Source organism: Enterobacter sp. BIGb0383, from assembly GCF_003751845.1.
In the GTDB taxonomy this organism is placed as follows: domain Bacteria; phylum Pseudomonadota; class Gammaproteobacteria; order Enterobacterales; family Enterobacteriaceae; genus BIGb0383.
This window is the reverse complement of record NZ_RJKQ01000005.1, coordinates 57,672-173,014: the sequence shown is the minus strand read 5'-3', so window position 1 is coordinate 173,014 and position 115,343 is coordinate 57,672. Positions and strand designations below refer to the sequence as shown.

General features: G+C 56.3%; 99 protein-coding genes, 1 other RNA gene, 2 pseudogenes and 1 other annotated feature (2 of these 103 cut by a window edge). Of the genes and pseudogenes, 47 read left to right on the top strand and 55 right to left on the bottom strand.

Annotated elements, in window-relative coordinates; all coding sequences use genetic code 11:
- From clpX to EDF81_RS20830, 6 genes are all read left to right on the top strand, one after another.
- A protein-coding gene (gene clpX / locus EDF81_RS20855) for an ATP-dependent protease ATP-binding subunit ClpX (RefSeq protein WP_123350078.1) crosses the window boundary here: on the top strand, positions 1–1,252 show its 3' portion. 23 nt of this gene lie to the left of the window's left edge; only the last 1,252 of its 1,275 coding nucleotides appear in the window; the start codon falls outside the window, past its left edge; the stop codon is at positions 1,250–1,252.
- A 185-nt stretch (positions 1,253–1,437) separates the two neighbouring features.
- Positions 1,438–3,792, top strand: coding sequence for an endopeptidase La (gene lon, locus EDF81_RS20850; protein ID WP_123350077.1), 2,355 nt, complete (start codon positions 1,438–1,440; stop codon positions 3,790–3,792).
- A 210-nt stretch (positions 3,793–4,002) separates the two neighbouring features.
- Positions 4,003–4,275 carry a nucleoid-associated protein HU-beta gene (gene hupB / locus EDF81_RS20845; RefSeq protein ID WP_123350076.1) on the top strand — a complete coding sequence of 91 codons (273 nt, stop codon included), beginning with the start codon at positions 4,003–4,005 and terminating at the stop codon, positions 4,273–4,275.
- Between the two features lie 237 nt (positions 4,276–4,512).
- Complete coding sequence (ppiD, locus tag EDF81_RS20840; protein ID WP_123350075.1) at positions 4,513–6,387, top strand: peptidylprolyl isomerase; 1,875 nt, start codon at positions 4,513–4,515, stop codon at positions 6,385–6,387.
- A 147-nt stretch (positions 6,388–6,534) separates the two neighbouring features.
- Positions 6,535–6,903, top strand: coding sequence for a helix-hairpin-helix domain-containing protein (locus EDF81_RS20835; protein WP_123350074.1), 369 nt, complete (start codon positions 6,535–6,537; stop codon positions 6,901–6,903).
- Between the two features lie 103 nt (positions 6,904–7,006).
- Positions 7,007–7,414 carry a YbgC/FadM family acyl-CoA thioesterase gene (locus EDF81_RS20830; RefSeq protein ID WP_123350073.1) on the top strand — a complete coding sequence of 136 codons (408 nt, stop codon included), beginning with the start codon at positions 7,007–7,009 and terminating at the stop codon, positions 7,412–7,414.
- 37 nt (positions 7,415–7,451) lie between these two features.
- Here the strand turns inward: EDF81_RS20830 and queC are convergent, their stop codons facing one another.
- On the bottom strand, positions 7,452–8,147 hold the full coding sequence (queC, locus tag EDF81_RS20825) for a 7-cyano-7-deazaguanine synthase QueC (RefSeq protein WP_123350072.1): 696 nt from the start codon (positions 8,145–8,147) through the stop codon (positions 7,452–7,454).
- Between the two features lie 63 nt (positions 8,148–8,210).
- Complete coding sequence (locus EDF81_RS20820; protein ID WP_123350071.1) at positions 8,211–9,911, bottom strand: SgrR family transcriptional regulator; 1,701 nt, start codon at positions 9,909–9,911, stop codon at positions 8,211–8,213.
- A 102-nt stretch (positions 9,912–10,013) separates the two neighbouring features.
- Here EDF81_RS20820 and cof point away from each other — a divergent pair, with 102 nt between their 5' ends.
- On the top strand, positions 10,014–10,832 hold the full coding sequence (cof, locus tag EDF81_RS20815; protein WP_123350070.1) for an HMP-PP phosphatase: 819 nt from the start codon (positions 10,014–10,016) through the stop codon (positions 10,830–10,832).
- Between the two features lie 168 nt (positions 10,833–11,000).
- Here the strand turns inward: cof and EDF81_RS20810 are convergent, their stop codons facing one another.
- The gene (locus tag EDF81_RS20810; RefSeq protein ID WP_221180838.1) at positions 11,001–12,056 is read right to left on the bottom strand and encodes a PLP-dependent cysteine synthase family protein; all 1,056 of its coding nucleotides are present in this window, start codon (positions 12,054–12,056) and stop codon (positions 11,001–11,003) included.
- A gap of 112 nt (positions 12,057–12,168) precedes the next feature.
- Between EDF81_RS20810 and EDF81_RS20805 the strand changes: the two genes are divergently transcribed.
- The 5 genes from EDF81_RS20805 (at position 12,169) to amtB (ending at position 18,132) form a co-directional block, all read left to right on the top strand.
- Positions 12,169–12,627, top strand: coding sequence for an Lrp/AsnC family transcriptional regulator (locus EDF81_RS20805; protein ID WP_123350068.1), 459 nt, complete (start codon positions 12,169–12,171; stop codon positions 12,625–12,627).
- A gap of 54 nt (positions 12,628–12,681) precedes the next feature.
- Entirely contained in the window at positions 12,682–14,454 is a 1,773-nt protein-coding gene (locus tag EDF81_RS20800; protein WP_123350067.1) for a SmdA family multidrug ABC transporter permease/ATP-binding protein, read from the top strand.
- A complete protein-coding gene (locus EDF81_RS20795; RefSeq protein WP_123350066.1) occupies positions 14,447–16,225 on the top strand; it encodes a SmdB family multidrug efflux ABC transporter permease/ATP-binding protein in 1,779 nt (592 codons plus the stop codon). Before EDF81_RS20800 ends, EDF81_RS20795 begins: the two co-directional genes overlap by 8 nt.
- Before the next feature lie 251 nt (positions 16,226–16,476).
- The gene (gene glnK / locus EDF81_RS20790; RefSeq protein WP_002891893.1) at positions 16,477–16,815 is read left to right on the top strand and encodes a P-II family nitrogen regulator; all 339 of its coding nucleotides are present in this window, start codon (positions 16,477–16,479) and stop codon (positions 16,813–16,815) included.
- 30 nt (positions 16,816–16,845) lie between these two features.
- Positions 16,846–18,132 carry an ammonium transporter AmtB gene (gene amtB / locus EDF81_RS20785; RefSeq protein WP_123350065.1) on the top strand — a complete coding sequence of 429 codons (1,287 nt, stop codon included), beginning with the start codon at positions 16,846–16,848 and terminating at the stop codon, positions 18,130–18,132.
- A 66-nt stretch (positions 18,133–18,198) separates the two neighbouring features.
- Here the strand turns inward: amtB and tesB are convergent, their stop codons facing one another.
- Positions 18,199–19,059, bottom strand: coding sequence for an acyl-CoA thioesterase II (gene tesB / locus EDF81_RS20780; protein ID WP_123350064.1), 861 nt, complete (start codon positions 19,057–19,059; stop codon positions 18,199–18,201).
- Positions 19,060–19,276: 217 nt separating this feature from the next.
- On the opposite strand from tesB, the gene EDF81_RS20775 reads away from it, so the two are divergent.
- Complete coding sequence (locus tag EDF81_RS20775) at positions 19,277–19,849, top strand: YbaY family lipoprotein (protein WP_123350063.1); 573 nt, start codon at positions 19,277–19,279, stop codon at positions 19,847–19,849.
- A gap of 32 nt (positions 19,850–19,881) precedes the next feature.
- Here EDF81_RS20775 and EDF81_RS20770 read toward each other — a convergent pair whose 3' ends face one another.
- Positions 19,882–20,223, bottom strand: a complete 342-nt coding sequence (locus EDF81_RS20770) for an MGMT family protein (protein WP_260232743.1) — start codon at positions 20,221–20,223, stop codon at positions 19,882–19,884.
- A gap of 134 nt (positions 20,224–20,357) precedes the next feature.
- On the opposite strand from EDF81_RS20770, the gene ffs reads away from it, so the two are divergent.
- From ffs to EDF81_RS20755, 3 genes are all read left to right on the top strand, one after another.
- Positions 20,358–20,454: signal recognition particle sRNA small type (ffs, locus tag EDF81_RS20765), an RNA gene on the top strand.
- Between the two features lie 258 nt (positions 20,455–20,712).
- The gene (locus EDF81_RS20760; RefSeq protein WP_123350061.1) at positions 20,713–20,964 is read left to right on the top strand and encodes a hypothetical protein; all 252 of its coding nucleotides are present in this window, start codon (positions 20,713–20,715) and stop codon (positions 20,962–20,964) included.
- Positions 20,961–21,176 carry a hypothetical protein gene (locus EDF81_RS20755; RefSeq protein ID WP_123350060.1) on the top strand — a complete coding sequence of 72 codons (216 nt, stop codon included), beginning with the start codon at positions 20,961–20,963 and terminating at the stop codon, positions 21,174–21,176. The genes EDF81_RS20760 and EDF81_RS20755 overlap by 4 nt, the downstream gene beginning before the upstream one ends.
- 136 nt (positions 21,177–21,312) lie before the next feature.
- On the opposite strand, the gene EDF81_RS20750 is transcribed toward EDF81_RS20755, so the two are convergent.
- Positions 21,313–22,737, bottom strand: a complete 1,425-nt coding sequence (locus EDF81_RS20750; RefSeq protein ID WP_123350059.1) for a PLP-dependent aminotransferase family protein — start codon at positions 22,735–22,737, stop codon at positions 21,313–21,315.
- 91 nt (positions 22,738–22,828) lie between these two features.
- Between EDF81_RS20750 and EDF81_RS20745 the strand changes: the two genes are divergently transcribed.
- From EDF81_RS20745 to EDF81_RS20730, 4 genes are all read left to right on the top strand, one after another.
- Positions 22,829–23,443 carry a YitT family protein gene (locus EDF81_RS20745; RefSeq protein WP_123350058.1) on the top strand — a complete coding sequence of 205 codons (615 nt, stop codon included), beginning with the start codon at positions 22,829–22,831 and terminating at the stop codon, positions 23,441–23,443.
- A 74-nt stretch (positions 23,444–23,517) separates the two neighbouring features.
- The gene (locus EDF81_RS20740; protein ID WP_123350057.1) at positions 23,518–24,600 is read left to right on the top strand and encodes a LacI family DNA-binding transcriptional regulator; all 1,083 of its coding nucleotides are present in this window, start codon (positions 23,518–23,520) and stop codon (positions 24,598–24,600) included.
- 100 nt (positions 24,601–24,700) lie between these two features.
- On the top strand, positions 24,701–27,787 hold the full coding sequence (locus EDF81_RS20735) for a beta-galactosidase (protein ID WP_123350056.1): 3,087 nt from the start codon (positions 24,701–24,703) through the stop codon (positions 27,785–27,787).
- Between the two features lie 55 nt (positions 27,788–27,842).
- A complete protein-coding gene (locus EDF81_RS20730) occupies positions 27,843–28,559 on the top strand; it encodes a GntR family transcriptional regulator (protein WP_123350055.1) in 717 nt (238 codons plus the stop codon).
- On the opposite strand, the gene EDF81_RS20725 is transcribed toward EDF81_RS20730, so the two are convergent.
- Positions 28,560–29,759: an enolase C-terminal domain-like protein gene (locus EDF81_RS20725; protein ID WP_123350054.1), complete on the bottom strand. Its 1,200-nt coding sequence runs from the start codon at positions 29,757–29,759 to the stop codon at positions 28,560–28,562. It abuts the gene before it with no gap.
- A 281-nt stretch (positions 29,760–30,040) separates the two neighbouring features.
- Between EDF81_RS20725 and EDF81_RS20720 the strand changes: the two genes are divergently transcribed.
- The gene (locus EDF81_RS20720; protein WP_123350053.1) at positions 30,041–31,414 is read left to right on the top strand and encodes a PTS transporter subunit EIIC; all 1,374 of its coding nucleotides are present in this window, start codon (positions 30,041–30,043) and stop codon (positions 31,412–31,414) included.
- Between the two features lie 5 nt (positions 31,415–31,419).
- Here the strand turns inward: EDF81_RS20720 and EDF81_RS20715 are convergent, their stop codons facing one another.
- The 4 genes from EDF81_RS20715 to EDF81_RS20700 are packed head-to-tail and all read right to left on the bottom strand — an operon-like array spanning position 31,420 to position 34,731.
- The gene (locus EDF81_RS20715) at positions 31,420–32,079 is read right to left on the bottom strand and encodes a methionine ABC transporter permease (protein ID WP_184999562.1); all 660 of its coding nucleotides are present in this window, start codon (positions 32,077–32,079) and stop codon (positions 31,420–31,422) included.
- Positions 32,076–32,867, bottom strand: a complete 792-nt coding sequence (locus tag EDF81_RS20710) for a methionine ABC transporter ATP-binding protein (RefSeq protein WP_123350051.1) — start codon at positions 32,865–32,867, stop codon at positions 32,076–32,078. Before EDF81_RS20710 ends, EDF81_RS20715 begins: the two co-directional genes overlap by 4 nt.
- Positions 32,864–33,673, bottom strand: coding sequence for a MetQ/NlpA family ABC transporter substrate-binding protein (locus EDF81_RS20705; RefSeq protein ID WP_123350050.1), 810 nt, complete (start codon positions 33,671–33,673; stop codon positions 32,864–32,866). Before EDF81_RS20705 ends, EDF81_RS20710 begins: the two co-directional genes overlap by 4 nt.
- 29 nt (positions 33,674–33,702) lie before the next feature.
- Positions 33,703–34,731, bottom strand: coding sequence for an isopenicillin N synthase family oxygenase (locus EDF81_RS20700; protein ID WP_123350049.1), 1,029 nt, complete (start codon positions 34,729–34,731; stop codon positions 33,703–33,705).
- Positions 34,732–34,995: 264 nt separating this feature from the next.
- Between EDF81_RS20700 and EDF81_RS20695 the strand changes: the two genes are divergently transcribed.
- Positions 34,996–35,256: a type B 50S ribosomal protein L31 gene (locus EDF81_RS20695; protein WP_123350048.1), complete on the top strand. Its 261-nt coding sequence runs from the start codon at positions 34,996–34,998 to the stop codon at positions 35,254–35,256.
- A 2-nt stretch (positions 35,257–35,258) separates the two neighbouring features.
- Entirely contained in the window at positions 35,259–35,399 is a 141-nt protein-coding gene (ykgO, locus tag EDF81_RS20690) for a type B 50S ribosomal protein L36 (protein ID WP_003859006.1), read from the top strand.
- On the opposite strand, the gene EDF81_RS20685 is transcribed toward ykgO, so the two are convergent.
- The 6 genes from EDF81_RS20685 to acrA all read right to left on the bottom strand — a co-directional run bounded on the left by EDF81_RS20685 (position 35,400) and on the right by acrA (position 42,252).
- Positions 35,400–36,113 carry a GNAT family N-acetyltransferase gene (locus EDF81_RS20685; RefSeq protein WP_123350047.1) on the bottom strand — a complete coding sequence of 238 codons (714 nt, stop codon included), beginning with the start codon at positions 36,111–36,113 and terminating at the stop codon, positions 35,400–35,402.
- Positions 36,113–36,580: a YlaC family protein gene (locus EDF81_RS20680; RefSeq protein ID WP_123350046.1), complete on the bottom strand. Its 468-nt coding sequence runs from the start codon at positions 36,578–36,580 to the stop codon at positions 36,113–36,115. Before EDF81_RS20680 ends, EDF81_RS20685 begins: the two co-directional genes overlap by 1 nt.
- A gap of 180 nt (positions 36,581–36,760) precedes the next feature.
- On the bottom strand, positions 36,761–36,979 hold the full coding sequence (locus EDF81_RS20675) for an HHA domain-containing protein (RefSeq protein ID WP_123350045.1): 219 nt from the start codon (positions 36,977–36,979) through the stop codon (positions 36,761–36,763).
- A gap of 25 nt (positions 36,980–37,004) precedes the next feature.
- Positions 37,005–37,379, bottom strand: a complete 375-nt coding sequence (gene tomB, locus EDF81_RS20670) for an Hha toxicity modulator TomB (RefSeq protein ID WP_123350044.1) — start codon at positions 37,377–37,379, stop codon at positions 37,005–37,007.
- A gap of 504 nt (positions 37,380–37,883) precedes the next feature.
- Positions 37,884–41,033: a multidrug efflux RND transporter permease subunit AcrB gene (acrB, locus tag EDF81_RS20665; protein ID WP_123350043.1), complete on the bottom strand. Its 3,150-nt coding sequence runs from the start codon at positions 41,031–41,033 to the stop codon at positions 37,884–37,886.
- A gap of 22 nt (positions 41,034–41,055) precedes the next feature.
- Positions 41,056–42,252 (bottom strand): multidrug efflux RND transporter periplasmic adaptor subunit AcrA, encoded by a 1,197-nt coding sequence (gene acrA / locus EDF81_RS20660; RefSeq protein WP_123350042.1) that lies wholly within the window; start codon positions 42,250–42,252, stop codon positions 41,056–41,058.
- 143 nt (positions 42,253–42,395) lie between these two features.
- Here acrA and acrR point away from each other — a divergent pair, with 143 nt between their 5' ends.
- Positions 42,396–43,049 carry a multidrug efflux transporter transcriptional repressor AcrR gene (gene acrR, locus EDF81_RS20655; protein ID WP_123350041.1) on the top strand — a complete coding sequence of 218 codons (654 nt, stop codon included), beginning with the start codon at positions 42,396–42,398 and terminating at the stop codon, positions 43,047–43,049.
- 126 nt (positions 43,050–43,175) lie between these two features.
- Positions 43,176–46,508, top strand: coding sequence for a mechanosensitive channel MscK (mscK, locus tag EDF81_RS20650; protein ID WP_123350040.1), 3,333 nt, complete (start codon positions 43,176–43,178; stop codon positions 46,506–46,508).
- Positions 46,509–46,530: 22 nt separating this feature from the next.
- Here mscK and rsmS read toward each other — a convergent pair whose 3' ends face one another.
- Both rsmS and priC read right to left on the bottom strand, forming a co-directional pair.
- Positions 46,531–46,689, bottom strand: coding sequence for a pleiotropic regulatory protein RsmS (gene rsmS / locus EDF81_RS20645; protein WP_123350039.1), 159 nt, complete (start codon positions 46,687–46,689; stop codon positions 46,531–46,533).
- A gap of 18 nt (positions 46,690–46,707) precedes the next feature.
- Positions 46,708–47,235 carry a primosomal replication protein N'' gene (priC, locus tag EDF81_RS20640; protein WP_123350038.1) on the bottom strand — a complete coding sequence of 176 codons (528 nt, stop codon included), beginning with the start codon at positions 47,233–47,235 and terminating at the stop codon, positions 46,708–46,710.
- A gap of 68 nt (positions 47,236–47,303) precedes the next feature.
- Between priC and EDF81_RS20635 the strand changes: the two genes are divergently transcribed.
- The 6 genes from EDF81_RS20635 (at position 47,304) to htpG (ending at position 53,498) form a co-directional block, all read left to right on the top strand.
- Positions 47,304–47,681 carry a DUF454 family protein gene (locus EDF81_RS20635; RefSeq protein WP_123350037.1) on the top strand — a complete coding sequence of 126 codons (378 nt, stop codon included), beginning with the start codon at positions 47,304–47,306 and terminating at the stop codon, positions 47,679–47,681.
- Positions 47,682–47,834: 153 nt separating this feature from the next.
- On the top strand, positions 47,835–48,386 hold the full coding sequence (gene apt, locus EDF81_RS20630; RefSeq protein WP_123350036.1) for an adenine phosphoribosyltransferase: 552 nt from the start codon (positions 47,835–47,837) through the stop codon (positions 48,384–48,386).
- A 216-nt stretch (positions 48,387–48,602) separates the two neighbouring features.
- Positions 48,603–50,537: a DNA polymerase III subunit gamma/tau gene (gene dnaX, locus EDF81_RS20620; protein WP_123350035.1), complete on the top strand. Its 1,935-nt coding sequence runs from the start codon at positions 48,603–48,605 to the stop codon at positions 50,535–50,537.
- Positions 49,870–49,934 (top strand) — a sequence feature (DnaX frameshifting element). It overlaps the preceding gene by 65 nt.
- A 45-nt stretch (positions 50,538–50,582) precedes the next feature.
- On the top strand, positions 50,583–50,912 hold the full coding sequence (locus EDF81_RS20615; RefSeq protein WP_123350034.1) for a YbaB/EbfC family nucleoid-associated protein: 330 nt from the start codon (positions 50,583–50,585) through the stop codon (positions 50,910–50,912).
- Positions 50,912–51,517, top strand: coding sequence for a recombination mediator RecR (gene recR, locus EDF81_RS20610; RefSeq protein ID WP_123350033.1), 606 nt, complete (start codon positions 50,912–50,914; stop codon positions 51,515–51,517). The genes EDF81_RS20615 and recR overlap by 1 nt, the downstream gene beginning before the upstream one ends.
- A gap of 106 nt (positions 51,518–51,623) precedes the next feature.
- Positions 51,624–53,498, top strand: coding sequence for a molecular chaperone HtpG (gene htpG, locus EDF81_RS20605; RefSeq protein ID WP_184999557.1), 1,875 nt, complete (start codon positions 51,624–51,626; stop codon positions 53,496–53,498).
- 45 nt (positions 53,499–53,543) lie between these two features.
- Here the strand turns inward: htpG and EDF81_RS20600 are convergent, their stop codons facing one another.
- The 5 genes from EDF81_RS20600 to EDF81_RS20580 all read right to left on the bottom strand — a co-directional run bounded on the left by EDF81_RS20600 (position 53,544) and on the right by EDF81_RS20580 (position 59,929).
- Entirely contained in the window at positions 53,544–54,848 is a 1,305-nt protein-coding gene (locus EDF81_RS20600; protein ID WP_123350031.1) for an inosine/guanosine kinase, read from the bottom strand.
- 62 nt (positions 54,849–54,910) lie between these two features.
- Complete coding sequence (gene hemH / locus EDF81_RS20595) at positions 54,911–55,873, bottom strand: ferrochelatase (protein ID WP_123350030.1); 963 nt, start codon at positions 55,871–55,873, stop codon at positions 54,911–54,913.
- 123 nt (positions 55,874–55,996) lie between these two features.
- A complete protein-coding gene (adk, locus tag EDF81_RS20590; RefSeq protein ID WP_123350029.1) occupies positions 55,997–56,641 on the bottom strand; it encodes an adenylate kinase in 645 nt (214 codons plus the stop codon).
- Positions 56,642–56,801: 160 nt separating this feature from the next.
- Positions 56,802–58,478: a YbaL family putative K(+) efflux transporter gene (ybaL, locus tag EDF81_RS20585; protein ID WP_123350028.1), complete on the bottom strand. Its 1,677-nt coding sequence runs from the start codon at positions 58,476–58,478 to the stop codon at positions 56,802–56,804.
- Between the two features lie 233 nt (positions 58,479–58,711).
- Positions 58,712–59,929, bottom strand: a complete 1,218-nt coding sequence (locus EDF81_RS20580) for an MFS transporter (RefSeq protein WP_123350027.1) — start codon at positions 59,927–59,929, stop codon at positions 58,712–58,714.
- Between the two features lie 175 nt (positions 59,930–60,104).
- Between EDF81_RS20580 and ushA the strand changes: the two genes are divergently transcribed.
- Entirely contained in the window at positions 60,105–61,757 is a 1,653-nt protein-coding gene (ushA, locus tag EDF81_RS20575; RefSeq protein ID WP_123350026.1) for a bifunctional UDP-sugar hydrolase/5'-nucleotidase UshA, read from the top strand.
- Here the strand turns inward: ushA and ybaK are convergent, their stop codons facing one another.
- The 12 genes from ybaK to EDF81_RS20515 form a co-directional block, all read right to left on the bottom strand.
- Positions 61,758–62,237, bottom strand: coding sequence for a Cys-tRNA(Pro)/Cys-tRNA(Cys) deacylase YbaK (ybaK, locus tag EDF81_RS20570; RefSeq protein ID WP_123350025.1), 480 nt, complete (start codon positions 62,235–62,237; stop codon positions 61,758–61,760).
- 202 nt (positions 62,238–62,439) lie between these two features.
- Positions 62,440–63,237 (bottom strand): TraB/GumN family protein, encoded by a 798-nt coding sequence (locus EDF81_RS20565; RefSeq protein WP_123350024.1) that lies wholly within the window; start codon positions 63,235–63,237, stop codon positions 62,440–62,442.
- 97 nt (positions 63,238–63,334) lie between these two features.
- Complete coding sequence (gene copA / locus EDF81_RS20560; protein ID WP_123350023.1) at positions 63,335–65,836, bottom strand: copper-exporting P-type ATPase CopA; 2,502 nt, start codon at positions 65,834–65,836, stop codon at positions 63,335–63,337.
- Positions 65,837–65,931: 95 nt separating this feature from the next.
- The gene (locus EDF81_RS20555) at positions 65,932–66,456 is read right to left on the bottom strand and encodes an N-acetyltransferase (RefSeq protein WP_123350022.1); all 525 of its coding nucleotides are present in this window, start codon (positions 66,454–66,456) and stop codon (positions 65,932–65,934) included.
- A gap of 3 nt (positions 66,457–66,459) precedes the next feature.
- The gene (locus tag EDF81_RS20550) at positions 66,460–66,729 is read right to left on the bottom strand and encodes a DUF1778 domain-containing protein (RefSeq protein WP_123350021.1); all 270 of its coding nucleotides are present in this window, start codon (positions 66,727–66,729) and stop codon (positions 66,460–66,462) included.
- A 149-nt stretch (positions 66,730–66,878) separates the two neighbouring features.
- Entirely contained in the window at positions 66,879–67,649 is a 771-nt protein-coding gene (locus EDF81_RS20545; protein WP_123350020.1) for a heme ABC transporter ATP-binding protein, read from the bottom strand.
- Positions 67,649–68,590 carry an iron ABC transporter permease gene (locus EDF81_RS20540; protein ID WP_221180837.1) on the bottom strand — a complete coding sequence of 314 codons (942 nt, stop codon included), beginning with the start codon at positions 68,588–68,590 and terminating at the stop codon, positions 67,649–67,651. Before EDF81_RS20540 ends, EDF81_RS20545 begins: the two co-directional genes overlap by 1 nt.
- A 60-nt stretch (positions 68,591–68,650) precedes the next feature.
- Positions 68,651–69,274, bottom strand: a complete 624-nt coding sequence (locus tag EDF81_RS20535) for an NAD(P)H-binding protein (RefSeq protein ID WP_123350019.1) — start codon at positions 69,272–69,274, stop codon at positions 68,651–68,653.
- Positions 69,271–69,768, bottom strand: coding sequence for a heme utilization cystosolic carrier protein HutX (gene hutX, locus EDF81_RS20530; RefSeq protein ID WP_123350018.1), 498 nt, complete (start codon positions 69,766–69,768; stop codon positions 69,271–69,273). Before hutX ends, EDF81_RS20535 begins: the two co-directional genes overlap by 4 nt.
- Positions 69,768–71,096 carry a heme anaerobic degradation radical SAM methyltransferase ChuW/HutW gene (hutW, locus tag EDF81_RS20525; protein ID WP_123350017.1) on the bottom strand — a complete coding sequence of 443 codons (1,329 nt, stop codon included), beginning with the start codon at positions 71,094–71,096 and terminating at the stop codon, positions 69,768–69,770. The genes hutX and hutW overlap by 1 nt, the downstream gene beginning before the upstream one ends.
- Complete coding sequence (locus EDF81_RS20520) at positions 71,093–71,932, bottom strand: ABC transporter substrate-binding protein (protein ID WP_123350228.1); 840 nt, start codon at positions 71,930–71,932, stop codon at positions 71,093–71,095. Before EDF81_RS20520 ends, hutW begins: the two co-directional genes overlap by 4 nt.
- Before the next feature lie 2 nt (positions 71,933–71,934).
- Positions 71,935–74,073, bottom strand: a complete 2,139-nt coding sequence (locus tag EDF81_RS20515; protein ID WP_123350016.1) for a TonB-dependent siderophore receptor — start codon at positions 74,071–74,073, stop codon at positions 71,935–71,937.
- Positions 74,074–74,368: 295 nt separating this feature from the next.
- Here EDF81_RS20515 and cueR point away from each other — a divergent pair, with 295 nt between their 5' ends.
- Positions 74,369–74,779: a Cu(I)-responsive transcriptional regulator gene (gene cueR, locus EDF81_RS20510; RefSeq protein ID WP_123350015.1), complete on the top strand. Its 411-nt coding sequence runs from the start codon at positions 74,369–74,371 to the stop codon at positions 74,777–74,779.
- Here cueR and EDF81_RS20505 read toward each other — a convergent pair.
- The 7 genes from EDF81_RS20505 to tesA form a co-directional block, all read right to left on the bottom strand.
- A complete protein-coding gene (locus EDF81_RS20505; protein WP_123350014.1) occupies positions 74,769–75,488 on the bottom strand; it encodes a DUF3142 domain-containing protein in 720 nt (239 codons plus the stop codon). The two genes, cueR and EDF81_RS20505, sit on opposite strands and share 11 nt — an antisense overlap.
- Positions 75,458–77,605, bottom strand: a complete 2,148-nt coding sequence (locus tag EDF81_RS20500; protein WP_123350013.1) for a hypothetical protein — start codon at positions 77,603–77,605, stop codon at positions 75,458–75,460. Before EDF81_RS20500 ends, EDF81_RS20505 begins: the two co-directional genes overlap by 31 nt.
- A 21-nt stretch (positions 77,606–77,626) precedes the next feature.
- On the bottom strand, positions 77,627–78,088 hold the full coding sequence (locus EDF81_RS20495) for an NfeD family protein (RefSeq protein WP_123350012.1): 462 nt from the start codon (positions 78,086–78,088) through the stop codon (positions 77,627–77,629).
- Positions 78,085–79,002 carry an SPFH domain-containing protein gene (locus EDF81_RS20490; RefSeq protein WP_123350011.1) on the bottom strand — a complete coding sequence of 306 codons (918 nt, stop codon included), beginning with the start codon at positions 79,000–79,002 and terminating at the stop codon, positions 78,085–78,087. The genes EDF81_RS20495 and EDF81_RS20490 overlap by 4 nt, the downstream gene beginning before the upstream one ends.
- 120 nt (positions 79,003–79,122) lie before the next feature.
- Complete coding sequence (locus EDF81_RS20485) at positions 79,123–79,977, bottom strand: co-chaperone YbbN (protein ID WP_123350010.1); 855 nt, start codon at positions 79,975–79,977, stop codon at positions 79,123–79,125.
- Between the two features lie 62 nt (positions 79,978–80,039).
- Positions 80,040–80,810 carry an SDR family oxidoreductase gene (locus EDF81_RS20480; RefSeq protein WP_123350009.1) on the bottom strand — a complete coding sequence of 257 codons (771 nt, stop codon included), beginning with the start codon at positions 80,808–80,810 and terminating at the stop codon, positions 80,040–80,042.
- Between the two features lie 28 nt (positions 80,811–80,838).
- Positions 80,839–81,465, bottom strand: a complete 627-nt coding sequence (gene tesA, locus EDF81_RS20475; RefSeq protein WP_123350227.1) for a multifunctional acyl-CoA thioesterase I/protease I/lysophospholipase L1 — start codon at positions 81,463–81,465, stop codon at positions 80,839–80,841.
- Here tesA and ybbA point away from each other — a divergent pair.
- The 6 genes from ybbA to EDF81_RS20445 all read left to right on the top strand — a co-directional run bounded on the left by ybbA (position 81,433) and on the right by EDF81_RS20445 (position 88,718).
- Positions 81,433–82,119, top strand: a complete 687-nt coding sequence (gene ybbA, locus EDF81_RS20470; protein WP_123350008.1) for a putative ABC transporter ATP-binding protein YbbA — start codon at positions 81,433–81,435, stop codon at positions 82,117–82,119. The two genes, tesA and ybbA, sit on opposite strands and share 33 nt — an antisense overlap.
- Positions 82,116–84,530, top strand: coding sequence for a putative ABC transporter permease subunit YbbP (gene ybbP, locus EDF81_RS20465; RefSeq protein ID WP_123350007.1), 2,415 nt, complete (start codon positions 82,116–82,118; stop codon positions 84,528–84,530). Before ybbA ends, ybbP begins: the two co-directional genes overlap by 4 nt.
- Positions 84,531–84,714: 184 nt before the next feature.
- Complete coding sequence (locus EDF81_RS20460; protein ID WP_123350006.1) at positions 84,715–85,860, top strand: porin; 1,146 nt, start codon at positions 84,715–84,717, stop codon at positions 85,858–85,860.
- A gap of 296 nt (positions 85,861–86,156) precedes the next feature.
- Positions 86,157–86,990, top strand: coding sequence for a MetQ/NlpA family ABC transporter substrate-binding protein (locus EDF81_RS20455; RefSeq protein ID WP_123350005.1), 834 nt, complete (start codon positions 86,157–86,159; stop codon positions 86,988–86,990).
- Positions 86,991–87,049: 59 nt separating this feature from the next.
- Positions 87,050–88,066, top strand: coding sequence for a virulence-associated ABC transporter ATP-binding protein SfbB (sfbB, locus tag EDF81_RS20450; protein ID WP_123350004.1), 1,017 nt, complete (start codon positions 87,050–87,052; stop codon positions 88,064–88,066).
- A complete protein-coding gene (locus tag EDF81_RS20445; protein WP_123350003.1) occupies positions 88,059–88,718 on the top strand; it encodes a methionine ABC transporter permease in 660 nt (219 codons plus the stop codon). The genes sfbB and EDF81_RS20445 overlap by 8 nt, the downstream gene beginning before the upstream one ends.
- 47 nt (positions 88,719–88,765) lie before the next feature.
- Here EDF81_RS20445 and purK read toward each other — a convergent pair whose 3' ends face one another.
- The 6 genes from purK to ppiB form a co-directional block, all read right to left on the bottom strand.
- Positions 88,766–89,833, bottom strand: a complete 1,068-nt coding sequence (purK, locus tag EDF81_RS20440) for a 5-(carboxyamino)imidazole ribonucleotide synthase (RefSeq protein WP_123350002.1) — start codon at positions 89,831–89,833, stop codon at positions 88,766–88,768.
- On the bottom strand, positions 89,830–90,339 hold the full coding sequence (gene purE, locus EDF81_RS20435; protein ID WP_123350001.1) for a 5-(carboxyamino)imidazole ribonucleotide mutase: 510 nt from the start codon (positions 90,337–90,339) through the stop codon (positions 89,830–89,832). The genes purK and purE overlap by 4 nt, the downstream gene beginning before the upstream one ends.
- Before the next feature lie 132 nt (positions 90,340–90,471).
- Positions 90,472–91,713 carry an MFS transporter gene (locus tag EDF81_RS20430; RefSeq protein ID WP_123350000.1) on the bottom strand — a complete coding sequence of 414 codons (1,242 nt, stop codon included), beginning with the start codon at positions 91,711–91,713 and terminating at the stop codon, positions 90,472–90,474.
- 131 nt (positions 91,714–91,844) lie between these two features.
- Positions 91,845–92,807 carry a nickel/cobalt transporter gene (locus tag EDF81_RS20425; protein ID WP_123349999.1) on the bottom strand — a complete coding sequence of 321 codons (963 nt, stop codon included), beginning with the start codon at positions 92,805–92,807 and terminating at the stop codon, positions 91,845–91,847.
- Positions 92,808–92,854: 47 nt separating this feature from the next.
- Positions 92,855–93,583 (bottom strand): UDP-2,3-diacylglucosamine diphosphatase, encoded by a 729-nt coding sequence (gene lpxH / locus EDF81_RS20420; protein ID WP_123349998.1) that lies wholly within the window; start codon positions 93,581–93,583, stop codon positions 92,855–92,857.
- Positions 93,584–93,586: 3 nt separating this feature from the next.
- The gene (gene ppiB / locus EDF81_RS20415; RefSeq protein WP_123349997.1) at positions 93,587–94,081 is read right to left on the bottom strand and encodes a peptidylprolyl isomerase B; all 495 of its coding nucleotides are present in this window, start codon (positions 94,079–94,081) and stop codon (positions 93,587–93,589) included.
- 173 nt (positions 94,082–94,254) lie between these two features.
- On the opposite strand from ppiB, the gene cysS reads away from it, so the two are divergent.
- Positions 94,255–95,640 (top strand): cysteine--tRNA ligase, encoded by a 1,386-nt coding sequence (cysS, locus tag EDF81_RS20410; protein ID WP_123349996.1) that lies wholly within the window; start codon positions 94,255–94,257, stop codon positions 95,638–95,640.
- Positions 95,641–95,709: 69 nt separating this feature from the next.
- Here the strand turns inward: cysS and EDF81_RS20405 are convergent, their stop codons facing one another.
- Positions 95,710–96,312: a hypothetical protein gene (locus EDF81_RS20405; protein WP_184999558.1), complete on the bottom strand. Its 603-nt coding sequence runs from the start codon at positions 96,310–96,312 to the stop codon at positions 95,710–95,712.
- Positions 96,313–96,716: 404 nt separating this feature from the next.
- Here EDF81_RS20405 and EDF81_RS20400 point away from each other — a divergent pair, with 404 nt between their 5' ends.
- Positions 96,717–99,638 carry an autotransporter domain-containing protein gene (locus tag EDF81_RS20400; RefSeq protein ID WP_123349994.1) on the top strand — a complete coding sequence of 974 codons (2,922 nt, stop codon included), beginning with the start codon at positions 96,717–96,719 and terminating at the stop codon, positions 99,636–99,638.
- Positions 99,639–99,955: 317 nt separating this feature from the next.
- Positions 99,956–101,167, top strand: a complete 1,212-nt coding sequence (locus EDF81_RS20395; protein WP_123349993.1) for a diguanylate phosphodiesterase — start codon at positions 99,956–99,958, stop codon at positions 101,165–101,167.
- Positions 101,168–101,771: 604 nt separating this feature from the next.
- On the opposite strand, the pseudogene EDF81_RS20385 reads toward EDF81_RS20395, so the two are convergent.
- Positions 101,772–102,315: pseudogene (locus tag EDF81_RS20385) on the bottom strand (winged helix-turn-helix domain-containing protein); the annotation flags it as partial.
- 643 nt (positions 102,316–102,958) lie between these two features.
- Between EDF81_RS20385 and EDF81_RS20380 the strand changes: the two are divergent.
- Both EDF81_RS20380 and leuE read left to right on the top strand, forming a co-directional pair.
- Positions 102,959–104,173 (top strand): hypothetical protein, encoded by a 1,215-nt coding sequence (locus EDF81_RS20380; RefSeq protein ID WP_123349992.1) that lies wholly within the window; start codon positions 102,959–102,961, stop codon positions 104,171–104,173.
- A gap of 322 nt (positions 104,174–104,495) precedes the next feature.
- Positions 104,496–105,140, top strand: coding sequence for a leucine efflux protein LeuE (gene leuE, locus EDF81_RS20375; RefSeq protein WP_123349991.1), 645 nt, complete (start codon positions 104,496–104,498; stop codon positions 105,138–105,140).
- Positions 105,141–105,306: 166 nt separating this feature from the next.
- Here the strand turns inward: leuE and EDF81_RS20370 are convergent.
- From EDF81_RS20370 to EDF81_RS20355, 4 genes and pseudogenes are all read right to left on the bottom strand, one after another.
- Positions 105,307–105,465 (bottom strand): annotated as a pseudogene (locus EDF81_RS20370) (arsenical resistance protein ArsH); the annotation flags it as partial.
- Between the two features lie 52 nt (positions 105,466–105,517).
- Positions 105,518–105,922 carry an H-NS family nucleoid-associated regulatory protein gene (locus EDF81_RS20365; RefSeq protein ID WP_184999564.1) on the bottom strand — a complete coding sequence of 135 codons (405 nt, stop codon included), beginning with the start codon at positions 105,920–105,922 and terminating at the stop codon, positions 105,518–105,520.
- A gap of 574 nt (positions 105,923–106,496) precedes the next feature.
- Positions 106,497–106,724: a hypothetical protein gene (locus tag EDF81_RS24290; protein WP_123349989.1), complete on the bottom strand. Its 228-nt coding sequence runs from the start codon at positions 106,722–106,724 to the stop codon at positions 106,497–106,499.
- Between the two features lie 300 nt (positions 106,725–107,024).
- Positions 107,025–107,243 (bottom strand): cold shock domain-containing protein, encoded by a 219-nt coding sequence (locus EDF81_RS20355; protein ID WP_123349988.1) that lies wholly within the window; start codon positions 107,241–107,243, stop codon positions 107,025–107,027.
- 265 nt (positions 107,244–107,508) lie between these two features.
- Between EDF81_RS20355 and cspF the strand changes: the two genes are divergently transcribed.
- From cspF to EDF81_RS20345, 3 genes are all read left to right on the top strand, one after another.
- Positions 107,509–107,721: a cold shock-like protein CspF gene (cspF, locus tag EDF81_RS20350; protein ID WP_123349987.1), complete on the top strand. Its 213-nt coding sequence runs from the start codon at positions 107,509–107,511 to the stop codon at positions 107,719–107,721.
- Between the two features lie 75 nt (positions 107,722–107,796).
- On the top strand, positions 107,797–107,967 hold the full coding sequence (locus EDF81_RS24150; protein WP_311316605.1) for a YnfU family zinc-binding protein: 171 nt from the start codon (positions 107,797–107,799) through the stop codon (positions 107,965–107,967).
- Positions 107,968–108,122: 155 nt separating this feature from the next.
- Positions 108,123–115,343, top strand: partial view of a GH36-type glycosyl hydrolase domain-containing protein gene (locus tag EDF81_RS20345; protein WP_123349986.1) — the 5' portion only. It continues 1,362 nt past the right edge of the window; the window shows 7,221 of its 8,583 coding nt (coding positions 1–7,221); the start codon lies at positions 108,123–108,125; the stop codon falls past the right edge of the window.

Here is a 115,343-nt window from a genome sequence, read left to right as displayed (position 1 = left end):
TTCGGGCAAACTGTTGTACTGCTCCTTCTGCGGCAAAAGCCAGCATGAAGTGCGGAAACTGATTGCCGGGCCGTCGGTGTATATCTGCGATGAATGCGTCGATCTTTGTAACGACATCATTCGCGAAGAGATTAAAGAAGTTGCGCCGCACCGCGAGCGCAGCGCTCTGCCGACGCCGCACGAAATCCGTGACCATCTCGATGACTACGTCATCGGACAGGAACCGGCCAAAAAAGTGCTGGCGGTTGCGGTATACAACCACTACAAACGTCTGCGTAACGGCGACACCAGCAACGGCGTTGAGCTCGGCAAAAGTAACATTCTGCTGATCGGTCCGACCGGCTCCGGTAAAACGCTGCTGGCGGAAACCTTAGCGCGCCTGCTGGATGTGCCTTTCACCATGGCGGATGCCACCACCCTGACCGAAGCCGGTTACGTGGGTGAAGACGTGGAAAACATCATCCAGAAACTGCTGCAGAAGTGCGACTACGACGTACAGAAAGCGCAGCGCGGTATCGTTTATATCGATGAGATCGACAAAATCTCGCGTAAATCCGATAACCCGTCCATTACCCGCGACGTGTCCGGCGAAGGCGTGCAGCAGGCGCTGCTGAAGCTTATCGAAGGCACCGTGGCAGCGGTTCCGCCGCAGGGCGGCCGTAAGCATCCGCAGCAGGAGTTTTTGCAGGTTGATACCTCAAAAATCCTCTTTATCTGCGGCGGCGCGTTTGCCGGTCTGGATAAAGTGATCGCCAACCGTGTGGAAACCGGTTCAGGGATTGGCTTTGGTGCAACGGTGAAAGCCAAGTCTGAAAAAGCCAGTGAAGGCCAGCTGCTGTCGCAGGTCGAGCCGGAAGATCTGATCAAATTTGGTCTGATTCCGGAGTTTATCGGTCGTCTGCCGGTGGTGGCAACCCTTACCGAGCTGAGCGAAGAAGCGCTGATTCAGATCCTGAAAGAGCCGAAAAACGCCCTGACCAAGCAGTATCAGGCGCTGTTTAATCTGGAAGGTGTGGATCTGGAATTCCGTGACGAAGCGCTGGACGCTATCGCCAAGAAAGCCATGGTACGTAAAACCGGTGCACGTGGTCTGCGTTCCATCGTGGAAGCGGCGCTGCTGGATACCATGTACGACCTGCCTTCCCTGGAGGACGTCGAAAAAGTGGTGATCGACGAGTCGGTTATCGCCGGTCAGAGCAAACCGCTGCTGATCTACGGCAAGCCGGAAGCGCAGCAGGCATCTGGCGAATAATTAGTCAGTCCATACAATCGGTTAATAAAAAAAGGGGGAATTTATTCCCCCTTTTACTTTTCCGCTATTCCCGGCGTTGAATGTGTGGGAAACATCCCCATATACTGGTTTACATGTTAAAAGATGTCATTAAGCATAGCCTTGTCATCTGATTGCCGGGCGGACACTAACTAAGAGAGAGCTCTATGAATCCTGAGCGTTCTGAACGCATTGAAATCCCCGTATTGCCGCTGCGCGATGTGGTGGTTTATCCGCACATGGTCATACCCCTGTTCGTCGGGCGGGAAAAGTCGATCCGTTGTCTTGAAGCGGCGATGGACCATGACAAAAAAATCATGCTGGTCGCCCAGAAAGATGCGTCAACGGACGAACCGGGCGTGGGCGATCTTTTCACCGTCGGGACCGTGGCGTCTATTCTGCAGATGCTGAAACTGCCGGACGGTACGGTAAAAGTGCTGGTTGAAGGCCTGCAGCGTGCGCGTATCTCCACGCTGTCGGACGACGGTGAGTACTTCAGTGCAAAAGCTGAATACCTTGAGTCACCGGCGATTGAAGAGCGCGAGCAGGAAGTGCTGGTGCGCACTGCGATTAGCCAGTTTGAAGGCTATATCAAGCTCAACAAAAAAATTCCGCCGGAAGTGCTGACCTCTTTGAACAGCATTGACGATCCTGCGCGTCTGGCCGACACCATTGCGGCACATATGCCGCTGAAGCTGGCTGATAAACAGTCCGTACTGGAAATGTCCGACGTCAATGAGCGTCTGGAATATCTGATGGCGATGATGGAATCGGAAATCGACCTGCTGCAGGTCGAGAAACGTATCCGCAATCGCGTCAAAAAACAGATGGAGAAATCCCAGCGCGAGTACTATCTGAATGAGCAAATGAAAGCGATTCAGAAAGAGCTCGGCGAGATGGACGACGCGCCGGACGAAAACGAAGCGCTGAAGCGTAAAATCGACGCGGCTAAAATGCCGAAAGAGGCCAAAGAGAAGGCCGAAGCCGAGCTGCAGAAGCTGAAAATGATGTCCCCGATGTCGGCAGAAGCGACGGTGGTACGCGGCTATATCGAATGGATGGTACAGGTACCGTGGAACGCCCGTAGCAAGGTCAAAAAAGACCTGCGTCAGGCCCAGGAGATTCTCGATACCGACCATTACGGCCTGGAGCGCGTCAAAGACCGCATCCTTGAGTACCTCGCGGTACAGAGCCGTGTTAACAAAATCAAAGGGCCGATCCTGTGCCTGGTTGGACCGCCGGGGGTAGGTAAAACCTCGCTCGGTCAGTCCATTGCCCGAGCCACGGGGCGTAAATACGTGCGTATGGCGCTGGGCGGCGTGCGTGATGAAGCGGAAATCCGCGGTCACCGCCGGACCTATATCGGCTCCATGCCGGGTAAACTGATCCAGAAAATGGCGAAAGTGGGCGTTAAAAACCCGCTGTTCCTGCTCGATGAGATCGACAAAATGTCTTCCGACATGCGCGGCGATCCGGCTTCTGCACTGCTTGAGGTGCTGGATCCTGAGCAGAACGTCGCCTTCAGCGATCACTACCTGGAAGTGGATTACGATCTCAGCGACGTGATGTTCGTGGCGACCTCGAACTCCATGAACATTCCTGCGCCGCTGCTGGATCGTATGGAAGTGATTCGTCTCTCCGGCTACACGGAAGATGAGAAGCTGAACATCGCCACCCGTCACCTGCTGCCGAAACAGCTGGAACGCAACGCGCTGAAAGAGAGCGAGCTGACGGTTGAAGATAGCGCCATTATCGGCATTATTCGCTACTACACCCGCGAAGCGGGTGTGCGTAGTCTGGAACGTGAAATTTCCAAACTGTGTCGTAAAGCGGTTAAACAGCTGCTGCTGGATAAATCCCTGAAGCACATCACTATTAACGGTGAAAACCTGCATGATTTCCTCGGCGTGCAGCGTTACGACTACGGTCGTGCCGACAGCGAAAACCGCGTCGGTCAGGTAACCGGTCTGGCGTGGACGGAAGTGGGCGGCGATCTGCTGACCATTGAAACCGCCTGCGTACCGGGCAAAGGCAAACTGACCTACACCGGCTCGCTGGGTGAAGTGATGCAGGAATCCATCCAGGCTGCGCTGACCGTGGTGCGTGCGCGTGCGGAAAAACTGGGTATCAACGCCGATTTCTATGAGAAACGCGATATCCACGTTCACGTCCCGGAAGGGGCAACGCCGAAAGATGGCCCGAGCGCCGGTATTGCGATGTGCACCGCGCTGGTCTCCTGTCTGACCGGCAACCCGGTGCGCGCCGACGTGGCGATGACCGGTGAGATCACTCTGCGCGGTCAGGTTCTGCCGATCGGCGGCCTGAAAGAAAAACTGCTGGCAGCGCATCGCGGCGGAATCAAAACGGTGCTGATCCCGGACGAGAACAAACGCGATCTGGAAGAGATTCCGGACAACGTGATTGCCGATCTGGAGATCCATCCGGTGAAGCGTATTGATGAGGTGCTGGCCCTTGCACTGCAGAATGCGCCGTTCGGGATGCAGGTTGTAACGGCAAAATAGTGACGCCGCGCAAAGAGCACTGATAAAAACAAGGCTGGAGAGCGATTTCGTGCTTGCCAGCCTTTTTTTGTATAGCTAATTTAGATTGCTGGTTGGTCATCCCATAATTAACGGGTGTTGTAAGCTCAGGGCAGGCCTGCTATAACTGCTGCGCGGTCGCGTTCTGACGGACTCAGGCGCGATATAAATTATAAAGAGAGGAAGAGAACAGTGAATAAATCTCAACTGATTGACAAAATTGCTGCAGGTGCTGATATCTCCAAAGCAGCAGCTGGACGTGCGTTAGATGCATTAATTGCTTCTGTTACCGAATCTCTGCAGTCTGGGGAAGACGTTGCGCTGGTAGGTTTTGGTACCTTTGCTGTAAAAGAGCGTGCTGCCCGTACTGGTCGCAACCCGCAGACAGGTAAAGAGATCACCATCGCTGCCGCTAAAGTGCCGGGCTTCCGTGCAGGTAAAGCGCTGAAAGACGCAGTAAACTGATCGCTTCCCTGCCGGGAATGTTGAAAAGTACAAGGGCGCATCGTTTGATGTGCCTTTTTTATTGGTGATTACCTGACTTTCTGCACGTTGTGGGCTGACAATTGCCCCGGTTTCTTGTCACAATACGTGTTTACGCGCGGCGGTGCCGTGTGAGGTTTATAGACCCAAAATACTTCGAGTTGCATGCAACCTGAAGTATGAAGGGGATAGTCACTTACAGCGGAGTGTTGCTACACCATGATGGACAATTTACGCACGGCGGCAAATAGCCTCGCGATCAAGATCATTTTCGGTATCATTATCGTGTCGTTCATATTGACCGGCGTCAGTGGCTACCTGATTGGTGGTTCCAGTAATTATGCTGCGAAAGTTAACGGTCAGGAAATCGGCCGTGGACAGTTTGAAAACGCCTTCGCCAGCGAGCGTGAGCGGATGCAGCAGCAGCTGGGGGATCAGTTCTCCGAGCTGGCTGCCAACGAAAACTACATGAAATCTGTACGTCAGCAGGTGCTGAATCGTCTGATTGACGAAGCGCTGCTGGACCAGTACGCCCAAAAGCTGAATCTGAACATCAGCGATGAGCAGGTCCGTGAGGCGATCTTTGCGACTCAGGCCTTCCAGACCGACGGCAAATTCGATAACAACCGCTACAACGCTATCGTCCGTCAGATGGGCATGAGTGCCGATCAGTACGCGGATGCGCTGCGCAGGCAGCTGGCGACCCAGCAGCTGATCAACGCCGTTGCCGGTACCGACTTTATGCTCAGCGGCGAAACCGATTCGCTGGCGACCCTGGTCGCGCAGCAGCGCGTGGTGCGTGAGGCGACCATCGACGTTAACGCCCTGGCCGCGAAACAGCAGGTCAGCGACGCGGAAATTACCAGCTACTACGAGCAGAACAAAGGCAGCTTCCTCTCCCCTGAGCAGTTCCGCGTGAGCTATATCAAGCTCGATGCCGCTACCATGCAGGCTACGGTAACTGACGAAGATATTCAGGCATATTACGACCAGCACCAGTCTGAGTTCACCCAGCCGCAGCGCAATCGCTACAGCGTGATTCAGACCAAAACCGAGGCTGATGCGAAAGCCTTGCTGGATGAGCTGAATAAAGGGGCCGACTTCGCGACCCTGGCAAAAGAAAAATCCACCGACATCATCAGCGCCCGCAACGGCGGTGATATGGGCTGGCTGGAAGAGGGTTCCACCCCGGACGAACTGAAAAACGCCGGTCTGAAAGAGAAAGGCCAGCTGTCAGGCGTGATTAGCTCTTCCGTTGGCTTCCTCGTGGCGCGTCTTGATGATGTGCAGCCGGTGAAAGTCAAACCGCTGGCTGAAGTCCGCGATGCGCTGGCTGAAAAAGTGAAACAGGGTAAGGTGCTGGATGCCTGGTACGCGCTGCAGCAGAAAGTGAGTGAGGCTGCCAGCAATGACAACGAATCCCTGGTCGGTGCTGAAGAGGTTGCCGGTGTTAAAGCGGTTCAGACCGAGTGGTTTGGGCGCGATAACCTGCCGGAAGCGCTGAACTTCAAACCGGTTTCTGACGCCATTTTCAACGGCGGTCTGGTGGGTGAAAACGGCGCGCCGGGCAGCAACTCCGATATCATCACCGTCGACGGCGACCGCGCGTTCGTGCTGCGTATCAGCGAGCACAAACCAGAAGCGGAAAAACCGCTGGATGCGGTTAAAGACCAGGTGAGCGGGATTGTTAAGCACAACAAAGCCCTGCAGCAGGCGAAGCTGGATGCGGACAAACTGGTTGCCGAGCTGAAAGACGGTAAAGGCAGCGAGACGATGAAAGCCGCCGGTCTGAGCTTTGGCGAGGCCAAAACCCTGAGCCGTACCGGTCAGGACCCGATCACCCAGGCCGCGTTCGGTCTGCCGCTGCCGGCGAAAGACAAACCGGTCTACGGCGTTACTGACGATATGCAGGGCAACGTGGTCGTGCTGGCGCTGGATGAAGTGAAGAACGGCACCATGCCGGAAGCGCAGAAGAAAGCGATGGTTCAGGGCATTACCCAGAACAACGCGCAAATCGCCTTTGAGGCGCTGATGAGCAACCTGCGCAAAGAAGCGAAAATCAAGCTGGGTGACCTGGCTGAACCGCAGCAGTAATCGCGGTCGCTTCCAGATTTTTGTCACCTTAGTGCAATAACAAAAGGCCGCGTTCGCGGCCTTTTCCATTTCTGTTATCTGCTATTTGTGCCGCTTTCTCCTCTCCCGCTATCCTGACTCCGCTGCCAACACACAGGGAGAAACAGCATGAAACGTGGAATCAAAACGCTGGCAATCACGCTGGCGCTCATCTGGGGCGGGGCGCTGGCTCACGCAGCGCCAAAGGCCGGGGAAGTCACACCTGCGCCGCAGCCGAAAGTCGTCGCATCACCGTCGGCGGGCAAAACCACCGATAGCGTGCAGAGCCTCAGCGGGGAAAACATCAAGGTCAGTATCAATAGCGCTTCCGCCGAAGAGTTAGCCCGGGCCATGAACGGCGTCGGCCTGAAAAAAGCCCAGGCGATTGTCAGCTATCGCGAAGAGTACGGACCGTTTAACAGCCTTGACGATCTGCGTCAGGTTCCAGGCCTTGGCGGTTCACTGGTTGAGCGCAATCTCGCGGTTCTGACGTTGTAGATGTCCTGACAGGTTGCAGAATTGTTATTTTTTGCCAGGATAAAGAGGTCATACCAGTGGGGTGACCTCTGTTTCTACTATTACAAAGAAAGGCTATTGCACTATGCAGACCCAAATCAAAGTTCGCGGTTACCATCTCGATGTCTACCAGCATGTGAATAATGCCCGCTATCTGGAGTTTCTCGAAGAGGCGCGCTGGGACGGGCTGGAAAGCAGTGAAAGCTTCCAGTGGATGACCGCTCAACGCATCGCTTTCGTGGTGGCAAATATCAATATCAACTATCGCCGTCCGGCGGTGCTCGGCGACCGACTCACGGTCACCAGCCATGTCCAGCAGCTAAACGGCAGAAGCGGCGTGCTGAGCCAGGTGGTGACTCTGGACCCTGAGGGCGAAGTGGTGGCGGACGCGCTGATTACCTTTGTCTGTATCGATCTGAAAACCCAGAAGGCGCTACCGCTGGAAGGGGAACTGCGGGAGAAGCTTGAACTGATGATGGAAGCGCAGGGTTAAGTCATCCGGCCCTTGTAGAAAGGGCCGGTTTTCAGGCTTATTTCAGCCCGGTTTTCTGCTTCATGGCGGCCATAATCACCGGCTTATCGGCGAGATAACCGTTCAGCCCGTTAGCACGCAGGTTGCAGGCGGCACACTGGCCACAGCCGCTGCCCTTAATGCCGTTGTAGCAGGTCAGCGTCTCTTCACGCACCAGGTCCAGCTTGCCCCAGTAGTCCGCCAGCGCCCAGGTTTCCGCTTTATCCAGCCACATCAGGGGTGTTTCAAAGCGAATATCTTTCGCCATCCCTAAGCTGACCGCGTGATTCAGCGCTTTAACAAATTCATCCCGGCAGTCCGGGTAGCCGGAAAAATCGGTTTCGCAGACGCCGGTGATCACCGCCTCGGCCTGTACCTGATACGCGTAAATTGCCGTCAGCGTTAAGAACAGAATGTTGCGGCCTGGTACAAAGGTGTTCGGAATGCCGCTGGCGTCGGGTTCATAGTCCGGGACCGGGATGCTGTCGCGGGTCAGGCTGCTGACCGCCAGTTCGTTCAGCAGGGTCACGTCCAGTACCTTGTGCGCCCGTGCACCCAGGGTAATGCAGAGATCGCGTGCAACATCGATCTCCGCACGATGACGCTGGCCGTAGTCAAAGGTGACGCAGTGCACCTCATCATACTGCTGTAAAGCCTGAACCAGGCAGGTGGTGGAGTCTTGTCCTCCGCTGAAGACGACGACGGCACGTTTCATGGCAAATCCTGACGAAAGTAAAAACGTTATGGTAGCGCCTGAGGGCGACGGCGACCAGCTTCTTCACGACTCCGGTGCGGGCAGCCAGGCCCGGCTGAAGTCAAACCAGCCGAGCGTGTTCAGCCGGATACCGTTGACGCCGGGCGGAGCGCTGACCTGGTAGTGATAGTTAAACAGCGGCGTCAGGGTGGCATCGTCCATGAGAGAGGTCAGGACGGATTGCAGCGCGCTACTGCGCTGTGCATCGTCCGGCTGGGCCTGGACCGCATCAAGCGTCGTTTGCAAATGGGTGAACTGCGCGGGGCAGAGCAGGTTTGGCCACAGGGGATCGTAGCGTAGCCACTGCTCCAGGGCGTACTCAGGAGCTTCGCCGATCAGCCGGTCGCCCATCAGGATATCGGCGTCGGCCAGCGTGTTGCAGCCATCCCAGGACTTGCCGTCGTGGAAAACCATTGTCAGCTCGCAGCCCAGCGCGGCAAGGGCCCGCTTTAGCTGCTGCGCCATGGTATGCAGCTCAATCGGAAGATGGTAGAGCAGCGTCAGCCTGTCCGGCAGCGGCGTGCTGTCGTCATCCGGCCAGCGGGGGAGCGTCCAGCCAGGCAGCAGGGCGTCGCTGGGGGTAATCAGACCCTCCTCCAGCGGGAGTTGGTGCAGCAGCGGGGTCTGGTGAATGATCTGTACGATCCGCCGTGCCTGGGCCTGCGTCAGGCGTGCACTTTTACGCATCGCCAGCCAGCAGAAGCCGAGGCTGATGCTGCTGCTGACCATACGAAGCTGGCTTAGCTCGTCAGGCTGGCCGATAGCAACCTGCACCGGATGGCGACAGCTGGAGCCTAAATCCTGGTCAAATAGCTGCGGAGTGATCCAGTATTCCACCGCCTGTAGCAGGGGATGGCTGAGGTGATAGCGCTCATGGCTTTCCAGCCGCACCAGATCGGCGTCGAACCGCGTCAGGCGGAAGGGACCGCAGCCAATCTGCGCATCGTCTGGATGGGCCAGCACGCTGCAGTAGCTGGCCAGGCGATGCGGCAGCCAGTAATCGGCCCGGTGGAGTTTAAAGGTCAGGCACTGGGCATGGGTTGCCTCAACGTTGCTCACGCTGGCAAACAGGGTACGCAGGGATGGCAGCGTCAGAAGCTGGTTAAAGCGCCGCTGTAGCTGCTCCGTGGTGATGGCGTCGCCGTTATGCCAGTAGAGCGGAGAGCGAATATAGAATCGCCAGCGCAGACCGTCTGCCGAAATCTCCCAGTGGTGGGCAAGGTCGCCTTCCGGCTGCGATTGCTCGTGGACAAAACGGGTCAGGCCGCAGAATACCTGCCCGACCAGATGCTGCTCAGCGCGGCCCGGCTGAAAGCCGGGTCTCAGCGGTGCCAGCGGGCGATAGTAGGGGATACGCAGCGTCGGGGTATTGTTCTGCCAGCGTCCGCCCAGAAAAGGGGAGAGCAGGGAGCGAAGCTCTTCCGGAGCCAGCTGGGCCAGCTCCAGGGCATTTTGCTGGCGGCCTTTATCCAGCGCCTGCTCCATCATCTGGTTGCGCAGGGTGGCGGGCGTCACCAGAAAGCGCAGGGTGCCGCGCTTGCCGCGCCCGGACTGTGCCTGCCACGTCAGCCAGCCCGCCTCCTGAGCCTGACGCAGCAGCGTCCGGACATGGCGTTCGCTGCAAAAACAGCGTGCGGCCAGTTCCGCTACCGTTGCCTGCTGCGGCTCACCGGAAGAGGGCAGCCACAGACGCTGATACTGATGAAGCCGATTAAGCAGACGCATAGAAACCCTGAACAATTAGCCAAAAGTATTCACTATTACTTCCGTATATATCACGCAATACTGCTCTGCAAGTGAAACGCATCGCAGGAATGAGAAACGGTTATGGCAAAACTCGCGGCTTTTGATATGGACGGCACTCTGTTGATGCCGGATCACCGTCTGGGTGATAAAACCCTGACGGCCCTGCGACAGCTGAGCGAGCGGGGTGTAGCCCTGACGTTTGCGACCGGTCGTCACGCCCTTGAGATGCGTCATATTGCCGGTACGCTGGCGCTGGATGCCTGGCTGATTACCGGCAACGGGACGCGTATTCATAGCCGTGAGGGCGATGTGCTGTATCGCCAGGATCTCGACCCGGCGGTGGCCGATCGGGTGCTGCACACGAAATGGGATACGCAGGCCAGTATGCATGTCTTTAACGATAGCGGCTGGCTGACGAATTATGCCGAGCCCTGGATGCTGGAGGCCCACAGCATTAGCGGGTTTAGCTGCCAACTGACGGACCTCAAGCGTATTCCGGCCCACGACGTGACCAAAATCTGCTTCTGCGGCGATCATGACGATCTCTGCCGCCTGCGTATCCAGCTTAATGAAGCCCTGGGTGAACGGGCGCATCTCTGCTTCTCAGGTTTTGACTGTCTGGAGGTGCTGCCGCTCGGCTGTAATAAGGGCGCGGCTCTGACAACGCTGGGTCTGCATCTGGGAATTGGGCTGCACGACTGTATGGCCTTTGGCGACGCGATGAACGATCGTGAAATGCTCGGCAGCGTCGGACGCGGGCTGATTATGGGTAACGCCATGCCGCAGCTGATCGCTGCCCTGCCACATCTTCCGGTTATCGGACACTGCCAGAATCAGGCCGTGTCCCACTTTTTAACTCACTGGCTGAATGACCCTGACCTTCCATATTCCCCCGAATAGCAAGGCGCTTAACAGCCACCGGGCAGGTCTGTTCTGGACCGGCCCGTTTTTTTATTTTACCCTTCATACTTCAAGTCGCCTCTGCGTTGGCTGCGCTCGCTCACCCCAGTCACTTACTGGTGTAAGCTCCCGGGGATTCACTCCCTTGCCGCCTTGATCCAGCTCGAATTATTTTGGGTAAACCAGCGCCTGAATCTGCGCGGTCCAGGGCGCAATATCCCCGATATTGTTGCTGACCCACTGTGGGTTGTAGTAGGTGTCCAGATAGCGTTCACCGCTATCGCACAGCAGGGTGACGATAGAGCCGCTGCGGCCCTCTTCGCGCATCCGCACCGCCAGCTGCAAAGCGCCCCACATATTGGTCCCGGTCGAGGCGCCCACCTTGCGGCCCAGCTGCGTTTCCAGCCAGTGGGCCATTGCCACGCTGGCGGCGTCCGGGACGCGCATCATTTCATCCACCACGTCGGGAATAAACGACGGCTCCACGCGCGGGCGGCCGATACCTTCGATTTTGCTGCCAACGGTGCTGCGCAGCCCGGCGTCACGGCTCTGCCAGTAATCGAGAAATACCGAGTTCTGCGGGTCGACGACCATCAGCTGCGTATCGTAGCCCTGGCAGCGGATATAGCGGCCAATGGTTGCGGAGGTGCCGCCGGTCCCGGCGCTCATCACAATGTAATCCGGCTCCGGGTGCGGTTCGTTTTTCATCTGACGGAAGATGCTGTCGGCAATGTTGTTATTGCCGCGCCAGTCGGTGGCGCGCTCGGCGAAGGTGAACTGGTCCATATAATGACCGTTCAGCTCCCGGGCCAGGGTTTCCGACGCGGCGTAGATTTCACAGGCGCTGTCGACGAAGTGGCAGCGGCCACCGTAAAAAGTAATTTGCTCAACTTTGCGTCTGGCGGTGCAGGAGGGCATCACCGCGATAAACGGCAGGCCCAGCAGGCGCGCAAACCAGGCCTCCGACACCGCCGTGGAACCGGAGGAGGATTCGATAATCGTCGTGCCTTCGTTAATCCAGCCGTTGCACAGGCCGTAGAGAAACAGGGAACGCGCCAGACGGTGCTTCAGGCTGCCGGTGGGATGGGTGCTTTCATCCTTCAGATAGAGCTGGATCCCGGGAAAACCGGGGAGGGCAAGGCGAATCAGGTGCGTGTCCGCCGAGCGCTGCGCATCGGCATTGATTTCATTAATAGCGTATTTGACCCAGTTGCTGTTCATGATGGCGTTCCGTTTGTCAATTTGTGCCCAGAATAGCCGAAAGCGGGGAAAAAATTGTTGCCATTTAGCCTTTGGAATAGAATGAAGGGAGAAATTTTTTCTACGGGAATGGGCGATGATAGATAAAATTGACCGAAAACTGCTGGCGCTCTTACAGCAGGACTGTACGCTCTCTTTGCAGGCGCTGGCCGATGCCGTTAATCTGACCACCACTCCCTGCTGGAAACGCCTTAGACGACTCGAAGACGAAGGCGTTTTACGGGCGAAAGTCGCTCTGCTGGATCCCGAAAAATTGGGGCTGGGTCTGACGGCTTTTGTGCTGATCAAGACCCAGCAGCACAGCAGCGACTGGTATAATCGCTTTACCGCTGAGGTGGCGAACATGCCGGAAGTGCTCGGTTTCTGGCGTATGGCGGGAGAGTACGACTACCTGTTGCGGGTGCAGGTGGCGGATATGAAGCGCTATGATGACTTCTATAAACGGCTGGTGAATAGCGTGCCCGGTCTGTCGGATGTCACTTCAAGCTTTGCCATGGAACAGATAAAATACACCACGGCTTTACCCATTGAATAACCCTCCCGGTCGCAGGTATTGCGGACCGGAAAATCACGTTCAGGATATAACTGCGTGCGATTATTTGCTCAACTAGGTTGGTACTTCCGTCGGGAATGGCGTCGCTATCTCGGCGCCGTTGCCCTGCTTATCATTATTGCCATACTGCAGCTGATCCCGCCGAAAGTGGTGGGCATTATCGTTGACGGCGTTAGCGAAGATCACGCCACCGCCCAGCGTATTTTGCTGTGGATCGGCGCGCTGGTACTGGTGGCTATCGCGACCTATCTGCTGCGCTATGTCTGGCGCGTCCTGCTGTTCGGGGCGTCTTACCAGCTTGCCGTCGAGCTACGGGAAGATTTCTACCGTCAGCTTAGCCGCCAGCATCCGGAATTCTATCTGCGCCACCGCACCGGGGATCTGATGGCCCGCGCCACCAACGATGTGGATCGCGTGGTATTTGCCGCCGGGGAAGGCGTGCTGACGCTGGTGGACTCGCTGGTGATGGGCTGCGTGGTACTGATTGTCATGTCCACCCAGATTAGCTGGCAGCTGACCCTGCTGGCGCTGCTGCCGATGCCGATTATGGCGCTGGTGATCAAGCGCTACGGCGACCAGCTCCACGAGCGCTTTAAGCAGGCTCAGGCCGCCTTTTCCGTGCTCAATGACCGGACCCAGGAGAGCATGACCAGCATCCGGATGATCAAAGCCTTCGGGCTTGAGGATCGCCAGTCGTCGCTGTTTGCCGAAGAGGCAGCCGATACCGGGGCGAAAAATATGCGCGTTGCCCGCGTGGACGCCCGCTTTGACCCGACTATCTATATCGCCATTGGTATGGCGAACCTGCTGGCTATCGGCGGCGGAAGCTGGATGGTTGTGCATCAGCAGCTGACTCTCGGCCAGCTGACCAGCTTCCTGATGTATCTCGGCCTGATGATCTGGCCGATGCTGGCGCTGGCCTGGATGTTCAATATCGTCGAACGCGGCAGCGCCGCCTACAGCCGTATCCGCGCCATGCTGGCGGAAGCGCCGGTCGTCAATGACGGCAGCGAAACCCTGCCGGAAGGGCGCGGAGTGTTGACCGTTGCCCTGCGCGAATTCCGCTATCCCCAGACGGATCGCGCCACCCTGAGCGATCTGGATATCACCCTTCATCCGGGCCAGATGCTGGGCATTTGCGGTCCGACCGGATCGGGCAAAAGTACCCTGCTGTCGCTTATTCAGCGCCACTTCGATATCGATGACGGTGAAATTCGTTTCCACGACAGACCGTTGACGAAGCTACAGCTCGATAGCTGGCGCAGTCGGCTGGCGGTTGTCAGCCAGACGCCGTTCCTGTTCTCCGACACCGTGGCGCAGAATATTGCCCTCGGCCATCCTCAGGCAACGCAGGAGGAGATTGAGCGGGCAGCGGCGCTGGCCTGCGTTCATGACGATATTCTGCGTCTGCCCCAGGGGTATGACACCGAAGTGGGTGAACGCGGCGTGATGCTCTCCGGCGGCCAGAAACAGCGTATTTCCATTGCGCGTGCGCTGCTGCTGGAGGCGGAAATTCTGCTGCTGGACGATGCGCTCTCGGCGGTTGACGGCCGTACCGAACATCAAATTTTACACAACCTGCGCCAGTGGAGCGACGGACGAACGGTGATTATCAGCGCCCATCGCCTGTCTGCCTTGACGGAAGCGAATGAAATCATCGTGCTGCAGCATGGACACGTTGGCCAGCGCGGGCGACACGAACAGCTGGTGACGCAGCCGGGCTGGTACCGGGACATGTACCGCTATCAACAACTGGAAGCGGCGCTGAACGATGCGCCGGATGTGGGCGAGGAGAGTGCCGATGCGTAATAAAGGACCGCTCTGGCCAACATTGAAACGGCTGCTGGCCTACGGCTCTGTGTGGCGAAAACAGCTGGCGACTGCGGTGGTGATGCTGTGGGTTGCGGCGGCGGCGGAGGTCAGCGGCCCGCTGCTTATCAGCTACTTTATCGATAATATGGTCGCCAAAGAGTGGCTGCCGCTGGGATTAATCGCCGGGTTGGCCGTGGCTTATATCGGGCTACAGCTGCTGGCGGCCTGGCTGCACTATGCCCAGTCGCTGCTCTTTAACCAGGCTGCCGTCGGCGTGGTGCAAAAGCTGCGCATCGACGTGATGGACGCCGCCCTGCGCCAGCCGATTAGCGCGTTTGATACCCAGCCGGTGGGGCAGCTTATCTCCCGCGTGACCAACGACACGGAGGTCATTCGCGATCTCTACGTGACCGTGGTGGCGACGGTGCTGCGCAGCGCAGCGCTGATCGGCGCGATGCTGGTGGCGATGTTCAGCCTCGACTGGCGAATGGCGCTGATCGCCATCGCTATTTTCCCGGCGGTGCTGGTGGTAATGGTGATTTACCAGCGCTTCAGTACGCCCATCGTGCGTCGGCTTCGCGCCTACCTGGCGGACATTAACGACGGTTTTAACGAAGTGATCGGCGGCATGAGCGTGATCCAGCAGTTCCGCCAGCAGGCACGCTTTGGCGAGCGGATGGGGGTGGCCAGCCGTTCCCACTATCTGGCGAGAATGCAGACCCTGCGGCTCGACGGCTTCCTGCTGCGTCCGCTGCTGAGCCTCTTCTCGGCGCTGATCCTCTGCGGCCTGCTGATGCTGTTTGGTTTTTCCGCGCCCGGTAGCGTCGAGGTCGGGGTGCTGTATGCCTTTATCAGCTATCTCGGGCGTCTGAATGAACCGTTAATCGAACTCACCACCCAGCAGTCGATGCTCCAGCAGGCGGTGGTGGCCGGTGAGCGCGTCTTTGAACTGATGGACCGTCCGCGGCAGACCTACGGTGACGATAGTCGTCCTCTGCAGAGCGGTGCTATCGACATTGCCGATCTGTCATTTGCCTATCGTGATGACGTGCGCGTGCTGCACGACATTAACCTGCATATTCCCTCGCGGGGGTTTGTGGCTCTGGTCGGGCATACGGGCAGCGGCAAGAGCACGCTGGCCAGCCTGCTGATGGGCTACTATCCGCTCAGCGAGGGAAGGATTAGCCTTGACGGTAGACCGCTGGAGACGCTCAGTCACGGCGCGCTGCGTCAGGGGATCGCGATGGTGCAGCAGGATCCGGTGGTGATGGCGGATACCTTTTTCGCTAACGTGACCCTGGGCCGCGATATCAGCGAAGAGCAGGTCTGGCAGACGCTGGAAACGGTCCAGCTGGCAGAGCTTGCGCGCGGCATGAGCGACGGGATCCACACCCGGCTGGGCGAGCAGGGCAATAACCTGTCCGTCGGACAGAAACAGCTGCTGGCGATGGCCCGCGTGCTGGTAGCCACGCCGCAGATCCTGATCCTTGATGAGGCCACCGCCAGCATTGATTCTGGCACCGAGCGCGCCATCCAGCAGGCGCTGGCCAGCGTGCGCCAGCATACGACGCTGGTGGTGATTGCTCACCGACTCTCGACGATCGTCGATGCCGATACCATTCTGGTGCTGCATCGCGGCCAGGCCGTGGAGCGGGGAACACACCGGCAGCTGCTTGAGGCAAAAGGGCGCTACTGGCAGATGTACCAGCTACAGCTGGCGGGAGAGGAGCTGCAGGTGAGCACCCGCGAAGAGTCTCTTAACGCCTGATGCACCAAAATCAGGCGTGCTGACCGGGCCTGTTTTCTCTGGTGCAAAAACGTAACGCATCATGCACTGTCATGGTGCGTTTTTCTTTTTACAGAACAATCTTAATCCCGATCACACTTTTCTCATTTCAGCGACCCGCCTGCGGCGCGGCTCTGTGGCCTGAAAAATCCCTTTTTTCCATTTCTGGCATGCCCCTTGCTTATCTCTATTCGTGTTCGCTGCTACTACTGAATTCTGACTGGAGGGGATCTATGAAGCTGGTTACCGTGGTAATCAAACCGTTCAAACTCGAAGACGTCCGCGAAGCGCTGTCTTCCATTGGTATTCAGGGACTGACCGTCACCGAAGTGAAAGGCTTCGGTCGACAGAAGGGTCATGCCGAGCTGTACCGCGGCGCGGAATATAGCGTCAACTTTCTGCCGAAGGTGAAGATCGATGTGGCGATTGCGGACGATCAGCTTGATGAAGTGATCGATGTGATCAGTAAGGCTGCCTATACCGGCAAAATTGGCGACGGCAAAATTTTCGTTGCCGAGCTGCAACGCGTCATTCGTATTCGTACCGGCGAAGCCGACGAAGCGGCACTGTAACTCCTGCACACAGTGATGGGGATGGAAAAGATGAAGATAGCAACAATTAAAACAACACTGGCTTCACTGGCGCTGCTGCCGGGCCTGGCCATGGCCGCACCTGCCGTGGCCGATAAAGCCGATAACGCCTTTATGATGATCTGCACCGCGCTGGTGCTGTTTATGACCGTCCCGGGGATTGCGCTGTTCTACGGTGGCCTGATCCGCGGCAAAAACGTCCTCTCCATGCTGACGCAGGTCGCGGTGACCTTTGCGCTGGTCTGTATCCTGTGGGTGGTGTACGGCTACTCGCTGGCCTTCGGTGAAGGCAACAACTTCTTCGGCAGCTTTAACTGGGCGATGCTGAAAAACATTGAGCTGACGGCGGTGACCGGTAGCTTCTATCAGTATATCCACGTGGCCTTCCAGGGCTCGTTCGCGGCGATTACCGTCGGCCTTATTGTCGGTGCGCTGGCCGAGCGTATTCGCTTCTCCGCGGTCCTGATCTTCGTGGTGGTGTGGATGACTCTCTCCTATGTGCCTATCGCACATATGGTATGGGGCGGTGGCCTGCTGGCTTCCCACGGCGCGATGGACTTTGCGGGGGGGACCGTTGTACACATCAACGCCGCCGTGGCGGGTCTGGTGGGTGCTTACCTGATGGGCAAACGCGTGGGCTTCGGCAAAGAAGCCTTCAAACCGCATAACCTGCCGATGGTCTTTACCGGCACGGCGATCCTCTATATCGGCTGGTTTGGCTTTAACGCCGGCTCTGCGGGTTCTGCAAACGAAATCGCCGCGCTGGCATTCGTTAACACCGTGGTCGCGACCGCTGCCGCTATCCTGGCCTGGGTCTTCGGCGAGTGGGTTGTTCGCGGCAAGCCGTCCTTACTGGGTGCGTGCTCCGGTGCTATCGCGGGTCTGGTGGGTATTACTCCGGCCTGTGGCTATGTTGGTGTGGGTGGCGCAATGCTTATCGGTCTGGCTGCGGGTCTGGCCGGTCTGTGGGGTGTTACCGCGCTGAAACGCTGGCTGCGCGTTGATGACCCGTGCGATGTCTTCGGTGTGCACGGCGTGTGCGGTATCGTCGGCTGCGTGCTGACCGCTATCTTCGCGTCAACGTCGCTGGGCGGCGTGGGCTATGCGGAAGGCGTGACCATGGGCCATCAGCTGCTGGTTCAGCTGGAGAGTATCGGCCTCACCGCCGTCTGGTCCGCCGTTGTCGCTTACGTTGGCTTTAAACTGGCTGATATCACCGTCGGTCTGCGCGTGCCGGAAGAGCAGGAGCGCGAAGGTCTGGACGTCAACAGCCACGGCGAGAACGCCTACAACGCCTGATTTTTTGAGTGGTCTCCATAAGCAGCAAAGCCTCCCACGGGAGGCTTTTTTACATTCTGCGTCTTATCAACTGCGATTACGCATTACGCCTTCCTGCACGGTAGAAGCAACCAGTACGCCGTCCTGAGTATAAAACTCGCCGCGCACAAAGCCGCGTGCGCTGGAGGCTGAGGTGCTCTCCACGCTGTAGAGCAGCCACTCGTTCATATCAAACGGGCGGTGGAACCACATCGAGTGATCGATAGTGGCGACCTGCATCCCCGGTTCGAGGAAGCCGACGCCGTGGGGCTGTAGCGCCACCGGGAGGAAGTTAAAGTCGGAGGCGTAGCCCAGCAGATACTGATGAACCCGCAGATCTTCCGGCATCTGCCCGTTGGCGCGGATCCATACCTGGCGGGCCGGTTCAGCCGTATGGCCTTTCATCGGGTTATGGAACTCGACCGGGCGGATCTCCAGCGGCTTATCGCTGAGGAATTTTTCCCGCACCGTCGGCGGCAGCAGATGCGCCAGGGCGCGGGCAATATCGGTTTCAGACTTCAGATTGTCCGGCGCGGGGGCTGCGGGCATCGCTTTCTGATGTTCATACCCGGTTTCAGCCGCCTGGAAAGACGCCGTCATATAGAAAATGGGCTTGCCGTTCTGAACGGCGGCCACGCGGCGGGCACTAAAGCTGTTGCCGTCGCGCAGCACTTCTACGTCATAGACGATGGGCTTCTGGCTGTCGCCGGGGCGCAGAAAGTAGCTGTGAAAAGAGTGAACAAAGCGCTCTGCGGGCACGGTTTCCTTCGCCGCGTACAGCGCCTGACCCACCACCTGGCCACCAAAGACCTGGCGTAAACCCAGATCCTCACTCTGGCCGCGGAATAATCCCTCTTCGATTTTCTCCAGGTTTAACAACGTCAGCAGATTATTTAATGCCTGGCTCATAGATGTCCTCATTATGATAAAACCGCAGCGGCGGGGGATACAGGCTGATTATAACCCAGAATTGCAAGTGGTCCGATGGGTGCAATAATCTGAATAACGGGGCATTTACAGGCCATTATAAAAGATCTGTGCCAGACTTATGCTCGTTAATACAGTGTTGACCACTCACTCTGGTGGGCGATGTCTCACTGGTGCATAGATGATAAGGAGAACGCCAATGAAATTCGTGCACATGTTTAGTGGTTTAGCGATGGCGGTTGCGCTGGCGGCCTGCGCCGATAAAAGTGCAGATATCCAGACGCCCGCGCCAAACCCGAATGCCTCTGCGTCGGCGACTCAGCCTGTTATTCAGCAACCTAACGTGTCCGGTACGGTGTGGATCCGCCAGAAAGTCGCTCTGCCGCCGGATGCCGTTTTAACCGTCACGATCTCTGACGCGTCGCTTGCCGATGCGCCATCGAAAGTGATTGCCCAGCGCGCCGTGCGTACCGAAGGGAAACAGGCGCCGTTCAGCTTTGAGCTGCCGTTTGACCCGAAGGATATTCAGCCTAACGCGCGTATCCTGCTGAGTGCGGCGATTACCGTCAATGATAAGCTGGTCTTTATCACCGATGCCGTGAAACCGGTGATTAATCAAGGCGGCACCAAAGCCGATCTGACCCTGGTTCCGGTTCCGCAGACGGCGGTCCCGGTGCAGCAAAGCGGTGGGGCGGCGACGACCGTTCCGGCGACCTCGCCAACGCAGGTCAGCCCGTCATCGGCAACCCCGGCCCCGACGCAGATGCCTTAAACCATGATAACCGCCCGCAAGGGCGGTTTTTTCTAGTACACCCAGCGATAGCGCTGAAGATCGATCTCGCCTTTCCCCGACACCTGCACACCTTCCGCCAGCAACGCCTGGCGCTGACGCTGTAAATCCGGCCCGCTCAGCGAAATCGCGCCGTGACGATTCACTACCCGATACCAGGGCAGGGTGCTGCCTTCCGGCAGACGTTTAAGCACGCCGCCCACCTGCCGCGCCGCACGCGGTGAACCCGCCAGTCGCGCCACGTCGCCGTAGGTGGTGACATAGCCTTCAGGTATAGAGGCGACAATTTGCCACACGCGCTGGGGGAATGAGTCGTGAGATTCCATAATGTTCCTTCCCGGTAGAAGTGGCAGCATAGTCGGCCCGACGGGCGCTGTGAAGAGGGTATTGTGCAAGAAACCATCGACCGGTCGTCGATGGCTTGCAATTGAGGGATACACCACGGATAATGCGACCGCGCGTTGGTTAACAACGCTCTCAATGGGGGCCCTGTTGGTTCTCCCGCAACGCTACTCTGTTCACCAGGTCAGGTCCGGAAGGAAGCAGCCAGGGCAGATGACGTGTGTGCCGGGATGTAGCTGGCAGGGCCCCCACCCAATTCTGGCTTTACCTCCTCTCTTTTTCTTTTATCCCGCTGCTTAAATACCTTCTTAAATTGTGGTTATTATTCTCTGTACAATATATTGTCATTAAAATGAAATATTATTGTCATTATTCTGTCATGTTGTGGTGACACACTCGAAATGCGATTCTGTGCCCGTTATGTTTTTTAAAATATATCGCTGGATCAGGCTGTTAACTTCGTGTATTAATTAAAGGGTTAATTCACAAGGGAAGCGCTAAATATGGCCACTGTGGTATTGAATGTTAAAATCGACGAAGTGCTGAAAGAGAAACTTCGTCAGTATGCGGAAGTGAATAACGAGAACCTGGGCACGACAACAGAGAAACTGCTGCTGATTGCATTTGATGCAGTGGACGAGGCGGGAGTATCGGAAGAAGACGTTGACAGTCAGCATACGGAAGAAGAAGTCGTTTCGCCTTTTACTCCTAAAGAGATCAAAGCATTACGCAAGATTCTGAAGAAGAAAAAATGAAACAGACACCCTCAACAGCCTGTAACTACGGCGAAGCCTGTGACCTGCTGCGATCGGGCTATGTAAAACAAGTTCGACTCAAGTGGAATATCGGCAGCGATGAATTTTTTCGTATCGCCTCCGACTGGTGTGATACCGGTGCGAAAATAAAAAAAGACGGGGATGAGTTTGTTATATCCCTGAAGGGTTTTGCGATCCCCCGTCAGGCGTAATTGTTTTTTCATCGCTGCGTCATCAAAATATCATGCAGTAATGTGATGATGCTCAAAAATAAGAAAGACACTACACCATCTCATGTGCTTCATGGACGATTGTTGCGACGAGCCTTTACGGCTCGTCGATATTTTCTCAGATAATTTTTCGCTCTCTGCCGCTCGACGGCTGATCCATCAACGACTGCCACAGTGGTTGTAGCGTGCTGAATGCCGCACGCAGATCCGTATCCTCCAGACTAAACGGAATGCGCAGGTTGCGCTCGAATGCGCCAGCCAGACCAAACCGCGTACCGGTTCCCAGATGAATGCCCACCGTTTCCGCCCTGGCGGCAAAGCGCGTTGCCAGCCTGTCAGGCAAATCCACCCAGAATGATAAGCCGCCTTCCGGCGTGACGAAGTGCCATTCCGGGAAAAATTGCTGCATCAGAGAGGCGCACATCTCCCGACGCGTGGCCAGCATCTGGCGACGAGCGGGGAGAAAATTTTCCGCCTGTTCAAGCAGCCAGAGCGTCGCCAGTTGCTCAAGCAGCGGCGTGCCTAAATCCAGGGTATCGCGGGTTTGTACCAGCGTTGCGAGAGTGCGGGTCGAGGCGCGGATCCAGCCCAGCCGCAAACCACCCCAGAAACTTTTTCCGGTTGAGCCCAGAGTGATAACCGGTGCTTCGCTGTTAAAGGCCGCCAGCGGCGGCGGCGGCGGGGCGTCGTACCAGAGATCGACCATGGTTTCGTCCACCACCAGCGTGGTGCGGGTGCGGGCGGCGATATCGGCGATAGCCTGCCTTGTTGCGATATCCATACAGCGCCCGGTCGGGTTATGAAAATCGGGCATCAGATACGCCAGACGGGGAGCCGTCTGGGCGATGGTCGCCGCCAGCCCATCCGTATCCCAGCCATTTTCCGGAAGCGTTACGCCAACCGGGCGGCAGGACGCGCCCTGAATAGCGGCAATGGCCAGCGGGTAGGTCGGCGTATCCACCACGACCCGGTCGCCGGGACCGGTGAGCTGGCGCAGGACCAGGGCGAGGCCGCTGACCGCGCCGTTTACCACCATGATCTCTTCCGCTTTCGTGGGCAGCCCCCGGTCGCGATAGCGCCTGGCAATCGCCTCCCGCAGCGCCGGCAGACCCTGCTGATCGTAGCCGGTACTGCCGAGGTGCTGCGGTAATAGCGTCAGGGCATGCTGATAGGCGTGGTGGATCTCCGGCCCGGCACCGAGTGCGGCGGTGGAGAGATCCAGCGCGGTCGCTGCGGTGGTGCGGGTCGGCACGGTGCGGCTGTTTTCCGGCAGCACCACCCAGGAGCCGCTTCCCTGGCGGCTGGCGAGATACCCTTCCTCCCGCAGCTGTGCCAGGGCGCTGGCGATGGTGGTCCGGCTAACCTCAAGCGCCGAGGCCAGTTCCCGCTCGCCGGGCAGGCGACTGTCCAGCGCCAGTCGACCATCAAGAATAAGCAGACGCAGGGCGAGAGCCAGCTGCCGCCAGAGCGGGGTGCGGGAAGGGCTCTCCTGCCAGCGGCCAAGCAGGCGCGCCAGCGACTGAGTTGCGGTACGGCGTGACATATTAGCAGTCCACTTTTTAAAAACTGGTCATTAATTATGGTGCCATTTTTAGTGATGATGACGCAACACTCCTGCTTCAGAGGTTTTTTTAATGCTGCGTCGCCTGCTGCAACTTTATATTGGCCTGAGCCTTTACGGTGTATCGACCGCCATGTTTGTGCGTGCCGATCTGGGGGCCGATCCGTGGAACGTTTTCCACCTGGGGGCTGCTGCCCTGCTGTCGATGAATATTGGCATTGTGATTATCGCGACCGGCGTGCTGGTACTGCTGCTGTGGATCCCGCTGCGTCAGCGGCCAGGGCTGGGGACGATCAGTAATGTGTTTGCCATCGGGCTTGCGGCAGATGCCACGCTTGCGCTTTTACCGCCCGTTGAATCCCTGCTGGCCCGTAGCGTGCTTCTGGTTGCGGCCGTGGTGGTCAACGCCCTGGCAACCGGTCTGTATATCGGGGCTGGATTCGGGGCCGGACCGCGTGACGGTCTGATGACCGGGGTTCACGCTCGTACCGGCTGGCCCGTGCGGAGGATCCGCACCACTATTGAAGTGAGTGTGCTGCTGGTCGGCTGGCTGCTCGGCGGGGTGGTTGGCCCCGGGACGGTGCTTTATGCCCTGGCGATTGGTCCGCTGATTCAGATCTGCCTGCCGTGGTTCAGTACGCGGTCCGTAGTAAAGCCTCTCGCTGAAAAAGCGCAGGCAACGGGCTAAATTGCGAAGCGCTCACGGTCAGCGATAAAACTTTAAGGTACACTTACCGGGTTTCTTATCGCTGACCGGATCTTATGAAAGCCATTACGCTGTATGACGTGGCCCGCCTGGCGGGCGTTTCCTACCAGACCGTTTCTCGGGTGATCAACGAGGCCGAGCACGTTTCATCCCGTACCCGGGAAAAGGTGCTGCAGGCGATGGCGGAACTGAATTATGTGCCCAACCGTGGCGCACAGCAGCTGGCGGGTAAACGCACCCTCTCTCTGGGATTGATGACCGCCGACCTTGCCCTGCACGCTCCCTCGCAAATTGCTTCCTCCGTCAAATCCCGCGCCAGCAAGGCCGGTTTTGCCGTGCTGATCTCGATGGTGGAAAACAATAGCGAAGCGGCCTGCCTGCTGGCATTGCAGGAGCTGCTTGCCCAGCGCGTCAGCGGCCTGCTGATCAACGTTCCGCTGGAGGACGCTCAGGCCGAACGCCTGGCCGCACTGGCCGCGCCGCTTCCGGTGCTATTTCTGGATGTCAGCCCGACGGCGGCGGTGAATAGCCTGGTCTTTGATGCGGAGCAGGGCGCACGGCTGAGCGTTGAGCACCTGCTGGCGCTCGGTCGTCGACGCATTGCGCTGCTGGGCGGTCCGGAAAGTTCCGTCTCGGCGCGAGCGCGTTTTTCCGGCTGGCTGCATCATCTGGCCCGGGCCGGTCTGACGCCGTCTGGCGCGGAGCAGGGCGACTGGAGCGCGGCATCGGGCTTTGAAAAGGCGCACCGTCTGCTGGCCGACAGCGAGTGGCCGGATGCCATACTGGTGGCAAACGATCAGATGGCGCTCGGCGTGCTGCGGGCCTGCGCGGCGAAAGGCATTGCCGTCCCGACGCAGCTCTCGGTCATTGGCTATGATGACACCACCGACAGCGCCTGGTTTACGCCGCCGCTGACCACGGTGCGCCAGGCGTTTAAGGATGCCGGGCAGCAGAGCGTTGAGTGGCTGGAAGCGCGGTTAAAAAGCGACGCAGAGGATCTGAGCCGCAGGCAGCTGGCGGTGACCCTGGTGACGCGTGGATCTACCGCCCGCGTTGACGAGGCCGCTGCGGCCAGCGAGACGCTGGCCCGACTGCAGGCGCTGGCGACCGCCGCTCTGCGTCTGACGGGACGCGAATAGTTTGTGATCCCTCTCGCTTCTTCTTGTCAGGGGACTTTACCGTCCCCGAATAACGGTGCACTGTGATACCAAATTGTGAGCGCTTCACATAGAGGTTAATATGAATCCGAAATCTGCCCTGACCTTAGATGCCCTGATCGCCCGCCGCGACTGGGAGAACCCCGTCGTTACCGGCTGCAACCGCCTGCCGGCCCATGCGCCGATGCACAGCTGGCGCGATCCTAAACTCGCGCGCGACGAGGGTGAATCTTCCAGCCAGCGTTCGCTGAACGGCGAGTGGCGCTTTCAGCTGTACGCTTCGCCTGAAGCGGTTCCGGCGAACTGGCTGACGGAGCAGAGCGATGGGGAGGTGACGATACCCGTACCGTCGAACTGGCAGATGCACGGCTTCGATACGCCCATCTATACCAACGTGACCTATCCTATCCCGGTCACGCCGCCGACGGTTCCGGCAGAAAACCCGACCGGTTGTTACTCGCTCACATTTGATGTGGACAGCAAGTGGCTTGCCAGCGGGCAGACGCGAATTGTCTTTGAGGGGGTGAACTCGGCGTTTTATCTCTGGTGTAACGGAGAGTGGATCGGCTACTCCCAGGACAGCCGCCTGCCCGCCGAGTTTGACCTCAGCGCAATACTGAAGCCGGGTGACAACGAACTGAAAGTGATGGTGCTGCGCTGGTGTGACGGGAGCTACCTGGAAGATCAGGACATGTGGCGGATGAGCGGGATCTTCCGCGACGTGCGGCTGCAGCATAAACCGGCTACGCGTATTGCCGACTATATTATGAAGCCGACGCTGAATAGCGAATTCAGCCACGGTACTCTGGCGGCAGAGGTGACCCTGGAGGGCAAAGCCTTTGCCGACGCGCAGGTTGAGCTTTCCCTGTGGCGCGACGGACAGATGCTGGGCAACGTCAGCGGCAAGGCGGGCAGCGACATTATCGACGAGCGGGGAAGCTGGGCCGAGCGCCTGACGTTAACCCTGCCGGTGCCGCACCCTGCGCTGTGGAGTGCCGAGATCCCGAATCTCTATCGTGCTGTGCTGGTCCTGCGCACGGCAAGCGGCCAGGTGCTGGAAAGTGAAGCCTGCGACATCGGTTTCCGCCACGTGGAGATCAGCAACGGGCTGCTGAAAGTGAACGGCAGAGCGCTGTTAATTCGCGGGGTTAATCGCCACGAGCATCATCCTGAAACCGGGCAGACGGTGGATGAAGCCACTATGCGCCGCGACATCGAGCTGATGAAGCAGCATAACTTTAACGCCGTGCGCTGCTCCCACTATCCGAACCATCCTCTGTGGTACAAACTTTGCGACCACTACGGTCTGTACGTGGTGGACGAGGCCAATATTGAAACCCACGGTATGGTGCCGATGCGTCGTCTTTCCGACGATCCGCGCTGGCTCCCGGCGATGAGCGAGCGCGTGACCCGCATGGTGGCCCGCGACCGCAACCATCCGTCGATTATTATCTGGTCCCTGGGCAATGAGTCCGGCCACGGCGCCAGCCATGACGCGCTCTATCGCTGGCTGAAAACCACCGATCCGTCGCGCCCGGTACAGTACGAAGGCGGCGGGGCCAACAGCGCCGCGACGGATATCGTCTGCCCGATGTACGCTCGCGTGGACCAGGACCAGCCGTTCCCGGCGGTGCCGAAATGGTCGATCAAAAAGTGGATCGGCATGCCGGATGAAACCCGGCCTCTCATCCTCTGCGAATATGCCCATGCGATGGGCAACAGCTTCGGCGGCTTTGCCAAATACTGGCAGGCGTTCCGCGAGTTTCCGCGCCTGCAGGGCGGGTTTGTCTGGGACTGGGTCGATCAGGCCCTGAGCAAAACCGATGAAAACGGCGAGCGTTTCTGGGCCTACGGCGGCGACTTCGGCGATACGCCGAACGACCGTCAGTTCTGTATGAACGGGCTTGTCTTCCCGGACCGCACGCCGCACCCCACGCTGTATGAAGCCCAGCGTGCGCAGCAGTTCTTCCAGTTCCGCCTGGTGAGTACCGCGCCGCTGGTGATTGAGGCGACCAGCGAATACCTGTTCCGCCGCAGCGACAACGAAAAACTGCGCTGGACCATCGCCCGCGACGGCAAGCTGCTGGCCGAAGGTGAATGCAGTCTGGAAATTGCCCCGCAGGGTTCTCAGCGTATTGAGATAACCATACCGGTGCTGGATGCGCTGCCGGGCGAAGTCTGGCTTAGCGTCGGCGTCTGGCAGCCGCAGGCAACGTCCTGGTCTCCGGCCGGGCATCTCTGCGCCTGGGATCAATGGCGCTTACCGGCGCCGCTGGCGATTGTGATCCCTGATGCGCCCGCCGGGCAGGCGCAGCTGGAGACCTACGACACGCACTACGATATTGTTCACGATAATCAGCGCTGGCAGTTCAGCCGCACCAGCGGCGAGCTGGAGCAGTGGTGGCGCGATGGGCAGCCGACGCTGCTGAGCCCGCTGCGGGACAGTTTTACCCGTGCGCCAATTGATAACGACATTGGCGTCAGCGAAGTGACCCGGATCGATCCCAACGCCTGGGTTGAACGCTGGAAAGCGGCGGGCATGTACGAGATGACCTCGCGCCTGCTGCGCTGTGAGGCGATAGCGCAGGGTACGGATGTGCTGATCAACACGCTGCACGCCTGGGAGGCGCAGGGTGAAACCCTGTTCCTGAGCGACAAGCGCTGGCGTATCGACGGTGATGGGATCCTGCATGTGGAGGTCGAGGTACAGGTTGCCACCACCGCCCCGTCTCCCGGACGTATCGGCCTGAGCTGCCAGCTGCGCGACATCGCGCCGACGGCAAGCTGGCTGGGACTGGGTCCGCATGAAAACTATCCCGACCGTAAGCTGGCCGCCCGTCAGGGACGCTGGACCCTGCCGCTGGAGGCGCTGCATACGGCCTATATCTTCCCGGGTGATAACGGCCTGCGCTGCGACACTCGTGAACTGGATTTCGGGGCTCACCGGCTGCAAGGCCAGTTCCACTTCGCCCTGAGCCGTTACGGCCAGGAACAGCTCCGCCAGACGACTCATCACCATCTTCTGCGTGAGGAGCCGGGCTGCTGGCTTCACCTTGATGGCTTCCATATGGGCCTCGGCGGGGATGACTCCTGGAGCCCAAGCGTGTCGCCCGAATTTCTGCTGAACGAGGAGCGGGTGCGCTACGCCTTTAGCTGGCGACAGGCGTAATCAGGCGGTTCAACTGGTATGCTCTGGTGATAAGCCAACATGCGGTATCTGCCCGATGAAAAAAAGAGAGTTTGTTACCCAGGATCTGCTGAGTAAGATCTACCAGACCAGCGACGCCGGGCCGCGCAAATTGCCGCCCGAACGTCAGCTGGCGGAGGAGTACGGCGTTTCGCGCTTTACCGTCCGTCAGGCGCTGGAGAAGCTGGCGGATATTGGCGTGGTGCGTATCGTGCAGGGGTCGGGGATCTGGATCAACGAGCAGGCGCGTAATAATCCGCTGGTCTACAACTCGATTACTGAAAAACGCTTCGAGCGGATCCGCTCCCGAATGGTCAGCCTGCGCAAGACACGGCCAAACCGCGATGAGCAGCAGATCTTTGGTATGACGGATGAGGAGTTTATCTGGCAGTTTTGTCGGCTGCGTTTTGTTGACGATGAGCCAGTGCAGATTGAAGTATCAAGAATGCCGGTCAATCTGTTTCCCGACCTCAATCAGCAGACGATCGAACGGTCGATCCAGCAGTACGTTCTGGGTAAGGGGTATCAGATTTCCCATATGCTGACCTCGTACCGGGCGGTGAGCGTCAGCCGGGATCAGGCTGAACTGCTGGGCTGTAAAAAGAACAGCCCGGCAATGTATATCAACAACCGCGGGATTCTGGACGGCGGTCAGGTGTATGAGATAAGCGATATTATCGATATCAACTACAGCTGTACCTACATTATCCCGCACAACCGCGATAACCTGGCCTTTCGCCAGAGCGGCGGCTGACTATGGCGTATGGATCGCGCCGTCGGGCAGGCGGCTCTGGGTCCACTCATGCGGGCGATACATCAGCGGGTAGGCCGCGGCCTGCTGCTCATCAAAGCCCACCCCAATACCCGGTTTTTCCGGCGGATAGAGATAGCCATCGTTGACCACCGGCGCGCCGGGGAAGACCGCATCGGTGCTGGCCGAACGCGGAATAAACTCCTGGATGGCAGCATTGTGCAGATGAATATTCAGATGCGTATTCACCGCCACGCCAATCGGCGTCATATCGCCCGGGCCGTGCCAGGCCAGACGCACGCCAAAGGCCTGACAGAGCACCGCCAGCTTCAGCGCTGGGGTGATGCCGCCAATCTGCGACACGTGGCAGCGGATAAAATCGATGCGCCGGTTAACAATCAAATCGTGCCACTCTGCCGGGTTGTTAAACAGCTCGCCCATCGCCAGCGGGACGCTGCTGTGCTGGCGCACCTGCTCAAGCCAGGCGCTCTGCTGCGGCGGCAGAATATCTTCGAGGAAGTAAGGCTGGAACGGCTCAAGCTGTTTCGCCAGTTGCACGGCCTGCTGAGGGAAAAGGCGTTCGTGGACGTCGTGCAGCAGGTGCAGGCGGTAGCCGTATTTCTCACGTAGGGCGCGGAACATCTCTACGGTGTTAGCCATATACTCGTGCTGATCGAACCAGGCGCCCGGCGTCGGGTTCTGCGGCGCATGCAGTTCGGCAGGCGTGCCGCCGTAGAAGCCGAGCTGGCAGCGGATATGGCGATAGCCCTGGGCCAGCAGTCCGTCGACGGAGCTGAAAAGCGCCTCAAGAGTATCGCCGCTGGCGTGGCTGTAGGCGGCGATAGCATCCCGCGATTTGCCGCCCAGCAGCTGGTAGAGCGGCATTCCGGCCAGTTGGCTTTTGATATCCCACAGGGCCATATCGACGCCGGAGATGGCGTTGTTCATCGCCGGGCCGTTACGCCAGTAGGCGTTAACGTTCATCATCTGCCAGAGGTCTTCGATATTATTGGCATCGCGGCCAATCAGCAGCGGCTTCAGATACTCGTCGACCAGGGTTTTGACCGCCAGCGGGCGTTGCTGGAAGGTGGCGCAGCCGTGGCCGACGGTGCCTTTGTTGGTGGTGACGCGCACGGCGACCAGGTTATGCCTGTCGGGGCGGGTAATAAAGCAGGAAACATCGGTAATAAGCGTCGGCTGCACGGCGAAGACTCCTTGCGGCAGGGTAAAAAGAATAGCGGAATGGCAATTATCATCACCTTAAAAACCCGGCAAGGTAAACTCTTTTTTTATTTAAATTTTTTGGTTTGTTATTGGCTTTGTTTTTAATTAAAAACCAGACCAATTATCGTTTTGTGGTGTTTTTTGTGGGCTTTGGGAGGTTGTTTGTGATGGCGATCATGTTTTATTGGTTTGTTTTGTTGTTTCGGTTTCCTTACCATTTATCGCAGTGATTAAAACGACAACAGGCAGCGGGAGTTATTATGGGGACGCAAGAGGCTATCGCCAGTATTATTCGGCTGGTGGGCGGCCAGGACAATATTAATAAAGTCTGGCACTGCATGACGCGGCTGCGTTTTGACCTCGTCGACGACAATAAAGTGGATCAGGGCGAGATTAAAAAGCTGCCTGGCGTCCTGGGCGCGCAGCTGCAAAGTGACCAGTTCCAGATCATTATCGGGCCGAAGGTGAATAGCTGGTATGAACAGCTTTCCTCCCTGCTGGGTCAGGATACGACGGCGGAGAAAGAGACGGGCAAAGGCCGTAAAAGCCTGGTTTCGCTCTTTATGGATACGGTCTCCGGGGTGTTTGGTCCTATCGTGCCCGCGATTGCGGGTGCCGGGATGATCAAAGGCCTGCTGGCCGGGCTGGTCGCGCTACAGGTGGTCTCGCCGAAAAGCGATACGGTGATTGTGATCGACCTGATTGCCAGCGGCGTCTTCTGGTTCCTGCCGTTCTTCCTCGCGGTATCAGCGGCGAAGATCTTTAAAACTAACGAATATCTGGCCGCTGCGCTGGCCGCCTGTCTGATGTATCCGTCGCTGATCGAGGCGGCGAAGGCTCTGGCTGCGCATCAGGAAGGGGCCGTCAGCGTCTTCTGGCTGCTGAATACCATTCCGGTATCGGTGTTTAACTATGGCTCCAGCGTGATCCCGGTGATCTTCTCCGTGCTGGCGCTGAAGTATATCCACCGCTGGGTGGATTCGGTCATGCCGGAAGTGCTGAAGACCGTCTTTACGCCGACGCTGACTCTGTTTATTGGTGCGCTGGCGGCGCTGGTGATTATCGGGCCAATTGGTATCTGGCTGGGTAAAGGGCTGGCGTGGTTTATCGAAGGCCTGTTTGGCATCTCGGCGAGCTTTGCCGGGCTGGTGGTTGGGGCGATTCGTCCGGTGGCGATCCTGACCGGGATGCACCACGCGATGACCCCGATTGCGCTGCAGAACTTCACCGACCGCGGCTACGATATGCTGATGCCGATGATGTGTATGGCCAATATAGCGATTGCCGGTTCGACCTTCGCCATCTGGCGTCTGAGCCGTGACCGTCAGGAACGTACTATTGCCCTGTCGGCCGGTGTCTCTGCGCTGCTGGGGATTACCGAACCGGCGTTGTTTGGCGTCCTGACCCGCTATAAGAAAGCGTTTATTGCGGCCACGATTGCCAGCTCCCTGGCGTCCGCATACATCGCGTTCTTTGGCGTGCGGCTGTATGGCTATATTCTGTCGAGCATCTTCAGCCTGCCCGCGTATATTGGTCCGTACTTCCTCTATGCCGTCAGCGGGATGGCTATCTCGGTTGCGCTGGCGTTTACCCTGACGACGGTGCTGGTTGGCCGCGAACAGTCCGGCAAGTAAGTGATTTACCGGCGGTGCGCCAGACTGCGCACCAGCCGTTCCCCCGACATCTGGACGCCCTGTACCAGGGCGACCAGAATCAGTACGGTGCCGACCATCACCTGATCATTAAAGCGCTGATAACCGTAGCGAATCGCCAGATCTCCCAGCCCACCGCCGCCGATCACCCCGGCCATCGATGAAAAGCCAATCAGCATCACAATCGTCAGCGTGGTTCCCGCCAGCAGCGCGGGCAGAGCTTCCGGTAGCAGCGCTTTACTGATGACGTGCCACGCATTGCCGCCCATCGCCAGAATCGCCTCGCTACGACCCGATTCCACTTCATCCAGCGCGCTTTCCGTCAGGCGGGCAAAGAACGGAAATGCCCCGATAGTGATGGGGACCACCGCGGCGGTGCTGCCCAGCGTGGTGCCGATCAGCAGCCGGGTAAAGGGGATCAGGGCGATCAGCAGGACGATAAACGGCAAAGATCGGCCAAAATTAACCACCGCGCCCAGCGTGGCGTTTACCCGTGGAAGCGGGATCACTCCATCCCGGCGGGAGACAAACAGCAGCACCCCGACCGGCAGGCCAATCAGCACGGTAAACAGCGTCGCCAGTGTGACCATATACAGCGTCTCCAGGGTGCCGTTCAGCAGCAGCGGCCAGAGATCTTCCCAGTTCATGCTACCCCGCATAGCGCTCTCTCCTCGATACCGTGACGCAGCAGAAACTGGCGCTCAACCTCCGGGTTGGGCAGCAGCATTTTACGCAGGCGTGACCAGGGTGTGGTCAGCAGATCGGCGATTTTCCCGTGCTCAATCAGCTCGCCGCTTTCCAGAAGCGCCGCGTGGTCGCACAGGGTTTTGACCACCTCAAGCTGATGCGTGATCAGCACGATAGTCAGGCCAAGCTGGCGGTTAATGTCCGCCAGCAGTGCCAGTACTGAAGCGGTGGTGTCCGGGTCCAGCGCGCTGGTGGCTTCATCACACAGCAGGATATCAGGCCGGGAGGCCAGAGCTCTGGCGATCCCGACCCGCTGTTTCTGCCCGCCGGAAAGCTGGGACGGAAAGGCGCGGGCCTTGTCACTCAGCCCCACCAGATGCAGCAGTTCTTCTACCCGTGCCTGGCGCTCGGCTTTCGGCACGCCGGCGATTTCCAGCGGCACCGCGACGTTATCGGCCACGTTGCGGGCATGAAGCAAATTGAAGTGCTGAAAAATCATGCTGGTCCGGCGACGGTGCGCTTGCAGCCCGGCCTTATCAAGCAGGGTAATGTCTTCATCATCCAGCAGGATACGGCCTGCGCTGGGACGCTCCAGTAAATTCAGACAGCGGATCAGGGTGCTTTTGCCCGCGCCGCTGCGCCCGAGAATACCGTAGACCGCACCTCGCGGGACGGTGAAAGAGACATTGTGCAGCGCCGGTTGGCCGGTTCCGGCATAGGTTTTACTCAGCCCTTCAATCACGATCATGACTGAGGTGCCGCCACCGGAATGACCGAACCGTTGTACTGTTTACGGATAAACTCCGCCACCTGCGGCGAGGTCAGATCCTTTGCCAACTCCTTGATGCGCGGATCGTTAGCCAGATTTGGGTTGGTTACCAGGATATTGGCGTAGGGATTATGGCTGGCGCTCTCAAGCCCCAGCGCATCTTTGGATGGCGTTAGCCCGGCTTCCAGAGCGTAGTTACCGTTGATAACGGCCAGATCGACATCGTCCAGCGAGCGGGGGATCTGCGGGGATTCGATCTCAAGGATTTTCAGGTGCTTCGGATTTTCCGCGATATCCTTCGGCGTGGCCTGAGTGGTGGCCGGATCGGTAAATTTCGCGTCCAGCTTAATCAATCCCTGGCTTTGCAGCAGGAACAGGGCGCGGCTGAGGTTGGTGGCATTATTCGGCACCGCCACGGTGGCATTTTCCGGAATAGCCTTCAGATCCTGGTATTTGCGCGAGTAAATACCCAGCGGTTCGATATGCACGGTGGCGGCCACGGCGAAGGTTTTACCGAGCGCTTTTTCCTGATCCTTCAGATAGGGGACGTGCTGGAAATAGTTAGCATCCACGTCACCATTTGCCAGCAGCTCGTTGGCATTGGCCCCGCTGGTCAGCTCGACGATTTTAATATCCAGTTTAGGATCGATTTTCTTAACAAAATTAAGGATCTCAGCGTGCGGCACCGGATCGGCGGCAATACGCAGAGCTTCAGCATGGGCGCTGCCCAGGGCCAGTGAGAGTGACAGAGCAACCCCTGCCAGAGTGAAAGCGGCATTTTTCATTATGTGATTCCTTTAGTCGTTATTTGGGTTCAGACAATCAGCTGTTCGACGCGCTCGCGCAGGACGTCGCGATAATATTTTTCCGCCACGTCCGGATGGGAGCGCAGGCGGCCCTTCAGGTAGTTCCATCCCACATCACGCAGCAGCGGGTTCTGCGGATCGCTTTCCGGGCCCAGGGCTTCCCGCGCCAGCGCGTCCGGCAGGGCGTAGACTGGCACCACCGCATCCAGCTGTGCGCCGAGGAAAAAGGCGATAGAGAGACGTTCCTGCTGCGCAGGTGGTGAGACTACCCGATGGACGGTGGCGCGCAGATAGCCATTGGTTGCCAGCTCCAGCAGTTCGCCAATATTGACCACAAAGCTGCCCGCCAGCGGGGTGACATCTATCCAGTTGTTCGGGGACACTTCTACCTGCAGACCTTTCTGCTGGTCCTGTAACAGGAAGCTGAGAAAGCCGGAATCTTTATGGGCGCCCACGCCCTGAGCGCTCTGGTCTGGTGCGCGACCGGGGTAGCGGATCAGCTTGATATGCTCGTTCGGCTTATCGCCATAGAGTGTGTCAAACGAATCCGGCGGCAGATTCAGGGATTCGGCAAAGGCGCGCAGCAGCGTAATCGCCATCTCGGTCATCGCCTGCTGCCAGGCGAGCAGGGCAGGCCGGAGCGTGGGCTGAGCATCCGGCCACAGGTTTGGACCCTGCAGACGCTGCCATGAAGGCGCGCTATTTTCCCGCGGCAGCGCCGGACGTTCGGCACCGATATCAAACTGTTCCCGCCAGTCCGGTTGGCCGCGCGTCAGCTCCGAGGCCGCACGGTTATAGCCGCGAAAGTGCGGGGAGTGGATCATTGCCACCTGCTGCTTCTGGTCCGCAGCGAGGGCAAAGAAGTGGCGGGCTTCACGCTGCACGGCCTGCTGGAGCGCATCGTCAATACCGTGGTTGGTGAGATAGAAAAAACCGATATCGCGAGCCGCATGGCGCAGCTGCGTCAGGAAGGCCTGCTTGTCAGCCGGGTTGTGTAACCGGGCGAGATCGAGAATAGGTAGGGTGGTCGCGCTCATCGCTATCTCCGCAAATAAAAGGGTCAGGGTATCGGTTGAGATTCAGGGTTCGGGAGCAACAACAGCGCATCATGATGGTGACCTCTTTGTGGGGGATAAAAACAGAGTGCCGGATTGCGATACATCCGACCAATAACGTTCTTGTCTAATTTATGTTCGCGGCGGGTCATGAGCATTTGCGAAAAATGGATAACGAGAACGACTTGTATTTACGATGGCGCACGAGTAGACTTTTGTTATGTTATAACAATACAGGTTGTTGCCATGAAAGCTAATATCCACCCGCACTACCGTACGGTAGTGTTCCACGACACCGGCGTTGATGAGTACTTTAAGGTTGGGTCGACGATCAAAACGGAGCGCGAGATTGAACTGGAAGGCGTGACGTATCCGTATGTAACGCTGGATGTTTCTTCCGCATCGCACCCTTACTACACCGGCAAGCAGAAGACGTTTTCGAACGAGGGCAGCACCGCCCGTTTCCAGCAGCGCTTTGGCCGCTTTCTTGGCGGTAAGAAGGAGTAATCATGCAGGTACTGAATTCATTACGCAGCGCGAAGCAGCGTCATCCGGACTGTCAGATCGTTAAACGCAAGGGTCGCCTTTACGTGATCTGTAAAAGCAACCCGCGTTTTAAAGCGGTGCAGGGACGTAAGAAGCGTCGTTAATTACGGCTCTGGCGTTTGTCGCCAGCTCTCAAGCGTTCGCTTCTGGCTGCCGTCGGCATGGAAATTGTCGATGGCCAGCCAGTTCTGCAGGGCGCGATCGACCGCGGGCCACTCGCTATCAATAATCGAAAACCAGTCGGTATCACGATTGCGACCTTTCACCACTCTTGCCTGACGAAAACACCCTTCAAACTGAAAGCCGAGCCGCAGTGCAGCGCGACGAGATGGCGCATTCAGGCTGTCACATTTCCATTCGTAGCGGCGATAGCCGAGCGTTTCAAAGGCGTAGCGCATCAGCAGCCACTGGGCCTCCGTCGCCATCGGCGTGCGGCTGAGCAGCGGCGAAAAGTGGACGTGTCCGACTTCCATTACGCCATCTGAAGGTTCAATCCTCATCAGGGCCAGCGATCCGACCGCCTGCCCGCTCTTAATGTCGATCACCGCAAAATGGAGAGGATCGCTATGTGCTTCAGTGCTGGCAACCCACTGTCCATACCCTTCAGCAGTGCTGTCCTGCTCGCGCGGCAGCCATGTCCAGTGACGGGCGTCTTTGGCCTGACTGTGGGCGGCAAAAAGAGCAGGCGCGTGCGCTTTGGTCAGCGGCTCCAGCCGACAGTAGCGACCGCTTAAGGTCACGCGCTGCGGGCGACTGCGCGGTTGCCAGTCGGCCAGAGTGTCACCGACCGGTTGCCCGAACTGATTCTGAGTTGTCATTACGCGGTTTCTGTTTTGGTCAGGGAAAAAACATCGTAAAAAGAGAGTTCACCCTTACGGGCCACCATCTGCTGCAGCTGGGATTTCTGCGATGACTCTACGCGAGGAGAGTGCAGGATTGCCTCAATCAGATGCGGCGGCACGAAGCGGGTGTTGTACCACTCGCCGTTATAACAGACGCGGAGATCCAGCACGTCAATATCGTCGTAGCGATAGCGCGGATAGACGTCAAAGAAGAAGAAGGCGTTGAGCAGCACAAACAGCACCACCAGCAGCCAGACGGAATCCACAAGGGTAGGTGAGACCAGCATAACGGCAAGCGTGGCAAACCAGGCGATATACATACCGACAAACAGACCCGGATGATTACGGATAAAACTGATACTAAAACGCGGTCGGTTATCCCGCTTTTCCAGGCGGTTGATATCGTCGATGGTTTCGCTGAGAAGTCGCTGTATCTCTGTCATTTTGTGCCTTTGCATTCAGTCCCGGGCGGGTAACAGCCTATTTTACGTGCTGGTACACCCGGCGAAAAGTAACAGAAACGTTACTAAAAAGCATAACAGTTTGAAAGCTCAGTAAACATTTTCTTAAACAAAAACACTTACGTGGACCCGTAACAAACCCTGGACAGATGGTGTGAGATATTAACGAATAAACTTCCATACGGAGGTAGGGATCTTGTCGTAAAGCTTATTCATGGTCAATTCTGCAAGACGATGATCGGCAGCTGAATAAAATACAGCCAGTTCATTATCAGGAAGTTCGTATTTATTTTTTTCGATCACGCGTTCCAGGGTATCAATTGACTGACAACGTCTCAGACGCATCAAATAATCGGTTTTGGTTAATGGTGTAGCAGACATATGTTTACCTTAATTTTTAATCATTTTAACAGGACAAGCTGGCGGGATTCTCCCGACTCACGCTTGAGAAACGACGGAAAAGCCGATTGCCGGACTGCCGCCACTTCTGTAAATCCTGCGTATTAATGCCATAGTTGCTGAACAACATAAAGGTGTCGTCCAGGTATTCGTCGATTTGTTCGACAAGGTTATTGTCTTCGTTGTACTTAATTTTATAATTCAGCGCGAAGGTCGCTATGTGTTCAATCAGTTCGTTGAGCTGAAGGTTCATTGCCGAAGTTGGGTCGTTAACCCAGCCGTGGTTGCTCTCTTCAAGATTCGCAAGGCCGTCATGATACAGGCTTTCGCAGATAAATTTAAGCTGCGCGATATCATGCCTTTTTGGTGAGTATTCGTCCATAACGCATCCCCTTCTCGTCGTCATTAAAACTCGCTGAAAACCGCTTTGGGATGGGTACTACTGTTAATACTGACCTGCAACTGTGCACTACTGTTGATAACTATAATCTACTCCGTGCAATATTTCACCGCGCTATTACGAAAAATTACAATTAAGTCATTTTTTTGCATTATCCCGATAACCTTGATGGACGGGCGTTTGCTGCGGGAGACGTGCGTGGTATCTGAAAATACTCAGCCTTACAAATCATCAAGTTATCATTCTGCTTTGAGATAAAAGCATTCTTAATTCACAATTCCTTCTTTTTCTTCCAGGAATATTCTTAATGAAACCGGTTTACTCTGTGAATAAAGATTCGCCTGGTTAGCGCAGGGATATTGCCGGGGGGATCATTATATCTTATTTCGTCTTCATAAAATAAAAGAACGTACAATAAGGCGTTTCTGGTTTCGGATGAAAGGCAAAAAAAAGGCCGCTTTCGCGGCCTTCAGAAGAAGAGGGGGATTAATGATGCTCAACCTTATGGCTGTGCTCAATATCTTCGCTTTTGCGGCTAAAGCGGCGGCGTACCACCACAAAGAACACCGGTACGAAGAAGATAGCCAGCACGGTTGCCGTGACCATCCCACCCAGAACGCCGGTACCTACCGCATTCTGTGCGCCGGAACCTGCACCGGAGCTGATCACCAGCGGCATAACGCCGAGCATAAATGCCAGTGAGGTCATCAGAATAGGACGCAGACGCATACGGACAGCATCGAGCGTTGCCTCAATCAGGCCTTTACCTTCTTTATCCATCAGATCTTTGGCGAATTCGACGATCAATATCGCGTTCTTCGCCGACAGGCCAATGGTTGTCAGCAGGCCCACCTTGAAGTAAACGTCGTTAGACATTTCGCGGAAGGTGGCCGCCATCAGCGCGCCGATAACCCCAAGCGGGACCACCAGCATAACCGAGAACGGAATCGACCAGCTCTCATACAGCGCGGCCAGACACAGGAAGACCACGATCAGCGAGATGGCGTACAGGGCGGTGGACTGGTTCCCGGACAGACGTTCCTGATAGGACATGCCCGTCCAGTCATAGCCAATACCCGCAGGCAGTTTACCCGCCAGGCTTTCCATCATCGCCATCGCTTCACCGGTACTCTTGCCCGGGACGGCCTCACCCTGGATCTGCATCGACGGCTGACCGTTATAGCGTTCCAGACGCGGTGAACCGTACTCCCAGCGGGTGGTGGCGAAGGCGTTCAGCGGCACCATCTGCCCTGAGCTACCGCGTACGTACCAGTTGGAAATGTCTTTCGGCAGCATGCGGTACTCCGCTTCGGACATCAGATAGACTTTTTTCACGCGACCGCGGTCGATAAAGTCATTCACGTAGCTGCCGCCCCAGGCGGTCGCCAGCGTGGTATTGATGTCGCTAAGGGAGACGCCCAGCGCCTGCGCTTTTTCCTGATCGATATCGATCTTGAACTGCGGTGTATCTTCCAGACCGTTAGGACGGACACCCGCCAGCAAATCAGGATGCTGGGCGGCTTCGCCAAGCAGCTGGTTACGGGCCTGCGTCAGTTTCTCGTGACCCAGGTTAGCCTCATCGATCAGCTGGAAGTCAAAGCCGGTTGCGGTACCCAGCTCAACGATTGCCGGCAGGTTAAAGGCGAACACCATCGCATCTTTAATCTGCGAGAACGCGCCCATTGCCCGGCCGGTAATGGCGTCAACCTTGTTCTCAGCACCCGGACGGTCACCCCAGTCTTTCAGCGACACGAAGGCAATACCGGTGTTCTGGCCACGACCTGCAAAACCGAAGCCGTTAACGGCGAACACGGAGTTCACGTTATCTTTTTCGTTTTTCAGGTAGTAGTCAGTCACGCCATCCAGTACCTTCTGCGTCCGCTCCTGAGTCGCGCCCGCAGGCAGCTGAACCATGGTCAGGAACACGCCCTGATCCTCAGACGGCAGGAACGAGCTTGGCAGGCGCACAAACAGCACGGCCATACCGGCAACGATGACCACGTAGAGCAGCAGGTAACGACCCGTGCTGCGCAGAATACGGCCTACGCTGTCGGTGTAGTGGTTGGTGCTGGTCTCAAACATGCGGTTAAACCAGCCGAAGAAGCCTTTTTTCCCTTCGCCGTGGTCGCCCTTAGCAACAGGTTTCAGCATGGTGGCACAGAGTGCCGGCGTCAGGATCAACGCCACCAGCACCGACAGCACCATCGCGGAAACGATGGTAATGGAGAACTGACGGTAAATCGCACCGGTCGAGCCACCAAAGAAGGCCATCGGAATAAATACCGCAGAGAGCACCATGGCAATACCGACCAGCGCGCTCTGAATCTGCCCCATGGACTTGCGGGTTGCCTCTTTCGGCGGCAGCCCTTCTTCCACCATCACGCGCTCGACGTTTTCCACCACCACGATGGCGTCATCGACCAGCAGGCCTATCGCCAGCACCATCGCGAACATCGTCAGGGTGTTTATCGAGTAGCCAAACGCCGAGAGGATAGCGAAGGTCCCGAGCAGTACCACCGGCACCGCAATGGTCGGGATAAGCGTGGCCCGGAAGTTCTGCAGGAACAGATACATCACGATAAAGACCAGGATGATCGCTTCCGTCAGCGTTTTCACCACTTCGAAGATAGAGATCTTAACGAACGGTGTGGTGTCGTACGGATAAACGATTTCCAGACCGGCCGGGAAGCTGGCCTTCATGCGATCGAGCTCGGCACGGACCGCGTTAGCGGTATCCAGCGCGTTCGCCCCTGTTGCCAGTTTGATCCCCAGACCGGAAGCCGGTTTGTTATTAAAGCGGGCAATGATGTCGTAGTTTTCACCACCCAGCTCAATACGCGCGACGTCGCTCAGGCGAACCTGCGAACCGTCCTGGTTAACCTTCAGCAGAATTTTGCCGAACTCTTCCGTGGAGGTCAGACGGGTTTGCGCGATGATCGAGGCGTTCAGCTGCTGGCCTGCAACCGGCGGCGTACCGCCAAGCTGGCCTGCGGCGATCTGGGCGTTCTGCGCTTTAATCGCGGCAATCACGTCGACCGGCGTCAGTGCGAAGTTGTTCAGCTTCGTCGGGTCCATCCAGATACGCATTGCGTACTGGGAACCGAACAGCTGCACGTCACCTACGCCGGAAGTTCGGCTGATAGGATCCTTCATGTTCGCTGCGACGTAGTCGGAAATGTCGTTCTGGTCCATGGAGCCGTCGGCGCTGATGACGCCAACAACCATCAGGAAGCTACTTGACGATTTCTCGACGCTCACGCCCTGCTGCTGTACTTCCTGAGGAAGCAACGGCATTGCCAGCTGCAGTTTGTTCTGCACCTGAACCTGAGCGATATCGGCATTGGTATCGGAATCAAAGGTCAGCGTAATCTGTACGGAGCCCGTAGAATCACTGGCGGAGGACATGTACAACAGGCCATCGATACCGTTCATATTCTGTTCGATAACCTGGGTTACGGTGTCCTGCACCGTTTTTGCGTCAGCGCCGGGATAGTTCGCGGATACTGTAATCGCAGGTGGCGCAATCGTTGGATATTGCGCGACCGGCAGCTTCAGTATCGCAAGCCCCCCCGCCAGCATGACGATGATGGCGATCACCCATGCGAATATGGGGCGATCGATAAAGAAATTTGGCATGTCTTAACGGCTCCTGTTTAAGTTAAGACTTGGGCTGTTCCGCCTGAGCACCGCCAGCGGACTGCTCTTTACTGTCTTCTTTCGTCACTTCCTGAGCTTTAACCTGAGCGCCAGGGCGGACTTTCTGCAGACCCGTAACAATCACGCGGTCGCCGGTTTTCAGACCATCCGTTACCAGCCATTTGTCGCCAATCGCCTGAGTGGCGGTAATCTGACGAACTTCGACCTTATCACCTTCACCCACGACCATCGCAGTCGCGTCGCCGCGTGGCGTACGGGAGACGCCCTGTTGCGGAACCAGCATGGCGTTCGGGTTAACCCCTTCTTCCAGTTTGGCGCGGACAAACATGCCCGGCAGCAGAGTGTTATCCGGGTTCGGGAAGACGGCGCGCAGCGTGATAGAGCCGGTGGTCTGGTCAACGCTGACGTCGGAAAACTCCAGGGTACCGGTCTGCGGGTATTTGCTACCGTCATTGGTCACCAGCTCAACCTTCGCCTTGCCGTTTTCCTGTTTCAGGGTGCCGTTAGCCAGCTCCTGTTTCAGGCGCAGATAGTCGTTGCTGGACTGGGTCACATCAACGTAGAGCGGGTCCAGCTGCTGAACGGTTGCCAGCGCGGTCGCCTGACCGCTCTGTACCAGCGCGCCTTCGGTCACGGAGGATTTACCAATGCGCCCGCTGATAGGCGAGGTCACTTTGGTATAGGCCAGATTAATACGGGCCGTTTCCACCGCGGCTTTCGCAGCGATAACCGAGGCGTTTGCCTGCAGTGCATCCGCCTGGGCCGTATCGTAATCCTGCTGGCTGATGTACTGAGTACCCAGCAGTTTCTGATAACGTTTCAGCGTTAACTGCGCGATGCTGGCCGCAGCCTGAGCTTTCGCCAGGTCGCCTTTGGCGCTTTCATACGCTGCCTGATAGGTAGCAGGATCAATCTGATAGAGTGAAACACCCGCTTCTACGTCGCTCCCTTCGGTAAAGTGACGCTTCAGGATAATGCCGCTAACCTGAGGGCGTACTTCCGCGATGCGGTATGCGCTGGTGCGACCGGGAAGTTCAGTTGTTATCTGGAGAGGCTCGGCTTTCAGCGTGACGATGCCAACTTCCGGCATCTGCTGCCCGCCTTGCTGAGCCTGATTATCGTCACATCCTGTAAGCGCTAAGCCGCCAGAGAGCAAGAGAACGATCGCCAGAGGCGTGAATCCTCTGTTTTTGTTCATAGGTAAACCTCGAGTGTCCGATTTCAAATTGATCAATGGATCACAAAGTCCATAAACCCATTGCTGCGTTTATATTATCGTCGTGCTATGTTACAAACATTCACTAACGTATGTAAGACCAGCTCCTGTAAATTCACCGACATATGGCACGAAAAACCAAACAACAAGCGCTTGAGACTCGTCAGCATATCCTCGATGTGGCACTGCGTTTGTTCTCTCAACAAGGTGTTTCCTCTACCTCTCTGGCAGAGATCGCACAGGCTGCTGGTGTGACGCGTGGCGCTATTTACTGGCACTTTAAAAACAAGTCTGATTTGTTTAATGAGATATGGGAGTTGTCGGAGTCCAGCATTACCGATCTTGAGATTGAGTATCGGGCAAAATTCCCCGGCGATCCACTGTCAGTTTTGAGAGAAATTTTGGTTTATATCCTTGAAGCGACAGTTAATGAAGAGCGCCGACGTTTAATGATGGAAATCATTTTTCATAAGTGTGAGTTTGTTGGCGAAATGGCGGTGGTGCAGCAGGCGCAGCGCAGCTTGTGCCTGGAGAGTTATGACCGAATCGAGCAAACGCTCAATGACTGTATTGCGGCAAAAATGCTGCCGGTCAATTTACTCACGCGCCGGACGGCCATTCTGATGCGCAGCTTTATTTCCGGCATTATGGAGAACTGGCTGTTCGCCCCGCAGTCATTCGATCTGAAAAAAGAAGCCCGCGACTACGTGGCGATCCTGCTGGAAATGCTCCAGCTTTGCCCCACGCTGCGCACGCGGGCGGACAGCGTGACGGCCTGAGCCCCATTCATTCACGAAATAGATTATTCCTGGCGTCAGGCGCTATCCGGCTGACGCTCCGGCGTGGTATTCTTGCGCGCTACATCCCCGGTCTCTCCGGCCCCTGAATTCACTCACGCTGAAACTATGCTGCACTTTACTCGTTCGCTAAAAGCGTTCTCCACTCTGCTTGTCGCTTTGATGTTGTATTTTGCCGGTCTGCTGCTGGCCGATGCCCACGCGGCGACGGCTAATGAGATCCCCGATCGTGCTGATATCCAGAGCCAGCTTGCCACGCTCAACAAGCAAAAAGAGCTCTCCGGGCAGGACAAGCTCATCCAACAGGATCTGACTCAAACCCTGGAAGCGCTGGATAAAATCGACCGCCTGAAACAGGATACCGCCCAGCTTCGTCAGCGGGTGGCGCAGGCGCCGGAGCAGATGCGTAAGGCCAGTGACGGGCTTAATGCGCTGAACAACCCGGACAGCGATGAGGCGGTGAAGCAGAATCTGAATCAGATGTCTCTGCGTCAGCTGGAAAACCGCCTGAGCAAGCTGCTGGAAGATTTGCAAAACGCCCAGAACGATCTCGCCACGTATAATAGCCAGCTGGTTTCGCTGCAAACCCAGCCCGAGCGCGTTCAGAACGCCATGTACAACGCCTCGCAGCAGCTTCAGCTGCTGCGCAATCGCCTGAGCGGCTCTGCGCCGGGCGAGCAGCCGCTGCGTCCGACTCAGCAGACGCTGATGCTGGCACAGCAGGGGCTACTCAATGCGGAGATCGAGCAGCAGCGTAAGAGCCTTGAAGGCAATACGACCTTGCAGGACACGCTGCAGAAGCAGAGAGATTTCGCCACGGCGAACATTAACCAGCTTGAGCATCAGCTCCAGCTGTTGCAGGAAGCGGTAAACAGCAAGCGTCTGATCCTGACTGAGAAAACGGCTCAGGAAGCGGTAACCCCGGACGAGACGGCGCGCATCCAGGAAAATCCGCTGGTGAAACAGGAGCTGGAACTTAACCATCAGCTCAGCCAGCGGCTGATTGCGGCGACGGAGCAGGGCAATACCCTGGTGCAGCAGAATATCCGCGTCAAAAACTGGCTCGACCGCGCCCTGCAGTCCGAGCGCAATATTAAAGAGCAGATCGCGGTGCTCAAAGGCAGCCTGCTGCTGTCGCGTATTCTCTATCAGCAACAGCAGACCCTGCCTTCCCCTGGCGATCTGAAAGATATGACCACCCGCATTGCCGACCTGCGCCTTGAGCAGTTCGAAATCAACGAGCAGCGTGACGCCCTGTTCCAGAGCGACGTCTGGGCCGCGAAAGTGGAAGAGGGGCACCAGAGCGAGGTGAACGATGACGTTCACGATGCGCTGCTGCAGGTGGCGGATATGCGCCGCGAGCTGCTGGACCAGCTCAACAAACAGCTGGGCAGTCAGCTGATGATGGCAATTAACCTCCAGGTTAACCAACAGCAGCTGATGAGCGTATCGACAAACCTTCAGCAGATCCTCACCCAGCAGATGTTCTGGGTAAACAGCAACAAACCGATGGACTGGGAGTGGGTTAAGGCGTTCCCGCAGGCGCTAAAAGATCAATTCTCGGCGATGAAAATTACCGTTAACTGGGAAAAAGCCGGGCCGGCGGTACTGATGGCCTTCCTGGCCGGTCTGCCTCTGTTGCTGATTGCCGGGGTCATTCGCTGGCGGCTTAAGTGGTTGAAAAAATGGCAGGCGAAGCTCGCCGACGACGTTGGCTCCCTGCGTAACGACAGCCAGCTGCATACGCCGAAGGCGATTCTTATCGATCTGATCCGCGCTCTGCCGGTGTGCCTGCTGATCCTCGCGGCGGGGCTGATTCTGCTGACCATGCAGCTTAATATCAGCGAACTGCTGTGGGCATTCAGTAAAAAACTCACCATGTTCTGGCTGGTGTTCGGCCTGTGCTGGAAAGTGCTGGAAAAAGACGGTGTCGCCATCCGGCACTTCAATATGCCGGTAGAGCTGACCAGCCACTGGCGGCGACAGATTGTGCGCATCAGCCTGGCCCTGCTGCCGCTGCATTTCTGGTCTGTGGTGGCCGAACTCTCCCCGCTGCATCTGATGGACGATGCGATGGGGCAGTTTGTGATCCTGCTGAATCTGCTGCTGATTGCGGTGCTGGTATGGCCCATGTGTCGCGAAAGCTGGCGAGACAAAGAGTCCCATACCCTGCGGCTGGTGACCATCACGGTGCTGTCGATTGTTCCCGTTGCGCTGATGGTGCTGACGGCGACCGGCTATTTCTATACCACGCTGCGCCTGTCCGGGCGCTGGATTGAAACCGTCTACCTGGTGATCTTCTGGAACCTCCTGTTCCAGACGGTGCTGCGCGGCCTCAGCGTGGCGGCACGGCGTATCGCCTATCGCCGTGCGCTGGCACGTCGCCAGAATCTGGTGAAAGAGGGCGCAGAAGGCGCCGAGCCGCTGGAAGAGCCGACCATCGCGCTGGAGCAGGTGAACCAGCAGACGCTGCGCATCACGATGCTGGTGATGGTGGCCCTGTTCGGGGTGCTGTTCTGGGCGATCTGGTCAGATCTGATTTCCGTGTTTGCCTATCTGGATAGCATTACCCTCTGGCACTACAACGGCACCGAAGCCGGCGTGGCGATGGTGAAAAGCGTCACCCTGGGCAGCCTGCTGTTTGCGGTGGTGTCGGCGATGGTGGCCTGGGCGCTGATCCGCAACCTGCCGGGGCTGCTCGAAGTGCTGATCCTTTCCCGGCTCAATATGCGTCAGGGAGCCTCCTACGCCATTACCTCGATCCTGAACTACGGCATTATTGGCGTGGGGGCAATGACGGTATTTGGTTCGCTGGGCGTCTCCTGGGACAAACTGCAGTGGCTGGCGGCGGCGTTATCGGTCGGCCTTGGTTTTGGCCTGCAGGAGATCTTCGGTAACTTTGTCTCCGGCCTGATCATCCTCTTTGAACGCCCGGTGCGCATTGGCGATACGGTGACTATCGGGACATTCTCCGGCACGGTCAGTAAGATCCGTATCCGCGCCACGACCATCACCGATTTCGATCGTAAAGAGGTGATCATTCCGAACAAGGCGTTTGTGACCGAGCGGCTGATCAACTGGTCCCTGAGCGATACCATTACCCGCGTGGTGGTGCGTCTTGGCGTGGCCTACGGTTCGGATCTGGATAAGGTGAAAGAGGTGCTGCTGCAGGCGGCGAAAGAGCATCCAAAAGTGATGCACGATCCCGAGCCGTCGGTATTCTTTACCACCTTCGGAGCCAGCACCCTCGATCACGAGCTGCGCCTGTACGTGCGTGAGCTGCGCGATCGCAGCTATACCGTGGATGAGCTGAACCGCACTATCGATCGTCTGTGCCGTGAAAACGGGATCGATATTGCGTTCAACCAGCTGGAAGTGCATCTGCGCAACGATAAAGGCGATGAGCAGAAGATTATCGGCGGCGAGAAGCCGGTGCTCTAATCCTGTCTTCCCCCTCTGCTTTTTACTGAGAGGGGGAAGCGGCCTTAAGCTTGTTCTCAAAATCCCGCTTCACGATCGCCAGCGCGTTCAGCACCGTCTCCGGCGGGATCTCATGTTCTTCCAGCAGCATAATCAAATCCACCGCCAGCTTGACGTCATCCGGGGCATTGTCGAGCGACATTCGGGTTACTCCTTTTTATTAGCGGGTCATGCGCGCCAGGCTTGCATCAATGGCGCTTAGCGCCTGCTGGCATCGGGTCAGGCGTTCGCCGTAAAGCTGGATTTCGCGCAGCAGCCGCTGCTGTTCATCCAGGCTTGTCGCCCGGGCCAGGCGCTGCTCACGTTCGGTTTTCATCTCTATCAGGCGGCGTTCAAATTCCTGATGCTGAAGCCGCTTCCGTTGCCAGCGGGCGATACCCGGCGAAGGGCTATCCCAGCCGCGCAGGGACCAGCTTGCCGCTTCCCGGCTTATCGCCGCCATCTGGCAGGCCAGGTGTTCCGCAAGCCAGGCGACCTGCGGTAGCCGGGCCTCGTCTACCGCCTGGCGCAGCGCCTGCAGATTATCGTCCGCTTCGTTCAGGCAGGCCCGCAGTTGGGTGCTGCGCGTGCGAAAGAGCTGGCGATCGAAGCGGGCGCTCAGGGCGGTATGATCGGCCAGCGGCATCACCTGCTGGCGCAGTTCCGCTAACTGCCGTTCAAGGGTTTGTAAAAGCCGCGCCGTTTTCACATCTCTCTCCGCTGTAAATTTCACGGGCTATGCTACAGTAGCCGCCAGGTTTGATAACGATTCGCATTATGAAACGTACTATTCTACTCATCATTGGCTGGCTGGCGGTAGCCCTGGGTACGCTGGGTGTGGTTTTACCCCTGCTGCCGACAACGCCTTTTATTCTGCTGGCCGCCTGGTGTTTTGCCCGCTCATCGCCACGCTTTCACCACTGGCTACTCTATCGTTCCTGGTTCGGCGGCTACCTGCGCCACTGGCAGGAACACCGCGCGATGCCGCCTGGCGCTAAGCCGCGGGCGATTGCTGTTATTCTGATCACCTTTGCGATTTCTCTCTGGCTGGTGAATATGCTGTGGGTGCGTTTTTTACTGCTGGGTATCCTCACCTGCCTGCTGATTTTTATGTGGCGCATCCCCGTGGTTGACGAAAAGCAACAAAAGCCGTAGCGGGCAGCAAAGTCAGTTGCAATTGTCCCGCGCAAACAGTAAATTCGACCGTTTTCGAGCACGGGTACCGGTGGTTAAAGGTTAAACAATTGTTACCTTTAATTCGACGCGGATGCCTTGTGAGCAATACCGTATTAATCAGGCACAAAACCTATGACCGCAACTGCGCAGCAGCTTGAATTTCTTAAAAACAGCATTAAAAGCATCCAGGACTATCCGAAACCTGGCATTCTTTTCCGTGACGTCACCAGCCTGCTGGAAGACCCGAAAGCCTATGCCCTGAGCATTGAATTGCTGGTAGAGCGCTATAAAGACGCCGGTATCACCAAAGTGGTGGGTACCGAGGCGCGTGGCTTCCTGTTTGGGGCGCCGGTGGCACTGGCGATGGGCGTAGGTTTCGTCCCGGTGCGCAAACCGCGCAAACTGCCGCGTGAAACCATCGCTGAAAGCTACGAGCTGGAATACGGCACCGATCAGCTGGAGATTCACGTTGATGCCATCAATGCCGGTGACAAAGTGCTGGTGGTCGATGACCTGCTGGCAACCGGCGGCACCATTGAAGCCACCGTCAAACTGATCCGCCGTCTGGGTGGGGAAGTGACCGACGCGGCCTTTATTATCAACCTGTTCGATCTGGGCGGCGAACAGCGCCTGGAAAAACAGGGCATCACCAGCTTTAGCCTGGTGCCGTTCCCGGGCCACTAATTCTTCATATATATACCCAAAATAATTCGAGTTGCATCGCGGCGGCAAACGAGTGAACCCCCAGGAGCTTAGATAACTAAGTGACTGGGGTGAGCGAGTGCAGCCAACAAAGAGGCAACTTGAAGTATGAAGGGTATAACAGCCTCGCCCACAGGGTGGGGCTGTGTTAGCATAATCCCCTCGTGAATCCACCTTCCAGGCGTTTCTGAGTCAGCAATGAGTTATCAGGTCTTAGCCCGAAAATGGCGCCCACAAACCTTCGCTGACGTTGTCGGCCAGGAACATGTGCTGACAGCACTGGCGAACGGCTTATCGCTGGGGCGCATTCATCACGCATATCTCTTTTCCGGCACCCGTGGGGTCGGAAAAACCTCTATTGCCCGCCTGCTTGCCAGGGGGCTGAACTGCGAAACCGGGATTACCGCCACGCCCTGCGGCGTCTGCGATAACTGCCGGGAAATCGAGCAGGGGCGCTTTGTCGATCTGATTGAGATCGATGCCGCGTCGCGCACGAAAGTCGAAGACACCCGCGATCTGCTGGACAACGTCCAGTACGCGCCGGCGCGTGGCCGCTTTAAGGTCTACCTGATCGATGAAGTGCATATGCTCTCGCGGCATAGCTTTAACGCGCTGTTGAAAACGCTGGAAGAGCCGCCTTCGCACGTTAAATTCCTGCTGGCTACCACCGATCCGCAGAAGCTGCCGGTGACCATTCTGTCCCGCTGCCTGCAGTTCCATCTTAAGGCGCTGGACGTTGAACAGATCCGCGCCCAGCTGGAGCGCGTCCTTACCGCAGAGCAGATTAGCTTCGAGCCACGCGCATTGCAGCTTCTGTCCCGCGCTGCCGACGGCAGCCTGCGCGACGCGCTGAGCCTGACCGATCAGGCGATTGCCAGCGGCGCAGGGCAGCTGAACGGCGACGTCGTCAGCACCATGCTTGGCACCCTTGATGACGATCAGGCTCTCTCCTTAATCGAGGCGATTATCGCCGCCGACGGCGAGCAGATGATGACCCGGGTTAACGAAGCCGCAGCCCGCGGCGTTGAGTGGGACGCCCTGCTGGTCGAGATGCAAAGCCTGCTGCATCGGGTTGCGATGGTGCAACTGTCGCCGTCCGCGCTGGGCAGCGATATGGCGACGGTAGAGCATCGGATGCGCGAACTGGCGCGGACGGTTTCGCCGACGGATATTCAGCTTTACTACCAGACGCTGCTGATGGGCCGCAAAGAGCTGCCTTTCGCACCGGACCGCCGCATGGGGATCGAAATGACCCTGCTGCGCGCGCTGGCGTTCCATCCGCAGAAACCGCTGCCGGAACCGGTACAGCAGTCCTTCGCGCCGGTGGCCCCCACCGCAGTTGTTAACCCTACTCAGGTGGTATCAACGCCGCCTGCGGATCTCGCGCCACCTGCGCCACAGTATGATGCACCGCTGCCGGACAGCACCAGCCAGGTGCTGGCGGCCCGCAGCCAGCTGCAGCGCGCTCAGGGAGCGACCAAAACAAAAAAGAGTGAACCGGCAGCCGCTTCCCGCGTGCGGCCGGTGAATAACGCCGCGCTGGAAAGACTGGCCTCCGTGACCGAACGGGTGCAGTCTCGCCCTTCGTCGCCGAAAGCGCCGTCTGCGCCGGTGAAAGAAGAGGCCTACCGCTGGAAGGCCACGACCGTAACGGAAGTGGTGAAAGAAGAAGTTGCCACGCCGAAGGCGCTGAAAAAGGCGCTTGAGCATGAAAAAACGCCGGAGCTGGCGGCAAAACTGGCCGTCGAAGCCATCGAACGCGACGACTGGGCGGCACAGGTGAGCCAGCTGAAGCTGCCGAAGCTGGTGGAGCAGGTGGCGCTGAACGCCTGGAAAGAGCAGAACGGTCAGACGGTATGTCTGCATCTGCGTTCCAGCCAGCGGCATCTGAATTCTGCCGGGGCGCAAAAGCTGCTGACAGAGGCAATGAGCGCCTTACAGGGCGTACCCGTTGAATTGACTATCATTGAAGATGATAATCCGACGGAGCGTACGCCGCTTGAATGGCGACAGGCCATTTATGAAGAGAAACTCGGCCAGGCGCGCGAGTCGATTATTGCGGATAATAACATCCAGACCCTGCGTCGTTTCTTCGATGCCGATCTGGATGAAGAGAGTATTCGTCCTATCTGATCGTAAGTTAACTTACGATCGTCAACCCTTGATGAGAGAGAGCCTATGTTTGGAAAAGGCGGTCTGGGTAACCTGATGAAACAGGCCCAGCAGATGCAGGAAAAAATGCAGCAGGCGCAGGCAGAGATCGCGCAGATCGAAGTTACCGGTGAATCCGGCGCGGGCCTGGTGAAAGTGACCATCAACGGCGCGCATAACTGCCGTCGCGTGGAGATCGATCCGAGCCTCTTCGACGATGACAAAGACATGCTGGAAGATCTGGTTGCTGCCGCATTTAACGATGCCGCTCGCCGTATCGATGAAACCCAGAAAGAGAAAATGGCCTCTGTTTCCTCCGGAATGCAGCTGCCACCAGGCTTTAAGATGCCGTTCTGATGCAAACCAGTCCGCTGTTAACTCAGCTGATGGAAGCACTGCGCTGCCTGCCGGGCGTTGGCCCGAAGTCGGCGCAGCGCATGGCGTTTACCCTGCTGCAGCGCGATCGCAGCGGCGGTATGCGCCTGGCGCAGTCTCTGACGCGTGCCATGTCGGAAATCGGCCACTGCGCCGATTGCCGCACCTTTACCGAGCAGGAACACTGCAATATCTGCACCAATCCGCGTCGTCAGGAGAACGGTCAAATCTGTGTGGTAGAGAGTCCTGCGGACATCTACGCCATTGAGCAGACCGGGCAGTTTTCCGGCCGTTACTTTGTGCTGATGGGCCATCTGTCGCCGCTTGACGGCATCGGGCCGGATGATATCGGTCTCGATCGCCTGGAGCAGCGTCTGGAGTCTGAAAAGCTGACGGAAGTGATCCTCGCCACCAACCCGACGGTGGAAGGGGAGGCGACCGCCAACTATATCGCCGAGCTTTGCGCGCAGTACGGCGTTGAAGCCAGCCGAATCGCCCACGGCGTGCCGGTCGGCGGCGAGCTGGAAATGGTCGACGGCACCACACTGTCCCACTCCCTTGCCGGACGCCATAAGATTCGTTTTTAAACAAACGGGAGCGGAAATTCCGTCTCCCGCTTGAAATACTTTTCCCCTGTCCCCATTTCTCCCTCAATCTGTTTTTCTCCAAATGGCATTGTTGAGGTCGAACTACATGAAAGGACAAGAAACCCGCGGCTTTCAGTCAGAAGTAAAACAACTTCTGCATCTGATGATCCATTCTCTCTACTCCAACAAAGAAATCTTCCTGCGCGAGCTTATCTCTAACGCGTCGGACGCGGCGGATAAACTGCGTTTCCGCGCGCTATCCAGCCCGGACCTCTATGAAGGCGACGGCGAACTGCGCGTCCGCGTTTCGTTTGATCAGGAAAAACGTACGCTGACCATCGCCGATAACGGCATCGGGATGAACCGTGAAGAGGTGATCGATCACCTCGGCACCATCGCTAAATCCGGCACCAAAGCCTTCCTGCAGTCGATGGGTTCCGATCAGGCCAAAGACAGCCAGCTGATCGGCCAGTTTGGCGTGGGCTTCTACTCTGCCTTTATCGTCGCTGACAAAGTCACCGTGCGTACCCGTGCGGCGGGCGACAGCGCGGAGAACGGCGTATTCTGGGAATCCGCTGGCGAAGGCGACTACACCGTGGCCGATATCAGCAAGGCGGATCGCGGGACTGAAATTACCCTGCACCTGCGCGAAGGGGAAGATGACTTCCTGAACGACTGGCGCGTGCGTTCGATTATCAGCAAGTACTCCGACCATATTGCCCTGCCGGTAGAGATCGAAAAACAGGAAGAGCAGGACGGTGAAACCGTTGTTTCCTGGGAGAAGATCAACAAGGCTCAGGCCCTGTGGACCCGCAGCAAGTCTGAAATCAAAGACGAAGAGTACACCGAGTTCTATAAGCATATCGCCCATGACTTCACCGATCCGCTGAGCTGGAGCCATAACCGCGTTGAGGGCAAGCAGGAGTACACCAGCCTGCTTTATATCCCGGCGCAGGCACCGTGGGATATGTGGAACCGCGATCATAAACACGGCCTGAAACTGTACGTGCAGCGCGTGTTTATCATGGACGAAGCCGAGCAGTTTATGCCGAACTACCTGCGCTTCGTGCGCGGCCTGATCGACTCCAACGATCTGCCGCTGAACGTGTCGCGTGAAATTCTGCAGGACAGCACCGTCACCCGCAATCTGCGTACCGCCCTGACCAAACGTGCGCTGCAGATGCTGGAAAAACTGGCTAAAGACGACGCGGAAAAATACCAGACCTTCTGGCAGCAGTTCGGTATGGCGCTGAAAGAGGGACCGGCGGAAGATAACGCTAACCTGCAGACCATCGCAAAACTGCTGCGCTTTGCCTCCACCCATACCGACTCTTCCGAGCAGAACGTCTCTCTGGACGAGTACGTCGCCCGCATGAAAGAAGGGCAGGAGAAGATCTACTTTATTACTGCCGACAGCTATGCGGCCGCGAAGAGCAGCCCGCATCTGGAACTGCTGCGTAAGAAAGGGATCGAGGTACTGCTGCTCTCCGATCGTATCGACGAGTGGATGATGAGCTACCTGACCGAGTTTGACGGTAAGGCGTTCCAGTCCGTCTCGAAAGCAGATGAGTCACTGGATAAGCTGGCGGATGAAGTGGACGACAGCACCAAAGAGGCAGAAAAACTGCTGACGCCGTTTGTTGAGCGCGTGAAAACCCTGCTGGGCGAGCGTGTGAAAGAAGTGCGTCTGACCCACCGTCTGACCGATACGCCGGCGATTGTGACCACGGAAAATGACGAAATGAGCACCCAGATGGCGAAGCTGTTTGCCGCTGCGGGCCAGAGCGTGCCGGACGTGAAGTATATCTTTGAGCTGAACCCGGACCATCCGCTGGTGAAACGCGTTGCCGACACCGAAGATGAACCTCGCTTTAACGAGTGGGTTGAGCTGCTGCTCGATCAGGCGCTGTTTGCGGAACGCGGCACCCTGGAAGATCCGAACCAGTTTATCCGTCGTATGAACCAGCTCCTGGTATCATAATCCCTGTGCGGCCAGTCGCCTGACTGGCCGCCATTCAGAGTCGTATTACCGTTCCCAGTAAGCCTCTTCCAGACTGTCTTCCCGATCCGGCAATCCGCGACTTAAGCGCGGCGAGTGCTGATTCAGCACCTGATAGCTGACGCGGTTAGCGTATTTGCACACCTGGGCCAGCGACGAGTAGGTCAGCCAGGTACACTTGTGCTTGCTGGAGTTAGGCACGTTCACCCGATGGTAATTATTGGCGGTGATATCGTGCAGCAGCGCGGCCAGCGCGCCGTCTCCGGCTCCGTTGGTGTTCATGATCTTTTCCGGCCCGCCCATATAAGGGGCGATATGGGAGTAGACCCGCAGCGGGTTGTCGCAATCCTGGAAACGCATGGCGCGGCTGAACTCATACTGGTTAAATTCGGCAATCGCGCCCGGCAGCAGCGGATGCTGGGTTTTGCGTTTTGCCTCATCTTCCGTATAGCCCGCCATAAACAGACCGACAGGTCCTGCGGTGCAGAGCACCAGATCGACCCACTCCAGCGCCTTATCGGCGGCCAGGAGCGGATCGCTTTCGCCGGTCAGGGCCAGGCCCTCTTCTTCGTTCATCGCCAGAATCGAGACGTTCTCTTTCAGGAAGGTCTGCCACCACTCCGGGTTGTCGGCAATGACGTATTTGGTGCCGAGGGTCAGCACCACCGGGACATTATGCTTCTTCGCATACGCAACGGCGGTCATGGTGGCTTCCGGCATCGGCTCGCCCGGCTTACAGCGCACCAGATAGGAGGTCAGCACCAGCGCGGAAGCACCGGCAATGACCGATTCAGGAATACTGTCGGCGCGCAGCTGGTTCATATGGCCCGGGCTGATGGCAAAGGTACGCTCGCCAGAATCGCTGATAAGGGTAAAGCAGCGGCCAATCGCGCCGTCGACGCCCTGAAGGTAGTTCAGGTCGGTGCGGCTGGAGGTATTGCACAGATAGCGGTAGGCATAGCCACCGATTTCAATATTGCTGCACATCACGCCCAGCAGGACCGAGCGGTCATCCGCCAGCACGGAGTAGTTGTGCATGGTATTGCCGATAGTGCCGCCGGCAAACTGGTGGGTAATTAAATTCTCGCGTACCAGCTCCTGGTACAGGGCTTCCGCCACCTCGTCGTCGATCACCAGAGAGTGACCGGCGCTTAAACCATAGCGGGTGATAAAGTCGTCATCCACTTTGGCTTCGATATCCACGAGGGTCTGATCGATGCCGACCACCCAGCTGGAGCCGACTTCGCTCTCCGGCTGAGTTTGCTGCAGCAGCGGATCGCGGGCGTTGACGGGGAAATAGTGTTTAGACTTGCGTTTACCGGGAAATTTCATGCGATTGACTGGGCTGACGAACGAAGGGGGGAATAGTAGCATATTCCCCCGAGCGGATGCGATCAGCGCCAGGGCGCGGTGAGGTTGGCCATCATCTCGATATGGCCTGCAGAAGCGTTAAGTGCTGGGATGTACTCATATTTTTTGCCACCGGCCTCAAGGAAAAATTCCTTATTCTGCACGGCAATCTCTTCCAGGGTTTCCAGACAGTCCGAGGCAAAGCCCGGGCAGAGGACCTGGATATGCCCGACGCCTTTTTCACCGAGCATTTTCAGCGTTTCATCCGTATAGGGCGTCAGCCACGGCTCACGGCCAAAGCGCGACTGGAAGGTCATCATGACTTTATCCGGGTCGATCCCGAGCGCCGAGACCAGCTCCCGGGTGGTGGCCCGGCAGCGCTGGGGATAGTCGTCGCCTTCATCAGCGTAGCGTTGAGGAATACCGTGATAGGAGAGCAGGAGCAGATCCGGCTCGCCGTGTTCGGCAAAGGAGGCGCGAACGCTGTCGGCCAGAGCCTGAATATAGTCCGGGTGTTCCGCGTAATCGCGAATAAAGGAGATACCGGGAATGGCGCGCTTCGTCGCCAGAATACGCGCCAGCTCGTCCCAGACGGCGGCAACGGTGGAGCAGGAGTACTGCGGATAGAGCGACAGCAGGACGATTTGCTCTACGCCCTGTGACAGAAGCTCATCGACCGCGCTGGCCAACGACGGTGAGCCGTAGCTCATGCCCAGCACGACGGGAACGTCCGGCAAACGGGCGGCAAGCGCCTGCTGCTGCTGGCGGCTGTAGACCATCAGCGGCGAACCTTCTTCCATCCACACAGACTGATACAGCTTTGCGACGCGCGGTGAGCGCAGCGGCAGGATCACCCCGCGCAGCAGCGGCCACCACAGCAGCCGGGGCGTATCCACCACGCGTTTATCGCTGAGGAATTGACGCAGATAGCGTTTTACCGCGTCCGGTGTCGGCGCATCAGGAGTGCCAAGGTTTGCCAGCAGGATGCCTGTTTTCGTCTTACCCATTACCGCCTCTTATCCATTAAATGGCTGATAATTGTAGCTGAAATGCGCTTAAACGGAACCAATCGAATTAACAGGCGGGAACAAAGAGGGGAGATTCCCCGACGTCTGTCGGGGAATAGTGGCTTAGCCGAGGATCTTTTCCAGCTCTGCACGTACCGCAGCAACGGCCTGATTGCCGTCTACTTTGGCGTACTGGGTGTTGCCCAGTTTAGCTTCGTTCTGGTAGTAGCCGATCAGCGGAGCGGTCATCTGATGGTATTCCACCAGGCGCTTACGCACGGTCTCTTCCTGATCGTCTTTACGGGTGCTCAGCTCTTCGCCGGTCACATCGTCTTTTCCTTCCACCTTCGGCGGATTGAATTTGATGTGGTAAACGCGGCCGGAAGCCGCATGGACGCGACGACCTACGATGCGATCAACAATCAGCTCATCCGGCACGTCGAATTCGAGAACGTAATCGACGTTAATACCGGCTTCTTTCATGGCGTCAGCCTGCGGAATGGTGCGCGGGAACCCGTCCAACAGGAAACCGTTACGGCAATCTTCCTGAGAGATGCGTTCTTTCACCAGGGCGATAACCAGTTCGTCAGTGACCAGTTTACCGGCATCCATGATGTCTTTTGCTTGTTTGCCCAGCTCGCTGCCGGATTTGACAGCCGCGCGCAGCATGTCACCAGTAGAGATCTGCGGAATGCCGTATTTCTCCATGATGAACTGAGCCTGAGTGCCTTTACCTGCGCCCGGAGCGCCGAGCAGAATGATACGCATTGCGTAGTTCCTCTACGTGTGAATTCTTGAGTATGTCAATTTGGGGGGAAAACCATATCACTAAAGCAGGTATCATCACAAGGAAGCGAGAGGGCGGGGAGCGGTTTCAGCCGCGTATCACGCGCCAAATCGCTCCCCTTTTATGGATAAATTCAGAGGGTTAACCGGTAACGGCAGTTTCCAGCGGCGGTTTTTCCAGCAGCTGCAGCATGGTATTGGCAATTTCACGTTCGCCCATCACCACCTGATTCGCGCCGCGCTCGGTAATATAGTCCACCTCATCGTCGTAGTGGGCGCGGGCAATAATCTCAATATTCGGACACTTCTCACGGGCGGAAGCGGCTATTTCACCGGCCTCGTAGCCGTTCGGCACCGTCAGCAGCAGCCAGCGGGCGCAGTCCAGATGCGCCAGATTCATGATCTCTTCATTGGCGGCGTTACCGAGTACCGCACGGATACCTCGCTCGCGCAGCTCGTCCACGCGGGTGCGCGACGTTTCAATGACGACCAGCGGAATGCCCTGCGCCATTAACTTCTCACCGAGCAGGCTACCCACGCGGCCAAAGCCGACCAGCAGCGCATGGTTGCAGATATCCACCGGGATCTGCTTCTCTTCTTCGATAGCCTCTTCCAGGGTCTGCTCTTCCAGAGTTTCGGTCTTGTCGAGATACTTCTCCAGCAGCGCAAACAGGATCGGGTTGAGCATAATCGACAGGATTGCGCCCGCCAGGACCAGGTTCTGTCCGGTCTGCGGCAGCAGATCCAGCGCCATGCCAAGACCGGCGAGGATAAAGGCGAATTCCCCGATTTGCGCCAGGCTGGTGGAGATGGTCAGCGCGGTGCGCTGGGAGTGACCAAACATGCGTACGATGAGGAATGCGGCCAGAGACTTACCGAAGATAATGATCGCCAGGGTGCCCAGCACGGCCAGCGGCTGTTCAATCAGGATCAGCGGGTCAAACAGCATCCCGACGGAGACAAAGAACAGGACCGCAAAGGCATCGCGCAGCGGCAGCGTATCATGCGCTGCACGGTGGCTTAGCTCAGATTCGTTCAGCACCATACCGGCAAAGAAAGCGCCGAGGGCGAAGGAGACATCGAACAGCTCAACCGCGCCGAAGGCGATACCGAGCGCCAGCGCCAGCACGGAGAGGGTGAACAGCTCGCGGGAGCCGGTGGCGGCGCTGCGGGCCAGAATCCACGGCACCAGGCGGCGGCCTACGACCATCATAATGACGATAAAGGCGACCACTTTGCCGATGGTAATGCCCATATCAACGGCCAGCGATGCCAGGCCGACGTTGCCTTTTTCGAGCATACCGGCAATGGCGGGCAGCAGCACCAGCGTCAGGACCATCACCAGGTCTTCGACTATCAGCCAGCCGATGGCAATCTGCCCGCGCTGACTGTCTATAAGCTGTCGTTCTTCAAGCGCGCGCAGCAGCACCACGGTACTGGCGGTCGACAGACAGAGGCCAAATACGATACCGGTCATTAATGACCAGCCCAGCAGGGACGAAAGCGCCATACCCAGCAGCGTCGCGACGGCTATCTGCGCGATAGCGCCGGGAATGGCGATAGACTTTACCGCCATCAAATCCTTGAGAGAGAAATGCAGCCCCACGCCAAACATCAGCAGGATAACGCCAAGCTCGGCCAGTTCGGGCGCGAGTTTAGTGTCGGCAACAAAACCGGGCGTAAAGGGACCCGCGAGAACCCCTGCTAACAGGTAGCCCACCAGAGGCGAGATGCGTAATCGTTGTGCAAGCATACCAAGGATAAAGGCCAGTACGAGGCCGCCAACAATGGTGGTGATAAGCGGGGTGGCGTGATGCATTCCGTCTCCTTTCGACTGTGGTTGATCCATTTCCGGTTATAAAACCAAAAGTCCTGGTAATAGTTTATGACAGTTTTGGCTCGGATGTTTATGAATTATTGTTGAATTTTGAAGAAAATTGGATGTTGGCTGCAAAACAGCACGGATCGGAAAGTATTGCCCGGTCTTGAAGGCGAAGTCGCGCTACAGCAGGAAAGGAGAGCGGCTAAAGTTTTACTTTAGCCGCGGAAAAGTCAGTCGTGGTGACGATTATCAGGCAGGAATATGGTCAGTATCCCCAAAAGTGGCAGGAAAGCACAGATTTTATAGACCAGTTCAATACTGGTATGGTCGGCAACCAGCCCAAGCACGGCGGCTCCAAGGCCACCCATGCCAAAAGCGAAACCGAAAAACAGACCCGAAACCATGCCAATTCTGCCCGGAAGTAGCTCCTGGGCGTAGACCAGGATAGCAGAAAATGCCGAGGCGAGAATAAAACCGATTATCACGGTTAAAATCCCCGTCCAGTAGAGGGTTGCATAGGGTAAAAGCAGCGTGAAGGGCGCAACGCCGAGGATAGAGCCCCAAATGACATATTTACGCCCAATCTTATCGCCGACAGGCCCGCCAATCACCGTTCCTGCCGCAACGGCAAACAGGAAAGCAAACAGATGAATCTGTGCGTTCTGCACCGATAATCCGAATTTATGCATCAGATAAAAGGTGTAATAGCTGCTAATGCTCGCCATATAGAAGTATTTGGAGAAAATCAGCATTAACAGCACGGCTATTGCCAGCATGGTTTTATTGCGCGGTAGCGGATTGGCCTTCGGCGCGGCGGCTTTTCCGCCCGCGCTGCGATGCTGCATCGCATACCAGCGGCTGATCTGTATCAGAACCACAATGGCTAACAGCGCGGCGAAGACAAACCATGCGACGTTACCTTTTCCGTAGGGGGCGATGATTACCGCCGCCAGTAGCGGACCCAGGGAGCTGCCGAAATTGCCGCCGACCTGGAAGATGGACTGGGCCAGACCGTGACGGCCGCCGGAGGCCATACGCGCCACGCGAGACGATTCAGGGTGGAAGACGGAAGAGCCCGTGCCGACCAGCGCCGCGGCCAGCAGTACCATGCCGAAACTGCCCGCCATCGCCAGCAGGATCAGGCCGCTCAGGGTAAAGCACATGCCGATGGGCAGCGACCAGGGCATGGGATGTTTATCGGTCCAGGCGCCCACCACCGGCTGTAGCAGCGATGATGAAAGCTGGAAGGTCAGGGTAATCATGCCTATTTGGACGAACGACAGGGAGAACTCATCCTGTAGCAGCGGATAAATCGCCAGGATCAGGGACTGGATCATGTCGTTCAGCAGGTGGGAGAGGCTGATCGCGCCCAGAATACCAAACGCGGTACGCGCCTTAGGCGGCGCACTGGAGCCAGGGGGCGCCTGGCGGATTTCACTCATTGCCATAAAATTCACTTCTGTTTTGTTATGAGATATCAGGGAAGGTGCGATGTGTAATTGTTATGCACCTAACAATACCTGCCCATATGATTTGAAGAAAGTCGCAATTCTGAAATCTTATTTGTTTATTGTTTCAGGTCGCTGTAATTTCAGCGCTTACCACTGGATCAGGGAGAGAAAAATGAAATTGTTATCGCGTAGCGTTGCACTGGCGCTGCTGGCAGCGGCAGCCGTTACCAGCCAGCCGCTGCAGGCCTATGAGAAAGACAAAACCTACAGCATTACCATCCTGCACACTAACGATCACCACGGCCACTTCTGGCGCAGCGACTACGGCGAATACGGCCTCTCAGCGCAGAAAACGCTGGTGGACGGCATCCGTCAGGAAGTGGCGGAGAAGGGCGGTAGCGTGCTGCTGCTTTCCGGGGGAGATATCAATACCGGGGTGCCTGAGTCCGACCTACAGGATGCCGAACCTGATTTCCGTGGCATGAACCTGATCGGCTACGACGCGATGGCGGTAGGCAACCATGAATTTGATAACCCGATTGCGGTGCTGCGTCAGCAGGAGAAGTGGGCGAAGTTTCCTTTCCTCTCCGCCAACATCTACCAGAAAAGCACCGGCGAGCGCCTGTTTAAACCCTGGGCACTGTTCGATCGCCAGGGCGTAAAAATTGCCGTGATCGGCTTAACCACCGACGATACGGCCAAAATTGGCAACCCGGAGTTCTTTACCGACATCGAGTTCCGTAAACCGGCAGAAGAAGCGAAACTGGTCATCGACGAGCTGAAGCAGAAAGAGAAGCCGGACCTGATTATCGCCGCCACCCATATGGGACACTATGACGACGGTGAGCACGGCTCCAATGCGCCGGGCGACGTCGAAATGGCACGCAGCCTGCCGGAAGGATCGCTTGCGATGATCGTTGGCGGTCACTCGCAGGATCCGGTGTGCATGGCCAAAGATAACCAGAAGCAGGTTGATTACGTTCCGGGCACCCCGTGTGCGCCGGATCGCCAGAACGGGATCTGGATTGTCCAGGCTCACGAGTGGGGGAAATACGTGGGTCGTGCCGACTTCACCTTCCGCAATGGCGAGATGAAACTGGTCAACTACCAGCTGATCCCGGTCAACCTGAAGAAGAAAATCACCTACGACAACGGCCAGAGCGAGCGCGTGCTCTACACGCCTGAAATCGCTGAGAGCACGCAGATGCTCTCTCTGCTGACGCCGTTCCAGAATAAAGGCAAGGCTCAGCTTGAGGTGAAAATCGGCAGTACCAACGACTTCCTGCAGGGCGATCGCAGCAAAGTGCGTTTCGTGCAGACTAACCTCGGTCATCTGCTGCTGGCGGCGCAGATAGCGCGTACCGGTGCCGATCTGGGCGTGATGAGCGGCGGTGGGGTTCGCGATTCGATTGAAGCGGGCGATATTACCTATAAAGATGTGCTCAAGGTCCAGCCGTTTGGCAACGTCGTGGTCTATGCCGATATGACCGGTGCCGCGCTGACCGAGTATCTGACGGCGGTGGCGAAGATGAAACCGGACTCCGGTGCCTATCCGCAGTTTGCCAATGTCAGTTTTGTGGCGCGTGATGGCCAATTGGACGATCTGAAAATCAAAGGTGAGCCCGTCGATCCGGCGAAAACCTACCGTCTGGCAACCCTGAGCTTTAACGCGACTGGCGGCGACGGTTATCCGCGTCTCGACGACAAGCCCGGCTATGTGAACACCGGGTTTATCGATGCGGAAGTGCTGAAGGAGTATATCCAGAAGAACTCACCGCTGGACGTGAAGAAATATGATCCAGCAGGCGAAGTGAGCTGGCAGTAGTTAATCCCGGCGGGCGATCTCGGCGAACTGCGCATTGAGCATTTTCGCCAGATCGTCTGCCGCCAGTTCAATATCCAGCCCGCGTTTGCCGCCGGAAATATAGATGGTGGCAAACGTCCGGGCCGGTGCATCAATCAGCGTCGGCAGGCGCTTCTTCTGCCCCAGCGGGCTAATCCCACCCACCAGATAACCCGTGGTGCGCTGTGCGACCATCGGATCGGCCATATCGACTTTCTTCGCGCCCAGCGCTTTTGCGACCTTTTTTAAGTCCAGCTGCCCGGCAACCGGCGTTACGGCCACCGCCAGCTGTTTCATATCGCCGTTAACGGCCACCAGCAGCGTTTTATACACCTGGTCGGCATTCAGCCCCAGTTTGCGCACCACCTCATCACCAAAATTGGTTTCATTCGGGTCGTGATCGTAGCTGTGGATCTGAAAAGAGATCTTGTTTTTTTCGAGTAATTTTACGGCGGGCGTCATAGCAATCCTTACCCCGGACAGACAATATCGTGCCATCAGCTTACGCCTGTCGGTGGGCGAAAAAATAGTACTATCTTGCGCAATAGTATTGGCAGTGATGATGACTTTGAGCGACAATTCACCACATCCGGGGCCCGGCCCCGGCATAATAATAATGATGAAATTCCTCTTTGACGGGCCAATAGCGATATTGGCCATTTTTTTATTTCAGCATCTCCACCAGATTATCGCTGCCGTACAGATGCAGGGCACCCACGGCGACAACGTAGCGTCCGGGCGGCAGTTCCCGCAGGCGCTCGCACCAGCGGCGGTTACGCTGATGCATCAGCACATCAAACAGGGATTCGCTAAAGGTACTGGGCAGCGCCGCCAGCCCGCTGTTTGTCGGCGGGTGCTCCAGCCACCAGCTCACCATTAACTGCAGCAGCCGGGCGTTGGTATGCCAGTGGTTCAGGCTATCTTCCAGCAGAGCCAGCCCGCCGTCGGGCAGCTCGCGCAGGAGCGTAATCTGATCGTCAGTCCCCTCCAGTTCGATAATGTTCACCTGCTCACGACGGGCCGCTCTCAGCAGCTGAAAATCGATGCCGTAATCGGCCCGCAGCCCCAGTTGCTGGGCCTGGGAGGCCTGCAGAACCATGGCGATTTGCCACAGGGGCTGAGTGGTTAACGCCGAGAGGGAAATCCCCAGTTCCTGAGCCCGCTTTTCCAGCTCCGCCATCTGCGCTTCGGACAGGCGTTCGTCCAGCGGTGGGCAGGCGGGCAGATCGCGGAAGGGGCTGTCGTTGAGGGAAACATCGGCTTCGACAATCAGCGCATCGGCCTGACGGACTTTTTTCAGCAGCCGTGCTGGCAGAGGCGACATATCACGGGTGCCCATATGAATACTGCCCACGAGATGCAGCTCGCGACCACCGGGCAGGGAGATATCCTGTGCGGGCCACGGATAGCTACCGGCAAACAGCGTGTACCACAGGGTTTTTATTCGGTTAAACAGACCCATACGCGCTCCCTGAAAGGAAAACACCATGCTAGCGCGCCGCCGGGTCGGGTGCAAATCAGACAACTCCCTCTCCGGCGGGACCGGAGAGGGAGAAGCGTTACTCTTTTGGCGTGAAACGCAGCAGTCGGTTGGCGTTGCTCACGACGGTAATCGAGGAAAGCGCCATCGCCGCACCGGCGACCACCGGGTTCAGCAGCGTGCCGGTCAGCGGCCAGAGAATACCCGCGGCGATGGGAATGCCCAGTGAATTGTAGATAAAGGCACCCAGCAGGTTCTGTTTCATATTGCGCAGGGTGGCGCGGGAGATCGCCAGCGCATCGGCAACCCCGGCCACGCTGTGGCGCATCAGGGTAATGGCCGCCGTTTCAATCGCCACGTCGCTGCCGCCGCCCATCGCAATACCGACATCGGCCTGGGCCAGGGCCGGAGCATCGTTAATGCCGTCGCCAATCATCGCCACCCGGCGTCCCTGTTTTTGCAAATCGATAATCGCATCGGCTTTGCCGTCCGGACGAACGCCGGCGATCACCTCATCGATGCCCGCCTCACGGGCGATAGCGCGGGCGGTATCCTGATTGTCACCGGTCAGCATCACCAGCCGGTACCCGGCACGGTGTAGCCGTTGCAGGGCTGCCGCGCTGTCTGCCCGCAGCGGATCGCGAATGGCGAAAAGCGCTACAGCCTTGCCGTCTATTGCCAGCAACACCGGCGTGGCGCCCTGCGTTGCCTGGGCGGTGATGGCGTCGTCCAGCATCGCCGTATCGATCTGGTGCTCCTTCAGCAGGTCGGCGTTACCGAGCAGCAGCGTATGGCCTTCAGCGTCGCCGCTTACGCCCAGTCCGCGGAGGGTACGGAAACCGCTGACCGCAGGCAGTGTCTGCTCGCCCGCTTTTTGCAAAATGGCACGCGCCAGCGGGTGCGCGGAACCCTGCTCCAGCGCGGCGGCCAGACGAATTGCCTGCGTTTCGCTAAAGGTATCCACCGTATTCACCGCGACGACCTGAGGTTTCCCCTCGGTCAGGGTACCGGTTTTATCGAACACCAGGGTATCGAGAGTGCTGGCGCGCTGCAGCGCATCGGCGTCGCGAACCAGCACGCCAAACTCTGCCGCACGCCCTACGCCGGAAATAATCGACATTGGCGTAGCCAGTCCCAGCGCGCAGGGACAGGCGATGATGAGTACCGTGGTGGCAATCACCAGAGTGTAAACAATCTGCGGTGCCGGGCCGAAGACGTACCAGATTGCGGCGCTGAAGAGCGCAATCAGTACCACGACGGGGACAAATACGGCGGAAATTTTATCGGCCAGCTGGCCGATCTCCGGTTTGCTGCTCTGAGCCTGACGAACCAGACGGATAATGCGGGCCAGGGTGGTGTTGCTCCCCGTCGCGCCGGCCCGGAACAGCACGCTGCCATCCTGCACCAGGGTTCCGGCATGGACGCTGTCGCCGCCGCTCTTCTGCAGCGGGACTGGCTCGCCGGTCAGCATCGCCTCATCCAGCCAGGCTTCGCCGTCGGTAATCTCTCCGTCAACGGGAACCCGATCGCCGGTGGCGAGGCGCAGGATCATGCCGGTTTCAACGTCCGCCAGGGGGATCGTCTTGTCGCCATCTTCACCCACCACGCGGGCCGTTGGCGGGGTTAAATCGAGCAGAGCCTCCAGGGCACGCGACGAACGCGCCCGGGCTCTGGCTTCCAGCATATGACCGAGATTGATCAGGCCGATAATCATGGCGCTGGCTTCGTAATAGAGATGGCGCGCCTCCATCGGGAAGGCGGATGGCCAGATATTGACGGTAATAGAGTAGAGCCATGCCACGCCGGTGCCGAGTGCTACCAGGGTATCCATCGTGGCCGTGCGGTTGCGTAAACTTTTCCACGCGCTACGGTAAAAATGCCCACCGGCAAAGACCATCACCGCCAGAGTCAGTACCCCGATAGTCAGCCACAGGCTGCGGTTCTCCTCGGTGACCATCATATTGTCGCCGAGCATCCCCCATACCATCACCGGGACCCCGAGTAAGAGGGCGACAATGGCCTGCCAGCGGAAGCGCTTCATGGTGCTCTGTGCCGTCGCCTGCTGGCGCTCCCGACGCTCGCGATCGTCTTCGATGGCTTCGGCGCCGTAGCCAGCCTGCTCTACGGCGCTCACTAATTCGCTGGCGGAGGCGCGACCGGTAATCAATGCGGTGCGCTCCGCCAGATTAACCCGTGCCTGGGCGACGCCGGGAACAGACTGCAGAGCTTTCTGTACGCGGCTAACGCAGCTGGCGCAGCTCATCCCGTCGATCAACAGCTGGATGCTGTCATCGTCGGACGTGGCTGCCGGAAGCGCATAAGGGACCGCTGTCAGCGCTTCCGACGGAGTTGATGACTCTGTCAGCGGTTCAGCCTTTGGGTGGTTCAGCGTCGCGTCGTACCCGGCCTGTTTAATGGTGTCGATCAGTGACTGCGCGTCAGCGCTGCCGGTGATATGCGCTTCGGTGATGCTAACGTCCGCCAGCTCCACGTCGTCGCGCTGCTCAAGGCTCTCTTTAACACGTTTGACGCAGTGGCCGCAGGTCAGCCCCTCAAGCGCCAGATCGATAGTCTGAGACATAACAAAACTCCCTCTCTAGTTAAACTGTGAACAAGGGTAAACCTTCCCGCAAGGGGAAGGTCAAGCATGAGCGGGCAGTCTGGAAAGAATTATTTTTATTGGTTTTCGAAAAGCTTTTCGATCGATTTGGTGGGGTAGAAGAGGGCACGTTCATTTGTGCCCGTCAGCGCGATGAAGCCCAGGCTGATATAAAAGGATTTAGCATTTTCGTTCAGCGCCTCAACAAATAATCCGTGGACTCCAACGGCTTGAGATGCGCCGTAGACAATTTTCATGGCGTGAGCGACCAGTGTGGCTCCCCAGCCACAGCCCTGAAGGGATTTATCCACGGCCAGTCGGCCCAGAGTGATGCTGGGAACGTTGTGGTAGGGAACGCTCTTTCGCTGTGATTTTGACGGCAATTGTTCTTTCTCAAAGCTACTGCCGGATAGGGTGTAATAGCCTAAGACACGTGCCTCTGGCATAGCCGTTCTTAGGATGTAAGCCCGCAGAATACGGCTATTGTGCTGGCGTCTGAGATGATCGATAAGAAACGCGTTCAAAGAGGGTTCGGTGCAATCAAAACCGTTGAGTTGATAATCCGTTTCTCCTGAGAATATCTCAATCGTCAGATCGTCCATGCTCTACTCCATGTTTTGCAGACGACGGGCTGCACGTTTCAGTTTATCACTCGGTTCTGGCGGATTCTCTATGGCGTCCATCACCTGGTTCCATGACGCTTCGCTGAGGAGCAGTCGACGGTGCTGCTCAATCACCTCAGCGGCGCGCTCTGAGGCACTGTTTACCAGGAACTGCGTCACCGTCTGGTTGGTCATTGCCGCAGCCTCTTCGATCATACTCTTATCAGCTTCGGTTAATCGTAGATCGATGCGCTGTTTTTTCAGGACTGTCATCGGGGTAAGTCTCCATGACGGCGATATTAGCAAGAAGGCCGTCAGTCTCTGTTGGCGGGTTCGTTAAATTGATTTGTACGGATTTAAACCGTACAGGTAATCTAATCGTCAGAGCGGCAGAGTGCAATTTAAATATTCTTTAAAAGCGCCTATCGGGCCAGCATCACCAGCGGCAGCCGTTCAACAGGATCGTCAATCACCGAAATCTCTGCACGATAGAGCCGGCTCAGCGCCGGTTCGGTCAGGACCTGCTGCGGCGGGCCGTTTGCCACCACCCGGCCTTTTTCCAGCAGAACAATCCGGTCGGCGTAGCGTGCGGCCAGGTTGAGGTCGTGCAGAACACAGCAGACGTTAAACTGCCGTTCATGCACCAGGCCGCGCAGCAGGCGAAACAGCAGCTGCTGGTGGTGGATATCCAGGGCGGAAGTGGGTTCATCGAGGAACAGCCACTTTGGCGACGGCGTGGATCCCCAGAGCTGAACCAGCAGGCGGGCGACCTGGACTCGCTGCTGTTCCCCGCCGGAGAGCTGGCGATAGTCGCGCCCGGCAAGTTCGTCACAGCCGCACAGGACCATAATTCGTTCACTGTCATCTTCACGGCTACGACTTCCGTGGGGATGGCGGCCCATCTGGATCACTTCACGTACGCTAAAGGGGAAGGCCATATGATTATTCTGGCGCATCACCGCCCGGACGCGTGCCAGGTCGGCGGGTAGCCACTGGGTGAGCGGTTTACCCAGCAGCGAGCAGATGCCGCTGTTCGGCTGAAGATAGCCGGTAAGCTGGCGCAGCAGGGTCGATTTTCCGGCACCGTTGGGCCCGAGGATCGCGACGATTTCTCCGCCGGGAAAATGCAGGCTGACGTTATCGGTCAGCCGCTGGCCGTTGATGGTGTAGGTCAGGTTTTGCGCGTTAAGCATCAGCGTCTCCGGCTGCGCAGGATAAGCCACAGAAAATAGGGGCCGCCGATCAGGCTGGTCAGTAGCCCAACCGGCATTTCGGCGGGCTGAACGAGAGTGCGGGCCAGAGTATCCGCCAGCAGAAGCAGCGCGCCGCCGGTCAGGGCGGAGCAGGGCAGCAGCCAGCGGTGATCCGCGCCGATCACCATTCGCATCAGATGGGGCACGACCAGACCGATAAAGCCTACGATGCCGCTGACCGATACCGCCGCGCCCACCAGCAGGGAACTCAGCAACAGCAACTGCTGGCGTCGCCGTTTCACGTTGACCCCGAGGTAGTGCGCGTCTTCATCGCCCAGCTGGAGCAGATTGAGCGTGGTTGCCAGCCAGAGAGTGGCCACCATCGCCGGAACGGCAAAAGAGGCGGCAATCATGAGCGTTGACCACTGGGCCTGACCCAGACTGCCCATCATCCACAGCGTCAGCTGACGCAGCTGTTGCTCGTCGCCGACATAGCTCAGTACGCCGATTGCCGAGCCGCACAGGGCATTAATCGCGATCCCCACCAGCAGCAGCTGCAGCATACCGCCGTGGGCATGCCGCTGACCGATCAGAAAGATCGCCGTGCAGACCGCCAGACTCCCGAGAACGGCAAACATCATCAGTTCGTAGTGCATCAGCGCGGCGGGCAGGGCGAGCGGGAAGACAATCGCCACCCCGACCATCAATGCCGATCCGCTGCTGACGCCCAGCAGGCCGGGGTCGGCCATCGGGTTACGAAACAGACCCTGCATGGCGACGCCGGAGGTCGCCAGGGCGCTCCCAACCAGCACCGCCAGCAGCACGCGCGGCAGGCGGATATTGAGCCAGATATCGCGGTACTGCGGGTCCTGCAGGCTATAGAACGGGATCTTCAGTGCACCCTGACTTAGCGCCACCAGCGTCAGAGCGACCAGCGTCATCACCAGGCCAATCAGGACGCTGATGGAGGAGAGTGAGTCCTTCAATAGCGAATCTCCGGGCTACGCAGGCGTAAGGTCGGGATCGACCAGACTGTAGATTTGCCGAGCCAGCGCCGGGTCTGCCGCCAGAGCCTGAATATGGGCGGCCACGTCGGCCCGGGTAACAAACCCGTGGATCTCCTGATTCTGAACGCGCCGGGCCTGTCCGGTTTCCGCCTTGTTAAGCAGGCCGCCGGGACGCAGAATGGCAAAGTCGAGAGCGCTGGTTTGCAGCCAGCTTTCCGCCAGTGACTTTTCACGCACGGCCTGACCAAATGCTGCCCTGGCGCGGGCTGAAAGCCAGATCCAGCTGTCACCGCATCCCAGAGAGGTTACCAGAATCATCTGCGTCAGACCGGCCTGCTCCGCCGCGTCGATAATGCAGCGGTTGGCCAGATACTCGTGCTCGCCGCCGAGGGTTGAAATCACGAGTGCCTCTTTGCCCGCCGTTTCGCAGGCGCGGGCAACGGCGATTGGATCGCAGGCGTCGCCGACAATCACCGTCACGCCTCTCTCCTGCAGACGCGCAGCGGCATCCACATTGCGTACCAGAGCGATAACCGGGCGCTGTTCCGCCAGCGCCCGTTCTGCCGTCAGCGCACCGACGCCGCTGCCACCGGCCCCAAAGATCAGCCACGGCCTCATGCGGTCACGCCCGACAGCGTTTTTGCCAGATTACGGAAGGCATCCACCTGGGCGGTTAAGAGCTGGCGATGCTCGTCGCGGCCGAGGAAGATCTTAAACATGGCGCTGCCCGCCGCGTTAAAGAACAGAATCGAGGCGGTATCCATCCCCATAAATTTGCGTTCCACCAGGGCAATATGCGCACAGTTTTCCGCCTTAATATGTCCGGTCATGCCGTTTCTGCCGCGCAGATTAAAGTAGCCGTGGCGGTGGAATCCCGACGGCAGTTCGCCGGTAAATTCGAGGATCACATCGGCGGTATGCACCAGCGTGGTGACGTTGCCCCATTCGCAGACGGTATCCCAGACCGTATCAAAGCTGTCGCCGCCGGTCAGAGTGAAGGCCGGTAAATGCTGCACCACGTCCAGCAGGGTGGTGTTATAACGATCGGCGACCGCTTCCAGAGTGCCGTCGGGGTCGGTGGCTAAAAACTCGCGTAAAGAATTCGGTTGCATCATTGCTCCTGTTTAATTTTTGGCTGTGAGAGTTGTTGAATCAATTCCTGCAGAGACTGCAGAATATTGCTGGCCCAAAAGCGCCCTTCATCGGTCAGGCGCAGGCAGCTGGAAGTATCCCGGGTCAATCCGGCGCGGTGCCACTGGCTCAGCAGCGGCGCAAGCTGTCCGGCATGCGGGGTGAGTTCATCGAGCGGGACGCGGGCGGTTTCCACCCCGGCCTGAAGCTTATGCCGCCACTGGAAAGCAGGGTCGACGGTGCGCATCATCATCATGAGCGGCTTTTTGCCTGCGGCGATGGCTTCGTGCCAGGTATTGAGATCGCGCTCCACCATCCACGAATAGCCGTTTACCGAGCCGCCCGCACCTGATCCAAAGGCGAGGCAGTCCGCACCCTGTTTAATCAGCAGGTTATAGAGATTGCGCTCGCGGGTCGTGCGCGCCCAGTGGCTGTTGCTGATGCAGCGCCAGCCTGCGGCGTCCATAAAGTCGCAGCCCTGCAGGTAAAGATCCCGGCGTTCGGCGGGCGAGGGAAGGGCGACGCGGCCATTTTCCACCGCTTTTCCCAGCGGCGTTTTCGGCAGCAAATTCAGGGCGTAAAGATCGACGCCATCAAGGCCGATATCGCGGGCAATCGCCAGATCTTCTGCCCAGATGGCGGCATCCTGTCCCGGCAGACCGAACAGCAGATCGCAGACCACCGCCGCGCGATCCCGGCGCACCAGCCCCTCCATAAACGCTCTGGCCGTTGCGCCGTCTGAGGTGCGGGCCATCTTCTTGCGGATCTGGCTATTAAACGACTGAATACCGATGGAGAAGCGGTTGGCACCCGCATCCAGGCAGGCGTCAATGCGTCCATCGTCGAAATTCAGCACCCGGCCTTCAATGGTGATTTCGCAGTCCGGTGCCAGCGGCAGCCGTTCGCGCAGGCGGGTGATAATGCGCGCCAGGTCGTGCGCCGACAGGGCCGATGGCGTACCTCCGCCAAAATAGACCGCGTGGATCGGGGCCGACTGGTGCAGAACGCTGTCGGCTTCCAGGTCTATCTCACGCAGTAGCGCATCCGTATAGCGCGTGCAGTGGTCTTCCTCATAACGATTCTGGTAGAAGCCGCAGAACGTACAGTGGGTCGCGCAAAAAGGAATATGGAGGTACACCAGCCGTTTGCGAACCGGTGCGGTCTGGCTTACCAGCGCCTGCCAGCTTGCCTCCTGCTGCTCTTTGGGGATCGGCATCGCACCGCGCCACGGCATGGTGGCGTGACGATCTTTAAACGGCTGCCCGCCTTCCAGCGCAAAGTGGGGGGTTAAATCCAGTGTGGTTGTCATTGTTCACTCTTCCCTTCACGCGGCCAGAATTGCTGATGCAGGGTTTCGACGGCATCGGCGATGCGCGGGCCCATGCCAAGGATCAGCGCCTGGTCAACGGTGATAATTCTCTGATTCTTCCATGCTGTGGTGTGGGTGATACCGGCGATAGCGGCAAGGCGGTTGAGATCGCCCTGCACCATTTGGGAAGTCACCACGATAACGTCCGGGTTTGCCGCAATCAGCGCTTCAGCGCTGTAGCCCTTGTACTGGCTGTGCTGCGCCGCGTTGTGTGCCCCTGCCAGCGTCATAATGGCATCGGCCACGCTGCCCTGGCCCGCCACCTGCGGCGCGCTGCCGCCCGCAGAGAGGATAAATAGCGCGTTGACCGGTTTCATTTGCGCATTGCGCAGGGCGACGGTTTCCAGCCGCTGGCGCAGAGAACTCACCAGTTCATCGCCTTTTTGCTGTTCGCCCAGCGCTGCCGACAGAGTATGAATGTTGGCATACATCTGTTCGACCGTGGCCGGAACGCGTGGCAGCGTCAGCACCTTCACCTTTTGCGTGCGCAGCTGTTCGAGGACCAGGGAAGGCCCGGCATCCTGCCAGGTGATAACGCTGTCCGGACGCAGGGATAAAATGCCTTCGCTGCTAAGCTGTTTCCAGTAGCCGATATGCGGCAGGTCGGCGGTTTCCGGTGGGAAAGAGGTGGTTTCATCCACGCCCACCACCCGATCACCCGCGCCGATGGCATATACCAGCTCGGTCAGCGAGCCTCCGGCCACCACCAGTCGTTCGGCGGCGCTGGCGCTGAGGGCGCAGCACAGCGCCACTAATCCCAGGATAATCTTTTTCATCATCAGAATTTCCAGGCAAAGCCGACCGCCGCGTTAAAGCCCGCCGCAGGGATGGACTCGTGCGCCGTCTGGTAGCGTTTATCGGTCAGATTATTCAGCGCCAGGTTAATCTGGTATTGGTCGTCCGGCCCAAACTCGCTGTTAAATGCCAGGTTCAGCGTTGCCCAGCCGGGGTAGCGGGTTTCGGTTGCGCCGGTGCTGTCTTTAGCGCTGGATGCCGCCCGGATATAGATGTCGGAGGTCAGGTTAAGCGCATTCAACAGCAGGGTATGTTTCACCCCGAATCGCCCGGTCGCGGTCGGCTCCCCGGTATTCTGAGTTTTCAGCGTTGCCCCTTCATACTGACGACGGATCAGGTTGCCGCTCAGATAAGGCGAAACCGCCCAGCCGCTGTATTCAGCCGTCAGCTCCATGCCCCAGGTTTTGGCCTTGTCGATATTGTCGTAGTAGTAATAGCCGCTGCGGGTGGTATTGGTATTCCCGTTGCAGACGCTCTGACCGGAGCAGGCGACGCTGGCGATATAGTCTTTGGCCTCGGAGTAGTAGACCGCCCCGTCGACCAGCCACAGATTGCCCTTATAGCGCGCGCCCAGCTCGTAGTTATTGGAGTGTTCGGCCGTCAGCCCTGAATTGCCGTAGGTGACGCCGCCGCCCGCAGAGGTCTCGGTAAAGAGCTGGACTAAGGTCGGGGAGACATAGCCCTGGGCGAAGGCGGCGCGCAGTTCCAGATTATCGAAGCCGGAGTAGCGGAGGCTGGATGCGGCCACCAGCGCGTCATCGCGGGTGGTATTTCGGTCCATGCTTGTGGTTGTGGTGACGCCGCTGGTAGTAGATTGCGTTTCACCGTCGGTCAGGCGCGATGACAGCCAGGATTGACGGGCACCCAGGGTCCATGTCCAGTTATCGGCGAACTGCCAGTCGTTCTGCGCAAACAGTGACGTGCTGTTCTGAACGGCCTCGTTATGGGAACGTTTATCGGTTTCAGTATCAAAGAAGCCGGTGGCGGCGGTCTGTCGGGTATAGCCGTTACTGGTTTGGGTAATTTTGTCGCGCAGGTACTGTGCGCCGAGCACCAGATTATTACTGGCCGGCAGGCTGTAGTTCGACTGCAGCGTTACGCCCTGGGTGTACTGTTTATCGTTGGTGCGCGTCTGGTTTGTTATGGTCAACGCCCGAATCAGGGGGCTGGGGATGACCTGAGTCGTCACCAGATCGTTTTCAAACCTGCGCTCGACGGTCTGGTTATACGCATCTAAATGGACCGATTTCAGGAATTCGCCGTCGACAGCGTAATCGTAGAACAGGCCGATCTTCTCCCGCTCCACCTTAGGAAGCCTTACGCTAAAGGACTCAAGCTCGCCGTCATAGTAAGTCTGGGTGGTGAGCTTATAGCGATCCAGAGAGAGGCCCACCTTATGACGATCAACGTTATAGCCCAGCCAGATGCCCTGGCCGTTATTTCGGTTATGGGTGTTAGGGAGTCGGCCATCGGGCGTTTTACGATCGCCCTGATCCGAGTAGCTGCCGTTGATACGGTAATCAAATCCGCCGATGCTTCCCCAGGCTGCGGCCGACTCCTGCCAGCCCGCCGTCGACGAGTCATAAACGGCTTTCACAATACCGGCCAGCGGTTTATCGCCGCCTTTTTTGGTAATAAAATTCACCACGCCGCCGATGGCCTTCGAGCCGTACAGCACGGAATACGGGCCTTTGACCACTTCGATCCGTTCGAGCGCGGAGGTGTCGATCAGCAGACCCGCACCGTAGTTCTCCCCGGCGCGTTGATAGGTGACTTCCTGACCGTCGATCAGCACCAGCACGCGTGAGGACGCTTCGCCACGGATACGTACCTGCTTGCGTCCTGCCAGTGCGTTATCGGTTACCTCAACCCCGGGAATATCCCGTAGTTCGTCCGCGAGCGTGTTACGGGTTGTTTTTTCCAGCGTCTGGTTGTCGATGACCTGGATCGTCGCCGGACTGTTCCACAGGCTGGATTCAGCCCGGTTTGCCGTTACGACAAGCGTTTCGCCGCGGGAGTTTGTGGTCTGCTGTGTGCTGGTCGACGCTGCTGATACGGTACCAGCAACAAATAAAGACAGGGCTGAAAGTACAAACGCGCCCGGGCAAATACGCTGCAACATGGAGGTAACCTTTATTATTGAATGTAAGTGATAATTAATATCATTCGTTTTTATATTGAAGGTCTGTCGCCGCGTCTATAGACAAAATTGCAAATAAAAAGCATGTTTGATTTTGGTCAATTTATTACCCTACTGAAATAGAAAAATGTGACCTGACACAGTTGAAAAACAAGGAATATATTGTGGTTATTTGCGTAACACGCTTGCTTAAATGAGGCTGACAGGATAAACGTCGCCGCCGTGGGGTATACTGGGCCTCCTGCATCGCGGCAGACGCGGGCAACCCGGAGGACATATGAACATCAGCGATGTGGCAAAAAAAACCGGTTTAACCAGCAAAGCAATTCGTTTTTATGAAGAGAAAGGGCTGGTGACGCCGCCGCTGCGCGGGGATAACGGCTACCGTAGCTATACGGCACAGCATCTGAACGAGCTGACGCTGCTGCGCCAGGCGCGGCAGGTGGGCTTTAACCTTGAAGAGTGCGGCGAGCTGGTGAACTTATTTAACGATCCCACCCGCCACAGCGCGGACGTTAAAGCCCGCACGCTGCAGAAGGTTGCGGAGATCGAACGCCATATTGATGAGCTTCAGCAGATGAGGCGTCAGCTGCTGAAGCTGGCGGAGAGTTGTCCGGGCGATGACGGCGCTGACTGCCCGATCATTGATAATCTGGCCGGCTGCTGCCATCACCGCGTCAGGGATTGAGCAGAAATACCACGATCCCGCGATACCAGGGAGAGGCGCTAAGTCGGATTTCTTCCTGGATATCCCACTCGCCGTTTTGCACAATCCCGACCTTAAAGGGGATGCGCAGCCGGGACAGGGCGGGAAGATAGTCGGCGTAATGTTGAACGGTGCGACGTCCCTGATAGCTCTGTACCACCAACTCATCCACCGGGAGGGTGTTTAGCGTCGCAACGCTGCCGGTTTTCGCCCAGTCCAGCAGACCGGTGACGCCCAGCGCAAACGCAGGTGGAAGCGCTGCCCGCGCCCGCCGCAGAAACGCGCCATAGTCGTCGAGGTTGTGCGTACCCGCGTCAAAATCAATCTGTAATCCCACCACGGTATTCCCTGCCGCCTGCCAGCGCAGCAGCAGGCGACCCAGACGCTCCAGCATCTCATCTGATACGTCCAGAGTGGTAAAACGCACCGTCAGCCACAGTCGGGGAAAGGAGAGTTTACTGACCGGCAGGCCCTTACGCTCAAACACCGGCAGGCCATCGTGGAGGAGGATATCCCCCTGATGCAGGTACATCAGCTGCGCGTTTTGTAGCGCCTCCGTGGGCCTGACGCCGGACCAGAGCCAGAACGCCTGGCGCTCGCCCACCGCAGCGGGCGTCTGCGCACCGGCGGCAGGGGAGAGCAGGCTGGCGACCAGCAGGATCACCAGTAGTATTTGAGATCCTGCGCCCATACGCTGCCCGGATAGCTGGTTTTCAGTTGGCGGAACCACTCTTTGCGTACCGATTTATCCACACTTTCATTGCTGCAGCTGTTGTAGCCTGACGGGGCGTAGCAGCGGATTGCGCGGTACAGCGCATAGCTTTTATCTTCCGGCTCGGCTTTTGGAGCATTAATGACCCGCTGATAGAGTGCCAGCATCCGTGGGGCCTCGGGCTGCATTCCTCCGGTTGCCGCATCGAGGGCGACGTTGGCGCCGCGCTCGATGTCCGTATCGACACGCGCCTGTGTTTGATGGAAAAACTCAGCCAGGCAATTCAGCGCGTGGGCATCTCCCGGTTTTCCGGCCAGCGTGGTGACGGTACTTTCCAGCGAGGCGCAGTAATACGCGTGCGTTTTGTCGGTGCCTGCCCAATTAAAGACGCTTAAGTTCACATCGTTAAAGGCTTCACCGATAACCGGCGGCGTGATGGCGGCGATCTGTTTCTTGTCTTCCAGCCAGTCGCTATAGCGTCCCGTCATCAGATCGCGCACCAGCAGGGTATGCAGAGCGATAGTGCGCTCTTCAGTGCTGGCACCCTCAATAGCCCGCTGGCGCAGTAGGGGCATTGTGGCCCTGGTCTTCAGCACCAGCGAGCGATAGCTAAGCCAGGTCACCGGACTGTCCGCCGCGAATACGGCCGCCGCCTCATCGTTGAACACCAGAGCAGCCGCCAGGTTTCCCTGCAGCAGGCGCAGCTGTTCGCGGTCTTTACTCAGACTGAATAGATGTTTCCATCCGTCCCGGGCGGCGGGCCACTGCTTCTGTTCCATCAGGCTATCGACCCGCAGCACCTGCTCGCTGAACTGCAGAATATTATTGTCTGATAAGGTCTTCGCCGGAGGGATATCGCGTGCAAGGGTGGCGTAATCCTGATGGATAAAGGCAAGGCGCAGGCGCAGATAATTCCACAGTTCGAGGCGTTGATGCCGGGCAAAGTCTGCCTTCAGGCTGTTTAAATATTCCTCATCGATACAGGGGGCCCTGCCATCACAATCCATGCTGCGCATCAGGCGCAGGGTCTGGACAAAGGTCAGCAGTGGCGCATCCGGTGCGCTGACGAAATAGCTGCTGTTCCAGAACATATCTTTACTGATTAATTTATTGTCGCTTTCGGCCACCAGAGCCCACAGCGCATCTTCACTACTGGCCTGCGAAAGCGCCTGTTCATACTGTATCGCCAGTGCATTCCAGTCCTGCAAATACCAGTTGATCCGTCGCTGCATTCCCCGGGTTGAGTCGGCATACTGCCCTTCAGGCCACTGTTGCAGATAGGCATCCGCAGCCTCTTTAGCCCGTGTGGCCTGCGCGCGATCCGCCTTCTCTGCGTCAAAGCTGCCGTACTCGCTGCGGGCATTCTGCGTACTGGCATTCAGGGCATTACGCATCAACATATAGCTGGCGGTTTCGGCAATCCAGGGCTGAGAACGGCTTTTGAGAGCAGAAAACTGTGCGTCAGCTTGCGGATAGTCACCGGCATAAAACTGATTAGCGGCCAGCAGATAAGCGCGAAAATCCTGAGCTGGTGTGCCCTCAGTAGCCTCAATCGCGGCGAGGGTTGCCTGCGCTTCAGCGCTGCCGTTGACCGCAAGACGGGCCGTCGCCAGCGCATGGCGCTGCTCCGGGGTCAGCGTGGTTTCGGCAATCAGGGCGGCGAAAAAGCCTGACAGGGTTTCCTGGTTGCGGGAGACAAAGCGGTTTTCCTCTTCGTACTGATGTTTGGTGGCATCAATCACGGCCTGTGGCTCCAGCCCCAGCGAGGCAAGCTGCACCATCAGCGCGTCGGGTAACGTCGGGGTTTCGGCAGAAGAGATGGGGTACCCGGTGCTGATAAGCGTGGAGTCCTGGCGTTCGCGACTGTGTATTTGGCCGTCGGCGGCCTGAGGCGTTGCCTCTTTGTGTTTATCCATCAGACGAAACAGGTTATCCCGGGTATCGGTGTTCACCCCGAGCACCGGAGGGCTGGTGAGTGCGCAATATTTGCTCCACCATGTGCAGGATTCTTGTATATCAGAAGAGGCCAGCGCGGGTGCGCTGGCGGCAAAGGAGAAGCATAACCCTAACGCAAGGCGAGTTTTTATCGCTTTCATTCCCTGAATCTCTGTATGTTGTTAATTATTTTGAATTTTAATATGCAGTGTGATGCCTTCGACGGCGGTCACTTCAATCCGGGTTCCGGCGCTCAGATCGTCTTCTGCGCGCACTGGCCAGGAGCTGTCACCCACCCGCAAATGGCCGCGGCCGTTAACGACCGGCGCATCGAGGGTAAAGCGCTGCCCCACCAGCTGCTGGCCGCGCTGATTTAACGCGCCGCTGCCGGTGTTGCTCTGACGGCTGACCCGACGGGCCAGCCAGCGCCACCACAGCCAGACGGCAAGCAGGGTCAGCACTGCAAACAGCGCGCCCTGCGATTCCCAGCCCAGCGGCAGAACCCAGACCAGCAGTCCGGTGACCAGAGCGGCCACGCCGCTCCACAGCAGGTAGCCGTTACCCCCGAGCATCTCCGCTGCCAGCAGCAGCCCGCCGAGGCTCAGCCAGACGATATGCGGGTTGGCGAGGAGTGTGGCAATCATGATCTTTTCCGGTCGCTGCTGCTTTCTCTGATCAGCTCACTGATCCCGGCGATAGAGCCCATCAGGCTACTGGCATCGAGCGGCATCATCACCACTTTGCTGTTATTCGCCGAGCCGATTTGCTGCAGCGCGTCGGTATATTTCTGCGCCACGAAGTAGTTCACCGCCTGGATATCCCCGGCGGCAATCGCCTCGGACACCATCTGGGTGGCCCGGGCTTCCGCTTCCGCCGAACGTTCACGCGCTTCCGCCTGCAGGAACGCGGACTGACGGTCACCTTCCGCCTTGAGGATCTGCGACTGCTTTTCCCCTTCGGCTTTCAGAATTTCGGCCTGACGCACGCCTTCTGCTTCGAGGATATAGGCACGCTTGGTACGTTCCGCTTTCATCTGGGCGTTCATCGAGGCGATAAGCTCCGCCGGTGGGCGCACATCGCGGATCTCGATACGGGTGACCTTCACGCCCCACGGATTCGTGGCCTCATCGACAATATGCAGCAGGCGGGTGTTAATGCTGTCGCGCTGGGAGAGCATTTCGTCCAGCTCCATGGAACCGAGCACGGTACGAATATTGGTCATCGTCAGGTTGAGGATCGACAGCTCAAGATTGCTGACCTCATAGGCCGCTTTCGGGGCGTCAATGACCTGAATAAAGCACACGGCGTCGATGGTGACGTTGGCGTTATCCTTGGAGATGATCTCCTGGGATGGGATATCAAGCACCTGCTCCATCATATTGATCTTGCGACCAATGCGATCCATAAACGGCACGACCAGGTTTAAGCCAGGCTGCAGCGTTTTGGTGTAGCGGCCGAAGCGCTCTACGGTCCACTGATAACCCTGCGGGACGATTTTCACACCGGAGATAACAATCACCAGCGCAACGAGAATAAAGATTGGGATGATAAAGACCATCGGTAAACCTCCTGTTTTAAACGGCAAATACGCACATTTCCTGAGCGACAGTATACCGTTTAATCACCGGCACTTCCCCCCTAAAATAAAGCAGCGCAGGGGGGAAATGGCCGAAGAGGTTTAGTAGAGCAGAGAGTAGAGCTGGCGGCGATACTTAGAGGCCAGCGCGTCGCCGGTACCGAGTGCGACGAGGATTTCCTGCATCATTTTGCGGGCCTGACCGTCGGCGGCACCGAGATCTTTCTTCAGATGGCTGAACAGCAGTTCCAGCGCCTCTTCATTACGACCGACCTGATGCAGCTGCAGCGCCAGCTGGCTGGCGAGCGCGGCATCTTCCGGGTTTTGCTCAACCTGTTGCTGAAGCAGCTGGATTTCCGGGGTATCGGCGGCCTGTTTCAGCAGCTCAATCTGCGCAACCAGGCCCTGATAGCGGGAATCCTGATCCTGCATCGGGATGGTTTTCAGTACCGCTTCGGCTTCGTCGCTGCGGCTCAGGGCAATCTGGGTTTCCGCCAGCAGCAGGCCAATTTCGCTGTTCTGCGGCGCAAGCTGGCGCGCATCGCGCAGCAGCGGCAGGGCATCGGCGTAGTTACCTTCCTGGATAAGCAGCTGTGCCTGCTGCATTTTCAGCTCTTCTTCACGCGGCAGGACTTTATCCAGCAGGGCGCGAATGGCTTCTTCCGGCTGCGGTCCCTGGAAGCCGTCGACCGGCTGACCGTTCTGGAATAGATACACCGTCGGGATGGCGCGCAGACCAAACTGGGAGGCCACCATCTGCTCGGCGTCGCAGTCGACGCTGGCGAAAATAAACTGACCGTTATACTGGGCGGCCAGGTTTTCCAGCACCGGTGTTAGCTGCTGGCAGTGCTGGCTGCGATCGGACCAGAAGTAGAACAGCACCGGCGTGGTCATTGACTGTTCAAGGACCTGGTGCAGATTGGCTTCGGTAATGATGACGCTATTCTGTACGGACATGTGATTCTCTTTTGGCGTTCGTATTTATTATGTTAGATGGGGGTGAACCCCTTACCTTCAACTCACCCCTGCAAAAATTTCTCCATCAGCCGGCCCGGCAGCAGGCGCTTCAGCACCACAACGGCCCAGGTGACAAGCGTGACGGGATAGCGCAGCCGCGGGCTGTCGCTTTCAAAAGCATGGCGCACTTTGGCGACCACCGCCTCAGGACCGAGAGTGAAACGGGCGGCGATGCCGGGATTTTCTACCGGCTTATCGCTCTGAGTCTGATTCACATTGTCGGTAAAGCGGGTGCGGATGGGGCCAGGCTCAATCAGGCTAACCTTCACCCCGCTGTGGCGCAGCTCCATACGCAGGGCATCTGACCAGGCTTCCAGCGCGTATTTACTGGCGGCGTAAGCGCCACGGCCCGGCGTGGAGATCAGCCCCATCACCGAGGAGGTCATCACAATACGGCCTTCGCCGTGGGGAACCATGGCGGGCAGAAGACGCATCGTCAGTTGGTGAGTGCCGAAAAAGTTGCTGGAAAACTGCTGCTCCAGCTGCGTGCGGCTGATGGTGGTCAGCGGGCCGTAGAGACCGTAACCGGCATTGTTAAACAGGCCGTACAGTCGGCCGTCGGTCAGGGCAAGGATTTCATCCGCCGCACGATCGACGCTCTCTGGCGAATCCAGGTCGAGCTGTACGCCGGTAAAGCCATATTCTGACATCCGTGCGACGTCTTCAGGTTTACGGCAGGCGGCCAGAATACGAAAGCCCTGACGCTTCAGTTCAAGCGCGCTTTCGAGACCAATCCCGCTGGAACACCCTGTAATTAAGACCGATTTTTGCATAACTTTACCCGTCGGGCGCCCCGATTATTTATGAGTCATGGTTTACTAGTGGAGCCAGTCGCGTTGCCATCCAGTCGGCAATAAACGGCTGGGCATCGCGATTAGGGTGAATTCCATCGTCCTGCATCCACTGCGGTTTCAGATAAACCTCTTCCATAAAAAAGGGAACCAGAGGAATATCAAACTCTTTGGCAAGCGCAGGATAGATTGCGCTAAAGGCCTCATTATAGCGACGACCGTAGTTGGCGGGCAGCCGAATTTGCATAATCAGCGGGGCGGCGTTAGCCGCTTTCACGTCCTGCAGAATGGTGCGCAGGGTTTGCGCCGTTTGCTGTGGCTGAAAACCGCGCAGGCCGTCGTTGCCGCCCAGTTCTACCAGCACCCAGCGCGGCTGGTGCTGCTTGAGCAGCGCGGGAAGACGCGCCAGCGCCTGGCCGGCGGTATCGCCGCTGATGCTGGCGTTAACCACGGTGGTATCCGGGCGCCATTTTTCATTGAGCAGCGCGGGCCACGCGCTGGTTGCTGCCATCCGATACCCGGCGCTCAGGCTATCTCCCAGAATCAATAACGTGTCGGCAGCCGCCGCGCGAACGCTAAACAGAATCAGGAACAGGAACGGCAAATGCCAGCGGAAAACATTGTTGAAGTTCATCATCTTAAGAAGTCCGTCGGTCAGGGTGAGCATGAGCTTTCCATCCTCACCGGAGTTGAACTGGTTGTCAAACCGGGACAGACCATCGCCCTGATTGGCGAGTCCGGTTCGGGTAAATCAACCCTGCTGGCTATTCTTGCCGGGCTGGATGACGGCAGCAGCGGGGAGGTGAACCTGGTGGGTCAGCCGCTGCACAAGATGGATGAAGAAGCGCGTGCTCAGCTGCGGGCACAGCATGTGGGGTTTGTTTTTCAATCCTTTATGCTGATCCCGACCCTGAACGCCCTGGAAAACGTCGAACTCCCGGCGCTGCTGCGCGGTGAGAACAGCGCCAGCAGCCGTCAGCATGCCCGCGCCCTGCTGGAGCAGCTCGGGCTGGGCAAGCGTCTGGACCATCTCCCGGCCCAGCTCTCCGGCGGCGAGCAGCAGCGCGTGGCGCTGGCCCGCGCCTTTAACGGCCGTCCGGGCCTGCTGTTTGCCGATGAACCTACCGGCAACCTCGACCGCCAGACCGGGGATAAAATTGCCGACCTGCTGTTTTCCCTTAACCGTGAGCACGGCACCACGCTTATCCTCGTGACCCACGATCCGCAGCTGGCGGCGCGCTGTGACCGCCGACTGCGCCTGGTGAATGGGCAGCTGCAGGAGGAAGCATGATTGCGCGCTGGTTCTGGCGGGAATGGCGTTCGCCATCGCTGCTGATCGTCTGGATGGCCCTGAGCCTGGCCGTAGCCTGCGTGCTGGCGCTGGGTAATATCAGCGATCGTATGGAAAAAGGCCTCAGCCAGCAGAGCCGCGAGTTTCTGGCCGGAGACCGGGCGCTGCGCAGTTCCCGGCTGGTGCCGACGGAGTGGCTCGACAAGGCCCGGGAAACAGGGCTGAAGGTGGGAGAACAGCTGACCTTTACGACGATGACGTTTGCCGGTGATACCCCGCAGCTGGCGAACGTCAAAGCGGTGGATGATGTCTATCCGATGTACGGCGAGCTGCAGACCAGCCCGCCCGGCGTTAAACCGCAGGCCGGAACGGTGCTGCTGGCGCCGCGCTTAATGTCGCTGCTGAACCTGAAAACCGGTGACAACATCGACGTTGGCGACGCCACTTTGCGCATTGCCGGTGAAGTGATCCAGGAGCCGGACTCCGGCTTTAACCCGTTCGAAATGGCCCCGCGCCTGCTGATGAACACCGCCGACGTGGCGAAAACCGGCGCGGTACAGCCGGGCAGCCGCGTTAGCTGGCGCTACAAGTTTGGCGGCACCCCGCAGCAGCTGGAAGCTTACGAAAAGTGGCTGCTGCCGCAGCTTAAGCCGGAGCACCGCTGGTACGGGCTGGAGCAGGACGAAGGCGCGCTCGGCAAATCCCTTGAACGCTCCCAGCAGTTCCTGCTGCTGTCGGCGCTATTGACCCTGCTGCTGGCGATTGCCGCCGTCGCGGTGGCGATGGGGCACTACTGCCGCAGCCGCTACGATCTGGTGGCGATCCTCAAAACCCTCGGCGCCGGACGGGCGCAGCTGCGCAAGCTGATTGTCGGCCAGTTTGCGATGCTGCTGGCGCTTGCCGCCGTGACCGGCGGGGCGATGGGGCTGCTGTTTGAACAGGTGCTGCTGGTCCTGCTTAAGCCGGTGCTGCCGGTGGCGTTGCCCGCCGCCAGCCTCTGGCCGTGGCTGTGGGCCACCGGCGCGATGACGGTGATTTCGCTGCTGGTGGGGCTGCGTCCTTACCGACTGCTGCTGGCGACCCAGCCGCTGCGCGTCCTGCGCCGGGACGTGGTGGCCAGCGTCTGGCCGCTAAAAATCTATCTGCCGGTGATAAGCGCGGTGGTTGTGGCGCTGCTGGCCTGGCTGATGGGCAGCAGTCCGCTGCTCTGGTCGGTGCTGGGCGGCACCCTGGTGCTGGCCCTGCTCTGCGGCGTGGTAGGCTGGCTGCTGCTGGCGGGGCTTAAACGCCTGACGCTGAAAGCGCTGCCTCTGCGGCTGGCGGTCAATCGTCTGCTGCGTCAGCCCTGGGCGACCCTCAGCCAGCTGGCGGCGTTCTCCCTGTCGTTCATGCTGCTGGCGCTGCTGCTGGTCCTGCGCGGCGATCTGCTGGATCGCTGGCAGCAGCAGATCCCGCCGGAAAGCCCGAACTATTTCCTGATCAATATCGCGCCGGAGCAGGTGACGCCGGTGAAAACCTTCCTCGCCGGCCATCAGGTGATCCCGCGTGATTTCTACCCCATCGTGCGGGCGCGGATGACGGAGATTAACGGCAAGACCACGGACGGCAATAAAGATGAGGCGCTGAACCGCGAGCTGAACCTGACCTGGCAGGATGCCCGCCTGGATCATAATCCGATTGTTTCCGGCCAGTGGCCGCCGAAGGCCGGGGAAGTGTCGATGGAGGTCGAACTGGCGAAACGGCTGAATATTAGCCTCGGCGATACGCTGACCTTTATGGGCGATACTCAAAGCTTTAGCGCCACCGTCAGCAGCCTGCGCAAGGTGGACTGGGAAAGTCTGCGGCCCAACTTCTTCTTTATCTTCCCGGCGGGCGCGCTGGACGAACAGCCTCAGAGCTGGCTGACCAGCTTCCGCAGCGAGGGAAACAACGGCATGCTGACCCAGCTTAACCGCGAGTTCCCGACCATCAGCCTGCTGGATATTGGCGCGATCCTTAAACAGGTCAGCCAGGTCCTGCAGCAGGTCAGCCGGGCGCTGGAGGTCATGGTGGTGCTGGTCACCCTGTGCGGTGTTCTGCTGCTGCTGGCTCAGGTGCAGGTGGGGATGCGCCAGCGTCACCAGGAACTGGTGGTCTATCGCACGCTGGGGGCGGGTAAGAAGCTGCTTCGCGCCACCTTATGGAGCGAGTTTGCCCTGCTGGGTCTGGTCTCAGGGCTGGTAGCCGCTATCGGGGCGGAAACCGCTCTGGCGTTGCTGCAAACCCGGGTGTTTGATTTCCCGTGGGAGCCGGACTGGCAGGTGTGGGTCGCGCTGCCGGTGAGCGGAGCGATTCTGCTTTCCCTGTGCGGTGGCTGGCTGGGAAGCCGGTTATTAAAAGGCCGGGCGTTGTTCCGTCAGTTCAACCAGTAATTCAGTCGTGTTATGATTGCGCGCCGGTATTTATACCGGCGCGTTTTACTTATGTAGCATTTATTGTTATCTCTCCGTTGTTTAGCAGCACAAAACATTAAAAACCCGCCGACACCGCCGCATTAATTAGAGGTAGTATTTGCAAGTCAAATAATTGGCAGGCTATTTATATCAAGGGAATTTAATGTCCATAAAAAAAACAGCGCTGGCGATGACGATCGGCGCAGCAGTGGCCGCGACGTCTTTCGCAACTCAGGCAGAAATCACCGTACTTAAGCAGGACGTTCAGGCGGGTAACCCGCTGAGCCGTCTTAACCTGACCGTGGGCGGCAGTATCCGTCCGCAGTTCAACAATATGAACGGCCCGGATGGCAAAAACGCTTACAAACGTAACGGCTTCGACGGCGGCACCCGCTTCCGCTTCGCAGCAGATTACTACCTGTTCGACGACATCAGCTGGGTGAGCTACTACGAGCTGGGCGTCAATATTCCGGCCGCGCTTGACTGGGATAACCACCATGCTGAAGGTGCACATAACACCTCCCGCCGCATGCTCTACACCGGTCTGAAAAGCGACACCTGGGGCACCCTGACCTTCGGTCAGCAGAACAGCGCCTACTACGACGTTGTCGGTGCTAAAACTGATATCTGGGACTACGACATGGTCGGCCAGGCTTCCGGTAACGGGGTTAACGGCGACTACGACGGTTCTTATCGTTCACGCAAAATGCTGAAGTATAAGAAAACCGTCGGTGACGCGGATATCTATGCGGCATACCTGTTTAACGATTCTGACTATCAGGTTGGCAAAGGCGTGCGCTACGGCCGTAAAGGCGGTGGCTCGCTGGCGGTGGATTACCATCTGACCGACGATCTGAGCTGGGGTACCGCGTGGAACTACACCCGTGCCGAAGTGCGTAATCCGGGCAGCGAAAACGGCAAAACCTGGGATCAGACCATTATCGGTTCCGCGCTGAGCTGGACCCCGGATAACTGGACCCTGTCCTTCGGCGGCGGCTGGTACCAGAACTTTATGGTGCTGAACAAAGCCTCCGCGCAGAACTTCTTCGCCGGTGATGCCTGGGGTATTGAATACTTTGCGGGCTACACCATTCCGGTGGGCCAGTTCGCGCTGAAATCCGTTCAGCCGTACGTGATGGGCGACCGTATTGAGTTTGCTAACGGCCGCAACTACCAGCGTATCGATAACGGCGTGGGTATCAGCTTCAAACTGGATTACGGTTTCCGTGTTGACTACGAACACGTGTTTACCTCCAGCACCGACAACCTGGGTGATATGAACCTGGTCCGTCTGCGCTACGACTTCTGATAACTCAGGGCGGCTCCGGCCGCCCTGTTTGATACTTTTTCAGATTTACTTAGCTAAAAAATGCATAAAGAGCGAGGCGGCTTTCTCCTTTCTCTTTGTGCATCATTATCTTACTCCTGACGTAACTCCCCATCTTTCAGTGACATAGTTCACAACATCATGAATTAATTTCAATTACGCCCGTCCCGCCTTTATGCCATCTTAACGGTCAGCCTTATTTATAGGGCGAAAATGACCTGCGTCGCACTGTACGGCGCGCGCCCGCACAGCAACACAACATTTAAAACGGAGTACTTATGGGATTGCGTTCGAATCTTCGCGCGGCCACCGGCATTCTGCTGCTGGCCTGCAGCGTCCAGTTTGCACAGGCTAACAGTGACCCACAGACCATCGTGTTTGGCGTGGCACCGGGACCCTATGGCGATATGGTGAAGCAGGCGATTGCGCCGTCGCTGAAAGAGAAGGGCTATAAGGTCGTGGTGCGCGAGTTCAGCGACTACGTGCAGCCGAATATGGCCCTGTCTAACGGCAGTATCGATGCCAACCTGTTCCAGCACAGCCTCTACTTCGATAAATTCACCGCCGACAAAGGCCTGAAGCTGACCCGACTGCTGGCGGTGCCGACGGCGGGGATGGGCTTTTATTCGCGTAAAATCAGCAGCCTCGACGAGCTGAAAAAAGGCGATATCGTTACGATCTCTAACGACCCGACCAACCTGGCGCGCGGCCTGCGTTTTCTGCAGTCTCTCGGCCTGATCACCATTAAAGACAATATCGATCCGACCAAAGCCTCCGAGCGCGATATCGCCAGCAACCCGAAAGGGCTGGTGTTTAAACCGCTGGAAGCGGCGCAATTGCCGCGTACCCTCGACGGCGTGACTGCTTCGCTGGTTAACGGTAACTTTGCGATTGCCGCCGGTCTGAAACTCTCCAGCGCCCTGAAACAGGAGCAGCTGGATGAGAACCTGAAAAATATTATCGCCGTGCGCAGCGAAGATGCCGACAAGCCCTTTGCGAAGGATATTGTTGAGGCGGTGAAATCCCCGGCCTATCGGGCGGTGATTGACGATCCGAATAACGTCTATAACGCTTTCCAGAAACCAGAGTGGATGGCGGCGGAAAAACAGTAAGGTTCTCCGCAGGACTTCGGGGCAGCTGGTCTGCCCCTTTTTGCATTTCTGAGGTTTGCATGATTGAGATAGACAAGGTTTGCGTCGACTTTGCTGGCGGTGGCGGCGCATCGACGCGGGCCGTGGATGAGGTCAGCCTGCATATTCAGGCGGGCGACATCTTTGGTATTGTCGGCACCAGCGGGGCCGGAAAAAGTACGCTGCTGCGCACGCTTAACGCGCTGACACGGCCCAGCCAGGGCAGCGTCAGGGTCAACGGCGTGGAAATCTCCGCGCTACAGGGGCGAGAACTGCGCAGCGCTCGCCAGCGTATTGGTATGATTTTCCAGCACTTTAATTTGATGCACACCCGCACCGTGGCGCAGAACGTGGCCTTCAGCCTGAAGTCGGCCGGCTGGGAGCGCAGCAAAATCGCCCCCAGAGTGGCGGAGATCCTTGAGCTGGTGGGTCTGACCGACAAGGCGAACCGTTTTCCGGTGCAGCTGAGCGGCGGGCAGAAGCAGCGCGTGGGAATTGCCCGTGCTATCGCCAACCACCCGGACGTGCTGCTCTGTGATGAACCGACCTCGGCGCTGGATCTTGAAACCTCCGCGACGATCCTGGCGCTGCTGAAGCAGATCAACCAGCAGCTGGGGATCACTATCGTACTGATCACCCACGAGATGGACGTGATCAAAAGTATCTGCGACCGTGTCGCGGTCATGTCCGGCGGTAAAGTGGTGGAGCAGGGGACGGTATTTGATGTCTTCGCGCATCCGCAGCATCCGTTCAGCCAGCAGCTGGTGTCCCATACTCTCAACCTGACGCTGCCGGAAAGGCTGCGGGAGCACCTGCCCGGCCAGCTGTTAAAGATCCTGTTTATCGGTGATTCCGCCGAGCAGCCGGTCCTGTCGGATGTGGCCATACGCTTTGGCGTGTCGGTCAATATTCTGCACGGCAAAATTGAGTATATCGGCGAGCGGGCGCTGGGGATCCTGGTGGTACAGCTGAGCGCCGGAGAGGATACCCAGTCGGTAGACGCGGCGGTCGACCATATTCGTCAACATACCGCACAGGTGGAGGTGATCCGTGGATGATTTAATCGCTGACTTAGGCCTCGCCTTTGGCGAAACCTTCCAGATGTTGAGTATTTCAACGGTGCTGGCCATCGTGGGTGGCCTGCCGCTGGGCTTTCTGATCTTTGTCACCGATCGTAACCTGTTCTGGCAGAACCGTGTGGTTTACCTGGTCAGTACCGTACTGGTCAATATTATCCGCTCGGTGCCGTTTGTGATCCTGCTGGTGCTCCTGCTGCCGCTGACGCAGTTTCTGCTCGGCAACACCATCGGGCCGATTGCTGCCTCCGTGCCGCTGTCAGTCGCGGCGATTGCCTTCTACGCCCGGCTGGTGGACGGCGCCCTGCGCGAAGTGGACAAAGGCATTATCGAGGCGGCGGAAGCCTTTGGTGCCAGCCCGATGCGGATTATCTGCACCGTGCTGCTGCCGGAAGCCAGCGCCGGACTGCTGCGCGGCCTGACCATTACCCTTGTCAGCCTGATCGGCTACTCGGCAATGGCCGGGATTGTCGGTGGTGGTGGGGTCGGGGATCTGGCCATTCGCTACGGCTACTACCGCTACGAAACCCAGGTCATGATCGTCACCGTGGTGGCGCTGATCGTGCTGGTCCAGGTGGTGCAGGTGCTGGGGGACTGGCTGGCGAAGCGCGCCGATAAGCGCGACCGACATTAAATAAGAAGGGCCGTCTGAGACGGCCCTTTGTTTTCTGGATCGATAGCTTAACGCAGTTTCGCCTGGGCCCAGGTCAGGCCGCTGTCATACTCGGGCGGCAGCAGCGGGCGCAGCGCTTCCAGAGTCGCATCAAGGCGAGCCGTATCGCTGTCGTTCAGGTTGAGATGGCCCACTTTGCGTCCCGGACGAACCTCTTTGTCATACCAGTGCAGGTGCACCAGCGGTAGCTTCAGCCAGTCGTAGTTCAGGTCGCTGCCAATCAGGTTCACCATCACCGACGGGCTGTTAACCACCGGCGTCGGCAGGGGAAGATCCACTACCGCGCGCAGATGCAGCTCAAACTGGCTGATGGAGGCACCGTTTTGCGTCCAGTGGCCGCTGTTGTGTACGCGCGGGGCCAGCTCGTTGATCAGCAGGCCTGACGGCGTCACGAAGCACTCCATTGCCATCACGCCCACATAGCCCAACTCGTTCATAATGGCGGTCAGCATCGCTTCAGCCTGTTCCTGCTGACGCTGGCTGGCCTGCGGGAAGGCGACGCTGATGCGCAGAATGCCATCCTGATGCAGGTTGTGGGTCAGCGGGTAAAATACTGTGCTGCCGTCGTGGCCGCGAGCGCCCACCAGAGAGACTTCGCCGGAGAAGTTAATTCCCTGCTCGACAATACACTCTCCGTAGCACTCGTCAGGAAGCTGGTCGGTTTCCGTGGCGCGCAGTCGCCACTGACCGCGTCCGTCGTAGCCGCCGGTGCGGCGTTTAACGATCGCCAGCTCGCCGAGACGAGCAAAGACCGACGGCCATTCGCCCTTGTCGGTCAGCAGTTGCCAGGGGGCGGTCGGCAGACTGAGCTTGTCGAAGAGCTGCTTTTGCGTCAGGCGATCGGCAATAATCGGGAAGACGTCGCGATTCACAAACGCCGGATGGCGCGCCAGTTCGCGAGTCAGGGCCGTTTCCGGCCAGCGTTCAATTTCGGCGGTAATCACGCTCTGCTGAACCGGCACCGCTTCCGGCTCGGCGTCCAGCCCAACCGGCCAGACGGCGATCCCTAAGGGCTCACCGGCCTGGCGCAGCATTCGGCCAAGCTGGCCGTTACCGAGCACGCATACCTGTTTCATGCCGCACCCCGCGGGTCCGGGTTATCCAGGACCTCGTCGGTCTGGGTGCGACGCCAGTCTGCCAGACGCTGGTGCAGCTCTGTATCGTGCGTGGCGAGGATCTGTGCGGCTAGCAGAGCGGCGTTGGCCGCACCGGCTTTACCGATCGCCAGCGTGCCGACCGGAATGCCGCGTGGCATCTGAACAATGGAATAAAGGCTGTCGACGCCGCTCAGGGCGGCGCTCTGGACCGGCACACCCAGCACCGGCACCAGGGTTTTGGCGGCAATCATGCCCGGCAGATGTGCCGCGCCGCCTGCGCCGGCAATAATCACCTGATAACCGTTTTCCTCTGCGCCTTCGGCAAAGCTAAACAGTTTATCGGGAGTGCGGTGCGCGGAGACAACTTCTACATGATGGGGAACATTCAGGGCGTCGAGGATTTCAGCGGCAAACTGCATGGTAGCCCAGTCGCTTTTGGACCCCATCACGATGGCGATGCGTGGCGGATGATTGCGCGAAGACATGCGTCTTATAACTCCTGTGGGTGTGCTTCAGACAGCTTTCGAGGGCACAGAGAATAGCACGGAATACGGGCAAGGAAAACGGTTGCGTGGCCGGTTTTAAGGCAAAAAAGCCCCCGGCCAGCGGACTGTCGATTAGCTCCTCGTGTTCACCTGCGGGCGATTATCCAGTCGGCGGATCGCCGGTGTCAGCATGGTGAGCGCCGTCGCAATCACCACCGCAGCGGCGGCGGCCAGCAGCAGATGCGTGGTGCCAAACCAGAGCGCCAGCGGCCCGGCCGCCAGTTCGCCGATGGGGATCGCCACAAAGGAACCCACCGCGTCATAGGCGTAGACCCGCGCCAGCTTATCGGCGGGGATATGGGTTTGCAGAGAGTGCGCCCAGGTGACGCCAAACTGGCCGAAGCCGACCCCGGCGAGGAAGAACGCCGCCATCAGTACCGGCGTAGAGGGAACCAGCCCCAGCAGCGCAATGGGCACGGCACAGAGCGCGACCAGAATCACGCCGATCAGCAGATCGCGACGGGGACGCCAGCGCAGGGCGATCAGCGACCCGACAATCAGGCCGACGCTTTCTGCGGCGACCACCAGACCCCAGCCTGCGCGGCCAAATGAGGTATCGGCGATAACCGGGCCGAGTACCATCACCAGCCCGCTAAAGGCGGCGTTGATCACCGTAAACTGGACCACGATAGCCCAGACCCAGGCGCGGGAGATAAACTCCTTCCAGCCGTCGCGCAGATCCTGGAGCATATTCGAGGTGGATTCAGCCGACTTCTGCGCGGCGATACGCGTGCGCAGATAGAGCGGGGCGGCGGCGGCAAACCCCAGAGCATCGACTGCCAGTCCCCAGCCGGGACCGATGGTGCTGATCAACAGCCCGCCGAGAGAGGCGCCGATAACGGTGCCGCCGTAAATACTGAGCTGAATAAAGGCGTTCGCTTCACGCAGGGCGTGCACCGGCACCGTGTGTGGCACCATTGAGGCGGAGGCGGGCATCGAGATACCGGCCGCCGCGCCGTTTATCGCGCTCAGCACGGTCAGCAGGACGATAGTGGCGGAGCCGTCCAGCACCAGACCGGCGACGATGCCCTGAGAAAGCGCGGCAATCAGGGAAGAGAACAGCAGCACCCGGCTGCGGGAGTAGCGGTCCGCCAGCACGCCGCCCAGCAGCAGAAAGCCGACGTTAAACAGGGAGCGTGCCGCGACCACGATACCGAGATCGGCAACGCTGCCGCCGATATCAATCACCGCAAAGGCCAGGGCAATAGGCGCGATACCGTTACCGAGTACGGTCAGCAGGCGGGCGAAAAACAGATTGCGAAAAGGCGCGTAGTAAAAGGCCCGCCGGGAAGCGGAAGCGGTCGCCGCATTCACAGGAATACCCCGCAACGGCGCGTCATCGTAGATATTTTATGGCCGGACGTCATTGATTCTCTCAGGCACTTTCGTGATGGGTGTGCCGTATTCTGCCTGCGTTTTGCCCGACCCGGGTAGTTTTTCCTGCGTTAACAGCCTGCTGCGATAAAGTCGCCGTTGCTGCTCACCGGAATGGTGGTCAGGAACAGCACGGTGGCAAACAAAATCAGCAGCATGCCACCGGCCACTTTGGCTATCGGCAGCAGCCAGCGCAGGGTGCCATTTTGTTCGCCAAACAGGGCGATTGTCCGGCTGCGTGCGTAGCGCACCGCCAGCGACAGGCCGAAAATTGACAGTGCCGTACCGAGCGACATGGCCATCACCGCCGCGATCCCCCAGGTGACGATCCCCAGGGCGTTAGAAAAGAGCAGGATCATAATCGCCCCGCTGCACGGACGGGCGCCCACGGCGAGAATTACGCCGATCCGGGTGCGCCAGCTGCTGCCGTGCAGATCGACGCCGACGCCGTGATGTCCGCAGCCGCAGGCCTCTGAATGGGTATGATCTCCGGTTGGTCGCAGCCCGCGAATCCGCAGCTTCTGCGGTCGCAAACGCTTCAGGGCCTGCCAGATAATCAGCGCCCCAAAACTACCAATCAGTACCGCGCTGATTTTCTCCACGTACCAGCGACTCTGGCTGAGATCGCCCGCCGCAAGGTTAAAGCCCACCGCCAGAATAAAGACAAACAGAATAGCGCTGACGCCCTGCATCAGACTGCCAAAAAAGGGCACCAGTCGGGTTGCCGTCAGGCTCTCCTGGTGAGTGGAAAGCCAGGTGGTGACGATAAACTTGCCGTGTCCCGGACCAATGGCGTGTAAAACCCCGTACATAAAGGCCCCGGTCAACAACCACAGACCCGCCGTGTACTGATGATTATTGAGCTGGAGGAGATACATCACCAGGTAGCGGTGCAGGGTGATCTGTACGCTCAGGCACCACTGCATAAACGCGCTCCAGTTTGCATAGAGCGACAGGGCGGCGAACAGCACAACGCTTGCCAGCAGAAACAGAGTAGGGAGTCGCAGGTTGCGGGCAAGTGTCTGTGCGGTCATGAATTTGCCGTATGCCGGGGGGAATAAACAGAGAGTATAGGCGAGGATTAACCGCTAAAGGGAAAAACAATCAGCGCTACGTCGTCGCGGGTGACCTTAATCATCGAGCTTTCCGTATGCCATGCCCCGAGGACGGCGCGAAACGCCGGGGCGTCATTGGCGATCAGCTCATGGACGGCAGGACGGTGAGTATGACCGTGGATCAGCCACTGCACCCGATGCTTTTCCATCGTGTTCACCACCGCCTGGGGATTGACGTCCATAATCTCCAGCGACTTGCTGCTGTTGGCGGCTTTGCTCCCGGCGCGCATTCTGGCGGCCACGCGGCTGCGGATAAACAGCGGCAGGGCGAGAAACAGCGTTTGTAGCCAGGGCTGGTGGACTTTGGCGCGAAATGCGAGGTAACCCACGTCGTCGGTACAGAGGGTGTCGCCGTGCATAATCAGCACCCGACGGCCGTACAGATCCAGCACCTTCTCTTCCGGCAGCAGGGTCATGCCGCTCCGGCGGGCGAAGCGCTTGCCGACAAGGAAATCGCGGTTGCCGTGGATAAAGTAGCAGGGGACACCAGAATCGACGACGGCACGGATGGCGGTCGCCACCTCGGCATGCAGCGGATTCGGGTCGTCATCGCCAATCCAGGCTTCAAACAGATCGCCGAGAATATAGAGCGCGTCGGCCCGGCGGGCTTCGTCGCCCAGAAAACGCAGAAAACCGGCGGTAATCGCCGGTTCTTCCGTGCACAGATGAAGATCTGCAATAAACAGCGTTGCCACGAATTACTCGCCGAGGGTCACGCGCTCAATGATCACATCTTCTTTCGGTACATCCTGGTGCATACCGCTGCGGCCGGTGGAAACCGCTTTGATTTTTTCTACCACGTCCATCCCTTCAACCACTTCGGCAAACACGCAATAGCCCCAGCCTTGCAGGTTTTCACCGCTAAAGTTAAGGAAGTCGTTATCCGCAACGTTGATAAAGAACTGCGCGGTGGCGGAGTGCGGCGCCTGAGTACGGGCCATCGCCAGAGTACCACGGGTGTTTTTCAGGCCGTTGTTGGCTTCGTTCTGGATAGCGTCTTTGGTGTCTTTCTGCTTCATGCCCGGCTCAAAACCGCCGCCCTGGATCATAAAGCCGTTAATAACACGGTGGAAAATGGTGTTGTTGTAAAAACCTTCGCGGCAGTAGTCCAGGAAGTTTTTAACTGTTTCAGGCGCTTTGTCATCAAAAGTGTTAATTACGATGTCGCCGTGATTGGTGTGGAAAGTAACCATTTTTGCATCCTGTTCCGTTATAGTGGTGCTTCGACCCGCGAGTGGGCCATATACAGGGGCTTGTTATAGCATAACCGCCGGGTTCGATCACCTTGCAAAGTGTGCTGCTTCGGGGTTGAATTACGGGTAATATAAGTCGCTTTTACACCACACACGTCTACACGGAATCTTCGATGTTAAAAATCTTTAATACACTGACGCGCCAAAAAGAGGAATTTAAACCCATTCACGCTGGTGAAGTGGGCATGTATGTGTGTGGTATCACCGTTTACGATCTCTGTCATATCGGCCATGGTCGCACCTTTGTTGCCTTTGACGTCGTGGCCCGCTACCTGCGTTTTCTCGGCTACAAGCTGAAGTACGTGCGCAATATCACCGATATCGATGACAAAATCATCAAGCGCGCTAATGAGAACGGTGAGGAATTTACCGCGCTGGTGGAGCGTATGGTTAACGAGATGCATGCGGATTTTGACGCATTAAATATTCTGCGTCCCGACAGCGAGCCGCGTGCCACCCACCATATTCATGAGATTATTGAGATCGTCAGTCGTCTGATCGAGCGCGATCACGCCTACGTGGCGGAAAACGGTGACGTTATGTTCTCGGTGCCAACCGATCCGAACTACGGCCAGCTTTCCCGCCAGGATCTGGATCAGCTCCAGGCCGGCGCACGCGTGGAAACCTCCGAGATCAAACGTAACCCGATGGACTTCGTGCTGTGGAAAATGTCCAAGCCGGGCGAGCCGAGCTGGACATCTCCGTGGGGCGAAGGACGTCCGGGCTGGCATATTGAATGTTCGGCGATGAACTGCAAACAGCTGGGCAGCCACTTTGATATTCACGGCGGCGGTTCGGACCTGATGTTCCCGCACCATGAAAACGAAATCGCCCAGTCGACCTGCGCCCACGACGGCGAGTACGTTAACTACTGGATGCACTCCGGGATGGTCATGGTTGACCGCGAGAAGATGTCCAAGTCGCTGGATAACTTCTTTACCGTGCGCGACGTGCTCAAGTACTACGACGCGGAAACCATTCGCTACTTCCTGATGTCCGGCCACTATCGTAGCCAGCTGAACTACAGCGAAGAGAACCTCAAGCAGGCCCGCGCCTCACTGGAGCGTCTCTATACCGCCCTGCGCGGCACCGATACCTCCGTCGCACCTGCCGGTGGTGAGGCCTTTGAGGCACGCTTTGTTGAGGCAATGGATGACGACTTCAACACCCCGGAAGCCTATTCCGCGCTGTTCGATATGGCTCGCGAAGTGAACCGCCTGAAAACGGAAGATATCGCCGCCGCCAACGCCCTGGCCGCGCATCTGCGCAAGCTGTCGGCGGTGCTCGGCCTGCTGGAGCAGGAGCCGGATGCCTTCCTGCAAAGCGGTGCGCAGGCGGATGACGGTGAAACGGCGGAAATCGAAGCCCTGATCCAGCAGCGTCTGGATGCGCGTAAAGCCAAAGACTGGGCCGCGGCCGATGCGGCACGCGACCGTCTTAACGAGATGGGTATCGTGCTGGAAGACGGTGCGCAGGGGACGACCTGGCGTCGTAAGTAAGCGTTGAGAGAGTGAGGGCGATGGCCCTCACTTTTCTATGTATGGAGCTTTTAAGGACGATGTGCGGGTTTACAGGGCGTTATCCAGCTTTCCCAACGATTGCTTAACTTTTGAAATGGTGGACCGTCCGCAATTGACTTCTTTTTGAATGTCGCTGTAGCTTGCCCCAGAAAGAAGCAGCACGGAAATACGATAATGCAACGCTGAATCGACCGGTCTACCCGCTGCCGACTTAATTTCAGTGTCAGGCGGTGATTGGCGTTTTGCAAACTCGGGACTGGTTTGTATGAAATTTATCGCGCCTTCAGTCAATTCCATCAATGTGTTCGTCGATGCTCTGGCAGCAAGGCGTTCTGCAGGGTTTAAAGCATGCAGGCAGTGCAGGGTTGATTTGAGATTCAATGCTGCGATATTCACGCCAGCCTCAGTGGCGATCTGCAGATTTAACCACTCATCTTTCGGTAAGCGGATCAATCCAATCATTCGATATACTAAAATGACATCTCCGGGCTGCGCAAGGCTCAGTAATGATTCAAATCCCGTAATACTGTCGTTAACCAGCTCTTCAAAGATCCGATCAATTTTAAACCCAACTGTCTGACAGGCATGGTTTAAAGCAATTTTTGCCAGGTCGCATTCATCATTTTTAGGGATATAAGCAAATATTTTCATATGCCTGCGCGTTTTAAGACGTTTGAACATCCTCATTTTATAGCGAGGTAAACAAGCTATCAAGGTTTACCTGGCAGGGCTGCTTTTCATTAAGGAATGAAAAGAAAGCCTGACAACGATATGCCTCTTTTATTGATCTCCCTCATGTTACCTTGCCTTTTTATCCAGATGAGCACTTAAAGCACAAGGTTAAGGGACTGGTCTCGTTATTGTTGTTTACACGGTTAACGCTACCACTGGAAGATAATGCATGAGCTGAATTTTATTTCAGGCTGGATTGAATATCATTGTCCCTTTTAAAACACATTATCTTTTAGAACGGCAAAAAAAACACGTCTGACACTGTCTGATTTTGCAGGCAGGAATAACTGTATTCTGAATTTAATATTCTGGAGCACTCAAAAATGTTAAAACTTTCACCATTAACAAAATGTATTATGTTAACTCTTTCTCCCGCCCTACTCTCCGTTGCAGGCATATCTTCTGCATTTGGCGAAGAATGCGGGGCAGCACCGACAACAACCTGTGGTGTCTCAACAATCAAGGGACCGGATCTGTATGTTAATAATAATTCAGGAACGGCTTTCGTTAATAACCCCTCCAGTTCGGGAAGTATATATATGGATGCCAGGAAGCCATCTGATACCCAGTCGCTGACGGTGTCCGGGACTAATATGTCAGGGGAATATATTCAGGGGAGTAATACTGGCACAGCAAACATTACTCTCGAAAACAACGCGCAGGCTGACATGATCGAAGTCGGGGCAGATATTCATTCAACTAATACGAATATTATTATTGATGATTCTATTCTGAACGGTGAACAGGATAGCGTTGAGTATAAAGACCATGTGGGTGATAAAAATTATATGATGGGCGCAGCCATTTTCATTGATCCCCTGGATAATGGTGAGCACAACGTGGATGTCCGTAACAACAGTCAGTTACATGGCAGTATTATCTCCGGTGGCGGTGCTTCACAAACAATCAATATGGAAAACAGTAGCCTGGATAAAGGTGGGATTTACGCCCTGAGCTACGCCTCGGATAACACGGTTTCACTGACTAATGCGCAGATTGATGCGAGTCAAAGTCCTGTTGCTCAGGAAATTTCAGCCATTGCACAGCAAATCAGTGAGAAAAGTCCCTTTGATATCCCGCTTCAAATGAGTAATTTCGATGATATGGCAATTGGAATGTTCAGCACCGAAAACAACCTGTTATCACTGAATCAGTCTGACGTTACAGGGGACATAGGCCTGTTAAACCAGGCAGGTCTGAATCTGATATCGATGACCGACAGTACAGTAGATGGCAGTGTGATGCTGGCGAGCAACACAGGGGAAACGCAGTTGAATGCCTCAGGGAGCAGTATAACCGGAGACGTGACCTTATCCGGCAGTGGTCAGATGCAGCTGGCACTGAGCAACCAAAGCATCATAAAGGGTGATCTGACGCTTGAAGACCCCAGTACGCCATCCCTGAAACGCCAAAGCGGTCTGGGAGAAAATAGCGATACTTTTGCGCAGGTGTCACTTTCTGATAGTGCCGTACAGGGCAACCTCAGGGTTGATAAAAGCGATGCTCAGGTAAGTGTGGCACTGGATAATAGTTCTGTTGGGGGTGACCTCACTGTTTCTACTGGTGAGGGGGATACTGCTTTGACGTTACAGAATAACAGTCAGGTCGGTGGGGACGTGACGCTTGAAGGCTCGGGTAACGCCCAGGTAATGATTTCCGGCAGTCAGTTGAATGGCGATTTAGATACCTCAGCCAATGTGGGTGACACCAGCATCATTATCGGTGATACCTCCACTGTTGCCGGTAATGTCACAACCGGTGCGGGGAGCGACAGTATCGTGGTTGCCGGAGGGTCAAAAGTAGAAGGGAATATTGATGGAGGAAGCGGCACCAATAATCTCATTCTGGATAATAACAGCAGCGTGGACGGCGGAATAAGCAATGTTAACGCGGTGTATGCGACCCAGAATAACTCAATCGTCACGCCAAATATCGATAGCGGCACAAATTACAGCCTGATGAACGGTTCTATGCTGGTGGGGCAAACCATGTCGGATGCCAATATCACAATGAGTACTGACAGCGCAGTCGTTGTAACTGGCGCGGCAACAGGTATGAATACCCTGACGATCAGCCAGATGGCAGAAGTGTCTCATGAAGGAACGTCGGTGGTCGGGTCTTTCAATGATTTATCACAGGGCACCGTTAATTATCAATTCGCCAATGGCGAACAGCAGGTTGCCGCACGCTCTGGTGCATGGAACTACGATGTCACAGCCTCTACTGTGGACATGAATAATCCGACCGCAGGAAGCGAGATTGTCGTGACACAAAAGCACACCGGTCTGGCAAACGATGTTAAGGGGATGATTGCAGGGCTGGACGGTGCAAAACAGTCTGGCCAGGCCGTAGTGGCGGATATCGCCAACCGCATGGACAATCTGCGTAGTAGTTACCTGCTCAATGGTGTAAGTGAGGGGCAGCACATTTGGGGTGATTATCTTTACCAGAATGGGAATTACTCAGACGATGTGGATTACCACAGTAATCTGCAAGGTTTCCAGGGAGGCGTAGACTGGAGTCACCTTCGTGATAATGGAGATGTCCTGACGGGGGGGATTGCACTCGCTTATACGCGTAACCGCGTCAGCGAGGGGGACACTCAGGGTAACTTCGATAACAGCGTATATGGTAACTTCTACAGTGTTTATGGTGGGTGGCAGCAACACCTGCGTGATAATCACTGGGGTTTGTTCATTGACGGCAGTTTCAGCTATGGCGATATGCGGTATTCAATGTCAGCGCACAACGTTCAAAGTTCCACAACGGGCATACAGGAAGCACTGAACGGCACGTATAATGGCAATATGTATGATGCTGAAACCCGTGCGGGGGTAAATATCAAGAACGCCGAAAATATGCTAATTCAGCCTTATGCCGTTCTCGGTTGGAATAAAGTAGAAAGCAACGCGTTTTCGGATGCACAAATTTCATTTGGTAAAAACCAGGTTTCTTCTATGCATGCGGGCGGGGGTATGCGTATTTCCGGTGATATTGCTGCAGCAAATATGCACATCATGCCATGGGCCGATGCACGTTATATCTCAGAATTGAATGATGACTCTACGGTTAATGCTGCAGATTACCGCGCCAATTCTGGCCACAATCAAAAAATGGCTATTGTAGGTGCTGGTGTCAATGTCGGGGTTACCAGCAATTTACAATTTACCAGCGGGGTTTATACCGGTGGTGGAGATGTAGATAACAGCGTCAGCGTACAGGCAGGTTTTAATTTTCGTTTTTGAATACGTTTGGCCTCTCTTCGGAGAGGTCTCTTCAAGCATAGTGTTAATGTGGACACGCTCCCAGTCGAGTTGGACTCTTGATAACATGCTGAGCTGAGCTCAACAAAAAGCGTGGCTTAGGTATACAGGAGCCTTTTAATAGATGAGCGAAAATGGTGATGTTTGCTTTTCGCTCAGGATTCCCCTCTTCTACACAGATTGGCTGGCGCAATGATAGTGATGGGTTTTATCCAGACCATGGTAATCTGGCAAAACAGCCCTTAAGCCATCATATCGTTAGCATCCAGCCCAGATAAAATCCCAAGCGGAGTGAATACATGCTGACCACATTGATATACCGCAGTCTGGTCAATCCTGAGCTGCAGCAGGCCAGCATTCATCAGCTTGTACAGGATGCGCTGTGTAAAAATAACGCGAATCATGTCACAGGCATTTTGCTTTTTGATGGTGCAGAGTTCTTCCAGGTACTTGAGGGAGAAGAAGCGGTCATCAATGCACTCTTCAGCCGAATCAGGGCCGATCTGCGGCACAATTCTGTAGTCCTGCTGATGCAGGACTATTCAGCCTACAGACGATTTCATGACACCGGCATGCGGCTGTTTGACGCAGGCAGCCGTACTGTGGAGTCCATACTTGCGGAGATACGAAACCTCAGTCATTTCAGGGGCTGCTATCTTCAGGATGAAAGGATATTCAGGCTTGCCAGCACATTTCTCGCTCAAAGGGGTCTACACGCCGTACCGCCAGAATTTAACGCCTCGCGGTGGCGCAGGGAAGGCAGGGAGCACTTTACACTCTCTCAATGGCCCGATCTTATTGTGGAAAAACCATGCCAGTTTGCCCTGCAGCCTATCGTTGAGGCGCTGACGGGCAAAGTGTCCTCCTGGGAGGCTCTGATCCGGAGCCCTTCGGGAGAGTCTCCTGCCAGAATGTTTGAATCTGTTCCTGCTGACAGGCTTTATCACTTTGATCTTGAGACAAAAGCACATGCATTCGCACTGGGAAACCGGATGCTGAAAAACAATGAGAAATTGTCAGTGAATCTTCTGCCCGGTGTCCTTTCTTCGATACCCGGGGCGGTGGACACTCTGGTAAAACAGATCGGCGCTGCGGGTCTCAGGCCAGAGCAGATCATTATTGAAGTCACGGAAACGGAAGCCATCACGGATCAGGATGCGTTTTACCAGGCGTTAAAAGCGCTGCGCATTGCAGGAACAGGCCTTGCGATCGATGACTTTGGCTCCGGTTATTCCGGACTGGCATTGCTGGCACGGTTTCAGCCAGACAAGATCAAGATCGATATGGCTTTGATCGAGGGCATCCATCTCAGCGGCGTCAAACAGGCAATAGTGCGATCCATTGCCCGGTGCTGCGAGGAGCTCGGAATAACGGTTGTTGCCGAAGGCGTGGAGACAATGGAAGAGTGGTGCTGGCTGGAGTCTATCGGCATCCATCTGTTTCAGGGGTATTTTTTTTCGCGTCCCATCCTCAACGATGTCGGCAACATACAGTGGCCGGTCAGAATTTAGCCGAGTATTCACGGCCAATCACAGACACAAAAAAGCCCGCAAAACTTACGCTTTGCGGGCTTTCGACTTCATCAGACGGTTCTGGTGGCCGCTGACGGAGGATTTTGGTGGAGCTGGCGGAGTCTGAATAATTGTCTCAATACATTAAATATAAAGGGTTTTTGCGTATTCAACTTTCAGTTGTGTACCTAAACGTGTACCAATTATGAAATGTCATAGTAATACGATCCCTCCTTAGAAATGTGTCTCTTTTTTCATGTGGTCTTTTTTCTTAAACAATAAGCACTGAAAAAAGTTTTTTTGCATTTAACTGTTCACACTGTTCACCTTGATTATTTTTCATTTTATATCATGTGGTTAGGTGGTGAAGGGTTGGTGAAGAGTGAACAGTCGACTCTTCACCTTTGAGATTTTTCGCTCACGCTGAATTATAGGGGGGTAAAAAGTTTTTTTAGGTTTTACTGTTCACTCTGTTTATCTTTGATTTTTTTATATATTTTTCATGGTGTTAAGAGGTGGTTGGACTGTGAAGGGCGAGCAGTCGATTGTTCACCTCGCGAGACTGTCAGGCATAAAAAGACCGGCATATGTCGGTCTGGGTAGGTTATGTTGCGGTGGGTTCGTCGCACTTTGGCAGCCAGTCACCGTTGCTTTCATCCTTAAGCGTCAGGTTGATTTGCGTGCCCTGCTTGGTGTGCCGTTTCTCATAATTCATCCCGTACTCTTTCAGCATCATCGGCAGCCCCAACCCGAATGCTTTTAGGCTCAGCACGTGCCTGTAACCGTTGGCCCCCATATAGACCAGATAGGCATGATAGAGATAGTTACGTGGCTGGCGCGGGATAATATCGGCGTTCCCCATAAACATCCCGTTCGTCTGCGGCAGCGCTTCCAGACAGCCGCAAAAATCAAATGTCGGGTTGGCATCGCGCTTGATGCTGAGCGCCTCGCCGGAGTTCTGCTGTGACTGGAGCAGTGCGCGGGCGCTCATCGGGTCGCTGAACTACTGCATAAGCTGTCGAACAATAACGACCATCTCGCAGGTAATTTTGTCCTTAAGCTGCGGTTCGCATTCTGTTCCGGGAAGTGAATAATTACCCGGCGACGGGAAACATCGCGCTGCGGTAGGTAAAGCGCATCGGGTCGGAATAGGAACAAATTTAACAGGTTAATCGTATGATCTTTAATGGTTTTTATAGATTCGAGAAAAAAACTATACATAGATATAGAGACGTTCAAATGGTGCGCAAGGTTTGATTAGTAAATAGTTTTTTTATGAAAAACTGTTCACACTGTTCACACTGTTCACCTGCCAATTTAGTTCATATAAATCATGGGATTATGATATTAACACTTAGTGAATAGTGCACACTGTAGTGTTCACTCGTGCTGTACTCAATGAATTTTAAGCCTTACCTGAACGTTGTAGGGATTAGCCTCTTTAAATGTCCGCTCAGTGCCAAGAGCGGACGTTGCTAAAGTGACTTGTGATATACGGAGTTAGGGGTAGTCAAAACATTACTGACATAACCGTGTATCGATCAACCGATAGCAAAGTTAATGCGTGGTTTATTAGGTGTACAGAAGTAGGCTTGAGGATGTACTTAGGCCGCCTGAAGGCTGTTGGGGATTGATTTTTCAAGATATGGTATCCTACCTAATAATGGTTTATAAAACTTATCATCTAACAACACATTGCTATACATTCACGGTTTGTATGATATACATCCAGCCAGTATGATAGATGGGCTTTAACCCAGTTACAGGTTGAAGCATACAAGGAGTCAGATAATGTACTTACCATCAAAAAGTCTTCATGACATTTTAGCATCAGAACAAGTTGGAGTTTTTTGTGAGTCTAATTCTTCAGACGATAAAGCGTTAGTAGCAAAATTACCTACATCAGTCATTAAGTCCATTTTGCTTGGTGCTAAGATAGAATTTTATCTATTTGTTAAAATAAATCCCCCGCATAATATCGCATTGGCCTTGAAAGTATTTGATAATAAATCATCACCTTTCCATGCGATACTTGCTCAACGTTGGAATAATCGTAATAATATTTTTGATGATTCATTCTTAGACTCAGATATCCACCTATCTTTATTCGACGAGACTGACGCGAGCGTTGTGTATGGAACAATAAATATAAAAACTAACTTTAGAAACAAAAGAGCTTATAACATAATTGCAAACTTTGAATTTTCTTCAGCAAACAATCATCTAGATAACATTAAATTCACTGATTCGGTATGTGCCTCATTAGGTTCTGATGATGCTAAACATGCGGGATTCAATGTGTTAAAATTTCACTTTCCCGTTAAGGTTAAAGAACTTAAGGCTATCCTTACGCATCACGTAAATCCTCAAGGCTCATCAAGTTATGAAGTGGCTACAGAGATTGATGGTGCGCGTCAGGAGCGTCAGATTTATCAGGCACTTTGCCTGATGAATAACTCCTCAACGACCTTGTCTCCAATGGTAAAGATTGGAAAAAAGGAAAGAGAACTAACAGATGTATTAACTTGCTCGCTAAACAATAAAGTAATTGCGATTGAGTCTAAATGCCTACAAGTAAACGTATCGACCCTGGATAAATCTCGTGAACGAGCTTCATCGAGCATGATTAAGCACTGCAGGAAAGCAATTAATCAATTGGAAGGGGTTTATAAAGTAATCAATAGAGGTGAGAAAATATATAACTCTGCTGGAATAGCGATCTTGCATGGTGGCGATTATGATTTCTATGGAATAGTCCTAATAGATGAATATAGAGAGTCAAAAGAGTGGCCTGAAATAATTGAATTAATAGAAGAGGTCAGCAGGCGCCACAAAGTTTGCATAAATGTTATCAGCGTGTCAGAAATCATTTACAACATGAAGTTAAGCTCATCAAATACTAACACGTTCATTAGCATGCTTCAAAAGCGGCATGAGCTATGCTTAAAAAAGAATAGTATTGACATTAAGATCATTAACTCATCATTACCAGCTATGTTTGACTGACAGTTACACTACTGATTGGACCCCGACCTGTAAAAAGCCACTTTAGATCGGGGGATAAATCTAAGGATAGTAGGAGTCATGCACAACTAATAGAAACTTGGGTCTGCTCCCATTGATTAGTTGAGGGGCATGTATGTAACGTATCGATAAATATAAATAATGAACTTCCGCTCCTCGCTCACAGTGGACCATGCGATGCTTCAGGTGGCGAGCTTTGTGCCAACAGCAGACATTGGCTTACCAACAAAGTAGCCGTGATGTGTTTTCATTAATCCGGGTTACGTTAGAATGGCCTCGTTGAAACGAGAAAACTGGAGTGTAAATGTTTGCTGATTTTGGTGTCGTGAATTTCTGGACGTACCTGCTTGGTGCGACGCTGATAGTCCTTATGCCTGGCCCTGAAACCATGTTCGTGATCAAAACGAGCATTACCAGCGGCATCAAGCGGGGCTTCGCTGCAATATTCTCCATCCTCCTGAGCGACGTTATTTTAGTTCTGCTGACATGGTGTGGGCTGACCGCGGTCATAAGCTCAACCCCTGCCTTATTTAACGCCATCAAATACGCAGGAGCTGCTTATCTTTTCTATCTCGGTGTCCAGACGATACGCGCTATCTTTAAGCCAGCTGTAGAAACGAGTCAGGAAAAGAAATCTCCAGCTGATGGCAAGGGGATCATTGGGCGCGGAATGCTGGTTACTCTACTGAATCCGAAGACGCTGCTGTTCTATATCTCTTTCTTCGCCCAGTTCATCAATATTCAGGCTGAACATTCCTGGATGGCGTTTATAATTCTGGCAGCAGTAATGTTCGCAATTACTCTCGTTTATTTCGGCTTTCTCGTTTTCTGCGGCTCTTATCTTCTAAGCCGTCTGAAAGGCAACCGACGTCTGTCTGCAATCGGAAACGCGTTGGTAGGGATGTTCTTCCTTGGATTTGCAGCACGACTCGCAAGCGCAACTTCCTGACTGGAAAGCTAAACTGCCGTGAGACGGTTTTTTTACGCTCTTTCGCTGGATGGGACGTTCGCTACTCGCTCACAGCGGACCATGCGATGCTTCAGGTGGCGAGCTTTGTGCCAATAACGGACGTTGTTAAGCTCATGCAGTATAGATTCACGAAGAACATACGTTTTATTTTGTCCTGATTGACTCGGGATGAAAGCTCCTGATGGCTCTCTTTTTGCTCGCTGTAACGATCTGCAAGATAACCGGTTTGTCCCTTAAGCAGTACTGTTATTTTAAACAGCTCCTCGGCTACATCGATGGAACTAAATTTTTCTCGACTATTCTCTAAGGCAACTTGCGGCCTATACAAAAAAGAGCCGGGTGATACCCGGCTCTTTTTAGCTGATTTCAAAATCTTTTAATTCCCCACCTTCAGCAATCAGACTTGAGATCCGCTTCGGCATTCGCCCCTGACCTGACCATGTTTTTGACTCTCCAGTTTCGTCAGTATATCGATACTTCGCGGGGCGGGGGGAACGCGTCCTTTTAACCTTACCCGGAGAGCCAACAAAAGCCATAAGTTCGGATGGATCGATATCCTCATCAAGCATCATCTGACGAAGTGATTCCAGTTTATCGCGGCGCTGACTTTCATTTGCAAGACGTAATGTCTCTTCTTCTCGTCGTTCTATAAGAATAATTTTAAACTTTTCCAGAACATCTTCCAGTACTTCTAATGACATTTGGCGAGTCTGAGAACGTAAGGTACGGATATTGTTTAACTGTGTAAGAGCATCTGACATAAGGAGACCTTTTAAAGTTATTTCGTTGTTCAGTAAATACTGATGTCGACGGTTGCTCATCAACCCGATTTTTCTTACTGAGCACTTTGATCCGATTGGTATATATTGTTATTAACAAGGTTTAAACTACTTATATAAATCTCATATTGCAAGACAAAGCTAAGAAGAATGTGCAAGAACTAAATTCTAACTCCTACGAAATGCCCCTGTATTTTTGAAGGTACTTAAAACTATGATGCCAGGAGCCATCCGGAGAGCCTTTTTATACCCTCATAACTTATTGCTTCAGTCATACCTGATGAGCTTTAAATCAGGAGAGGCATTTTGTGAATTAGTGCCGCCACTTAGCCAGGTTTTTCACAAATGGCAAGATGGCACGCAGGGGAGAGACACCTGCATTTTGTCAGAGGGTAGCGAATCACTCTCTCTTTATAGAGGTGTTTCTAAAAAAGTGTAATGTAAAAAAAAGCCTGCTGTTAGCAGGCCATAAATGTTTTTAACTCATTTTTTGTTCGATTCTGATAAATAGGGTAAGCATGCAATTAAACGTGGAGCAGAGAGCATAGCAAAAATGCTATAAATATCTCCTGGCCGCATCAAGTATCTCCTGTGACGTTAACTCTCTGTCAGTAGCCACGTAAACAATGCCATGATCGCCAGTTAAGGAAGGAAAACCTGCAGACATAATCCGAAGATGTGTTTCTTCACCGTTTGGATATTCCTGCCTGATAGAAGATATATCTTCCAGAACTGTCCTGATTTTACAGGATTCAGCATTAAAGAAAACAAGGACTTTTATCATATTCTATTATCCTGTTCTCGCGTGAATGTTAACTGGCAGATGCCATTAAGGTAAAAGCAAAGACGTGATGCTTTCGGAGGCAGCCTCGCCTCTTACGCACTTTATTATTTAACAAGCAGTTAGCTTCTGCTTTCAGACTTTTATGCAGCAGTCCTGCACTTCATCACATCGGTCAGCACACTCATAATTGCGAAAAATATGCTGGCCTGATATTAAGAATAAACGACTTTCATCTGATTTAAGTTATGGATCTGTCTACTCAGGAACAATCCTTCATCGTTATCGCAGATCCACAATTATTTATTTATCGCAAAGTATTACGTTTGCAGCAGCAGGACCTTTGTCTCCGATCTGAATGGCGAATTCAACTTTCTGTCCTTCAAATAAAGTTTTAAAGTTGTCGCCATTAAGCGCGGAAAAATGGACGACGATATCTTTGCTGCCATCAAGAGGAGAGATGAAGCCAAAACCTTTGTCTTCGTTAAACCATTTTACCAGGCCTTTAATTCTAGAGGTCATACTGACTCCTGTTATACATCATTGTATTGATAGTAAACGTATGGACTCAAAAAAGGGGATATCAACGATAGCGCCTGGTAATGAGAACTGCCCGGAAAATTTCTAACTTTCATTAGTACATCGAACTGATGGGATTCATTAAGGCACAGGGAATCGATATAAGCAAATTATCTTTTAGCCGTCCAGAGGTCCTGCAGGGAAAATAAAAGTGGCTGAATGCCATTTCCAATGTATAGTCTTTAAGTGTTTTCAATAAGGAATTGACTTGTCCCATAAAATGACCGGAATTGTCAAAAACTTTGATATTCTTAGTGGTAAAGGCCTCATCATCCCATCTGATGGACGAAAAGACGTTCTGCTTCACATTTCAGCCGTTAACTCCCGCGAATCAGAATTACTCATCCCTGGAAGGCGCATAGAGTTTTGCCGGATAAACGGTCTCAGGGGACCTGTGGCTGCGAACATTTATCTTTCCTGATTTTCAGTGTGTCAAAATAAATAGATTAAAACTTAACCATATGTGGTACGGTGAATCTCATTCATTGAAAGGTTAATGGCTATGTCTGTTATCAATTACGCAATGAAACTCTTCAGCAGTGCGTCTACTTCCGCTGCTGCCTGTCCTGTTTGTGGCTTAAAATCAGCACAACCGTTGTCAAAAATCCGGCTCAACCAGACCATGCTTTGCCCCGGATGTAAGGCTCTGTTTATCTCCCGACGCTAGCTCGACAAAAACCGCATAACAGAGCTCATGTCCTATACTTATGTTAGATTACGGCAGCTGTTAAATCCCTGATGCCTGACGCCCATCCTGAGAGAACGTTTCTGAACTGATTTCGCAACTGCTCCTGCGCGCTAACGTCGCATCAGAGCAATGCTATGAAAATGAACCCAAGAGCGTGGTTTAACCGTTCCCGTATTCTGATGAATGCTGCCAAAAACATAACGTTTTCGGCGAACGATCCTGCCGGTGAAAGCTCGCCGCGGTCAGAACTCTTTTCGACCGTCCAGATGGAACGCTACGGCCAGAAGCTGGCGCGGACTCATAAAGTTTCACCGGATAAGCATCCTTATTATCTTCTGAAACGGCTTTGCGACAATGAGGCCGTCATTACCCAAAACTGCTATGAGCTTAACGCGGGTAAAAAGACCAGTATCATGCCCGCCGGTGAATGGCTGCTGGACAATTATTATCTGATTGAGGAACAAATCCGCACTGTCCGCCAGCATCTGCCGAAAAGCTTTGGCAAAGGTCTTCCATCGCTGGTATCGCCGCTGAATTGCCCACGAATTTATCATATCGCATCAGAGGCAGTTGCTCACGGTGATGGCCGCTGGGATGCCGCCAGCCTGACCAGCTATCTCACTGCCTATCAACAGGTGACACCGCTGACGCTGGGTGAAGTCTGGGCGTTACCGGGAATGCTGCGCCTGGCGCTGATTGAAAATCTTCGTCGTATCAGCATGGAAGTGATAAAAGCGCAGCAGGACAGAAACCTTGCCGATACGTGGATAACAAGGATTGTCGAATGCGCAGAGAGTGCGCCTGGTGATTTAATCATGGTGGTTGCCGATATGGCGCGCTCCCGACCTCCGTTAACCAGTGCGTTTGTCGCAGAGCTGGTGCGGCGCCTGCAGGGGCATGGCAACGCGCTGTCGTTACCTCTGACCTGGGTTGATCAGTGCCTTCGGGAACAGGGGTTCACCACTGACGTTCTCATACATAGTTTCAATCAGCAGCTTGCCGCCAGCCAGCTGTCCGTCAGTAACAGCATCGCGGGCCTGCGTTTATTGAGTGAAACGGACTGGGCTGATTTCGCCGAAACGATAAGCGTTGTCGAACAGGCATTACGCAATGATCCTGCCGGCATCTATCCCCGAATGCACTTTAATACCCGGGATCATTACCGGCACGTAGTTGAGGTTCTGGCCAGAGACAGCGGTCTCAGCGAGCCTGAGGTTGCTGAGAAGGCGCTGGCGTTTTCAGAGGAAAAAGCGCCCGAGACACCGGAACATCATGTTGGTTATTATCTTGCAGGCGAAGGTCGACAGGCGCTGGATATTCATCTCCTGGCAGACGCCTCAAGGCTCATACGCTTGCGGCACAGTTTCAACAGAATAACCTTGCTGTCATGGCTTGGAAGCCTGGCGTTGCTGACAACCGCAGCAACCGCAGCAATATTGCACGAAACCGCCATGCAGGGCGCAGACTGGCTATTGATCGCGGTGATATTACCTCTGATTATCGCTTTAACTCAGTTAATGAGCGATTTGCTCAGTGATGCAGCCACCCGTTTTCGCGTTCCTCGACCCTTGCCGGGGATGGATTTTTCAGCCGGTATTCCCGCTGACAGTGCAACCATGTTAGTCATTCCCTGCATGTTGACCAGCCACGAAAGTTTCAGCCAGCTCCTCACCAGTCTTGAAGTTTGCTGGTTGGGGAATGAAAACGAAAATCTCAGGTTCGCGCTGCTTACAGACTTCGCTGATTCTGAAAATGAACCCTCGCCGGAAAGTCACGCGCTGCTCAGAAAGGCTATCGCCGATACGCAGGCGCTTAATCGCCGCTACCCCTCCGGCCGACCACGTTTTTATCTGTTACATCGTCAGCCTGAATGGAACCCCTCGGAAGGAGCGTGGATGGGCTATGAACGCAAGCGGGGGAAACTGGCGTTACTGAACAGCTGGTTGCGCCATCCGGGAACGCAATTCGTCAGCGTTGCAGACATGCCTGCCCATCTTTTACCGGGCCACATAAAATACGTCATTACCTTGGACAGCGATACGGTGCTCCCGCGCGATACGGCACACAAACTCGTCGCGACGATGGCGCATCCGCTGAATACGCCTGAGTATGATCCGGCACGCCAGAGGGTTGTCAAAGGATTCGGTATTTTACAGCCCGGTCTTGCGGAGGAGATACCACGCAACGGTCAGGGGCGTTACGCAGCCCTGCGCAGCAGCGTACCGGGCAATAACCCTTATTCGATGATGTCTTCGGATATCTATCAGGATCTCTTTGGGGAAGGCTCGTTTGTGGGTAAAGGGATTTACGATGTTGATATTTTTATGCAGGCCACTACCAACATCTGCCCGGAAAATCTGGTACTCAGCCACGATCTGCTTGAAGGATGCTATGCACGTTCGGGTCTGCTGAGCGAGGTGTTACTGTACGAACAGTACCCTAATAATTATCTGTCGGATGTTGCACGACGTTCACGCTGGATCCGGGGTGACTGGCAACTGCTTAACTGGCTAAAACCACGCGTCAGAAAAGCCGATGGAACCCGGGTCAGGAATCCGCTGACCGCGCTTTCTTACTGGAAATTACTCGATAATCTACGTCGCAGTCTGGTCGCCCCCTCCTTACTGGTGTTGCTGTTCTTCACTCTGCTTTGGGTACCCAATCCGGTTTACTGGCTGGGCATACTGTTGCTGATATGGCTGTTGCCAGCCATCCTCTGCATTAGCCATGACCTTCTGCATAAACCTCTGCGTCGCCGCGTGAAGCCGCATATGTTACTGGTGGGGGCGGGCGCGCTAAAGCGTCTGTCAGGTATCAGCCTTAATTTTGCGATACTGCCGCACGAAGCCGGATATTCGCTGAAAGCGATCGCCGTGACGCTATGGCGACTGGGGATAAGCAGGCGTCACCTCAGCCAGTGGGTCAGCCACAGCCAGGACAGCAGTCAGGCCAGATCCACTGTTGCACGTTTTTATCAGGCGATGTGGCTGAATGTTGCCGGTGGCGTGGTGCTGATAATTCTGACCGGAAAATTTGCCCCCCAGCTGCTGGGGATTGTGTTACCGATCGGTTTGGTATGGTGTGTGGCCCCGCTGCTGATGAGCTGGCTGAGTCGTCAGCCCGTGCGTAAGGTTTTTTCGCCAACTCAGGAACAAAAACAGCTGTTACGCCAGACAAGCCGTGAAATCTGGGCATTTTTTGAAACCTTTGCCACAGAAAAAGAGAACTGGCTTCCGCCTGATAATTATCAGGAAATACCACAACCGACGGTGGCACACCGAACTTCTCCTACCAATATTGGTCTTTCCCTTATGGCTAACCTGACGGCATGGGACTTTGGCTACCTGCCTGGCGGAGAGGTGCTCCGGCGCGTGTCGCTCACGCTCGACACGCTGGATAATATGGAGCACTACCGGGGCCATCTCTACAACTGGTATGACACCCGTACGCTGGTCCCCCTCAGTCCACGCTATATCTCCAGCGTCGACAGCGGCAACATGGCCGGGCATTTGTTGACCCTGCGTGCAGGCCTGTCCGCCATGCGTCATCAGCCTGTCTTAAGCAGCCAACAGATACTGGCAGGACTGAACGATACGCTGGATATTCTGGAAAAACAGTGGGGTAAGAACCCACCTGACAGCCTGAGACTGCTGCGCAAGCATTGCCTGAATGCGGTGTCGCTCTCTCCGCAGGCGTTTATCAGCGAACTGAAAAGCATGCGCACCCAGTGCAACCATCTGACCAGCGCATGTCATCAGGGATCTCCTCTTCAGATGCGCTGGGCTGGACATCTGGAGCATCAACTGGTTCAGCTTTGCCATGAGTGGTCTCTGTTGCTTGGCTGGTTACCTGTATCCTGGAATGAACAGATGCTGCCGACGCTGAGCGAGCTTGCCCGTCCGACATTAACCGGTACAGAAACGCCTCCGGCGTCAGTGGCGGAGCAGGCCCGAATGCGACTCAATATTATCACCGAGCTGGAACAGCGGCTGGATGAGCATGCCCGGATGGATTTCGCCTTTCTGTACAGTGAAGCAACCAGTCTGCTCAGCGTCGGTTATAACTGTGACACGAATACGCCTGACAAGAGCCACTACGATCTCCTGCCGTCTGAAATCCGCCTGACCAGTTTTCTTGCTATTGCGACTAATCAGCTGCCTCTTAAAAGCTGGTACGCGCTGGGTCGATTGTTTACCACGATTGATAATGAAACTGCCCTGATGTCATGGAGCGGATCCATGTTTGAATATCTGATGCCGAATCTGGTGATGCCCACTTGGCCCGGCAGCCTGCTCGATGAAATGAGTCAGTCGGCGGTTATGCGCCAGATTCACTGGGGGAAAGAACGCGGGGTACCATGGGGTGTTTCAGAGTCTGGCTATCATGCTTTTGATGTTCAGCATAATTATCAGTATCAGGCATTTGGCGTACCGGGGCTCGGTCTGCGCAGGGGGCTTGCCGATGACATGGTTGTTGCTCCTTACGCCACGCTGCTGGCGCTGATGGTTTCCCCGCAAAAAGCCTGTGAGAACCTGTTCAGGCTGCAAAAAAATGGTGCACGCGGAGAATACGGTTTTTATGAAGCGCTGGACTATACCCCCTCACGTCTTGCAACCGGTCAGCTCTATGCGGTGGTACAGTCCTGGATGGCGCATCACCAGGGTATGGCATTTCAGGCGCTTGCTCATGTGCTGCTTGACGCCCCCATGACTGAACGCTTTATGTCCAGTACGGTATTCCGGTCAGCGAGTCTGCTGTTACAGGAGCGCGTGCCGGATGCGGTCGATCTGTACAGTCCGCGCCGTCACTTTGAATCTCATGAGGGCAGGGTCAAGCCCGTTCGCTATGAACCCCGTATTTTCTATAGCGTGGATACACCAGCTCCTGATATTCAACTCCTGTCCAACGGCCATTATCATCTGATGTTGACCGCGGGCGGCGGTGGTTACAGTCGCTGGAATGATATTGCACTCACACGCTGGCGCAGTGATACCACCCGTGATAACTGGGGAGCATTCTGCTATATCCGCGATACCCAGACGGGAGATGTGTGGAGCAATACCTGGCAACCGACAGGCTACATCAGCGGACAAGACGAGGAAGTGTTATTCACCGATGCGGGGGCAGAATTCAGACGCAGCTTCGGGGGACTCAGCGTCAAAACTCAGGTGGTGATCTCTCCGGAGGATGATGTTGAATTGCGACGGCTCACACTGATTCATCGTGGTCGCAAGCCTCGCTCTCTGGAGCTGACAACCTATGCTGAAGTGGTACTGGCAACTGATGCCAGCGATCTGGCACACCCGGCATTCAGCAATTTGTTTATTCAGACTGAGCTGGCTCCTGAGCGTGACGCTATTCTTTGCCACCGGCGCCCGCGCTCACCGGATGAACCGGGCCCTTGCCTGTTTCACATGATGGTGGTGCGCGGCGATAACCGACATAACGTGTCGTTTGAAACGGACAGGGCAAGGTTTATTGGACGTGGCAGAAACCCTGCGAATGCCCTGGCAATAGAGACGGGAGGGATGCTGAGCAACACGTCGGGCTCGGTGCTGGATCCGATACTAGCAATTCGCAACGCCATCATTCTGCAGCCGGGGCAGCCGGTTACGATTGATATCATTTATGGCATCAGCGAGACCCGTCAGCAGAGCCTGGCGTTGCTGGAGAAATATCGCGATTACCCTATCGCCGATCGCGTCTTTGAACTGGCCTGGTCTCACAGTCTGGTGGTATTGCGCCAGATGAACGCCAGTGAAGATGATGCCACGTTGTTCAATAGTCTCGCCAGCGCTGTGCTTTACCCTGTCCAGGAGATGCGCGCCGAAGGCCAGGCGATCGGCCGCAACCGGCGTGGCCAGTCCGGACTGTGGGGCTGGGCAATTTCAGGGGATCTGCCGATAGTGCTGCTGAGTATAACTAGCGAGGAAAGTATCACCTCAGTGACCACACTGATTCAGGCACACCGTTACTGGAGACAGAAAGGGCTGGATGTTGATTTGGTTATCCTGAATAACAGCCCAGGCGGCTACCAGCAGGGATTACAAAATCAGATTATGGAGTTAATTTATGCCGGGTCTGAAGCCAGTCTGCTGGATAAAAAGGGCGGGCTATTTGTCCGCAACGGTGAGCATCTCTCCGCTGAGGATAAGTTGCTTTTGATGAGCGTGGCCTGTCTTTATCTTGATGATCGCGCAGGGGGTATTAATGAGCAGCTTAACCAGCGTATTCATACCCTGAAATCGCCGGCAAGGGCATTCATTCCGCGTGCTGTGCGCGAGCGTAATCAACATACGGACTGGAGCCCTGATACCAGTCAGCTATGCCATTTCAATGGGTACGGTGGATTTTCTCAGGATGGGCGGGAGTATCAGATCGTCCTTCGGGAAAATGCGCTTACACCGGCTCCCTGGTCGAACATACTGGCAAATTCCCGTTTTGGCAGCGTGATTTCAGAGGCAGGGCAGGCCTATACCTGGTATGAGAATGCCCATGAATACCGGTTGACGCCGTGGGAGAACGATCCGGTGAGCGATCGCAGCGGCGAGGCATTTTACCTGCGCGATGAAGAGAGCGGAGAGTGCTGGTCGCCGACGGCTTTACCTGTTCGCGGACACGGTGATTACCTGACCCGCCATGGTTTTGGCTACAGCGTTTTTGCCCATCGTGAGAGTGGTATAGACAGCGAGTTGACGGTCCTGGTTACCGAAGCGGATCCGGTTAAACTGGTGCTCCTGACGCTCAGTAACTCTTCGGGACGGACACGTCAACTATCCGTCACAGGCTATGTAGAGTGGACGCTCGGAGAAACACGAACGCGCTCAGCCCCTCACATTGTGACACATGTGGCCAGAACGCCCGGCGGCTGCGGGGTGCTTGCGAATAACTTTTATGGTGATAATGGTGGCGGCCGAACTGCATTTTTTGCCGTCAGCGGTAATGACTGTTCTCTGACAGGGGACCGCCGGGAGTTTATTGGCCGTAATGGTTCCCTTCACGCCCCGTCGGCCATGAAACTGCAAAAGCTTTCTGGTAAGACGGGGGCCGGTCTGGATCCCTGCGGAGCGGTGCAATCGGCGGTTACATTAATCGACGGGGACCAGAGGACGTTTATTTTTATCCTCGGCGCAGAGGAGAATGATGTTTGTGCACAGGAGACGCTGGCCCGCTACATGAATGAGGATACGGTTCGCCAGGAGCTGAACCGGATTCATAATCACTGGCACAATGTGCTCGATAAAATCGTAGTTAATACCCCCGATACGTCCGTAAATTTACTGGTTAATGGCTGGCTGTTGTATCAGACGGTAGCCTGTCGTCTTATGGCACGGAGTGGTTACTATCAGTCTGGC

Coding starts and splice junctions, on each gene's coding strand:
- EDF81_RS20755 (WP_123350060.1), top strand. CDS start 20,961: ATGAAACAGACACCCTCAACAGCCTGTAACTACGGCGAAGCCTGTGAC.
- hutX (WP_123350018.1), bottom strand. CDS start 69,768: ATGCAACCGAATTCTTTACGCGAGTTTTTAGCCACCGACCCCGACGGC.
- ybaK (WP_123350025.1), bottom strand. CDS start 62,237: ATGACGCCCGCCGTAAAATTACTCGAAAAAAACAAGATCTCTTTTCAG.
- hemH (WP_123350030.1), bottom strand. CDS start 55,873: ATGGGTAAGACGAAAACAGGCATCCTGCTGGCAAACCTTGGCACTCCT.
- EDF81_RS20545 (WP_123350020.1), bottom strand. CDS start 67,649: ATGCTTAACGCGCAAAACCTGACCTACACCATCAACGGCCAGCGGCTG.
- EDF81_RS20730 (WP_123350055.1), top strand. CDS start 27,843: ATGAAAAAAAGAGAGTTTGTTACCCAGGATCTGCTGAGTAAGATCTAC.
- EDF81_RS20750 (WP_123350059.1), bottom strand. CDS start 22,737: ATGTCACGCCGTACCGCAACTCAGTCGCTGGCGCGCCTGCTTGGCCGC.
- acrR (WP_123350041.1), top strand. CDS start 42,396: ATGGCACGAAAAACCAAACAACAAGCGCTTGAGACTCGTCAGCATATC.
- acrA (WP_123350042.1), bottom strand. CDS start 42,252: ATGAACAAAAACAGAGGATTCACGCCTCTGGCGATCGTTCTCTTGCTC.
- ybaL (WP_123350028.1), bottom strand. CDS start 58,478: ATGCATCACGCCACCCCGCTTATCACCACCATTGTTGGCGGCCTCGTA.
- copA (WP_123350023.1), bottom strand. CDS start 65,836: ATGTCTCAGACTATCGATCTGGCGCTTGAGGGGCTGACCTGCGGCCAC.
- EDF81_RS20425 (WP_123349999.1), bottom strand. CDS start 92,807: ATGACCGCACAGACACTTGCCCGCAACCTGCGACTCCCTACTCTGTTT.
- lon (WP_123350077.1), top strand. CDS start 1,438: ATGAATCCTGAGCGTTCTGAACGCATTGAAATCCCCGTATTGCCGCTG.
- cysS (WP_123349996.1), top strand. CDS start 94,255: ATGTTAAAAATCTTTAATACACTGACGCGCCAAAAAGAGGAATTTAAA.
- EDF81_RS24150 (WP_311316605.1), top strand. CDS start 107,797: ATGGCTATGTCTGTTATCAATTACGCAATGAAACTCTTCAGCAGTGCG.
- queC (WP_123350072.1), bottom strand. CDS start 8,147: ATGAAACGTGCCGTCGTCGTCTTCAGCGGAGGACAAGACTCCACCACC.
- EDF81_RS20720 (WP_123350053.1), top strand. CDS start 30,041: ATGGGGACGCAAGAGGCTATCGCCAGTATTATTCGGCTGGTGGGCGGC.
- tesA (WP_123350227.1), bottom strand. CDS start 81,465: ATGATGAACTTCAACAATGTTTTCCGCTGGCATTTGCCGTTCCTGTTC.
- EDF81_RS20580 (WP_123350027.1), bottom strand. CDS start 59,929: ATGGCAATGAGTGAAATCCGCCAGGCGCCCCCTGGCTCCAGTGCGCCG.
- EDF81_RS20365 (WP_184999564.1), bottom strand. CDS start 105,922: ATGTCAGATGCTCTTACACAGTTAAACAATATCCGTACCTTACGTTCT.
- glnK (WP_002891893.1), top strand. CDS start 16,477: ATGAAGCTGGTTACCGTGGTAATCAAACCGTTCAAACTCGAAGACGTC.
- adk (WP_123350029.1), bottom strand. CDS start 56,641: ATGCGTATCATTCTGCTCGGCGCTCCGGGCGCAGGTAAAGGCACTCAG.
- tesB (WP_123350064.1), bottom strand. CDS start 19,059: ATGAGCCAGGCATTAAATAATCTGCTGACGTTGTTAAACCTGGAGAAA.
- EDF81_RS20615 (WP_123350034.1), top strand. CDS start 50,583: ATGTTTGGAAAAGGCGGTCTGGGTAACCTGATGAAACAGGCCCAGCAG.
- rsmS (WP_123350039.1), bottom strand. CDS start 46,689: ATGTCGCTCGACAATGCCCCGGATGACGTCAAGCTGGCGGTGGATTTG.
- purK (WP_123350002.1), bottom strand. CDS start 89,833: ATGAAACAGGTATGCGTGCTCGGTAACGGCCAGCTTGGCCGAATGCTG.
- ykgO (WP_003859006.1), top strand. CDS start 35,259: ATGCAGGTACTGAATTCATTACGCAGCGCGAAGCAGCGTCATCCGGAC.
- amtB (WP_123350065.1), top strand. CDS start 16,846: ATGAAGATAGCAACAATTAAAACAACACTGGCTTCACTGGCGCTGCTG.
- EDF81_RS20405 (WP_184999558.1), bottom strand. CDS start 96,312: ATGAAAATATTTGCTTATATCCCTAAAAATGATGAATGCGACCTGGCA.
- tomB (WP_123350044.1), bottom strand. CDS start 37,379: ATGGACGAATACTCACCAAAAAGGCATGATATCGCGCAGCTTAAATTT.
- EDF81_RS20555 (WP_123350022.1), bottom strand. CDS start 66,456: ATGGACGATCTGACGATTGAGATATTCTCAGGAGAAACGGATTATCAA.
- EDF81_RS20500 (WP_123350013.1), bottom strand. CDS start 77,605: ATGAAAGCGATAAAAACTCGCCTTGCGTTAGGGTTATGCTTCTCCTTT.
- EDF81_RS20485 (WP_123350010.1), bottom strand. CDS start 79,977: ATGTCCGTACAGAATAGCGTCATCATTACCGAAGCCAATCTGCACCAG.
- EDF81_RS20535 (WP_123350019.1), bottom strand. CDS start 69,274: ATGAGGCCGTGGCTGATCTTTGGGGCCGGTGGCAGCGGCGTCGGTGCG.
- dnaX (WP_123350035.1), top strand. CDS start 48,603: ATGAGTTATCAGGTCTTAGCCCGAAAATGGCGCCCACAAACCTTCGCT.
- ppiB (WP_123349997.1), bottom strand. CDS start 94,081: ATGGTTACTTTCCACACCAATCACGGCGACATCGTAATTAACACTTTT.
- EDF81_RS20550 (WP_123350021.1), bottom strand. CDS start 66,729: ATGACAGTCCTGAAAAAACAGCGCATCGATCTACGATTAACCGAAGCT.
- EDF81_RS20455 (WP_123350005.1), top strand. CDS start 86,157: ATGGGATTGCGTTCGAATCTTCGCGCGGCCACCGGCATTCTGCTGCTG.
- EDF81_RS20395 (WP_123349993.1), top strand. CDS start 99,956: ATGCTGACCACATTGATATACCGCAGTCTGGTCAATCCTGAGCTGCAG.
- EDF81_RS20520 (WP_123350228.1), bottom strand. CDS start 71,932: ATGAAAAAGATTATCCTGGGATTAGTGGCGCTGTGCTGCGCCCTCAGC.
- sfbB (WP_123350004.1), top strand. CDS start 87,050: ATGATTGAGATAGACAAGGTTTGCGTCGACTTTGCTGGCGGTGGCGGC.
- EDF81_RS20710 (WP_123350051.1), bottom strand. CDS start 32,867: ATGATCGTGATTGAAGGGCTGAGTAAAACCTATGCCGGAACCGGCCAA.
- EDF81_RS20380 (WP_123349992.1), top strand. CDS start 102,959: ATGTACTTACCATCAAAAAGTCTTCATGACATTTTAGCATCAGAACAA.
- mscK (WP_123350040.1), top strand. CDS start 43,176: ATGCTGCACTTTACTCGTTCGCTAAAAGCGTTCTCCACTCTGCTTGTC.
- EDF81_RS20745 (WP_123350058.1), top strand. CDS start 22,829: ATGCTGCGTCGCCTGCTGCAACTTTATATTGGCCTGAGCCTTTACGGT.
- hutW (WP_123350017.1), bottom strand. CDS start 71,096: ATGACAACCACACTGGATTTAACCCCCCACTTTGCGCTGGAAGGCGGG.
- EDF81_RS20565 (WP_123350024.1), bottom strand. CDS start 63,237: ATGGGTCTGTTTAACCGAATAAAAACCCTGTGGTACACGCTGTTTGCC.
- EDF81_RS20740 (WP_123350057.1), top strand. CDS start 23,518: ATGAAAGCCATTACGCTGTATGACGTGGCCCGCCTGGCGGGCGTTTCC.
- cueR (WP_123350015.1), top strand. CDS start 74,369: ATGAACATCAGCGATGTGGCAAAAAAAACCGGTTTAACCAGCAAAGCA.
- purE (WP_123350001.1), bottom strand. CDS start 90,339: ATGTCTTCGCGCAATCATCCGCCACGCATCGCCATCGTGATGGGGTCC.
- EDF81_RS20830 (WP_123350073.1), top strand. CDS start 7,007: ATGCAGACCCAAATCAAAGTTCGCGGTTACCATCTCGATGTCTACCAG.
- ushA (WP_123350026.1), top strand. CDS start 60,105: ATGAAATTGTTATCGCGTAGCGTTGCACTGGCGCTGCTGGCAGCGGCA.
- EDF81_RS20685 (WP_123350047.1), bottom strand. CDS start 36,113: ATGACAACTCAGAATCAGTTCGGGCAACCGGTCGGTGACACTCTGGCC.
- EDF81_RS20600 (WP_123350031.1), bottom strand. CDS start 54,848: ATGAAATTTCCCGGTAAACGCAAGTCTAAACACTATTTCCCCGTCAAC.
- EDF81_RS24290 (WP_123349989.1), bottom strand. CDS start 106,724: ATGATAAAAGTCCTTGTTTTCTTTAATGCTGAATCCTGTAAAATCAGG.
- leuE (WP_123349991.1), top strand. CDS start 104,496: ATGTTTGCTGATTTTGGTGTCGTGAATTTCTGGACGTACCTGCTTGGT.
- EDF81_RS20635 (WP_123350037.1), top strand. CDS start 47,304: ATGAAACGTACTATTCTACTCATCATTGGCTGGCTGGCGGTAGCCCTG.
- ppiD (WP_123350075.1), top strand. CDS start 4,513: ATGATGGACAATTTACGCACGGCGGCAAATAGCCTCGCGATCAAGATC.
- EDF81_RS20515 (WP_123350016.1), bottom strand. CDS start 74,073: ATGTTGCAGCGTATTTGCCCGGGCGCGTTTGTACTTTCAGCCCTGTCT.
- EDF81_RS20460 (WP_123350006.1), top strand. CDS start 84,715: ATGTCCATAAAAAAAACAGCGCTGGCGATGACGATCGGCGCAGCAGTG.
- apt (WP_123350036.1), top strand. CDS start 47,835: ATGACCGCAACTGCGCAGCAGCTTGAATTTCTTAAAAACAGCATTAAA.
- EDF81_RS20705 (WP_123350050.1), bottom strand. CDS start 33,673: ATGAAAAATGCCGCTTTCACTCTGGCAGGGGTTGCTCTGTCACTCTCA.
- acrB (WP_123350043.1), bottom strand. CDS start 41,033: ATGCCAAATTTCTTTATCGATCGCCCCATATTCGCATGGGTGATCGCC.
- EDF81_RS20770 (WP_260232743.1), bottom strand. CDS start 20,223: ATGCTGCCACTTCTACCGGGAAGGAACATTATGGAATCTCACGACTCA.
- EDF81_RS20400 (WP_123349994.1), top strand. CDS start 96,717: ATGTTAAAACTTTCACCATTAACAAAATGTATTATGTTAACTCTTTCT.
- ybbP (WP_123350007.1), top strand. CDS start 82,116: ATGATTGCGCGCTGGTTCTGGCGGGAATGGCGTTCGCCATCGCTGCTG.
- htpG (WP_184999557.1), top strand. CDS start 51,624: ATGAAAGGACAAGAAACCCGCGGCTTTCAGTCAGAAGTAAAACAACTT.
- EDF81_RS20680 (WP_123350046.1), bottom strand. CDS start 36,580: ATGACAGAGATACAGCGACTTCTCAGCGAAACCATCGACGATATCAAC.
- EDF81_RS20735 (WP_123350056.1), top strand. CDS start 24,701: ATGAATCCGAAATCTGCCCTGACCTTAGATGCCCTGATCGCCCGCCGC.
- EDF81_RS20480 (WP_123350009.1), bottom strand. CDS start 80,810: ATGCAAAAATCGGTCTTAATTACAGGGTGTTCCAGCGGGATTGGTCTC.
- EDF81_RS20775 (WP_123350063.1), top strand. CDS start 19,277: ATGAAATTCGTGCACATGTTTAGTGGTTTAGCGATGGCGGTTGCGCTG.
- EDF81_RS20820 (WP_123350071.1), bottom strand. CDS start 9,911: ATGCGTCTGCTTAATCGGCTTCATCAGTATCAGCGTCTGTGGCTGCCC.
- EDF81_RS20540 (WP_221180837.1), bottom strand. CDS start 68,590: ATGACGCTGGTCGCTCTGACGCTGGTGGCGCTAAGTCAGGGTGCACTG.
- EDF81_RS20835 (WP_123350074.1), top strand. CDS start 6,535: ATGAAACGTGGAATCAAAACGCTGGCAATCACGCTGGCGCTCATCTGG.
- EDF81_RS20760 (WP_123350061.1), top strand. CDS start 20,713: ATGGCCACTGTGGTATTGAATGTTAAAATCGACGAAGTGCTGAAAGAG.
- EDF81_RS20505 (WP_123350014.1), bottom strand. CDS start 75,488: ATGGGCGCAGGATCTCAAATACTACTGGTGATCCTGCTGGTCGCCAGC.
- EDF81_RS20805 (WP_123350068.1), top strand. CDS start 12,169: ATGATAGATAAAATTGACCGAAAACTGCTGGCGCTCTTACAGCAGGAC.
- EDF81_RS20715 (WP_184999562.1), bottom strand. CDS start 32,079: ATGAACTGGGAAGATCTCTGGCCGCTGCTGCTGAACGGCACCCTGGAG.
- EDF81_RS20355 (WP_123349988.1), bottom strand. CDS start 107,243: ATGACCTCTAGAATTAAAGGCCTGGTAAAATGGTTTAACGAAGACAAA.
- EDF81_RS20490 (WP_123350011.1), bottom strand. CDS start 79,002: ATGGTCTTTATCATCCCAATCTTTATTCTCGTTGCGCTGGTGATTGTT.
- EDF81_RS20700 (WP_123350049.1), bottom strand. CDS start 34,731: ATGAGCGCGACCACCCTACCTATTCTCGATCTCGCCCGGTTACACAAC.
- cof (WP_123350070.1), top strand. CDS start 10,014: ATGGCAAAACTCGCGGCTTTTGATATGGACGGCACTCTGTTGATGCCG.
- EDF81_RS20795 (WP_123350066.1), top strand. CDS start 14,447: ATGCGTAATAAAGGACCGCTCTGGCCAACATTGAAACGGCTGCTGGCC.
- EDF81_RS20675 (WP_123350045.1), bottom strand. CDS start 36,979: ATGTCTGCTACACCATTAACCAAAACCGATTATTTGATGCGTCTGAGA.
- ybbA (WP_123350008.1), top strand. CDS start 81,433: ATGCCAGCGGAAAACATTGTTGAAGTTCATCATCTTAAGAAGTCCGTC.
- EDF81_RS20695 (WP_123350048.1), top strand. CDS start 34,996: ATGAAAGCTAATATCCACCCGCACTACCGTACGGTAGTGTTCCACGAC.
- recR (WP_123350033.1), top strand. CDS start 50,912: ATGCAAACCAGTCCGCTGTTAACTCAGCTGATGGAAGCACTGCGCTGC.
- EDF81_RS20495 (WP_123350012.1), bottom strand. CDS start 78,088: ATGATTGCCACACTCCTCGCCAACCCGCATATCGTCTGGCTGAGCCTC.